Origin of the sequence: Vibrio sp. R78045 (genome assembly GCF_042466085.1) — a bacterium.
Lineage (GTDB): Bacteria > Pseudomonadota > Gammaproteobacteria > Enterobacterales > Vibrionaceae > Vibrio > Vibrio cyclitrophicus.
The window spans coordinates 1,211,103-1,326,445 of the sequence record NZ_JAXHBS010000008.1 but is presented as its reverse complement, the minus strand read 5'-3'; the positions used below and the strand labels follow the sequence as shown (position 1 = coordinate 1,326,445).

Genomic DNA, 115,343 nt, shown 5'->3' with positions numbered 1-115,343 from the left:
TGCATGTTCCACGGCTAAAGAGTGATCAACAATCAGTTGGGTTTCGACAACGGGGTTCACCTTGGCAGGGTCTCCGCCTTGGTCGGCAATCGCGTCTCTTAATCCAGCCAAATCTACTAGGGCTGTTTGACCAAGAATGTCATGACACACCACACGCGCAGGATACCAAGGGAAATCAAGGTCACTCTTGCGTTCAATGATCTGTTTTAAGCTGTCTTCAAGGGTTTCAGGATCACAGCGTCTTACTAATTGCTCTGCCAATACTCTCGACGTATAAGGCAAGGTTTTATAACTGCCCGGAGAGATCGCTTCTACCGCTTCGCAAGCATCGAAATACTCTAAATGAGTTCCGGGTAAAAGTTTCCGGTACTGATTTTTATCAAGGTACTGAGCTTGTTCAAGTTTTACATCAGACATACATCCACCATTATCTGTTAAATTCTATTCGTTGGTTCTTGAGGCCTTGTCGTATGAAGACGGAAGTCACCTCAAGACATAAGTCGGCTCGTTATAGAGGGCTAACGTAGATGAATAGGTAACCATTCTTGATGCTCTGGCCCGGTGTAGTCTGCACTTGGACGAATGATGCGATTGTTTTCTCTTTGTTCGAACACATGCGCCGTCCAACCTGTAAGGCGGCTCATCACAAAGATCGGAGTAAACAATTTGGTTGGGATGTCCATGAAGTGATATGCCGATGCATGGAAGAAGTCAGCATTACAGAACAAGCCTTTCTCGCGCTTCATAACCGCTTCAACACGCTCTGAAACGGCGTAAAGCTGTTTATCACCGACCTCTTGAGCTAGCTCTTTTGACCAACGCTTGATTAGAGCATTTCGTGGGTCGCTTTCACGATAAATGGCATGACCGAAGCCCATGATTTTGTCTTTGTTAGCAAGCATCTGCATGATGTTAGTTTCTGCTTCATCGGCGGTTTTCCAATCTTGGATCATTTCCATTGCCGCTTCATTCGCACCGCCATGTAAAGGACCTCTTAGTGTGCCAATTGCTGCTGTAACGCACGAATGAATATCTGACAGTGTTGATGCACAGACACGGGCAGCAAAAGTAGATGCGTTGAACTCATGCTCTGCGTAAAGCGTTAGCGAACAGTGCATCACCTGCTTATGCAGTTCACTCGGCGCTTTATCTGTTAGCATTTTCAAGAAGTAGCCACCCAGACATGCTTCGCTTTGATCTTCAGTATCAATGCGCACGCCATCGTGGCTAAAGCGATACCAATAACAAATAATCGCAGGGAAAAGCGCAAGCATTCGTTCAGTCGCGGGCAGTTGCTCAGAAAAATCAGTCTCTTGCTCTAGATTACCCAGCATTGAACAACCTGTTCTCATCACATCCATTGGATGAGCGTCTGCAGGGATAAGCTCTAGTGCTGCTTTCAAAGGTTGAGGTAAGCCGCGCAGGCCAACCAACAATGTTTTGTAATCATCAAGCTCTTTTTCAGTGGGTAAATGACCTCTTAGTAGCAGATGCGCCACTTCTTCGAACTGAGCATGATTAGCAAGGTCAGTAATATCATAACCACGGTAGGTTAAGCCAGTTCCTGATTTTCCTACCGTACATAGCGCGGTGGTTCCTGCACTCTGGCCACGTAGACCAGCACCACCGATTGCAGGTGCGCTTGCTGGTTTGCTTTCGGGTTTTTCGCTTTGTTGTTGGTTTTCTGTTGAAGCCTTTTCGACAGCTGCTTTATCACTCAAAGATACAGACATGATGAACTCCTTTTCTGTATTAGCCGCCTGCACTCTTTGGTGCTGCCTGTTTATATGTCCGATGATCTTTATCATCGGTACTGGATATGGCGACTAACCATTTCACGTTATTGGATTAAGTTGATTTTGGATTAATTGAAACGGGATTTACCCTTCACTTGAAAACAACTGATCAAGCTTGTTTTCGTAGTCGTGGTAATTCAGGTGTTCGTAAAGCTCTTTACGGGTTTGCATTGAATCCAACAGAGCTTCTTGATTGCCTTCAACTAACAAGTGCTTGTAAACATTCTCCGCCGCTTTGTTCATCGCACGGAACGCACTCAATGGATAAAGCACCATGTCGACACTTGATTGGGCCAACTCGTTACAGTTGTAGAGTGGCGTTTGGCCAAACTCAGTGATGTTCGCAAGAATAGGCACGTGCTTACCCGTTGCTGATTTCAACGCCGCCGAGAACTTCACGTATTGGTCTAGCTGATTCATCGCCTCAGGGAAAATCATGTCAGCGCCCGCTTCAACACACGCAATCGCTCGTTCAATCGCACTATCAATACCTTCAACCGCCAATGCATCCGTACGCGCCATAATCACAAAGCTCTCATCGGTTCTAGCATCGGTTGCCGCTTTGACTCTATCGACCATCTCTTGCTGGCTAACAATCGCTTTATTTGGTCGATGACCACAGCGTTTCTGGGCCACTTGATCTTCCATATGAATTGCAGCTGCGCCTGCCTTCTCCATAGCGCGAATGGTACGTGCAATATTAAATGCGCCACCAAAACCCGTATCGATATCCACCAGCAAAGGCAAATCACACGCATTGGTAATACGTTCAACATCCACCAACACATCGTTCAATGTGGTGATACCTAAATCAGGCAAACCATAAGACGCATTGGCGATGCCTCCACCAGATAGGTAAATAGCTTGATGCCCCAAGTTCTTTGCCATCATCGCGCAATACGGATTCACCGTACCGACGATCTGCAATGGGTCGTTGTCTTGCACAGCTTGTCGGAACTTTGCTCCTGCTGATAACTTCATAATGACGCTCCCTGTTAATTGTTTATTTCTAGCTAACCTTTAAGACTTACGGCTTTTGGTTATCGCCAGCACTGATCCGCTGACAGATTCCAATGGTCGCTTAATCAAGATCTTTGGATTGAATTTGTTGTTCTATCAGCAATCGACTGCCCGAGATGTGTCGTCGCATTAGCATTTCTGCTAGCTCTTCATCACGGTTGCGAATCGCTTGTAGGATGTATTTGTGTTCATCGAGCGCCTCTTTTGGTCGAGACTGAGCCCTAGGCGATTGATAGCGGTACATTCGTAATAGGTGATAAAGCTCGTCACACAACAGCGAAATCAGTTTGCTGTTACGACTCGCTTTGATAATGCGGTAATGGAAATCGAAGTCGCCATGTTGATGGAAGTATGATGAACCTTCGACTTCATCGATATGTTTAGAATGTGTCGACAATAAGCCTTCAAGCCCAATCAACTCATCTTGTGTGATGTGCCTCGCTGCTAATCGCGCAGCCATACCTTCCAATGCTTCTCTCACCGCGTACAGCTCTAGCAGTTTCTCTGCAGAAAAGGTAATAACTCGAGCTCCGACATGAGGAATACGTTCGATCAGGCCAAGCCCTTCGACCCGCATTATCGCTTCACGCAAAGGACCTCGACTTACCTCGAAGCGTTTAGCCAGTTCAGGCTCCGAGATCTTACTGCCCGGTGCTAATTCACCGTTCACAATCGCCTCAACGAGGTATTCCGTCAGATTTTCTGACTTAGTGTTTTCTTTATCGCTCACACGAGTTTTCGTGTTTGCACTTAAGGTGAGATCTTTTATCGCAGTATTCATATTCACGCTGCTCACTTCTGATTGCCGACCCTAACTGTCAACAATTTCATAACATGAACATAAAATACACGATCAAATTGTCGACAATCAAGTAGATTGTCGACAATTTAGACTAAGGTAGTATTTTTTATAAACAATAAAACTTGCTAAAAACGAACAATAAATAACTTAAACATTTGTTTCTTATGAATCCAATCAGAAAAGAACCCTTCAACCCCTTGCCTATTCCAAAATGATTTAAAAAACGATGTGTCGACAACTTACAGCCGAACTAGTCAAACGCAGCTCATTTTCCGCATAGGCACCTGATCGCTCGCATACAAAGACAAAGAAGACGGCTGATGTGCCCTTCTTTTTATGTCTCACAGCGAATAGTGACATTAATCCCTCCCGTAAACTTTATGAACTTTATTCACCCAATGTTCTTTATTCTCAATATCGCCGCATTAAAGACAATTCATTAACACATCGTTAACTTTAACCTTACCTGCTAAGCAATGTCCTACTCGTGTTTAGCAGCTATATATAAAACATAAGTTTCTCTCCATTGAAGAGATCCCCTACATAAGGAACGTGAACCATGTTCAAGGCACTGAAACCTACTCTTGCGGCTTCTATTATCGCAGCTACCTTTTCTTTCAACACTTTTGCTGCTGACGTAGAGAAAATCCACTTCCTAATCCCTGGCGGCGCTGGTGGCGGTTGGGATATGACAGCTCGTGGTACGGGTGATGTATTGGTCAAATCAGACATCGTAGAAAATGTCTCTTTCCAAAACTTGTCTGGTGGTGGTGGTGGTAAAGCTATTGCTCATCTAATCGAGACCGCTAAGCGTCAGGAAGATACACTGATGGTTAACTCGACTCCTATCGTTGTACGCTCGTTGACCGGGATTTTCCCTCAATCTTTCCGAGATCTAACGCCAGTTGCTGCAACCATTGCCGACTACGGTGCAATCGTGGCGTCTGCGGATTCTAAATACAACTCCTGGGAAGACGTGGTTAAAGAATTTGAAGCCAATCCCCGTAAAGTAAAAATTGCAGGCGGCTCAGCTCGTGGCAGTATGGACCACCTAGTAGTCGCTGCAGCGTTTAAAGGCGAAGGTTTCGACGCTAAGAAAGTACGTTACATCGCCTATGATGCAGGAGGTAAAGCGATGGCTGCTCTACTATCTGGCGAAACACAGCTGCTTTCGACAGGCCTTGGTGAAGTGCTAGAGATGTCTAAATCGGGTCAAGTTAAAGTGCTTGCAGTCACGGCACCAAAACGACTTGATGCTGCACCAAACATCCCGACGCTCACGGAATATGGCAACGAAACCGTATTTGCTAACTGGCGTGGTTTCTTTGCAGCTCCAGGCACGAGCCAAGCAAAGATTGATGAATGGAATGTAGCGCTTGGCAAGATGTACAAGACCGACGAATGGCAGGTGGTCCGTGACCGTAATGGTTGGATTGACAACTACAAAGCTGACAAAGACTTCTACGCCTTCCTAGAAGATCAAGAAAAGCAAATGGGCGACCTCATGCGTGAGCTTGGTTTCTTGAAATAACCAATACTAGAGAGGGTATCTTACCCATACCCTCTTCACTATTCTCTTGTTTCGCCGTACATGAGTTAACTTCAAACTCCTTTGTTTATCCGTATCGAATTACTAAAACTTGTCGAATCGTTGTAGACGCAAGTGGCTTGAACATTAAGCATTGTAATCCGCTTACCTTAGGTTAGTGATCCCAGACATTATTCATTAACTCGCTCATGTACGGTTTTTTACTTTTCTATACCACCCTAAACGGAGTTGGATATGTCGGACCTACCAACCAAATTTTTAAGTAAAGAATACTTGCTATGTCGCGATCGCGTCGGGGCAATGATTTTTTTACTCGTGTGCCTTTGCTACGGCTATCAAACCACACTCATTCCCCTTTTCCCTGGCGACGAGTACGAACCCTTTACGGCTCGCACATTACCAACATTACTAACCATTGCAGGTATTGGTTTATCGTTAGTATTGCTTATCACCGGACAAGTAGACAAAGACAGCGGAGCTATTTCTGACTTTGATTGGAAACTACTGATTGGCTTTTTAGTATTGATGGCACTGTACGGTGTTGGTCTTACTTACCTTGGCTTTGTTCTGGCAACGAGCTTCTTCTTGCTTGCTGGCTTTTACTTATTGGGTGAACGCCGTAAAGCTGTTTTATTTGGCGCGTCGTTTCCTTTCGTTATCGCGTTCTTTCTTCTATTAACTCAAGGCTTAGATATCTACCTAGAGCCTGGTTTAATCTTCACTCTTTGGTAGGGATAACATTATGTTAGATGGAATTTTACAAGGGCTTTCGACCGCTGTGATGCCAATGAACATCATGATGGTCATCGTGGGTTGCTTCGTCGGTACCTTTATCGGGATGCTTCCGGGATTAGGACCAATTTCAGCCATTGCGTTGATGATCCCTATTACATACGGCTTAGACCCTTCTTCTGGCCTCATCTTAATGGCTGGTGTGTATTACGGCGCGGTTTTTGGTGGATCTACGTCATCAATCTTAATCAATGCTCCAGGTTGTTCTTCAACGGTCGTCACCGCGTTCGATGGCTACCCAATGGCGCAGAAAGGACAAGCGGGTAAAGCACTCGCACTCGCGGCTTACTCTTCTTTCACTGGTGGCACGCTCTCAGCCATTATGCTGTTGATTGCAGCGCCAGCACTCGCAAGCGTGTCATTGAGCTTTCAGTCTTCTGACTACTTCGCACTAATGCTACTAGGTTTATCAGCCGTAGCCGCATTTGCAGGCCCTGGTCAAGTGGTGAAGGCGTGGATGATGACTATCCTAGGCTTAATGCTTTCCACCGTTGGAATCGATAAAGGCGTTGGTGTTGAGCGATTCACTTTTGGCTTAACCGATCTAATGGATGGCTTTAGCTTTTTACTATTGGCAATGGCAACGTTTGCTCTAGGTGAGACTTTAATGGGTATTTTAAAACCAGAAAAAGACACTAGCGGCGAAGAAAGCCAGAAAATGGCCGATATTGGCAGTATGAAAGTGACCAAAGAAGAGTTTAAAGAAGTCGCCCCCGTTTCGATTCGCTCTTCGATCCTAGGTTTCTTTACTGGTGTTTTACCCGGTGCTGGCGCAACCATTGCCGCTTTCTTGAGTTACGGTATGGAGCGAAGCTTGGCACCGAAAGACAAACAGAAAGAATTTGGTAAAGGCAGTATCCGTGGTCTTGTTGCTCCTGAATCAGCAAACAACGCAGCTTCAAGTGGTTCATTCGTTCCGCTACTGACGCTTGGTATTCCCGGCTCTGGTACTACCGCAATCATGCTTGGTGCCCTAATCGCTTACGGTATTCAACCGGGGCCTCGATTATTCGTTGAGCACCCAGATGTATTTTGGTCTGTAATTATCTCAATGTACTTTGGCAACATTGTACTGGTTATTTTGAATCTACCGCTTATCCCTTACATATCTAAACTGCTTGCTGTACCAAGAACGGTGCTATTACCAATGATACTGTTCTTCTCTATCACAGGTGTCTATTTGGTGTCGTTCAACACGATGGATGTGTTTGTGATGTTAATCGTCGCGATAGCTGCTATAGCACTGAGGTTAGCAAACTTCCCTCTCGCACCATTACTGCTTGGGTTTATTTTAGGAGGCTTGATGGAAGAGAACTTAAGACGTGCGTTGATGATCAGCGATGGCGAGTTAAGCTTCTTGTGGGAACGTCCAATTACAATGACTTTCACTATTTTAGCGGTGCTCGTGTTAAGCAGCCCTATACTCCTCAAGTTATTTCAAAAATTTAAAGCTAAACCCGTAGAAGCATAATCTCACGTTACTAAAAAGCCCTAACAGACATTTGTCCTGTTAGGGCTTTTTTGATGCACGACCTTCTAACCAACAACTCGTGAGTTATCTATATCATTTGTATGTCGCTTCAATTCATCAAGCTCACATGCTTCTAAACGCTTAGATGCTCCTTAAAGAATGTTAAGCTACGACTCCAAGCCAGTTCGGCCTCTTGTTCGGCATAACGCCCTGTCGAATCGTTATGAAAGCCATGGTTCACACCTTCGTAAACGTAAGCGGTGTAATCAACTTCATTCAGTTTTAGACGTTTCTCATAATCCGGCCATGTACTGTTTACTCTCTTGTCTAACTCAGCAAACTGAAGCATCAGCGGGCCTTTCACTCTTTCGCGAATTTCATCAGCCGCAGGTGTACCATAGAAAGGCACTCCAGCATTGAGCTTTTCAGGTATCGTAGCAGCAAGCATGTTTACCACATAACCACCATAACAGAAGCCAACCGCACCAAGTTTCCCATTGCTGAGTTCATGATCTTTCAAGAACAGCGCAGCTGCTATGAAGTCCTCTTCAAGCTTAGACTTGTCCATTCCTTTCTGCATGCTTCTCCCTTCATCATCGTTTCCTGGGTAACCACCGATAGGGAATAAAGCGTCAGGTGCAAACGCAATGAAACCTTGCGCAGCTAAGCGCCTCGCAACATCTTTGATGTACGGGTTTAGACCTCTGTTCTCATGCACCACAAGAACAACGGGAGCCGTACCTTGAAGATCTTTAGGTACAACCAAATAACCTTGGCACTCTCCATGCCCCTTGGGAGACGAAAACTGAGCGTAGCTCGCCGTTATAGAAGGATCGTTAAATGAAACTTGCTCGGCGAGTGCGTAATTAGGAATCAAAGCACTGGTTAATGTGGACATAGTAAAACCAAGTACAGCAAGGCCACCAAGCCTACGCATAAATTCTCTTCTGTCGATTACCCCATGAGCATATTCGTCATACCAATCAAAAGCTTCCTGGGGGATAGGTCTTTGATCTTGTCCTAAATTCGCGTTTTTAACTCGTTTTTCCATTGTCATTCCCTTGTTCAAAAATAAAAAGTCACAGATTTATGATTATAGACTGTGACAATTAGTTCAATTTACATTCTCATCAAACGAAACGTCTTCTATGAAAGATCATATATTTAATAAACAAAATAAATACTTAGTGATAGTCTAGTCACAATTCCGTTACAAAATAACCAGAAGGAACGAAATTATAATGCAACTCGATTGGTCTTTGCTTTTGGATTTGCTCATCTTATTTACAGCAGGTGTTAGCGGTGGTGTACTTAACTCCATCGCTGGTGGCGGCAGTTTCATCACATTTCCAGCTCTGTTATTCGCTGGTGTCCCTCCGATAGCCGCTAATGCGACCAACACCTTTGCCTCATGTGCGGGCTACATCAGTGGTGCATATGCACTTAGACACGAGATTAAATCAGGTACTAAGCAGCTCAAGATCGTCATCACTTTGTGTGTAGTTGGTGGGGGTATCGGTGCGTTTTTATTGCTACACACAACAGAAGCATTGTTTACTCAATCCGTTCCTTGGTTACTGCTTTTTGCAGCACTTCTTTTTACTTTCGGTGGAACACTAAATCAATGGCTTAAGAAACTCACAGCTAAACACAAACACGCCAACAGCGCTGGAGCATTATTTTCTGCTTTGATGTTACTTATCGTGTGTGTTTATGGTGGTTATTTTAATGCAGGATTAGGCATTGTGACATTGAGTTACTTGGCACTGGCTGGATATACCAATATCAATGTGATGAATGGCATCAAACTGTTGGTGTCGGCATGCGCGTCACTCGCGGCAATCGTGTTCTTTATCGTGAATGGTTCGATTGATTGGCCATCAGGCATAGCTGTCTTATTTGGGACATTGGTCGGTGGTTACTATTCAGCTAAAATCTCTCGTCGTATCCCACAACAGTATGTCCGTACTACTGTGATCATCGCTAGCTTTTTGATCACCGCTTACTTCTTCTATGCTAACTAGGTTTTATATCAACTAGCTTTTATTCAAATTACTTCGTACAGTAATCACGCCTTTCGTTAGCAAAACACAACGTAAATCGTTAAGCATGAAGAAGTGACAAATCCCCTCAATTGGTTATTTTACGCCCTATAAAATAGCCAAGCTAAAATGTGTGAGGCGAGTTTGTCAATTAGTAAATTTGATAACAATTTAGACTGTTTTTTAGCCTTTATTCCAATAGACATGGGATAATTCTCCTGTCGAAAGTGAGACTTCATTAGGAGGCGTTATGAACATTAAACTCGGTCATGTCATGTCATCAAGTCGACTCATTTGCTTTGTCGCTTTTCTTGCTGCCACATTCGCGTGGATCCTAAAGATGCCCGCTCTGTTTTCTGTGTCAGCGCTATTCTTACTGATCAGCGCCATTGTCTATGTCGTTGACCTTTGGAAGAATCAAAGAAAGCACCGCGAAGCTTAAGGCTCAAAAACAATAAGCTTTAGACGGATTTAATAGTTATACGTATTAAAAAGGAGCGCTTAGGCTCCTTTTGTGTTTTTCGCTTGTCTAATTAGGCGCATTAATTATCTACGCCTTATCTAACGGCGGCTAACAATGCCATTTTTTAAAGACGGCTCTTGCTAACGGCGAAAGTTACGACCGTTACCGCCTCGGCGTTCTTTAAATGCAGATGCAGCTTTAGCTTGAGAAGCGTGGATAGACTCAACCGTCAACTCCATTGGTTCACGAGGTTCTAACCCGTGACGGAACGTGCGTGAGCGTGGTGGCATCTGATACTCAATATCTGAAGCTTTAGGCATACGCTTAAAACGGTAAAGGTAGAAGTTTTCAACCTTCTCACGAGCCCATTCTGTCTTCTTCAGGTATTTAACCGCACTTGCTACCGTTGGTTTAGTATTAAAGCAGTTCATGCGCATTGCTGCATCCAAAATTTCCCAACCATAGTGATCGACTAACTCAGTAATCATGGTTTCAAGCTTTAAGCCATGTAGAGGGTTGTTTTGTTGCAGTTCGATTCTTTCTTCTTCAGTCATAACATTACCTTTTTCAAGGCAGCTCACGGCCTTGAATATACTCTAGAACACCGTCATCACTGACCGCTTCTAGCTCAATCATTTGGGCATTATTTCCATTGCCCTTGTTTATGTCTTTATGATGGCATAAAGCATGTGCGTTATCCTATTTATCTTTTCATTTAATTTTAAAATGGTTATTTAACGTCCAGATCATCATTAACAGCACTTTAGTTAAGCAATAGCGCATACGCTATTAACTGGCAGACGTATTCGATGCGTTAATGAGTAAAAGAGCCTATAAACACGCTTGGTCACTGAATGAGGTGATGGCCTATATAGAAGCAAACACTGGTTGAATGTTTGACCCAGAGTGGGTTGAAGCGCCTAAACAAAACCTAGACAGCTTTATGTCCATTCGAGATCAATACAACGACGATGTACAACCACATATCATGACCGCCTAAGCGATAATTAGTTGTGTGTTTGAAGTGACCATCTAAAAATACGCAAACCAACAAAAAAGGATGCCACTGAGGCATCCTTTTGTTTTCTAGTTTGCAGCTGAAAGAACAAATTTGTTCTCTACTGATTCTAACTAACGATTATACGTCGTAAGTTGTAGAAGCAGTGTCGCCGCCTGTACCAGTCCAGTTTGTGTGGAAGAATTCACCACGTGGACGGTCAGTACGCTCGTAAGTGTGAGCACCGAAGTAGTCACGTTGAGCTTGTAGAAGGTTCGCTGGAAGACGAGCTGTTGTGTAGCCGTCTAGGAACGTTAGTGCAGAAGTCATACATGGCATTGGGATGCCTGATTCCATAGACTTAGCTGCAACTTTACGCCAAGCGCCCATGCAGTTGTCTAGGATGCCTTTGAAGTATGCATCTGAACCTAGGAATGCGATCTCTGGGTTCGCTTCATAAGCATCACGAATGTTGCCTAGGAATGCAGAACGGATGATACAACCGCCACGCCACATAAGTGCAACGTTACCGTAGTTTAAATCCCAGCCGTTTTCGTTCGACGCTTCACGCATTAGCATGAAACCTTGAGCGTAAGAGATGATCTTAGAAGCCAGTAGAGCCTGACGGATTGCATCAACCCACTCTTGCTTATCGCCTTCAACTGGAGCAACTGTCTTGCCGAACAGTTTCTCAGCTTCAACACGTTGATCTTTAAGTGCAGATAGGCAACGAGAGAATACAGACTCAGTGATTAGAGTCAGTGGGATACCCATGTCTAGTGCATTGATGCCTGTCCATTTGCCCGTACCTTTTTGGCCAGCAGTGTCTAGGATCTTCTCAACTAGTGCTTCACCGTCTTCATCTTTGTAGCCAAGGATGTCAGCAGTGATTTCTACTAGGTAGCTATCTAGCTCAGTTTTGTTCCAGTCAGCAAATACAGCCTGCATTTCGTCGTGGTTCATACCTAGGCCATCTTTCATGAACTGGTATGCTTCAGTGATAAGCTGCATGTCACCGTATTCGATGCCATTGTGAACCATCTTAACGAAGTGACCAGCACCGTCGTTACCAACCCAATCACAGCAAGGCTCACCTGCGTCAGTTTTCGCAGAGATACCTTGGAAGATAGGCTTAACCGCTTCCCAAGCTTCAGGAGAACCGCCTGGCATGATAGAAGGACCGAAACGAGCGCCTTCTTCACCACCAGAAACACCCGTACCGATGAAGTGGATGCCTTTCTCGCGAAGAGCAGCAACACGACGGTTAGTGTCTGGGAAGTTAGTGTTACCACCATCAATGATGATGTCGCCTTTGTCTAGAAGTGGTACAAGCTTGTCGATGAACGTGTCTACAACGTCACCAGCACGAACCATAAGCATCACTTTACGTGGCGCTTCTAGCTTCTCAACTAGCTCTTCTAGAGAGTATGCACCAACAATGTTAGTACCTTTAGCTGGGCCTTCTAGGAACTCGTCTACTTTCGCAGCAGTACGGTTGTGAGCCACAACTTTGAAGCCGTGGTCGTTCATGTTTAGGATAAGGTTCTGACCCATTACTGCTAGGCCAATTACACCGATATCACCTTTCATTATTTATATCTCCTTGCGGCTATTCGCACTTATGCGATAGCACTTGCTGCATTTGAATCTAGGAACCACTCTGTTTCGCCAGTTTTAGACTGGATTTTCGCTGCCGGGTAAGGCAGTTCTGAAGCAGGAGTTGTATGAATTTCTTTAACGATCTCGACTTTACCTGCGCCAAGCACTAGGTAGCTGATTCGTTTTGCTGCTTCTAAAACTTTCGCTGTTTTAGAAATACGGATCTGACCCGACTCTGGGTGAGAAGCTAATACAGATAGGTTCTCATCTTGGTAGTCAGTTACACCCGGGAATAATGAAGCTGTGTGGCCGTCTGCGCCAACACCTAGCAGAATCCAATCGAATACAGGCGTGCCGTTTTCAGTTGGAATCACGTCTGCCATCTCTTTTGCGAAACGCTCAGCTTCTGCTTTAGGCTCATCTTCACCACGGATGCGGTGGATGTTCTCTGCCGGAACGTTCACGTTTGAGAAAAGCAGCGCATTCGCTTCGCCGAAGTTGCTTTCAGCGTCATCTGGTGCCACGCAACGTTCGTCGCCCCACCAAAAATGAAGGTTATTCCATTGAATGCCTTCTGCGTACGGTGCTTCAGCTAAAAGCTTGAAAAGCATTTTTGGCGTGCTGCCACCCGACAGTGAAATGTGAACAGGTTTACCCAGCTCGCTGTAAGCTTTCATTTCGTTTGCTAGGTTTTCAACGACCAGTTCAGGCGTTGCAAAGATCTTGTGATTGATCATAGTTCGCAGTAATCCGTGTCTGTTAAGTTCTTGCATGGGAAGCGCCATGCGCGGCCATCACGTTGCAGAAGCTCATCGGCTTCTTGTGGGCCCCAAGTACCACAAGCATAGCCAAACAGTGCTTGAGGGTCTTGCTTGAAGTCTAAGATTGGTTGAACGTACTTCCAACATGCTTCTACTGCATCAGTACGTGCGAACAGAGTCGCATCACCGTTCAGTGCATCAAGAAGAAGACGCTCATAAGCTGTTAGCATCTGAGTTTCAGGCAAGTCAGAGTAAGAGAAGTTCATTTTCACTTCTTTAGCTTTGAAGCCTGCACCTGGCTCTTTCAAACCAAAGCTCATTTGAATACCTTCATCCGGTTGAATACGGATAATCAGCTTATTCTCTGGTGCATCTTGACCAAATACTGGGTGTGGTGTGTTCTTAAAGTGAATCACGATTTCAGTCACACGTGTCGGCAAGCGTTTACCAGTACGTACGTAGAAAGGAACACCATTCCAACGCCAGTTGTTGATGTGTGCTTTAAGACCAATGTACGTCTCAGTACGAGAGTCATCCGCAACACCCGGCTCTTCACGGTAACCAAGCAACTGCTGGCCGCGAACGTCTGACGCTGTGTATTGACCTAGCACTAAATCTTTACGCAGGTCGTCTTCTTCTAGCGGTTTGAGACACTGAAGAACTTTAACCACTTCGTCACGAATAGAATCAGCATTAATTTGAGCTGGTGGCTCCATACCAACCATTGCTAGCACTTGTAGCAGGTGGTTTTGGAACATGTCACGAACTGCGCCAGAACCGTCGTAGTATCCGCCACGCTCTTCAACGCCAAGGAACTCAGCACCTGTGATTTCAACGTATTCAATAAAGTTACGGTTCCACAGTGGTTCAAACATCGCGTTTGAGAAACGAAGCACTAGAAGGTTTTGTACCGTCTCTTTACCAAGGTAATGGTCGATACGGTAGATCTGGTGTTCTTGGAAGTGATGATGGATCTCTTCATCCAATGCTTGAGCTGATGCTAAGTCGTAACCAAATGGTTTCTCGATGATCAGGCGACGCCAGCCGTTCTTTTCATCGTTCAGGCCATGCGCAGCAAGGTTTGCTGGAATCACACCGTACAGGCTTGGTGGGGTTGCCAAGTAGAACAATGTGTTATGGTTTTCGAATTGGTAGTCTTGCTCAAGCTTGTCTAGACGTTGTGCTAAACGAGCGTAGTCGTCTACATCTGAAGTGTTGATCGCTTGGTAATGCAGATGTTCAATAAATGCATTCAGCGTCTCTGGCTCAGTTTTTTCCATTTCCTGAAGAGACTTCTTCAGCTTCTCACGGTAAGACTCATCGCTGTACTCAGTACGGCTCACTCCAAGAATCGCAAAGGATTCTGGTAGTTGATTGCTAGCATACAGGTGGTACAAAGCAGGAATTAACTTACGGTAAGTCAGATCTCCCGACGCACCAAAAATAACGATGCTGCTGTTTTCAGGTATTACCATCATCTTTCCTATAAAAACAAGGTTTTTAGTATTCGCCAAAGGTATCAGCGACATACGAAAATTGATAATAGGTCTTAACTATTACATCAATAGCGAGAGCCTATTACACTTGAGAATGCGTTTGGTAAACGAGGGTGAATGCTATCACCTCTATTCGGGTCAGTATTGTCTATGAGTATTTGATTTACATCAACCACTGTGAAGGCAATCGATTAAATATTGACTCATTTCGAACGAATTCTATTCAACACCCGGGCTCACAAAGCCTGAGATAGCCGTAAATCGGCATTCTCAAACATTGTAGTCAAGAAAGAACGGTATCTGGTCGGTGGAGTGAATAATAGGAAATGGAGAGAAAGGCAAAACCAGCCTATTCAACTGGCTTTATATTTATTTGACAGCATCGCGTTTGTCTTTGTGACTTGTTGTCGCTAAATCTATCTTCTAGCTTTGTTGTAGCAGCGTTCTGGGCGGCCTACTGACCCGTAATTTAAGTCAGCCACTAACTCGCCAGTCGTGATTAGAAATTCCAAATATCGTCGAGCGGTGGTTCGACTCGCTCCAATCCGTTCACCGGCCTCGTCAGCAGTGATGTTAACAGCATCAGTTTGTTGGAAAATTGCTCTAATCTTATCCAATGTAACACCATCAATACCCTTGGGTAGGGTTGATACTTTTCCTGAGTCCGCTTTGGCATTAGCTTGCAACATCTTATCCACCAAACCTTGGTTAAGATCCGATACACTTTCAAACTCTTGCTGTTGTGATTGGTACTTTTTCAGCGCGGCTTCTAAGCGAGGAAACATCACTGGCTTAAGCAGATAGTCAACCACTCCGCCGCGCATTGCTTGTTGCAATGTATCGACGTCACGAGCGGCTGTAATTAAGATCACATCACAACCTTGGTTGCTGCCACGCACGTAATTTAGAATATCGAGCCCGCACCCATCAGGTAAATACACATCCAGAAGCACTAGATCGGGCTTTAAAATATCCAATTGCATTAACGCTTCAGATTGTGTGGTCGCTATACCGATCACATCAAAGCCCCCCATCTGTTCTAAATAACGATGGTGCAACTCTGCAATCGCAATATCATCTTCAATGACCATGACTCTCGTGATTGCCTTCATTTATGTTCTTCCTTTAACCATTGTATTCCTGTCACGTTGCTCTTCACTCGATCGCTTCATACTCAATTATTATTGTTCTTCTTTCGGCAAATACACCGTCATGCGTGACCCAAAATCGGGATTATCAATCATTTCTAGCTGCCCTTGATAGCGGTCAGCAAGCTGCTTAATAAGATACAAACCGACACCTCGGTTCTGCTTGGCTTTGCTTGATACACCTTTTTCGGTTAGTGCATCAGTCGCCAAATGCTTTGGCAAACCACATCCTTTATCTTCTACTTCAACAATGATTTCATTACCAAAATCACTGATCGATACAACGATTACTCGGCGAACTGGTGTTATTTGCCCTTCTTGTTTAATCGCCATCATGGTGGCATCAAAAGCGTTATCAATGAGGTTACCGAGAATAGTGACAACGTCATCGGCGTTTAGTCGACTTGGTAGCGCTTCTAATCTTGAGCCTTCTTCAACTTTCAACTCCAGGCCAATCTCACGCGCTCGCTCAGTTTTACCTAACAACATGCCGGCAATCAGCGGATCCTTCACCGTTTCTCTTAAGAACTCGATGAGGCTTTGATAGTGCGCCGTTTCTTGACCAATCAATTGCTGAACCGATTCCAACTCTCCCATCTGAATCAAGCCACTGATCGTGTTGAGCTTGTTCTGATGTTCGTGTGTTTGAGAACGCAATAGGTCGGCGTACTCTTTGGTTTGAGACAATTGGTCTGTTAAGTCATTAATTTCATCCCTTAAACGGAAACTAGAAACCGCTCCAACCACTTCACCAGCAACAACAATCGGACTTCGGTTTGCAATAATTCGCTTATTATTGAGGTACAGCTCGACATCATGGTCCGTGTCGCCGGTTGATAACAGGTGTTCTAAGTCACTGCCCGCCAACACATCAGAAAGGCGCTGTTGATTGAGTGCTGAGTCCCTATCTATAGACAAAATATCGCAGGCACTTTTGTTTATTGAACGTAAAATACCGTTCTTATCGATACTTAAGATGCCCTCTTTCACTGTACTCATGGTCACATCAAGTTCAACGTACAATCGACCAATTTCTTCAGGTTCAAACCCCAAAATAGAACGTTGAAAACGACGAGATACGTAGCTTGAGATCACAGCATTAACTGCAACCACCAGCAACGCCATTACAATCAAAAAGGCCAAGTAAGGTTCAATTCGATCTTGCAAAGAATCCAATAGATAACCAACTGAAACCACACCTATGACCGCGCCTTGCTGATCCTTAACCGCCGACTTACCACGAACAGAAAAACCAAGCGAACCTTTAGCCGTCGAGACATAAGATTCACCTAGTGCGAGCGCCCTTTGATTGTCGCCACCGCGCATTGGTTTACCGAGCCTGTCGTCATAAGGATGAACCAAGCGAATACCTTTTTCGTCGCCTACAACAATAAAGGCCGCGCCAATAAGTTGGGTAAGGTTTCGAAATTTAACTTGGGTTTCTTGGGACAGAGAATAAGGAGCGCCATCAGGACCTAAAGACTGTTTATCTTGGAGAATACTGGCGACAAGTGGTGATTCAGACAGAAATTCAGCAACACCGAGTGCTTTCAAACCCATCTCTTGTTCTTGAGATTGTTTGATATACGAAAAACCCGCAGCTGAAAGTATCAACAGTTCAACGAGGCCAGTGACCGTCATGATAATCAGCAACCTTTTTCTGAAGCTGATACTACTCCATTTCATATAAAATCGTCCCTAATGCTAACGATTAATGTTAACACCAAGTTAATCAAATGACCTTTTCACCTATACGAATTTGTGACTGTTACTCAACTAAATAATTGACCCGATTATTAATTGATATTCCTTTACGTTATACCGCTCAAAAAACTGCTCATTTTTAGAACTGATTAGCTTAAAAAGGTAAATAAACGAATAAATATTGAGCTAGATCACTAAGGTTTTAGGTGTTTTTTAGGTTGTTCAAAACAAATACAATTATAATAGTTGCATATGAAGAAATTTATTGTTGCCAAGCTATCCGTCGCCTTTTAAAGACTGCTATCTCAATCGAAATTCGGTTAACAAAAGAGCAACAATTATTTACTCACTGGACGTGCAAATAATAATAAGTTGCTTGCTCGCCTCGACGTATGCTGAACGAACTGGATCATCTATAGATATCTAAACATATAGAGACTTAAGCATACAGCTGACTGGCATGACAACACAGGGAGCTGATAAAAATCAGTTGACCACGATTAAGCACTGGTAAGCAGGGTGTGTCGCCCAATAGCACTGTCCAACAGACATAGGATAAAAAACATAACGTATAAACATTGTTGAAAAGGAAACCAGACAATGAAACGCGATAATTTTGGAATTTGCCTGACTAAGGCGATGCTGTTTAATAACTTACAATCTACTTTTACTCATGTCAGAGCCTATGAGAAAGACGAGACATCCCCACTCGACTTAAAAGTGTTGTTAGCTTTCCCGCAAATGTCAGGCAGAGATTTACTGCAAACTATGCAAGGTTCAAGACAACTAGTGTGGCGTGCCGACCACCATTGTCCAAGCTTTAAATAGACCGCTTCATTTTGTAACAAATACCTCTATACTGAATGTAAAGAGCACGCTTTGCCGTGCTCTTTTCGTATTATTTGTCTTTGGGACCATACACTTAACCTTATCCACACCAAGTTAACGAATGGTATTAATTTTTGCTGATGTGCTAATGTGAAACTATCTGTGTATATCTGTCTCTCTATAGCGGTAGCTGTCTCTCTATAATGATTCGCTTCTAATTTCTAAGAGCTCGTGATTTAGTCGGCGTTTTCGGTTTATAGAAAGAATCTGTTTATAAAAAGAACGTGTATATATAGCGACAATCTGTTCAAGACAAATGATGATCGCCCTGTTAATATTAGAGTTAATACTCTAAATTGGTAAATGAGTTCAGATGACTAAACCGAAATTCCGATGCCTTGCAATTGCCAGTATTCTTATCGGTACTATCAGTTCGCCAAGCTACGCAGCCCCACTCTCTTTTACTGAAGCGTGGCAAATACTCCAAGAGAACAACAACTCTCTTGCCGCTCAACAAGCCAATGTTGAGCGTTATCAGCACCTTCAAAACTCAACGAGTAGCCTCAACTTGCCTTCTATCACCTTAGGGGCTAACTACACACACCTCGATAGTGACGTAACCATCAATGGCGAACAGTTTGCCGATAGCTTGAGTGGCGTACCAGCTGGTTTGTCTGGCATTGGAGCCGCGCTTCCTGGGTTAACTTCAGCTCTCGGTGGCATCACCTCTACTATTACCGAACAAGACATCTTTAGTTCTTCCATTCGTGCGGTTTGGCCTATCTTTACAGGCGGACGAATTACCGCTGCGCAAAATGCCGCAGAAGGTAAAAGCGAAGAGGCTCAAAGCCAACTGTTGATGGAAAAGCAGGCTCGTTACGAAGACTTAAGCAAATACTACTTCTCGGTGATCTTAGCGGAAGACGTCGTCAAAACGCGTCAAGCCGTTGAAGCTGGCTTAACTCAGCATCGTGATTTCGCCATCAAACTTGAACAACAAGGACAAATCGCACGAGTAGAACGCTTGCAGGCGGATGCTTCACTAGACAAAGCGGTTGTCGAGCGGACTAAAGCTCAAAACGATCTTAAAATTGCTCAGTTAGCGTTAACTCAAATACTTGGCCAAAGCCAAAGTGTTGAACCTTCAGAGCAACTGTTTATCAATAAGAACCTCCCTCATATGGATGTGTTCATTGATCAAACACTCATGACCTACCCCGGCCTTAAGATCCTTGATGCAAAAGAGAAACAAGCAAGCAGCTTAATCAAAGCAGAAAAAGGTAAATACTACCCAGAAGTTTATCTTTACGGTGATTACAGCCTTTATGAAGACGATTCTCTCGCGAGTGAAATGAAACCTGATTGGTTAGTTGGCATTGGTGTCAATGTACCGCTGATTGATACCTCTGGCCGTTCAGATAAAGTCGCAGCAGCTCACAGTGCTGTTTCTCAGGTTCAATTCCTTAAATCACAAGCTAAACAAGACTTAACCGTGTTAGTACAAAAAACCTATCTGGAAGCAAACCAAGCAATTGAAGAGGTTCAAGGCCTCAACTCTAGCTTGTCGTTAGCGCAAGAAAACCTATCGCTCCGTAAAAAGGCATTCACTCAAGGGCTTTCTAACTCATTAGAAGTGGTTGATGCTGAGTTATACCTTGCCAGCATTAAAACACAGCAATCTGCTGCGAGATTCAAATACCTCATCTCTCTTAATAAGCTGTTGGCGCTAACCAGCGAAATGAATGCTTACTCAAGTTACTTAACGTCTTCTGTTTCGTCTGATTTCGATTCAAGAACAGACACCGATAGCCAGTCAAAAGGATAATTCATGAAACCTATTAAGCCCCTTCTTCTATCTTTAGTTGGTATCGGCGTCATTGGCTGGGTCGGATACAGTTTTTATCAAGCTTATCAACCTCAGCCTGTTAAGCTTCAAGGCCAAATCGATGCGCAGCAATACAGTATCTCATCGAAAGTACCTGGCAGAATTGATGAAATATTCGTGCGTAAAGGTGACTCAGTTGAAAAAGGCGAATTGATCTTTTCTCTTCTTAGCCCTGAGATTGACGCGAAGCTAGAGCAAGCAAAAGCCGGTCAGAAAGCCGCTGGTGCATTAGCACAAGAAGCAGAGAATGGCGCGCGTACTCAACAGATCCAAGCAGCCAAAGATCAATGGCTGAAAGCCAAGGCTGCAGCTGATCTGATGGACAAAACGTACCAACGTGTAAACAACCTTTACAACGATGGCGTTGTCGCAGAACAAAAACGTGATGAAGCCAAAACACAATGGCAAGCCGCAAAATACACTGAAAGTGCCGCATTCCAAATGTACAAATTAGCGCAAGAAGGTGTTCGTGACGAGACTAAGGTGGCTGCTGCTCAAAAAGCATTAATGGCGGCGGGTGCAGTAGCAGAAGTTGAAGCGTACGCAAAAGACACACAGATCCACAGTTGGTTTAATGGTGAAGTATCTCAAGTTCTATTGAGCAGCGGTGAGCTAGCACCACAAGGTTTCCCTGTTGTGACTGTTATCGACACCAACGATGCATGGGCAGTACTCAATGTGCGTGAAGATATGCTTAAGCATTTCGAGAAAGGCAGCCAGTTTGAGGCATACCTACCGGCTTTGGATAAGTCACTAACTTTCCAAGTCACACACATCGCCGTAATGGGTGATTTCGCGACTTGGCGTTCAACAGACGCAGCACAAGGTTTCGACTTACGAACTTTTGAAGTAGAAGCGCAACCTGTCGATACCGGCGAGACACTACGAATGGGTATGAGCCTTGTGGTTGAGCTTTAGGTGACCTATGTCTGCTAACTTCCGATCTACAGGCTCGCAATCAACTGAGCATCACAAAGTGACGAGCCCATTACTAAGGCAATGGGCTATTGTTCGTAAAGATAAATGGTTGTTGTCTTGCCTAACTTGGATTCCTTTACTTCTTGCTGCAAGCATTTGGCTTATATTTGCACAAGGTATCGCTCGTGATTTACCGGTGGCTGTTGTTGATCTTGAACACAGCCAAATTTCACAGCAGTTCACGCGCCTCGTTGATGCTTCACCAACACTGCAAGTCACTCAGAAATACAGCTCAGCGAGTGAAGCGGCAAAAGCGATGATCGAACGTGATATCTACGGCTATGTTGTAATACCTAAACACTTTGACCTAGATATTTACCTAGGTTTAAACCCGCAGGTATCCGTGTTCTACAACAGCCAATTTATCTTGATCGGCAAATTAGTGAACTCGGCTCTGCTACAAGCTCAAGGTACGTTTAACGCTCAACTTGAAGTGGTTAAACAACTGTCACTCGGTGATACCACAGTCCAATCAGCATTAGGCCAAGCAGTAACAGTGCAAAGCCAGATCACGCCACTGTTTAACAAGAACAGCAGTTATGCTCAGTTCTTGGTGTCTGCAGTTATTCCTGCACTGTGGCAGATCATGGTTGTGGTTGGCACGATATTAGTTTTAACGGCGAACGTTAGAGCACGTGGCCTTCAAGCTTGGTTATCCAACGCACCTATGAAGTCGCTAACCTCAACATTAATACCTTATGCTGTCTTATTTTTAATGTTTGGTATCGCGTTTAGCTTTTGGTTCTATGCTCTCTTAGACTGGCCATTTAATGGCAGCTTTGTAGCATTGACCATTGCCCAAATACTGACAGTGATCAGTTGTATCATCATGGGTTGTTTGTTTTTCTTCTTAACACTTGATCCTGCAAGGGCGATGAGTTTCGCAGGTGCCTTTACTGCACCGAGTTTCGCGTTCATGGGCATTACCTTTCCAGTGACAGACATGAACACGGCAGCTCAAATTTGGAGAAGCTTACTGCCAGTCAGCCATTACATAGAAGTACAAACGGCACAGTCTAGTTATGGCGTGAGCGCGGCACAATCTTTAATCAGCCTCTCCTCAATGTTGTGGTACGCAGTCCCTGCTTTCGTGGTGATGTTGTTGATTAAGAAACACTTGGCGCAATCACCACGATATATATCGTCAAAACAAGCAGAGCAACGAGGAGTAAAACAATGAGCTTTACTCAACTGCTGAAACAAGAACTGTTAGCGGTACTTCGCAACCCTGTTGTATTGCTCACCGTATTCGGCGGCGTGGTATTTTATTCATTCTTATATCCATTGCCTTACGCAAACCAAGTACCTCAACAGCTTAAAGCGTCCGTTGTGAATCTGGATAAGAGCCAAAGCAGCTACCAATTAGAACGTATGGTAGATGCCACCTCTCAGATCGAATTGGTACGTCGAGATTCCTCTATCGCCGATGCTAAACAAGCCGTACTTAATCAGGAGATTGGCGGATTTCTCGTCATTCCAGAAGACTTCTATAAAGACTTGCTGCTCGGTAAAAGCCCGACGCTTTCTTATGCTGGTGACGCATCTTACTTCTTGGTCTACGGGACAATTGTTGAAGGCCTAGCTAAGGCAGGAGGCACGTTAGCTGCGCAAGTTAAGGTTAGTCACTTGTTAGTCGAAGGTGTGCCTTTAGAATCCGCTGCCAAAGGCTACAGTGCATTTAGCTTAAACCTAAAACCAACCTTCAATAGTCGCATGGGATACATTGATTACGTGGTTCCTGCTGTTTTTGTGTTGATCCTGCAACAAACCTTAGCCATGGCTTCAGGTTTAGTTGGTGCAACCCAAAACGCGCAATCAACGTTTGGCTATTGGAGTAAGATCTCTTCGGCGAAACTGATACTTGCTCGTTGTTGTACATTAATCGGCATCTATTACTTGTTATCGATGTATTACTTCGGTGCAAGCTTTTCGATGTATGGGATAAATTTGCTCGCCTCAATGACACAAATTTTGACCTTACTACTGCCCTTCTTATTGGCCAGTTGTTTAGTCGGGATTCTTATCGGTGAGTTGGTTCCAAGAAGAGAATTAGTCACGGTCGTAGTGTTAATTAGCTCAATGCCACTCATTTTCTCTTCAGGCTTTATTTGGCCAGTTGAGATGATGCCTGAGTGGTTAGTACTACTATCACAGTTATTCCCGAGCACACCTGCAATCCAAGGTTTCTTAGCGCTTAATCAGATGGGTGCATCTTGGCAAGAAATAGCACCTCAATGGACGCTGTTATGGGGACAGGTTCTACTATGGGGATCGTTATTGGCACTTAAGCTTTTTCATAAATCGAGTAAAAGCCTAAGTCGTTCAGAGGCGCCCATCACGTAGATGTGTCAATCAATGCAGTTACAAGTCCAGAAAATCGATGATTTGATTAATGGGAATGTTTAAACAACACGTTTATTGATCATCAGAAAGCAGTGACACAAAAGCTCTTATAAAGAGCTTTTTGTCTTCCTATCGGGATAGTATTTAAATAAGTAGTCCGGCGAGCTATACACAACAAAATCAACATACGCGATAAAATCAATAGCAACATTTTCATAAGTCAGTTTCAGCCTCCCCTTCATTTTCTTTCATCTTTCATCTTTCATCTTTCATCTTTCATCTTTCATCACCCATGATGAAAGCTCGAAAGTCTCAAGCCACTAACTTATCAACTTTTTATCTCTTTTAAACATCCAAATTGCTGTGAGCTTCATATTTGGGTCATAAGCATGACCACCAATTATCAAAACCTTACGAGGTCCACTCAGCGGCAGGTTAATCAGAGTTTACGTATCTAGCCCACTAAGATGCTCTGCCAATAGCTTTAAAAGTCAGTCCTGTTGACTAGAAAGTGGTCATAGATCAGCAAATAATTACAAAACATGACCAAATGTAAAATTATTGTAAAAAATTCTTTAACGCCATTGCGTTTGTGTATAAGATTATCAATAAGACTTTGGTATAACCAACACCAGAGGTATTGATAACATAAACTCTATTGAAAGGATGTTCATATAAAGTGTGACCAATGTTCATATCTATTTCTTATTTTGACTTAGCTACATCCCTTTTTGTTGCTGTCTAAAGAAATAGATAAGTTATTGAACTAACGACAAATTGAAAATAAAAAATAAATTCAGTATGACAATCGAAATTTATAAAATAAAGACAGGGAAAACCATGAAAAATATACGTGAACTATTCTTGGGGTTAATCTTATTATTTAGTACCAGCGCTTTTGCAGAAGAAGCTGGATCATTTAAGCAGTCAATTAGCAATTTAAGTCAAAGTGTTGATGGCTTTTTCAACGACTACACGGGGTGGTTTGTTGGATTAATATTTAAAAGTGTACCGGTTGGAGAAGCAAACTTCCCAGTCATTGTTGGCTGGCTCTTACTCGCCGCTATTATCTTCACTGTATATTTTGGCTTTGTTCAATTTAAACGCGTTGGTATGGCCATAGACATTATTAAAGGTAAATATACCGACCCTAACACCAAAGAAGACGGGGAAGTATCCCACTTTCAAGCATTAACAACAGCGCTTTCTGGAACCGTAGGGCTTGGTAATATTGCCGGCGTTGGTGCTGCGCTTGCGATTGGTGGTCCGGGTGCGACATTCTGGATGATCTTGTGTGGCCTGCTAGGTATGGCTTCTAAGTTTTGTGAGTGTACCTTAGGTGTAAAATACCGAACTATCCTACCTTCTGGTGTTGTTTCAGGTGGTCCAATGTACTACCTAAGCCAAGGTCTAAGCGAAAGAGGATTAGGTGGATTAGGTAAAGCCCTTGCTATTGGTTTTGCGTTAATGTGTATTTTGGGTGCACTTGGTGGCGGTAACATGTTCCAAGCTAACCAAGCACATGCCATGTTAACTTACGCATTTGATGTACCGAGCGAATACGGTGTCATTACTGGCCTTGTATTAGCCGCTTTAGTTTTTTCTGTGATTGTTGGTGGTATGCCTTCGATTGCATCGGTAACGGAAAAAGTTGTTCCTTGGATGGCTGCTCTTTACATTGGTATGGCGCTCATTGTTATCGGTTCTAATCTTGATCAAGTTGGTAATGCATTTAGCGCTATCTTCTCAGGTGCATTTACTGGTGAAGGTGTTGTAGGCGGATTTATAGGTGCGTTAATCCAAGGTCTGAAACGTGCTACGTTCTCAAACGAAGCGGGTGTAGGTTCAGCGGCAATCGCTCACTCAGCAGTAAAAACGAAAGAGCCAATCACAGAAGGTCTTGTATCATTATTAGAACCATTCGTTGATACGGTAATCATTTGTACAATGACAGCATTGGTTATCACTATCGCCGGCTTGAACACTGGCCCATACGATGGAACAGGTTTAACAGGTGTAACACTGACTGCTGCATCATTTACTGAAACTGCAGAAGTGTTTAAATACACACTAGCACTCGCTGTTATCATGTTTGCATTTTCGACGATGATTTCTTGGTCATACTATGGTCTTAAGGCGTGGACTTACCTATTTGGTGAAGGCAAAACAACAGAACTAATTTTTAAAGTGATGTTTTGTGTGTTTGTTGTTATTGGTGCCACGATTCAATTCGGCGCGGTAATCGACTTCTCTGATGCGGCTATCTTTGCGATGTCTATCTTTAACATCCTTGGCCTATACTTCTTGATGCCAGTTGTGAAGAAAGAACTGCAATCATTTGTTGCTCGCGTTAAATCAGGCGAAATCAAAACTTACGAGAAGTAGTTTGTAGCAAAATGATATTGTTCTAAAACAGTCACTTCTAGGAAGTTACCCTTTTGCTTGAGAAAGCGAGAACAATAATGCTACTAATCTGGAATCCCTGCCAACTTTGTTGGTGGGGATTTTTTATGTTTGACTCAAATGAATAGTTTACTTGTGTGCTGTTAAGTAATAGCCGTCACATATAACCTATTGCTGATGATCGAGCTCCTGAGGAACTTTATTCACTCTTGCGCTTTGTGATGTCTCTTCATCAACTCTTTTCGCTAGCGCTTCAATATCTATGATTTTCGCCTCTTTAAGTGCCGAATGGCAATCATCAAAGCAATAAACTATTGGGCAGTTTTCGCATTCGTATTCATGCATTATTTCATCCTTCCTTAGACATCTATTGAGTCACGAAGTAATAGTAAACCGCGGTCTTATCCTTGAGCGCGACTATTATGCTGCTTTCTGGTTACCTAAATATGTATGCAAAGTCACCAAAAAATCAACTAATTGCATATGATAATAAATTTTAGGGGGCAATTCACAGATTGTCGCGTTAAGTAACGCAAAAACGCCCACATCTTTAACATGATGTGGGCGTTTGAATACTAGCAGTCAAACAAGTTAATTGCTGATGAGATTAAGCACTAAGCTTATAAGCCCATCTCTTCGGTTAGTGTTTTGATTTGTTTGAGGTCCATCGTATGAACTTCAATCATTTGTCTGATATCACTCAATCGAGAATTAGCATTATCTTGTTTCTCACAAGCGTCAGATTTCGCATCCCATGACGTGCCGTCTAAGAAAACATCACATGCTTGTTTCAAAGAACCAAGTTTCTGTTCGATGTCATCTCTTTCTTTCTCGAGTTTTTCAAGTTCTTGAGATATCTGTAGTTCTTTGCGAAAAAGTTCACGTGAGCGTTCAAACAAGGTGGACTGCATATCAGCCTGACGATTGAGTTTCTGATTGTCTTGTTGAGTTTTCTCTAACGCTTGTTTCTGTTCGTTTATCTGCTGTTCTAGCGAGTAGTTCGCCTTCTCCAAAACTGCAGACTGTTTCGCTAAATCTTGGAGTTCTTTTTGATGCTCTGCTGATTGTTGCTTTAGCGCAGTTTCTACTTTCGCATCGATTTCCGTGTCAACTTTTGCCACCTTAGTTTCTACTGATGTCATTAATTGCTTTTTACTTTCATTCAGTTCTTGGTAACGTGTTTCGAGTACTTGATAAGTGGACTCCCACTTTGACGCCGTGATTGTAGAACCGATCAAGCCACCTAAAGCCAGACCAATAACAGCGGCAATACCTATGTAAAGCTGACTGCGCTTATCTCGTTCTTCAATAACAACCACTTCATCTTGTTCGCTTTGTCCAGATTGCTGGTTCACTAGCGGGTACTCCCAAAAATATGTTTAACGTTACGCGGTCACTGGTACTAATTACCAATACTGATCCTATCACCTAAGTTGTCGATACATCACTTAGGTTCCATATCCACTCGTTCGCTATCATTTGAACGCAACAGCGTCTAACGAGCTAGCTCCGAAATCATCAAACTGGCGGTATATAAAAGAAAGCTGCTAACAATAACGATAACTACCCCTTTTTGTACTTTTTCGTTTGTCCGGAAACGAAACAGCACGAATGCCAAAGCCAATAAAAAAACAATCGCTATTAGTCGAGTCATAACTCCTCCTTGTTTTTCTATTTTATACCATTTAAATAAGCAAGTTACGTCAGAGTCTCGTTGTTTGATCATTTAGTTGAACAACATTTGTGCAAACAGACATTTTGTAGCTGACATCACATTTTATATGATCTAGGATACGCCTACAGATTACCTAATCATTTAGGTAATTGTTCCGATGAAGACTGCAGGAGAGTGGTTTTTAACTAAGTTTTAACATTTAGTTAGATTAACCCGCCGAAGAAGTAAATCTTTCAGGCGCTTTGTGCTGGAGAAATCCAGAAAAGTGAGGACTGTTGTTGGAGGAACCTCTGGAGAGAATCGTACTACTTTGTTGTAGAAAACGGTCGCCGAAGGAGCAAGCTTAGTGCCCATTACTTATCTATAAGTGATTCGCTAAGTGAAACTCTCAGGCAAAAGGACAGAGGAGTGGAAAGCAACAGCCTTAATTACCAGAAGAATTCTATCTAGAAATCAGTATGTATTAAGTGGTGCTATCGATCCCTGTGATCTGCACTGCCTTCCCTCTTCTCCTTAAATTTTTAATTTATTAAGGGGAATCTATGAACCACCTACAAGCTACACTACAAACCATCAACCAATTCGTTTGGGGACCACCACTGCTTATTCTGCTAGTGGGTACAGGTATCTATTTTACTTTTCGCTTAGGCCTACTCCAGTTTAGACACCTCCCAACCGCGCTAAAAATGGTATTTAGCAAAGACAAATCTGGTACAGGTGACGTATCTAGCTTCGCCGCTTTGTGTACAGCGCTTTCAGCAACTATTGGTACGGGTAATATCGTTGGTGTAGCGACCGCAATCAAGATTGGTGGCCCTGGTGCCCTATTCTGGATGTGGCTTGCCGCTGTATTTGGTATGGCGACCAAATACGCAGAATGTCTACTTGCTGTTAAATACCGTAGAACCGATAGTAATGGCGAAATGGTTGGCGGCCCAATGTACTACTTGCAATACGGTGTCGGCTCAAGAGTCTTAGCGGTGATGTTCGCTGTTTTCGCTTTGGGTGTTGCCTGCTTCGGTATTGGTACCTTCCCACAAGTTAACGCTATCTTAGACGCGACTGAAATTTCCTTTGGTGCTTCGCGTGAAATGTCTGCTGTCGTTCTTACGATATTGGTGGCAGTGGTAACCCTTGGTGGCATTCAATCTATCGCTAAGGTGGCAGGAAAAGTAGTACCTACTATGGCTATCATGTACATCGTTGCGTGTTTAAGCGTTCTGATTTCAAACGCCGATCAACTACTGAATGCTATTACCCTTGTTATCACCTCTGCATTTACCAACACAGCAGCAACGGGCGGTTTCTTTGGAGCAAGTATCATGCTTGCTATACAATCTGGCATTGCTCGTGGTGTGTTCTCGAATGAGTCAGGCCTAGGTAGTGCGCCTATGGCTGCAGCAGCGGCAAAAACGGACTCGTGCGTGAAGCAAGGCCTTATCTCGATGACAGGTACCTTCTTTGATACCATCATCATCTGTACGATGACGGGGTTAGCACTTATTTTAACGGGTGCTTGGCAAACAGACCTATCTGGTGCTGCAATGACCACTCATGCATTCGCTGTGGGTTTGAATGCCGATACTTTAGGTCCAATGTTGGTTTCTATTGGCCTGATCTTCTTCGCGTTTACAACCATCCTAGGTTGGAACTACTACGGTGAGCGTTGCGTTGTTTTCTTACTAGGTACCAAAGCAGTGTTACCTTACAAAATCATCTTCATCGCATTGGTTGCTTCTGGTGCATTCTTGAAGCTCGATATGATCTGGATAATGGCTGATATCGTGAATGGCCTAATGGCAATTCCGAACCTAATCGGACTTATCTTGCTACGTAACGTCGTCATTGAAGAAACCAAGCTATTCTTCAAACCTTTAGCTTCCTCAAATGATTGCGAAGCCGTTAGAACATAATTTAAATTGGACGATCAAAAAACCCGCATTGATATGCGGGTTTTCATTGAAACTAAATTAGCTTAGGTAGGGTCTTCCATCAAAAGCTTAACACCCAGTCCTACCAGTACCATACCAGTGACCCCTTCCATCCATTTCATGAAGCTTGCATTCTTTAACAAGTTCTTAGCCGAGTTAAGTGCGCCAGCCAAGCTACATTGCCATACCATCGCAATCATAAAGTGCACGGAAGCCATCAACATAGATTGTAGTAAAGGCGAACCTTCTGGGTTTACAAACTGAGGCAGAAAAGCCAAATAAAATACCGCCGTTTTCGGGTTCAAAACATTAGACAAGAAGCCTTCTCGCAACGAGCGTTTTGTACTGTATGCCTGTTGAGCTTGCTCACCAACATTCATTCCACCGCCGTTTTTCATCAAAGCTCGTAAACTGCTTAAACCAAGCCAAATTAGGTAAACCGCGCCTACCATTTTAACAGCTTGAAAAAGTTCAGCTGATTGAGCAAGAATCGCAGAGATCCCCACAGCAGAGAAAAACGCATGCACATAAAGGCCGCTACAAATACCAAAGCTCGTCATACAGCCATCGGCTAAGCCTGAGCGGCTAGTATTACGAATCACTAATGCCGTGTCTAAACCCGGTGTTAGCGTTAAAATAGTGATGGCAATCAGAAATGCCTCAAAGTTCAAAATATCCATATCATTATCATTCTTGTTCAGCGAGTTATCATCAATACCGTGTATCTGGATAATTCGCAAGTAACAATTGCCATTGTCTATACAACTCACTGATTTTGTGCACAATGGTACAGTCTAATTTGTTAAAAAATAGTAAATTGATGGCATCGTACTGCTTCATACTTTTAAAACTATATCTTCTACTGTGAAATACAACATTATTAAAAGCAGAGCCATAATCCAAGTACACTAGAAAAGAGTTCATGCCTTGGCCCTGCCATTAAAATCATTTAAAGAAACCAAATTAAGAGTAGTCAAATGAGCGCATTCAAAAAACTAGTCGAACACTCTCAAAAGTGTTCACGCTTTCAACATCTCGCCTCTATTTGTGGTTGGGACCAAGCTTCCATGATGCCATCTGGGGGAAACCAAGCTCGTAGTGAAGCGATGGCCGAGGTATCTGTTCATATTCACGGCCTAATGACTCAGCCACAGCTTGGTGATTGGATTTCAGCCGCTGAAAACGAAACTTTGAATAACGAACAACAATCATCTCTGCGTGAAATAAAACGCCAATGGCAACAAGCTAACCTACTTCCAGAAAAACTGGTTGAAGCAAAATCTCTCGCAGGTTCAAAGTGTGAACATGCATGGCGTAGCCAACGTGGTAACAACGACTGGGTTGGATTCGAAAAGAACTGGCGTGAAGTGGTTGAGTTATCTCGTGAAGAAGCACAAATCCGCGCAGATGCCGCTAACCTAACACCATATGATGCCATGCTTGATATCTATGAACCGGGCACTAGCTCTGCTTCACTGGATATCTTATTTGCAGACGTTAAAACCTGGCTACCAAGTTTGATAGACGAAGTAATCGAAAAGCAATCAAGCGAGCAACTTAACGCGCCATCTGGTATCTATTCGACCGAGAAACAGAAAGCACTGGGCTTAGAAGTTATGAAGCTGCTTCAGTTCGATTTCGAACACGGCCGATTAGATGAAAGTGTTCACCCATTCTGTGGCGGTGTGCCTTCTGACGTGCGTATCACAACGCGCTACGACGAAGCTGAGTTCGTTCAAAGCTTAATGGGGATCGTACATGAAACAGGACACGCACGTTACGAACAAGGCTTACCAAAACACCTAGCAGGTCAACCTGCGGGTGAAGCTCGCTCGATGGGTATCCATGAATCTCAGTCTTTGTTCTTCGAGATGCAAGTTGGTCGCAGCGACCCGTTCATTGGACATTTAGCAAACATGGCTGGTCAACAGTTCTCAGGCTCTGAATTTGAAAAAGATAACTTCCAGAAGATTTATACTCGCGTGAAGAAAGACTTCATCCGTGTTGATGCCGATGAGCTGACCTACCCAGCACACGTCATTTTACGTTACGAGATTGAGCGTGATTTGATCAACGGTAAGATCAAACACACCGATGTCCCTGAACTTTGGAACACTAAGATGCAGTCTTACCTTGGTTTAAGCACTCAAGGCAACTTCACTGATGGCTGTATGCAAGACATCCACTGGACAGACGGCGCATTCGGCTATTTTCCATCTTACACACTAGGTGCGATGTACGCGGCTCAGTTCATGGCTTCAATGAAGAAAACTGTTGATGTGAACTCTGTGATTGAAAGTGGTGATCTTTCACCTATCTTCACTTGGTTAGAATCAAATATTTGGAGCAAAGGCAGCTTGCTGACCACCGATGATTTAGTGAAAGGTGCAACCGGTGAGACTTTAAATGCGCAATACTTCAAAGATCATTTGAGAAGTCGTTACCTATAGTTTTCTATTAGACAGCAGAAAAACAAAGGCTGAGCAGATTATCTGACTCAGCCTTTTTACTGTTTAGAACTAGGTCATTTATCGCCAGTGAGCATACCGAAAAAGATCTGTCTCGATTCTGGAGTGTTATCTCTGTGCGTTTCGTATTTTACATGGGCGTTAACATCAACAGTTTTTGATAGCTTGATGCTCCATAGTGCTTTCATTTGATTCGGTACAATTGAATATCGGACGTCGATAATACGCAGCTCATCTGCTGGGTCCTGCGCAATGTAGCCATTAGAAAACCAGCGGAAGCGCTCAATGTCTTTGGCTTGTTGAGAATCAAGGTCAAGCCAAGGTAAATCCCTGCCAACGTTCAGCTTAGCGATCGACTCTCCGGGATACGTGCTTACCGATGTACCAACCCGCACTGCGTCTACGTGATAATGAGCCTCTGTTTCGTACACTACTTTCCAAACCAGAATGTTAGCAAAGCTCGGTTTTGCCTCTAATCGAATCGGCGTGTGTTGTCTTTCTTCCGCTAATTGCCACCCAATCGCCTCTGCCCTATCTCGCTGAATCATCCCTAATGTTGGGTAAACCAAAGCCCAAGTAAATGCGACACGCGCTAGCCAAGGCGCTCGTTTCAACGTTGCAAACACAAGTAAAATTAAGATGGGAAGCGTATAAACAGGATCGATTATTGATATGGTATTCCAAGCAAAACGCGCGTTGGTCAAAGGCCAAAGTAACTGCGTGCCATAAGTGGTACAAGCGTCTAACAGTGCATGAGTGCCATAACCCAGAGCACAAAACAGCCAGCTTTGTTTGAAAGAAAGCCCGCGCCTTTTTGCAATGAGATGATGCAGAGCCAAAGCACAGATCAAACTGCCAATGGGGATGAAAAAAAGTGAGTGGGTAAATTGTCGATGAAATTCCAAAGCCAACAAAGGGTCACTTTGAGACTTAATCAGTGCATCTAAATCTGGAGCCAATCCAGAGAGTAGACCTAATACCCCAGCGACAACCAAGTTCTGTTTTCTGCTTGCCGACTGTGACAAAGAAGCGCCTAATACGCCCTGCGTTAAAGGATCCATAAACCACTCATTGATAGCATTCCGTTGAATCAAACAAGATACATTTAGCTATAGCAGTGAATCGTTCATAACTAAACAGTTTTATCAATATACTCATGTACATAGCTGTATAAGCATAGACCGAGAGATAAAAAAGAGCAGTTATGAAACTGCCCTTTTCTAATTATTGGTAGTTGATCAACTTATTCGTTTTTGCTCCATATATTCATACTTGAGCGATCTTTTATTAACGAGAAACCATGCTTGCCGCGATAACCACCAACAATACTGAAAAGATTTTCTTAATCGTTGGAACCGGTAAATGGTTGGTTGCTTTTGCACCTAACGGAGCCGTAAACCAAGAAGTGCATACTATACCCAGCAACGCAGGTAGATAAACAAAACCAGCAAAACCGTCAGTTAAAGCAAAGTGGCTGCTGCCCGAACTGATATAGCCGATTGAACCAAATAACGCGATAACAATGCCACAAGCAGACGCACAACCGATGGCCTTTTTCATATCGACAGAGAAAAACGTCAACAGCGGAACCAGTAATGCACCACCACCAATGCCAATCATCGCAGACAAACCGCCCGTGATCGTTGTCAGGACGGTTAAGATGCCCTTATTTGGCAGTTTTCTTTCTTTAGGCGCGTCGTTTTTGCTGCTTAAGAACATCTTTATTGCGATAAGAACCACACTCACTGCAAACACAATACGAACAACTTTTTCTGGCAACAGAGCCGCCATAAAGCCACTAACCAGTGCACCCAGTGCAACACCGAGCATGATCCAAGGCGCCAGATCCCAAGGCACGTTTCCATTCTTGTGGTGAGCAAGCGCAGAAGAAGTAGAAGTAAATAGAATCGAGGCCAAGGAAGTCGCAATCGCAGCGACAACAACTTGATCGGACGGTAGAACTTCTAAATAAAGTAAAATGCTGCTTAACACCGGAACAATGATCAGCCCTCCGCCAATCCCTAACAAACCAGCTAGAAACCCAACACCACTGCCTAATAGTGCACAGTATAAAATCAACAACAGCAACTCACTCATTTCGTCCATCTCTTAATTAAATTAATCGTCTCAAATAACATACTTTTAATGTGGTTATATATCCATCATGCTAATTAATATAACTGACACCAGCTCAAATTTTCAAACATAATAGATCATGAATATTCCTCATGTTGAATGTGAAGTAATACCATTATTAATCACCCATTGAACAACGTATAAAAACCTTAAGCGATTAACTTTATATGAAATTAATTCTAATAAGCATTAATTTAAGACAGCATAGCCTTCGATTCTTAATCCGGTCACAAGCAAAAAATAAAAGCCGTTTTAATACTAAAGACCGAGAGAATCAGAAAAAAATTGGGATACTAAATCAGCATGAATAAAGAATTTAATTTTACGATTAAAAGCATTAGCCTCGACGAAAATTACCAACCAGCAGATAGCACGCGCATCACCACCAACTTTGCGAACTTAGCGAGAGGCGATAACCGCCAATCTAACTTACGCAACGCGCTACAGATGATTGACAACAGTTTCAACGCCTTAGCACATTGGGACAACCCAAAGGGCGACCGCTACTCTGTAGAGCTTGAAATCGTTTCTGTTGATATGGATATTGAGAGTAGTGGCGAAGCGTTTCCTTCAATTGAAGTGCTGAAAACAAACATTCTTGATCAAAAAACTGGCGAGAGAATAGAAGGTATTGTGGGAAATAACTTCTCTTCGTATGTTCGAGATTATGACTTTAGCGTACGTCTATTGGATCATAATAAAGGCCAAGATAAATTCAGCATTCCAGAAGATTTTGGGGATTTACACGGCAAGCTTTTTAAATATTTCGTTAACTCTGACGCTTACAAAAAGAACTTTAATAAACCACCTGTTATATGCTTAAGCGTATCAGATAATAAAACCTATTACCGCACTGAAAACCAACACCCAGTATTAGGTTTTGAATACCAACCGAATGAGTCTTCTTTAACTGAGCAATATTTCAAGAAGATGGGCTTACAAGTTCGTTATTTCATGCCACCAAATAATGTTGCTCCTCTGGCTTTCTATTTCTTTGGTGATCTACTTAACGATTACTCCAACCTAGAACTTATCAGCACCATCAGCACTATGGGTACGTTCCAGAAAATCTACCGTCCTGAGATTTACAACGCGAACGCGGTTGCGGGCAACTGTTACCAACCAAACTTGAAAAACTTGGACCACTCGCTAACTCAAATCGTGTATGACCGAGAAGAGCGCAGCAAACTCGCAATAGAGCAAGGTAAGTTCGCTGAAGAAAATTTCATTAAGCCATACCAATCAGTTCTAGAGAACTGGTCTGCAAATTACGCACTTTAGTCCCACCTGAATTAGGCAGTATTAAATATGAAAACACTATTACCGACTTCAACAGCGGGCAGTTTGCCGAAACCGTCTTGGCTTGCACAACCAGAGACGCTTTGGTCGCCATGGAAACTGCAAGGCGATGAACTAACAGACGGCAAACAAGATGCGCTGCGTGTCTCCCTGCACGAGCAGCAGCAAGCAGGCATTGATATTGTGAGCGACGGCGAACAAACACGTCAGCACTTTGTAACGACCTTCATCGAACACTTGAATGGCGTTGATTTTGAAAAGCGTGAAACCGTTAAAATCCGCAACCGTTATGATGCGAGTGTGCCTACAGTAGTTGGCCCAGTTTCTCGTCAGAAGTCCGTTTTTGTCGAGGATGCTAAATTTTTACGTCAGCAAACGGACCAACCAATTAAATGGGCTCTGCCGGGGCCGATGACTATGATAGATACGCTTTACGATGCGCATTACAAAAGCCGTGAAAAGCTCGCGTGGGAATTTGCGAAGATCCTCAACGAAGAAGCGAAAGAGCTAGAAGCTGCAGGCGTTGATATTATTCAGTTCGATGAACCTGCGTTTAACGTATTTTTTGATGAAGTGAATGATTGGGGCATCGCTTGTTTAGAAAGAGCTATTGAAGGGCTTAAGTGCGAAACAGCAGTACATATTTGTTATGGCTACGGCATTAAAGCAAATACGGATTGGAAAAAGACATTAGGCACAGAGTGGCGCCAATACGAAGAGGTATTTCCTAAGCTGCAGCAATCGAATATCGATATTATCTCTTTAGAGTGTCACAACTCTCATGTGCCTCTTGAGCTACTTGAGCTGGTTCGAGGCAAGAAAGTAATGGTCGGTGCGATTGATGTGGCTACCGATTCCATTGAAACACCAGAAGAAGTAGCGAGCACTCTACGAGAAACACTTAAGTACGTTGATGCAGACAAGCTCTACCCTTGCACTAACTGCGGTATGGCTCCCCTACCTCGTGAAATTGCCTCAGCGAAGCTTAATGCGCTAAGTGCCGGCGCAGAGATTGTACGTAAAGAGCTTTCAGCGTAACGACTTTTTAACTAAATAAGCTATGCCTTTAAGCCTAAGTATCACATTGATGCTTAGGTTTTTTGTCATGTGAGTTAACGAGCTTTAGACTCGGCCGTTTACCAGGTTTTATCTAGGTCTTGAGCATACAAAGAGATCGCTCGTTGGCACTCTTTGATTGCTTCGCTATTCGTCGTGGAAACTAAAAGCTCAAGTAACAGCGATATCGCCTGTTGCTCTTGCCTTGGTTGTCGTAAGACCACGCAATCTGCAAATGTGCTTTCGCTGCATAGTTTTCATCAGTGAGTAGCGTTGCCAATAAGTCACGAGACTCTTGATACATTTTTCTTTTCGCAATTCGATTGCTTGTTTGATAATGGTGTCCATAACTCTCCCTGACGCTTAAGCGCTGCGCTATTCGTTCATTTCTTCGAACATCTGTTTGTAAGATTGAGTTTGCAGTGCTGATTGAGTCAGCCCGAACTTACTGGCTAACAACTCAAGCTCACTTTTATAAACAGACAACTTAGATTCATCGTCCGTCATGATCGCAAATTCGGCAAACTCACCAATACCCGCAAGAGAATCGACCGTGATGTGGAACTCTCCAACAAAGTAAATACTGCGAGTTTTCTGCGCTTCAAGAATCACTTCGTAACCCAAGTTATCAAGCATACTCTTAGCATTCGACGCATCGGTGATGTTTGTCGCTTCGCATCGGTCAGACTCTGGGCCTTTTACAATCCATAGTTTGATGCCCGACGGTTCCATAGTACGAATGCACAAACTCTTGTTTTGAGCTTGTAAGCTTCTGTCTGGGCTATCGAAATACCAATCGCACTCAAAGTTATCTTGGAGCATCATTTCATGGGGAATAAGATTCAATGTCTTCAAAAACTCTGATTTAGAATCGAGACGATACTTAAGCTCTACTTCGTATTTACCCTGGAAATGGTCGTTAGTCATAAATTAGCTCGGTGCAAAAAAAGGGATAGTAGCACACCAACAGAACCTGAAATACAAACTGGCGCACAACACGAACTAAAGAAGTGGAACTATGCACGACATGCTAATACACGCTTCCATTCATCTTGGTTCATTGCCCCTTTAGGAAGGTAAATATTGCGTTTTTGCATCGCGCCTTTCGTGTATGAAAGCTTAATAACAGACCCGATACCAAAGGAAGAATATTTCCCTGTAACTTGATATCGCAAGCGTGACCATCGAAACAGACATGATTATTCGAGATTTCAAAAGAGCGATTGCGAAACTGAAAATACGAATAAGTGAGCTATCTTTGATGCTGATGTGATTGTAGTTCGATCTGTTGGCTATTGAGCCAACTACACTAAAACTTGGCGAGTGTTCCTGATGAAATAATGCACCTGACGTTCAATTTTTAAATCGACCATTTCTACTGGACGACACCCATTTGGACATGCCATACGAGGTGTTGTGCCAAACAATCGACATATTAGTGGCCTTTCTTCATACACTTCGCAACCATTAGGCCCTAAATGCACACAATTATATTCATTTAAGGCAGCTTCATGCTCTGCGTCAGATTTGACTGGTAGTCGCGACATTTCTTCAGATGAAGTCGTTACAGGCCCACAGCAATCATGGCAGCCTTTAACGCATTCAAATGCTGGAATACTCTCACGAAGGTATGCAATTATTTCTCTATTATTGTCCATCAATATCTTCTTCTCATGTAATGCGCGACCATTATAGAGCAATACATAATTCGCTAGAAGTTGAGAATTAACCTAAATCTAAGAACCCGAAGTCATAGAACCATCAGCTGAAGAAGCGGGTGGGCGCAAAGCAAACATAATAAGCACGGGAGGCCACGTCGGTTCAGTGATTTAGCTATCACGATTGCGTTCATGGCGAAGAGAGTTTTTTCTATGCCACTGAGAGCGCTGCAAGGATTTATCGACTCGAAATTTAGACTTACCAATGTTCCATTAAGTTGTCCAAATTACACCAGCATCAGTCGTAGAACCAAGCAGGTTGAGGTCTCATTTAAGACTAAAATGAGAGGAGCAATATATGCACCGAATGATTACGTCTTTCAAAGACAAACTCCTTCAGAAAGCTTCCTTCGGTACATATAATTTCAAGCGACTGACATAAATGACTAGCGCAAGAAACTAACGTAAATGGCTAACGCAAGAGACTAACGTAAGAAACTAGCGTAAGCGTCTTAACACAACCTGTTGGTCAAGCTCATTCTGATAGTCCGTGTAATCAAGCCCTTGATCAAATATGTACTCAGTGACAAGAGTGCGAATGCATTCAACCAACGTGCTTGCTTGCCAAGGCTTCTCAAAGTAACGGTCGATGCCTGCAGCATTAATCGCATTGATGGTATCGGTATGAGTGGCCTGCCCCGTAAGAAGAATTTTCTTTGTATTCGGAAAGCGGCTGTCATGGAACACGTCAGTGAGTAACTCCACACCCGTTTTCCCTGGCATCACGTGATCAGACACGATGACGGTAATGTGTTCGCCTTCTGCGTCAAGTTCATCAATGAGATCAAGCACTTCTTGCGCTGATTCACAATCTTCAATATTCAGCCAACTCGCCAGCGGCTCTAAATCTTGTACCACTGCGCTCAGTACTTCTCTCTGGTCATCGACACAGATTAAATTAAGCTTCTCCATGTTCACCCTCTATTGGTAACTTGATTCTAAATACCGTTTTAGAAGCATCACTTTTCACAATAATACTTCCGCCATAACCCGCCACAATCCGCTTAACTATTGATAAACCCAAGCCCAATCCAAACGATAAACCACCTTTTTTAGTGGTGAAGTTGGGCTGAAATACCTTTCTACGAGTTCCCTCGTCTATCTCAGGGCCGTTATTCGCAATCGTAACTAATATTCTTTTCTTACTTAATCTGGTTTGAATTTCTATTGCAGCATCGTCTGAATTCGACATTGCATCACAAGCATTCTTTACAATGTTGACCCAAATCTGAACGAGCTCTGTTTTCGAGCCTTTAAAAGTCGGCAAATCTGCAGGGCTCAATCGCACAGACACTCTACGTAACTCACTTTGTAACAACGATAAGGCATGGTTAATGGAGTCATTAATATCCACCGCTTCTTCGGTGTCAATATCAACTCTGCCAAGTTGTTTAACCGATTTTACGATGCCAACGGTGTGTTTAGATGCCAAACGTAAATCATGTAAATCACAGCCCATCTGCCAAAAACGAATCGCTTCTTCTGGGTTTTTCAGCCAATGTTTTGAAATAATGTCTGTTGCAGATGAAGCGTCAATTGGAATCGCCTTCGCAAGAGAGCGAGCAATGTTTTTGTCTAAGCCATATTTTCTTTCAAATTGTCGCCCACGTGTTCGCGCTTCTGACGACGACGTTTTCTGACCATGCATTAACCCAAAATCGAAAAATTGACTGGCTTCTGGATGCACTTCTTCAAGTAGCTCCATGATGACCGTTTCAAGTCGACCAGATTTACTATTTACTACACCAATAGCGTTGTTAAGCTCATGGGCAATCCCTGCAGCCAATTGACCCAAGGTCGTAATTTGCTCAGCAGTATGTAACTTCTCTAGCGCTTTTTGTTTCGCTATCGCTTCTTGTGTTGCACGGCGTTGACGACGCGACAACTCATTGACAATCACAGGTGTAAACTGTGCGGTAAGAGGGCCAAATTTACGTTCATCTTCTGCCGGCGTGTCTTTATCGATCCACGCTAACTCAACATCGGTTTTAGCAACAACCGTTGAAGATGCTGTCCAATTACCTGAAAAGAAGCTATGAACACCTATAAAAGCCCCACGACCTGCGCTAAATACTCGCACTTGCGGTGTATTCGCATCGGTATAAAACCCTTCCAGTTCTCCACTAAACACATAATATAAACGAGTGTTTAACGCTGATTGTTCAATAATGGTGTTACCGGCACGGCACGTCACCCGACGTTCTGTCTGATTAAAATAACGATCGATAAGTGCTTCTAGCTTTTGTTGATACACGTATCGTTATCCTATGTGACCAATTGAATGTAGCACCCACACCATAACAAAACTCAGTAGCACACCAACCACACCCAAAATAATACCGATTCTGGCCATTTGATTACTTTGCACATGACCAGTGGCATGAGCCAACGCATTCGGTGGCGTACTGATTGGCAGCGACATACCTAATGAAGCGGCAAAAGTCACAACCAGAATTAACGTTAACTCACCACCTAGTGGCGTGAGTGAGGCCATAGACGACCCTAATGCAGCCATAATTGGCATTAACAAGTTAGCCGTTGCGGTATGAGACATAAAGTTTGCCATTACCAAACACAAGAACGCTGCTCCGAACAACACCACATATGGTGAGTAAGCATCAAACGGAATGCTGTGTACCACGAGCCTTGCTAAGCCAGTTTTATCGAGAGCTAAACCAAGCGCAATACCACCTGATACAAGCCACAATACGTCCCAAGAAATCTTTTTCAGGTCTTCTTTATTGATGATCCCTGTAAGTGAGAACACAGCGACAGGAATCAGAGCGACGGTATAAGAGTTCATGCCATGGCTTGAGCCCATTAACCAAAGAATGATGGTCAGCGCAAAAGTGACGTATACCGCAATGGCTTTGGGCGTTTTAAGGAATTTGCCTTTGATGCTTAGCTCGATTTTCTTTTGGTCAGCTTTGTACATAAAGCCGATTAAAAACCACGCTAACGCCATCATAATAACGACAAACGGCACACCAAATGCCATCCATTCGCCGAACGTAATGAGGTTATCACCAACTAAATATTTAAGTGCGATAGCGTTCGGCGGGGTACCGATTGGGGTACCAATGCCACCGATGTTAGCGGCAACAGGGATACAAAGCGCAAACGCTATACGACCGGGGTCTTTCGGGCCAAACACAGCCAGCACCGGCGTTAAAATAGATAGCATCATTGCCGTTGTTGCTGTGTTAGACATAAACATCGAAAAGATACCAGTGATCAGCATTAAGCCGAGCATCACAAACTTCGGGTCTTGTCCAAATGGCTTCAATAATACACGGGCTAAGTTTACGTCTAATCGATACTTAGTGGCGGCCATCGCTAAGAAAAAACCGCCCAAAAATAGCATGATGATTGGGCTGGCGAATGTCGCCATGATGTCGCTGTATTTTAACAACTCACCAAAATGTTCCTGCCCATGCTCAAACCTTAAAAAGATCAGCCCTTTATCCGACAACATCAACAATTGCAGAACGATAATAACAACAGACGTCGCGTAGATCGGGATGGGCTCGAACACCCAGCACAATGCCGCTAATAAAAAGATCGCGATAACGCGTTGTTGAATAATCGTAAGGCCTTCAAATGGAAATGCTGATAGCGGCATTACGAGGATAATGAAAGGAATTAAAATAGGGATAATGTATTTAATATAGGGGCGCATAGCACAAAAACTCTTCCTGAGATAACAACTACTTAGAAATTAGATTTAAAGTTCTAATTTAGATCCGACAACGAATTATCGACCTCTTATCACTATCTCACTATCGGCTAGATCAATGATTACGTAATCGCGATATCCCCTTTTTCGATTTTGTGCGCTACCTCTATGTTTGTATGTCATTTATTGTTGCAATTAAATTCAGGAAAGTGGTTTCTACGTTTCTAATCATAATCCGTTCAAGTTATTCTGGGAATTTTCAAAACAGATCTGTAACTTAAAGTCATGTCCGAAAAATCGGGGGCCACTTCTGATAAAAACGTTGAACAAGCTCACTGGGGAAATTATGAGGGGATCCGTCAGCGCCTTGTTAAGGGGGAAAACGTAATGCCGATACCTCGTTTGAATGTTACTTACAATAAACCACGCTGTATAACACATTACTTGGGAGCTATTTTCGCCCCATAATACGAACAATTCTTAAGAAGAGATTGATGATGTCCATATAGAGTGCTGCTGCACTATCAACCGCATTATCTAAGGTTTTTGGTATTCGATTTGCACGCCCCCAATCATAACCTATGTACCCGCAGAATATGATGACGACCGCCCAATCCAACCACTCTTGATGGATACCAAGCACAAATACCTGGAAGAGTTCAACGACAATAACTGCTATTAATGAAATCGCTAGCACTCCAGAAATTCTCTGGAAAAAAGCAGGGAATATTGTACCTAGCAACATCATGATGCCTGTCACTAAGCCTGTCACCTTAATAGCATCGAGAACCAGAGATGGAGAATAGTTAGATACGACCATATTTATAATAAGTCCAAAAGGGACAACTACGAAATTGTAACCAACAAAACTAACCAGTGGGTTTGATGACTTGCTAAACAGATAGATTCCGAAGAAGCAACTTGTGAAGTAACCTATAAAAAATATCCAAGGGTTAAACGCAGTGATAGATTCGACAGGTATACTCGATACCATTAGCCAATTTACCCAAAAACCCCAACAAAGAACGGCTCCGATGGTAAGGTTATATAACCTTGAGCTTATTTCTTTTTCACCGGTATTCTTTCGTTCAAAAACATTGGATTCCATCATCTCTAATTATCCTTTCTCAATTAACAGAACATCTTACCCAAATGGCGCAAACAATTAACGTTATCAAACACCCCATACTCTGTTCTAAAAATACCAAACAGCATGCATCAATTTAATTGACACCTTGATTACAGCAATAAAGTAAAACCTTCTTTTTCAAATTGCTTCTTCACTTCTTTAATTGCAATAGGCGCTACTCGCTTGCCCCAAGCTTGGCCTATGCTAAAGCTCTCTTGGACAATGTTAGGCATTATTTTTATGCTCTTTTTCCCCAGTGATGTCTCATAGAAAGCAATAAGCTCTTCGATTTCTTGATTGGTGTAATACTTGTGATAAATGGGAGTCATCATTTTGAAGAATCCATTTTTACCTCTTAGTTGCTCTTCAACCACAGAATTAACAGTTCTTTCAATTATTTCAAATTTCTCTTTGGGTATATCAGGGTTATTTTTTGATACGATTACAACCAACTGACTAGTCATCGTTTGAGACATCTGTAATCCAAGGTCAATTGAGCCGGTCATCTCGATGAGCTTAATAATATTATTGTACTTTTCTTCGGTAAGGGGCTGCTCACTAGCATAAATAATTGACGAGAAGAACAGTACACAGACGTAAATTACCTTTCTCATTGTAACCCTTTTAATTTTCATTAAACATAACTATATGAATGCCAAACTTTGCAAAATGATAATCAATCGTAAATTAAAAACTCAATACGGTAAGTGAATATTTTAGGTTGACAAATTTTCCCCTCAAGATAGTCACCAACCATAAAATTTTCTTTTAGAATAAGAATTAATTCAGTTAATTATCATGCAAACCTTACACGACCCTCCTTATAAATAACAAGAGGTTATATAAATTTAATTATGATCAACCACTAAAATCCAACATTATCCTGCCCAATAATAGGTTATTTACAAAAAACTAAATAACATATCTAGCAATACGTATTAAAAACCTTCATATTGATAGAAAACATAACAAAAAAACCTAAAACAACCTTTGTTGTCAATTTTGTTATTTATTTAAATTTGGATAACTAGCTTGTTGCATAAGGATATTTGAGGCGTGAAATAGAAAATACTGAGTTCAAATAAGGCCACTAATCTCATATATTTACGATAAATAACAAACTTATATTTTATAAAAAACAATTTGATCAATAAGAATTTTTGTAAACTTTGAATTACATACCATAAAATTCAATCTCCTCGATAAACTTGTCAGAAATCCAAATGCTCTTCCAATCTTGATTCGCAATGCATGGCATTAGCGTGTTGCATATAGACTTCCTATAAAGCCGTTGGGAAGAAGGAGTTTATATTAAAATCAGGAACGAAAAATGAACCAACAACGTCAACTAAGCTGGAAAATAGCAGCTATTCTAGGTACATCTTTTGGCTTTACTGCACACGCTGCAGAAATGGTCAGAGTCGATAATGATGCATTACTACAACAAAGTCTCGCCGCTCAGTCGAAGAGTGTTGCCCCACTAGAATTAGGTTTTTCTGAAGTAAAACGGGTGGTATTGCCCAATGGGAAAACGAAAGTCCGCTATCAACAAACTCACCGAGGTTTACCCGTCTTTGATACCTCAGTTGTCGCCACCCTTTCCAAGAACCAACCCACTCAAGTGTTCGGTTCCATGGCACAAGGGATCAGTGGAGACCTATCCAGCATCGCACCAAAGCTGAATCAAGAGCAAGCGATAGAAGCCGCACTGTCCGCTCACCGCACGTTTACCGTCGGCAAAAAGTCGATTGAAAATAAAAACGCGAAACTGATGGTGAGACTGGATGAGAACCAAGTCGCTCAAGTGGTGTATCTGGTCGATTTCTTTATCGCGTCTTCTATGCCAGAGCGCCCTTTCTACTTTATTGATGCCACGACTGGCGATGTGCTCCAAAAATGGAATGGGCTAAACCACGCTAAAGCATTAGGTACTGGCCCAGGTGGCAACCTCAAAACCACTCGATATGAATATGGCAGTGACTTCCCTAGCTTTCCCATCGACAAAACAGGCACAACTTGTAAGTTAGAAAATGAATCAGTTAAGACAGTCGATTTGAGGAACGGAACGTCTGGCAGTTCAGCCTACAGCTACAACTGTGCCGACGGAACCAACTACACCGATCATAAATACATCAACGGGGCTTACTCGCCTCTTAACGATGCGCACTACTTCGGTAATGTCGTGTTTGATATGTACAAAGAGTGGATGAATACGTCGCCGTTAACTTTCCAACTGACGATGCGAGTTCATTACGACACAGATTATGAAAATGCCTTTTGGAATGGCTCATCCATGACATTTGGGGATGGCAAAAACACCTTTTATCCACTGGTCGATATCAACGTAAGTGCTCACGAGGTTAGCCACGGGTTCACCGAGCAAAACTCCGGTTTGGTGTACCAAAACATGTCAGGTGGCATTAACGAAGCGTTCTCCGATATTGCGGGCGAAGCGGCTGAATACTATCTGCGTGGGAACGTGGATTGGGTGGTCGGTAGCGATATCTTCAAATCAGAAGGTGGCTTGCGTTACTTTGATCAACCTTCAAAAGATGGTCGATCGATTGATCATGCCTCTCAATACTACGATGGTTTGAACGTTCACTTATCTAGCGGTGTTTACAACCGTGCCTTTTACCTTTTAGCGAATAAGTCTGGCTGGGATGTGCGTAAGGGTTTCGAGATCTTCACAGTCGCAAACCAATTGTATTGGACGGCAAACAGTACCTTTGACGCTGGTGCTTGTGGTGTTGCGAAAGCCGCAGCAGACATGGGCTATGTGGTTGCCGATGTTGAAGATGCCTTTAACACGGTAGGCGTGAACGGGAGCTGTGGTTCAACGCCACCAACTGGCAATGTATTAACGAAAGGCACACCGATTGCGAACCTAAGCGGGAATCAATCTTCAGAGAGCTTCTACACGTTCACCGTTGATTCTGCATCAAGCGCAACGGTTTCAATGTCTGGTGGTTCAGGTGATGCCGACCTTTATGTGAAATCAGGCAGTAAGCCGACAACCTCAAGCTACGATTGTCGACCTTATCGTGCTGGAAACAACGAGCAATGTAGTGTGAGCGCTCAGCCGGGTATCACCTACCATGTGTTACTGCGCGGATACTCGAACTATTCTGGCCTAACGTTACGTTTAGATTGAGTTAGAGCGAGTCTCTCAAACAAGTTGAAAATAGAGAGCTAGCGGTTAACCACGAAATAAAAACCTACTCACTTTGAGTAGGTTTTTTCATGAAATACCATAGTAGTTAATAATATTGTAAATTATTTACTGATACGTTTATTAATTTATAAATATCTAGGTTGCTTAGGTATTGTTTTATAAAAACAGTTTAAATTGAGATCCTGTGCTGCACAACGAAACAAAAATAACTGACTAACTTTTGAACACATTCACGTTACTGATAGGTTAATCCTTATAGGGTAAATGCTCTATTAATGATAAAAATTAAAATAAGGATTATTTATGAGACCATTTATTTCTATCAGTATGGTGCTTGCAACGACAGTGGTTGGCTTCCAGTCCTATGCAAACAATATCGACACAGTAAACTCACGCTCTCTTTCGGAGAACGCCTCAGCACAAAAGCAATCTTTGGCGTTACAAATCAGCGAGCGTTATTCCGATCTTGAGCTTTCCCTAAAGGCTCAAATTTCAGAAAAGAACTTGTCCACGCCTGTCGATAAATTGAGCTCTACTCAGCCCTACTCTGCATTTTCAAGCAGGATGCAGAAAGCGGACCTTGGTTATCGCAAGATGAAAGGGATCAACAACTTCAGCGACTCTGTGTTAGAAATTCGCATGGCCGATGAAGCGATGATTGAAGCCTGGAAGAACGGCGAAAGCCCATTATTTGCGTTTGAACCATCAGGTGATGATTCGAATTGGCAATACATTGAAGCGTATGACGTGTACGGACAGGTTCATGAACTAGATGTGTACCAAATGCCAGACGTCCCAGTGTTTGTCGTTGATAGCAACGGTGCCGAAGAGCTCAAAGCAGGCTTAATGGCAATGCAGGCTGAAATGCAGAAGCTGGGTACAACAACACAAATTAATTCAGGCTCCAAAAACACAAGCAGCAACAGTGAAAGCCGTAGCACTAAGACACAAACATTTATTGGTAAGGCTACGCGCTCCATGGCTATGTCAGAACCTGAGCCGTTGAATACCACTCAGTTAAAAAAGATTCGTTTGGCTGTAGACCAAGAACCATGGATCTCTGGCAAAGCTGAAATCTACGCCATTGTGACAGGGGTCGATTCAAGCCGCTTAGAGCCACAAATAGATCTAGTAGAAATGCCTTATCTGGACTACGACAAACAGACGTACTACCCAAATCAAACGGTCATTTTCTGGCCTCGCTACCGCTGGGGCGCTGCAGATATGATCTTAATGGAGCACGATGATGGAACAGACTATAAAGCGCTAGCAAAGCTCTTGGTTCAAGCCGCAGAAGAGATACTGAAGATGATTCCTGATCCAGAAGTTCAGGGTTATGCGATCATCCCTCAGATCACAGGCAAGATTATCGATGTGATTCCTGATGGTGTATTAGTGAATGATGATGACTTTGTGGACGTGTACTACACCTTAATGCAAAACACCTCTTATGTTGATCACCCTGGTGCCGGCGGAAATGCAGTAGCTTCGTTCGCCCCGCTGACTATCTCTCCTACAGAGTAGTTGGTACTTTCTTGATTAGGGCCTTCTCGTTTAGGGCTCGGCCACACAAGCCCTAACGCTTCGTTATTCGAGATGACTCAGCGTATATACCTTGTGTAAATAAACTTCAGGTATATACGCTTTTATCGCTTTAGGCTTTAGGCTTTAGGCTTTAGAGAGCATACAGAGAGGACTAATTATAGGGAGTAATCAAACACGATGATGTCGTCTAACAACGGACGAAATACATCTTTCAGCGCATCATGTTCTGGGTGTGGAAGATAGTTCTGACGCCCCTTTTCATCCGTAAACGTCATTAAAACTGAATGGGTATAACCTTGGTTCTTATTCTCTGGGCTATCATTTAACCCCCACTCTACTGAAGTTACCCCGTCAACCTTGTTTGGCATCGCTTCAAACAGCATCTTTAGTTTTTGAACCTCTGAAGCCTCTGCGTTTTCTTTAAACTTAATCAGTAAAATATGACGAATCATTCCTGTTTCTTTTTGAGTCATTCCTAGTCCTTTTCGAATCGTTCGTTTGTAACGCTTAGCCTTAACTAGCACGAGTAACGGTGTGAAGTTAGAGAAAAACAAAATGCCACACGTGACACAACATGCCAAGGCTGACCACTAGAGTTTATAAAATACTCAAAATCCCGACACAAAAAAATGTTGCACTCAAGAGCACAGCATTTCTCATGAAAATAATAGGCACAGTTCTAACGTTAATCTCGACGACCTGTAAGCTGGATCGTTTGGTCTTGATCAACACTCTTGTGGAATTTTATTCCGCCATTATTGGCGTCATTTCTTCCTTCAAGTACTGGCTCAGATTCCACACGCTCAACCTTTACTTGATTACCTTCGATTCTCGTCATATCGAGAGTACTCGCATAAGTACCGTCAGCCGCAAAAGCCGTGTTCATTGATAAAGCCATCAATCCAAGTGTGATTAACTTGTTCATACATCACCTCGCTGTATTTTTAGTTCTTTGTTCGTTTGGTATCTGTTTTTTGTTGAAGTAACTTTAACAATCGAACATGAGCCATTCGAGGAAAAGCAAGATTTACCAAATGGAAAATCAAGGGATTAGCGAAGTTTTGACGCTGTGCTGTCTTATCAGTTTTTCACTACTAATATGATATTAGAGTCATATGATTTCTGTACGCCTAACGCACAGAGATTGCTGCTTATAAAGGAATCATTTGGAGAACCTGTGGACATCAATCTAGATATTCAAAATATCCTCGTCATCAAGCGTATGTATGAACTTCGCAATGTTGGACTGGTTGCGGATTCGCTAGGAAAAACCTCTGGGGCGATCAGCAAGAACCTCTCAAAGTTAAAGTTGCAGCTCGACGATCCACTGTTCATTCAAACCAAAAACGGGTTTGAACCCACGACTTTTATTGAAAATAACATCGAAAATTTTGAGCAAATACTAAGCAGTGTCGAAGCGATAAAACACCAAGCCTTCTGCCCTGAGTCTTATAGAGGTGATATCACCATCTACGCTAACACGCTCTTTTGGGAGCGCTACGGATCCAAACTTTACCTAACGCTTGCTAAAGAAGCACCCAATGCGCATTACTCATTCGTAAGGTGGGGAACCAATGTCAAAAACAGAATCATTGACGGTGAAAAAGCTATTGCTGTTCACTACTTTGATGACAGCCTCCCTCAGTCCATTTCACAAATGGAGATCGGAAAAGGACAAGTCGTATTCTTTGTGAGAGAAGACCATAAAGCACAAAGCTTTGAATCACTCGCCAACTATCCAATCATTCTATTTAAAACGCCGGGTTGGAATGACAATAAATACCCTATTCTCGATCGCCTTCGAAATATCGGATTTCATGTTATTCCAAAAGTGGAAGCTGATCACCCAGCAATGATCCACGATATTGTATTGAAGTCCGACTATTTTGGTATGACTCTAAACGGCACCGTACCCGAAGGCTGTAGAAGTATTGATTTACCGGAAAAGCTCATTATCGACGTCAGCTATGTCATGAGTTGTCGTCGTTCACAAAAAGACGCGCCATTGAACAAGTGGCTTTTTGATACGCTTAACTCAGTATTAAAGTAACCATAAACTTAGCGATTTAGGTTGATTTGTTAAGAGTAACTCAACAACAAGAAAAGGCTCCCACGGGAGCCTTTGTATTGGTGACTATTCGCTCGTTTTTCTAAGCTTCTTCGAGCTCTAGCTTACTATTTTTTATAGATTGTTTAGTACTTGTTTCAACCTCTTTTAGGCGGGCAGTAAAGTGCCTTAACACTGGTGGCTCATAAGTAAAATCAAGCCCCTTAACTTGCCCTGCATTCTCTTTCACTTTTTCAAACGCTTCGATGATGAAGTCCATATGAGTTTGCGTGTAGGTCGCTCTAGGAATTGTCAGACGCAATAACTCAGCAGGACACGGATGTTGTTCTCCCGTAGTCGGATCACGGCCTTGCAATAGAGAACCAATCTCAACAGCTCTAATGCCTGCTACTTTGTACAGTTCACACGCCAAAGCATGTGCGGGGAACTGACCAGCCGGGATGTGTGGAAGCAATTTACCTGCGTCGACAAATGCAGCATGACCACCCGCTTGTTGGCAGACTATGCCTATAGCTTCTAAGCCATCGACCAAGTATTGAACCTGACCGATGCGATACTCCAACCAATCTTGACGCATGCCGTCATAAAGGCCGACCGCAAGGCGCTCCATCGCACCACCCTCTAAGCCACCATAAGTTGGGAAGCCCTCTTGCACGACACACAAGGTTCGACACTCTGTGTACACATCCATGAAAGAGTCGTCTTTAAAGCACAACAACCCGCCCATCTGTACCATCGCGTCTTTCTTAGCTGACATGGCTAAGCCATCCGCGTATTTGTATGACTCACGAGTGATTTGTTCGATAGTCCAATCTTGATAACCGACTTCACGTTGCTGAATGAAATAAGCATTTTCAGCGTAACGTGCAGAATCCATAATCACAGGAATGCCGTACTTCTGAGCTATTTCATACACAGCTTTCAGGTTGGCAATAGATACTGGTTGTCCACCAGCCGAATTGCATGTAATCGTGCTCACGATATAAGGAACATTGGCAGCGCCCGCCTCTAAGATCGCCTCTTCCAATTTAACAACATCGAAGTTGCCTTTGAAATCCGCGTTCACTGAAGTATCAAATGCTTCTTTGGTATAAACGTTCCTCGCGACACAACAATTCACTTGAGTATGACCTTGCGTGGTATCGAAAAAGTAGTTAGACAAGGCGACCATTTTGCTACGGTCGAGGCCTTTTTCCATTTCACGCTTCTTAATAAGAACAGGAATATAGATCTGCTCTGCACCGCGTCCTTGGTGTGTAGGAATAGTCAGCTCATAGCCGAAGATATCCTTTACTGCATTCGCCAACGCATAGTAACTGCGGCTGCCACTGTAGGCTTCATCGCCCATTAACATCGCCGCTTGCATACGTTGTGTTATAGAACCGGTGCCACTGTCGGTCAGCAAATCGATAAATACATCGTCACTGTCAAGTAGAAATGGGTTCATGCCCGCTTCGACAATGGCTTGTTCACGATAGGCGCGAGTTGTTCTTTTTACTGGCTCTACAACGCGAATACGAAACGGTTCTGGTAGATGTTTGAAGTTTTCCATAATAGTCCCATTCAACAAATTCAACTTATAAGAAGAAAGCCAAATTCATTATTTTTAGATGTCACGAGTCATCACTATTAATTTAATTTCACGCACAACCATTCTCGTGATAATTACAATAATAATTAATAGCTATAAATATATTATTTAATCAATACGTATTGATTAGGTTCCAATTAATAATTAACTAGAGATAAAGAGTTGTATGCACAAAAGCAAAAATAGCTGACGCATAAACTACGACATTTCTTAAAGAAAAAATTAACAGGATTGGCAAAACTCAAGGGCTCTGCTGGCGCGTGACGCCTAGAGGGTACTACTCTGAAGAAAGGTGAAAAGAGAGCTGGTGGTCTAAAGTATACCAAGCTAACAAGGTCAGCCATGTTGTTGATTGCCATTTCAGATACAAGTTCACAATATATCCCTACGTTGAAATCAAGATGAAACGAAATTTAAATATAGTGCAATGGTTTTATAAATAAAGCTTGGATAAGTATAAATGTGATCAATATTTAGAATGACAATTAAATCTGATAGCGTGTTATGTAAACTTCGAATACCAGAGGTTCATAGACTATTAAACTAGTTCAACGAGATACTTAATAATAGCAGCTATTTTTTAAATTTAATGCTTCGCTAATATAGAACGAAGATCTAGAACACTAAGTTCTGATGAGAACTAAACCTCACCAGAACAACATTATAGAAACTATCGAGGACTACTTTTTCTTAACAGCTTGCTTAATGGCCATTTCAGCGAGCTTTGGTGTCGCCGCTTTCAAAACACTTGGTGTGACCTTCTTACCAGCGTTCACTACTTTGTTCAGTTGGCCTTTAACCGACGTTCCCCGTTTCATTGCCTCCAAACGTTGGCGGTTTCTTTGCACATTATTAGCATCAGCTATGCCTTCGATTACCATCTGCTTGAGTGCTTCTAAACCAAAAATCGTCTTTTCTGGCGCAATAGCGAGCGGTAACACGATATCAGACTGCAGCAATATATGGTTGTATTCGAGTGCTTGAGCAATGATCTTCGCTTTGGGCGATGTTGGATTACCCAAATCATAAGGCGGCTGCCACTCATCAACAGGCTTTAATCGATCGACCTGATTCACAACCGATACAACGATTGGCTTCTTACGTGAGATGTTTTTAGGATCGTCATAGAAAGCATCAAACTTGCCCTTCAATTGCTTATCCAGTTCACGAGCCGATTGATTGGCTTTAAGAACCCAAAGTACAACATCGGCTTGGGTCATCTCTTTAAGCATCAGAGCTTCGGTTTTGGCATTGCCATCCAGCCCTTGAAGATCAACAACTCTAACATCATTGTCATCGACAAACGCGTTGTATACGGTTGAAGTGTCGGTTGATGGCAGTACATCCACTTCAGCTACCAACTCTTGCTTAAGCGCATTAATCAGTGAGGATTTCCCAGAGCTTGTTTGCCCTACTAGAACAATTCTTACTGGCTCTAATTCTGGTGCAAAGCGCTGTTCATCTATTTCAGAAACATCCGACGCTCTTAGTGCTTCATCTTCAATGCTAAAACGTCCACTATAGAGATCAATCGCCACAGCGGCCACCTCATCTAACAAGGCTTGCTTGGCAGCATATTGCATGTCCTCAACCACACCTCTTGTCATTGAAGAAGTCGCCTGTTCACGGCCTAAATCCGAAATGACTTTCAGGGGGTTCAAATACAGGTTTTTAAGATGATTACCCCAAATGGCAGCTTTAATGATCTTATGTCCTAGCTCGCCATATTTGTCATAGGCTTCGTAGCCCGCTTTGATATAGGAAACCTTGAGATATTCAATACCTGGTATATGTTCTCGCACCACCAACTTATAGCGTCGGCTCACCTCTTCGAACAGCTTCAGTCCTTCTGGAATAGAGAAGTCGAGTGATTTCTTGTCAAACTTCGTGGCGACAAACTCAAGAACTTCTAAACCGGTTTGGTCTAGATTGCCCCACTCTATGTCGATCATTAATTGTTGCCGCACGTGGAGTTTCGATTCATTCCAGATCGACAGCTCTTTTTGAGACCAATCAATAGAAGCTTTAACAAGCGCATCGTCGATGTCAGTCTTCTTAAGCAATGATTCTACTTGAGGTTCATCATCGCTCTCTTTATTCAAAGAAGAATCGCTATAGGTCGATTTGTGCGAAGAGCGACTAGAAATGTATAGAGGAACAGAGAATAGTAAAGTACTCACCGCAATCGCAATGGACATTTCCAGTAGGTAACCATATTTAATCGCCAAGAAGAGACCAAAACCCATCATGATAATGCTTGGGAAGATAGCCGAAATCAGGGTAATGCCCCAGCGGCCACTCGATAGCACCGCCAGTAATCGAAATAGGTTTCTAATTTTCTTCATAGCCCGACGCCGCCTTTCCTTTTTTCAGGGATTCTTTGTAGATCTTCTGCATCTCTTGTTCAGAGACTTCTTCACCTTTGTTCTTATGATAGAAGTAAAAACACGCCGCGCGACCTAAACCATAAGAAGTGCCGAAACTCATTGCCGCTGCAGCAACCGCGCCCACAGTTTGACCATAAACTGGAATCAGCTTTATCAACTGTCGAGTGCCCAGTTTCATTCCGTATTGCAAAGCGAAGCTGCTTCCCAGAGTTCCTATCAATTCACTAAAGACTCTCTTATTCCATTCGACCCCATATTGATTGGCCAAGCTATGAAGCATTTTCGCTTGAATCGCAGGCACAGACACCAAACCAACACCTGGAATCAGGTCACTCGCGGCAGCGCTTCCTGCATACCAAAGCACTTCGTTTTCGACTTGATCAAAATTCGCTTCTTCTTGAGTCGAGTGTTCTTTGTCTATCACCATCATCCCTATCACAGGGAGTATTGTCGTCAACTGTTCTATCAGGGTGTCATAGTTATAGATGGGACTGCTGTTATAAGTAGAGCCGTCATCAGTTTCAAAATCGACGGCCACCGAAGAACAGTCCTTACCCCAAACCTTTTCAACTTGATTGGTGTTGAATCGAATTTGCCTTGTGCGATCGGTCTCTTTAGAGGACAGCACAGCAGTATGAACGAGAAGTAAATGCTCAATCTTCTTCTGCTTTTTAACCTGTTTCAGGGCAGAAAGCACAGATGATTGTTCGGGTTCATCGGCTTTCATCACTACGACTAGCGCATTGCCCGCTTGACCAATCTCTTCTAAATCTTCTTTAGGATCATAATCGGCCTCTCCCAAACCACGAGTATCAAGAAACCGCATTACTGGCTTGTCTTGAGGAAATTCATATGACATTGCAGTCATCGTGCAAGGAGCAAAACCGTTACCCACCTCAACGGAAGAATTGCCAGTCACGGCTTGAATGAACGATGATTTTCCAGCCCCCGTTTTGCCCAAAAGCCACAGCGTCGGTAGATGTTTACGCTGATACTCCTGAGCCTGAGTGAGATCTGGATTCTTACTGGGATTGATGAAATCTTTTATTTGATCAAACATGGTTAAGCTAACGCTCACTTGATAATGAAATTCGAGTTGATGACAATGCAATACTGACTTATATAATCACAAATCCTATTAGACTTATGTTTGTTCAGTCGCACTGGTTTACAATACCTAAACACTTGTTTTTATGTGTGCGCTTTTTCAAGAACGTGTATCACCACATTGATTCACGTATCGAACGAACAACAAATACAGAGAAGTAAAAGGTAAGTATGGAACAAATTTATTTAGCGGGTGGCTGCTTATGGGGTGTACAAGAGTTTATTAAGTACGTTCCTGGAGTCATCAGCACCGAAGCTGGCCGTGCCAATGGCACTTCTCGAATAACGCAAAATGATAACACCCCAAATACCTATGATGGTTACGCTGAATGCGTACAAATCGATTTTGACCCGAGTATCACGTCGGTAACGATTCTGATGAAGCACCTGTTTGAGATTATTGACCCATACAGCGTGAACAAACAAGGCATCGATGTAGGAGAAAAGTATCGTACTGGCATTTACAGTCTCAACGATGGACATCTTGCCGAAGCCAAGCGCTATATTGCGTCGCGTGATGATGCAGACCGAATCGCTCTAGAGATACTGCCTTTAATACATTATGTCGCCAGTGACGACATCCACCAAAACCACCTAAGTCAATTCCCAGAAGATCATCATTTGTGTCACATCCCTTGGGATCTGCTGCATAAGTATAAATCACAGTAGTCACGACGTAAGATTGAGATGGTCACGACCTAAGATCGATAAAACCTCAACAGATATTACCCGTTGAGGCTTTTTAGATGTTAACGGCTAATACAGCTATCTTGAATTTATTTGATAGCCCAGACCGTTAAGCATTAAAACGTTAAGCAATAAGCTACTTCGTTGTATTCTCGAGCACGTAGTCCGGACCCGCCGTTTCAGCCGTCACAACGGAAAGTTTCGACACATCGGCACCTTCGCCTTGGTAAGCATTCATGCCGTTAGTAATAGTCACTGCCGGCAACTCGACTGAGTAGCTTGAGATCTGCTCAGAATCCGTCACTTGACCTACGTACGTTTCATCAGTGTATGTAGCATCAACTAATGGGAAGTCGTTTGTTGCGCGTACACTTACAAAGTCAGGTGATAATGAATTATCAACCACGTTGTTGCTAAACGCGACATCAACACCTGCATAGATGTTTTCCACTTCTGCGTTATTGAACAGGCTTACACGATGACTTTGGTTGCCATACACAATGCCCCACTCTGTATCCACAAGAGAGTTATTCTCGATCGTGATATTTTTAGGTGTCCATTGCTTGTTAAGCTCTTTTCCTTTGACCGACTGATCTAACTGTTCGCCGTTTGCAACATCGATGATGCCAGTATTGATAACAATACCGCCGCGTAAGTCAGCATTACCTTCAATTAGACCATCACGACCACGCGTGTTAGCAATGTAGTTGTTGCGGATAACATGGTCTTCATCATAAATACGAACACCGCCAGTTAGACGCTTTCCGTTACCAAGGATCATGTTGTTTTCAACTTTATTTCCTTTACCGTGACGAAGTGAAATTAGAGCAGTACTTTGAAAAATCGTGTTGCCTGAAATCGTGTTGTCACCCGACTTAATAGAAATAAGTTCACGCTCGCCATCCATATCAATCATTAGGTTGTTAACAAACTTAGAGCTCGAATCCCATTGTGAAGCCTTAGAATCACCGATGCGGATGGCTTCCCAGCTGTTGCCGTTATAACGAATCGCTTCTTTGATGTCGAACTCATTAAATTGGTTCGGTTTCTGATCCATGAAGATGTTATTCGCGATCAGGTGATTATCTGATGTGTCATCTTTTTGTACACCAATCAGCGTCCCGCGTTTTTGTTTACCTTCGAAACGGTTATTGATTACCTTGCCATCTTTGCCCCATAACGAAACCCAAAGGTATTTTGGATATTCAGAGCGGCGATCGTCTGGTTCGTATGTGTAATCGTGGTTGAAGTAGTAGAACGTTGAGTTTTTAAGCGTGTTGCCATTACCCATCATACGCACAGCACCAAATCGTTCGTTTGGACCACCTTCAGTAAACACTAAACCATCTAGTGTGACGTCATCACCTTTAAGTTCAAACTGAATAAGGCCAGTAATCCAAGCCGAACCCGCTTGCTCAGCTCTAATAGTGATATCGTTCGCGGTAATAGTCACTTGACCTAAATTCGCGTATTTACCACTAGGGATAACGACTTCGTCGCCATCTTTTAAATTTTCAAATTGTGCTTTAAGCGCAGCCACTTGTTCGTCTGAAGCAACGGCCAACGTATTCCCATCAACCTCGTTTAAGCGATCACTACTCAATAAGTAACTACGATCGATTTCGCTAATAGCAGGCGCTGCTTGTTCAGCCACGTCGATCACTGGTGCCGCTGTATCTTGGCTTGTACAGCCCGTTGCGAAAGCTAACGTGAACGCGCTAATAATACTTACCGAAATTAATTTTTTTTTCATCGTACATCTCACATTGAATCTTGGATTATCAAATTAACGGCCACCCAAGTGGGTGGCCGATGTATTAACACTCTATGTTTGAGTATCTATTTTTTAGAATCTTGTAGGCATTAGCTTTCAGCAGAGGTAACTTCGTCGTTTTGTTGCTCGACTTTGTCATCAACCGCTTTCACCAGAAGCAAACCAACAGAGAATACAATCGCACCACACAGAACAAACACCATGCGTCCCCACATAGGGTTCGGCAGTACGAACATTGTCATTACGCCCACACCCGCCACTGCGATAAGTGAACCCAACATACGACGTTGCTTATTATCCAGTTTCTTCTGCTCGTTACTTTCAGCAACTAATGGTGTCGCTAGGTTGTTGAAGAACTTGTCTACGTCTTTCTCACGGTGCTCAGCAAGAGGCTTGTAGAACAGTGTTGATAGAACGAAGAAGCCAGCAGTAAATACGATGTGGCCAATAAGGCCGATAGCCACTTTAAGGTCAGCCCACTCACGGCCAGTTAGCTCGTTCAGACCGAACCAGTTTTGAACCATATCCGCTGTGATAACGAAACCTACGAAGTAAGAAACCACACCACCAACAACTAGCGTACCCCAACCAGCCCAATCCGGTGTTTTACGGATAAAGAAGCCACAGAATGCAGGAATTGTCATAGGGAAGCCGATCAGTGCGCCCACATACATCATCGTATCGAAAAGGCTCAATCCTTTAAGAGAGTTGATGAACAGTGCAACCAAGATGATAGCGATACCGAAGAACGTAGACGTTAGCTTAGAAACAACCATCAGCTCTTTCTCTGTCGCTTGAGGACGAAGAATCGGCTCGTAGAAGTTCTTAACAAAGATACCTGAGTTACGGTTTAGACCAGAATCCATTGAAGACATGGTCGCAGCAAACATAGCGGCGATCAGAAGACCAACCATACCGGCAGGCATGTACTCTTGAACGAAGTATAGGTAAGCGAAATCAGCAGATTTGCTGCCTGCTTCTGGGTAAGCAGCCGCTAAATCAACACCTTGACCCGCCATAAACCAAGATGGCATAAACCAAATGATTGGACCAAGCGTCATAAGGATACAAGCAAGCAGTGCGGCTTTACGTGCATTGTTAGAGTCTTTAGCCGCAAGGTAACGGTAAGAGTTCAACATGTTGTTGGTAATGCTGAATTGCTTCAAGAAGATGAAGACTGCCCAGATACTAAAGATGCTTAGGTAGTTAAGGTTGTCACCTGTGATGAATGAATCTGTTGGGAAATCACTAATGATCTGCGTAACGCCGCCACCGTGGTAAATCGCAACCACGGCACACGTCACCGTTACCGCCATGATAATAACCATCTGCATGAAATCAGATGCGATTACTGCCCATGAGCCACCCGTTACTGACATCACCAGTACAACCAGACCAGTTAGGATGATTGTCGTTGTCATATCAAAGCCAAAGATGCCAGATGCGATGATCGCAAGACCGTTCAACCAGATACCAGCAGAGATAACACTGTTTGGCATGCCCGACCAAGTAAACACTTGCTCGTTCACTTTACCAAATCGCATACGAATTGCTTCAATTACCGTAACCACACGCAGTTGGCGGAACTTCGGAGCGAAGTAAAGGTAGTTCATTAGGTAACCGAAGGCGTTAGCAATGAAGATAATCGCTACTGCAAAACCATCAGTAAAGGCTTTACCTGCCGCACCAGTAAATGTCCACGCACTGAACTGGGTCATAAATGCTGTTGCACCTACCATCCACCACAGCATGTTACCTCCCCCACGGAAGTAATCGCTAGTTGTACTTGTAAATGTTCTGAACATCCACCCTATCGCAATTAAGAATAGGAAGTAGATGCCTACTATCAGGGTATTGAGTTCCATCTTTAGACCTTTTATTTATGTTTTTCTGTTAGGTGCACTATAGATAGATGATAGCCACATTTGTACTACAATAACTTAAATGCGTGACAGCGATCTTAGACTATTACCATCAAATAATCATACAAGTGATCGAGTTCAAAGTTGCATCGAACAAGAGCGAAATTCATCAACATAGTGCAAAGTCTGGCACTCTCCCCCCATATGACAGGCTAAAACTCTATAAAACCCCAATTAAATGTGAATAAAATCACACAAAAATGAAAATCAGTCATTAAAAGAATTCAATCGTTACAAGAAAAATAACAAATCTAACGAAGAAAAAACACTCAATATAATTTTTAAAAATGATTAAATCCAACACATTTGTATTACAAATAATACAATGCCTACGTCCAAATACGTATGAAAAAGTTCCCTTCAATAGACAGTCAATAATGAAAACTTGAAAACCAGTAATAGCTGCTGACAGTCATCCATGGAAGTGAAATGCTTTTAACACACTGATTACACTTTCCCCCGTCCAATAAAAAAGGTGTCATTATGAAGAAATACATCCCAATATTGATTGCTCTTAGTACGATGTCTTCTATGAGTTACGCAGCCACCCGAGAAGATGCTGTTGATTATCTTCAGATGCGAAAAGGCGTTGCTTATCAAGTTAACCACTCAAAGCCATTTACTGGGCAATTTGAAGAGAAATTCGATAACGGCCAAATAGCCACTCAAGCTCAGTTTGCTGATGGCTTAGAGCTTGGGTTAGAAACCAACTGGTATCCAAATGGCCAGATCGCTTCTAAAGTGAATTACGAAAAGGGTGAATTACAGGGCAAAGCTGAGGCCTGGTACCCGAATGGGCAGAAAAAAGCAGAGCTCAATTATATCGATAACAAATTATCGGGTGATGTCTCTCGATGGTATCCAAATGGCGAACAAAGCCTTACTGCGAAATACAGTAACGGACAACAAGACGGGCTAGTAACGGATTACTATCCAAATGGTAACAAGGCAAGTCAAGCCAAATTTGATGATGGTGAAATTGCAAATGGGACATTAACTCGTTGGAATCAAAACGGAGATAAGGTTGAAGAATTGACCTTTAAAGGCCACAAAATCACATCTAAACAGGTATGGATGCCTACACAAAGTTAGCGCTATCGCAACGATACCCACAGCAATGGGCATTCATGTCACTACGCGTGAGCGCCTATTGCTTTCGAAACCCTCTTAAACGCATTATTTTCGTCGCTGACCAATGCAAGTTGTACCTTCAAACACGCGACTGTTCATTTCACTCATCACTAAAAGTCACCACTAGTAATAAAAGCATCATCAATAGATATTGAAAATAAATAATATTTAACTTGCGAATAGCCTTTTGTTAAAATATTGTAAGCAAACGTTTACCTTGCGAGTCAGATCTCATTATGCAGCTCGTAGACGAGAGAAACGCGATTTCAAATACGTTATTGAGTCATATTGCTTTGGTGCCCGTCCATGAAAATTAAAACCTCCCTATTTAGCCTTACTTGTTTGTCCATATTGTCACTGATGATTGTTGTATCATTCACTGAAATGGCAAACCTCAAACTGATTAAGTTAGAGAAAACGCTGATCAAAGTTAAGTCGCTTGAAGTCTCTATGCTGCAACTTAATCGAACAGAATTAGAATTTTTGATCAGCCACGATCAATCACTTCAGCCAGTATTCACCAAGGAATACTCAAACTTTCAGAAATTGATGGGAAGTTTTTCTGTTCTACTTGATGAATCAGACATTGTCGTTTCAGAGTTAGACAAACTGAAAATGGAAGTTAAACAATACAATAAAGATTTTTCTTTGATGATAAACGCCATTGATCGAGACCCAACACAAGTGGCGGGGCTAAAATCAGAAATGAAAACATTGTTTGAAGACATCATTTCGATATTCACGGCTGTTGAACGCCGCCTGGAAGAACAAGTAGAGTCGATTCAACAAACCATTACCACTTTCATTATTAGCTCCCTAATAACCGTAGCAGTAATGCTTCTCGCACTTTCATTTGGTATTTCATCACGTGTAGCGAAAAAAATTGCATCATTGAACTCGGTGATGCTTGTGGTCTCCCAACAACGCGACTTTACCGTAAAGGCAGAAGAGAGCGGTTCAGATGAAATTGCTGATATTGCGAAAGCTTTTAATATTGTACTGTCAGATATTCGTCAGCTTGTTGGGCAAGTACAAGGATCTATCCAACAACTAGGTAATATTTCAAATCAGCTACAACACGACGGAAGGCTCGTTGAAAGCGCCTTAAACAAACAACAGCTACAAACAGAAAACATTGCGACCGCGATAAACCAGATGGGCAGTAATATCCAAAGTGTTGCGATAAATAGTGACAACGCATCATCCAATGCACAAACCAGTTTCGCAACGGCTAATGAAGGCTTGAATGACGTCGCATTTACCAGAGACACCATCAATACTCTTTCGACTGACCTAGTAAGCGCCAGCGAAGAAGTAAATCGCCTCTCTGTTCATTCAGAAAAAATCAATACCGTATTAGAAGTCATTAAAGACATTGCAGAGCAAACTAACCTCCTCGCTCTCAATGCAGCAATCGAAGCAGCTCGTGCTGGAGAACAAGGGCGCGGTTTTGCAGTAGTGGCTGATGAAGTGAGAACCTTAGCAGGGAGAACACAGCTTTCTACTGAAGAGATCTCCAATATTATTCAAGGGGTTCAAGACCAAACCCAAACGGTGGTTAATACAATTCAAAACTGTTGTGAAAAAGGCGATAGCAGTGTCAACTCTTGTGAAAAAGCGCACTCAAGACTCACATCAGTAATCAAGGATATGGAAACGATTCTAAACAACAGTTTAGAAGTGGCCAATGCAATGCAAGAACAAAGCGATGTTACATCAGAAATCATTGACAACGTAAGTTCGATTAAACACCTTACACTCGCTAACGTAACGGTCGCTTCAAAGAATGCCGCCTCCGCAACATCGGTTGTAGAACAGACCGCATCTCTTGAACGTGCGGTCATAAACCTCAAATCTTAATCGCTCTATACATCATTCACGGTTACTGAATGAATCAGTGGGTGCCCTTCTTATCTATAGTCTGTATCTGTAGATCAAACGATCAATACAAATTTTAGGCAAAAAAAACGCTCATGTTGCCTGTATCAACATGAGCGCAAAGGTAGATCTTCACTACCATCTCCTACCTTTCTAAAGGAAAGCAGAAGTTATAATTAGAATAGTTGGGAGCAATAATCAAAATGCTCTTACAAGCACTTCAACGATTTCTTCTTTTTCATCAGTTTAGAGCGACTATATCCAATCGTTCTAACTCCGATCTCTATAGCAGGCTGTGTAACTGCCTTGCCTACTACACTTCAAACCTTTTTTGATTGAGGCTTTTTATCCCCTCACGGCAAATACATCGTACTTTTAGGTATGTTAACTTTTAGACTATCTTCGCTTTTAAACTATCTTCGCTTTTAAACAAAGCCTTAGCCTTAAAACCATCATCCCAATGCAGCTATGAACCATAAGTTCATCCATTCACGTCGGTAGTCACTTAAAACTAACCGACAGAATCACTACCTAAAACCATACAGATGCATGTGCATCTATTTAACGTTCTGACGATATGTGTTACTACATAAAGTTAGTAAATAATAATGTATTACAAATAAAAATGACAACTAAAGATTCAATTTTTTGCTGTAGCGCACATTTATTGATAGACAAAAACTCAGAAAATCAACATAACCTGAAAAATAACCATTAAAAAACAAAGGTTTAATTTAAACCCTAACTTTGTAACCCTTTGTAAATAGTGGTTTTATCATGACAACACGATCTAATTCACAGAACCTCACCATTCTAATCGCTAGCATATTTGTAGTATTTTAATTCAAAAGAAAGAGTAACCCTACACACGAAAACAAACGTCATCGCATTGAGCGTATAACTCCGCTTTACCTAAAAGCCGGCGTTGCTAGGGAAAACCCTGAATGGTGAAACTGGCAACTGAGACAGACTTTAGCAAGTTCACAATGAAAAAGAACTTAGCGGAAATATGGGCTCAGCGCGACGTAGAACGACTTTACCCAAAACTTTAATCCCAATACAACAAAGGGCTCAACGTTGGTCCTTTATTAACCATTTTTTATTTAGATACAGTGGAAACAATAAAATGATAAAAACGAATAAAGTAACGCTTGCAGTATTAGCAACTCTTTTTGCAGGCAGCGTGTCTGCGGCATCACTAGATTTTCGTGAAGAGTACAAGCACGATTCGGAAGAATGGGCTGGTCGAGTGAAAATTGGTGGTAGCACAGGTAATCATTACTACGGCGTAGAAATGAAGCACAAGGGTAACCTAAGCGAACTTCAACGTGGTGATAACGAATTTGAATACGGCTACCACTTCAAATTCGATAACAACTGGCGTGTAACAACTTCAATGCCGATTACTTTCGGTGATGAAGCGGTAACTTACAAACCGCAAGTACGTGTTCAATACAAATTTGATTCAGGTGTAACAACGAAACTTCGTTACCGCCATGAGTTCCGCAATTATGCATCAGGTAAAACTTCAACAGGCCTTGATGGTAAGCAACACGACTCATTAAATGCCGGTAAAATTACGGGTAATATCGATTACAACTGGAACGCTTGGCAGTTTGGCTTTGAAGCAAACTACAAAGAAGATTTCTTTAATGACGAATGGAAAATGGGTAACAACGGCGAGTACGAGTGGGACTACAACATGAAGATCGGCTACAAAGAAGCAGATTGGAGCTGGCGCCCATACGTAGAATTTGGCAACGTTCAATGTACAAGTGATACGGTGTGTGACTCAAGCCGTCAACTACGTAGCCGTGTAGGTATTACTTACAGCTTCTAAGCTGTTCCCTATATGAAAAGTCTAAGATGATAACTGCCTAATTTTCTAAGACCCAAACAAAAGCCAGCATAATCGCTGGCTTTTATGCTTTCAAATCAGTTCAGTCAACAATGATTCAAATAAGGAAACAAATGGCTTCCCTAGTGACTGATCCTATATAAAAATGATAGTGTCACTTCATCATTCGGGACCACTCGTTTCTGTTGAGCCAAAAATAGCTCCGCTGTTGAAACTGCATCAGCTAACGCATTGTGGCTGTTATACTCAGGAAGACCATACCTGTCACGTGTGCCTGCCAAAGTTAAATCTACCTCTTCATGATTACTGATCGCTTTCTCCATAGATTTTTCAATACACAATGTATCTAACCAAAGCAAAGGCACCGTTCTCAATCCGTAACATCGAAGTAGATATTGACTAATGAACTTCTCTTCTACAACACAAGCGTGCGCAACAATGATTTTACCTTTTGCGGCTTCAAAAAAGGTCAGCATGGCATCATGAATTGACGCGCCCTCTTCCAACATTTGCGGCGTAATGTGATTAATAACCGCGGTTTCTGCGTTGATCTGAGAGTCGTTGTTAAGATAGATGTGTTTGGCAGATGCCAAATCAATTCGCCCCTTAACCACATCAACCCACCCCATCGATAAAATCAGATCTTGTTCACTGTCTAAGCCCGTCGTTTCAAGATCTAACACAATATACTCACTATCTTTAGCCAAATCCGCCATCTCTGGACACGGCTGTTCAACAAGATCGTGTAATGCTTCAGGCAGTTTAACCGTATTTAGGTATTGCTTTCGCTTGCGCTTGACTCGCTCAAGCGGATGAAAATAATTTAACAATGCTCTCATTAGCGCGCTCCAAAACGAATCTTCGCCGCCTCTTGGAGATCAGCTATGATCCTAAAGGCATCTTTCAAGTGCTTACGTTCAAAGCTACCAAAGCTATCAGGGTTGATGTTGTTGTCTGGTACCTCCCCATTCTTCAAAGCTTCAAGTTGATGACCAAATCGGAAAGATAAAATGAACTGATACGCACCCAGAATGTTCTTGAACGCGTCATCACTGAGCATACCTTTCTCGTTCGCAGCTGCAAAACGCTCGTCGGTTGCAGACAAATCACATTCAACGGCTAGCCCGTATATACGTGCGAGATCGATAATCAGGTTAATCGCGTATTTCTTCACATTGAGCGTTTTCTTGTTCTCTCCCGACTTCTCTAACACCAAGCTGTTAAAAATGCCCAATGGTGGATTAGTGTTCACCGCATCTTTCACCAACGTGCTCAAAAATTCTCGATTATTGCGAATATTGGAGTGCAACTCATCACGAAGAATGCCCTCAAATTCACTGTTGCCGTAAATAGTGCGAATTTCAAGGAAAACACTGATATTGAGTAGACGCTCATATTCAGGGTTTGCTACCCACTTCTTGTAGTAGTGCTTCCAAACACCCAGTGGCTGACACCACTTTGGCGTCGCAGCCATGAATTTTCCTGGGCATAACGGATAGTCACAACTTGCCAATCCATTTGTTACCATCATCGCTAAATGCTTGAAATAAATACGGTCACTGTCGGTTGCATCGTCAGAAAGTACAATCGCGCTGTCTTGATCCGATAACATGTGTACTTCATTGCGGGCGTGAGAACCCGCAACAATCCAAGAAAAGTCACAAGGTGGTGGGCCTAACTTGTCAATTGCTATCTGAATTAATCGGCGGGTGTAGGCATCCATAATCATGGTCATTACCTTACCCACTGTTTCCGGTGCAACTTTACCTTCCACCAGCGCTTCAAATATAGCTTGTCGTTCCGAGGTAAATGAAGACATGGTTTTCACACTGCCCGCGTATTTGATTTTCTCAATCAAGAAAATGGCTTGAACACGGTGGTTTTGAACCAAGTGAGACGTGGTAAGAAGCCCAATGACTTTGTTCTCTTTCACAACCGGCAAGTTGCGAATATTAAACTGCATCATAATAGACGCGGCGTGTAGCACTAAATCGTCCGGTTTAACCGTAAGAGGAGAATGCGTCATCACCTCAGAAATAAGGCTATCAGTACTGACACCATGAGCGATCACTCGCTTAGTCATATCTCGGTCAGTAATTAAGCCTACAATCGACTCATCCTCATAAATTACCGCACAGGGTGAGCGTTGATGAAGCATTTCAACCGCGACCGATTGGATGGTTTGCTGGGACTTAACAATTGCCACCTGTCCGCTTGCGACTTCTTCAACCTTACGAATGAACAAGCCTTTCTCTTTGTTTGACCAAACCACATCCAGTGCCGATTTCAAACGAACTTGGGCCTGTGAAGCAAAATGCTCAGCACAACTTGGAAAAGCTTTGAAAAGTGTTTGAAGCGCCGAGTGTGGAATAACATAAAGTAAGGTGTTTTCAATTGCGACAGCTCTATAGCCTTTATCATCATTAACTTCAGAATCTAAGAACGTGAAGCCGAACAGATCTTCACTGCCTAACCGTGCACGAAGCACACCGTCCGATTTTCTTTGCTCCATAGATCCTGTTCGAATGATATAGAGCGACTTTTCTTTTCCTGACTCGCATAGATCGACGACATCCCCTTTGGCTAGATAGGTAATCTGAACATTAAAAGCGAGGTCACGAAGCGCTTCTTTAGGGATCTTATCGAAAGGGTCTATCTGACCGATGAACTGAAGAATATTTGGCAATAGAGACTGAGGCATATAATCACACTCGCATTAATTTGATTAGTATTATTATATAACTAACAATGCTGGTTACTAGCGGTTTTAGCAAAACAACGCACATAAGACTAAATATTGGACATCGGTCAAGTTTTCATCAATTTTGGATGTAAAAAAAGCACGTATTAAACGTGCTTTCAATAGATAACTGTCTGTAGTAACAGCAATTTTAGGTTGACTCCACTAGGTATCCAGAGCAACGCTCGATAGAAACGGCTAAGACCTTAGAGTTGAAACCTCACCCAAAACACTAAGCTAGCTTGCTACTGGCAATCTGTGGTTAGTATCTAATAGATGACTTGCAGAAGCTTGGCGTGCTTTATCACTGTTACCCGCCATGATTGCTTCATAAATTTGACGGTGTTCATTAATACACGTACTTCCCTCTTCTGAAGAATGAGAAATAAAGTTAACAAACATTGTCGTTAAGATATTGCCAAATGGAAGGTAAAAGTCATTACCTGTTGCATTGAAGATGAGGCTATGGAATTTCATATCAATATCTAGCCAACTGTCTTGGTTAAACTCTTCAGCACCTGATATTTCTACCATCTGTTGGAAAATGCCCGACAGTTCAATGCGTTGTTCAGCGCTCGCGAACTGAGCAGCCAATGCACATGCTTCTGGTTCAATCGCGCGACGTAAGCCCAAAAACTGATGACAGAATTGGTCTGTATCTGCCAAACCATCCATCCATTCGATCAATTGCGGGTCTAAAAAGTTCCAGAACGCACGGTCAACAACGCGAGTACCGATCTTTGGTCGAGATTCTAGTAGGCCTTTTGAAGTAAGAAGCTTAACCGCTTCTCTTAATGCAGTCCTACTAATTCCAAATTGCTCACACAGAGCCATTTCACCAGGAATGATAGAGCCTTGAGGCAAATTGCCCGACAAAATACCACGTGCGATTTCACGTGCAACTTGCACATGAAGGCTTCGCTTAGAGCCTGAAATCGAATTGAAAGAGCCAGCCATGTGTCTACTTACTTATTAGATATGTATTATTTAACTCGGACTATAGCACTGATTTATATCTGCACCAACTAAGTATAAGAATAACGTGAGGTCACGAATGATATAGGCTAGCGAAGATTTTATGAATTTTATAAGTATTTAGTTCATCAAACTAATTAAAAACATTTATTCATACAAATAGTTCTTATTTACACCGTTTTTTGTATGCGCAAACTCACAAAACGACTCTTACTCTCACTATTTATGTCGTTGATGATCAGTTTTGAGATGACTATCCTTGAATACTGCAAGTGTTATTGTATGATTTATTAACGCGAATGATCTACAATATAGGCGACTGTGATGTTTAACGATTTAAAAGGCAAACGCATTCTAATTACTGGCTCTACTGCTGGTATGGGCTTAGCTACAGCACGTATTTTCGCAAAGTATGGTGCAAAAATTGGTATCAATAGTCGTGCTTCTAGCCCAAAAGTTGATGACGTTATTGCCGAACTCAAGGAGCTTGGTGGCGATGTTGCATTTTTCCCTGCGAACTTGATGGAAACATCGGATTGCGAAAAATTAGTTAACGAGTTCACCGAACACTTCGGTGGGATGGATGTGTTGATCAATAACGCAGGCGGTCTTGGCGGTCGTGCCAACCTAGAAAATATCGATGACGAATTTTATGAACGAGTAATGAACCTAAATGTTCGTTCTGCGTTAATGACAACCAAATTCTCTATTCCTCACTTACGTGCGTCTGCCGCAGAGTCTGGCCAAACATCGTGTGTTATTAGCACGGGTTCGATTGCCGCTCGTGAAGGTGGTGGTGTGGGTGCTGGTGTATATGCCGCATCGAAAGCTTGGTTACACGATATCCATCGGAACTGGGTAAAAGAATTTGCTAAAGACAATATCCGTTTCAACATAGTTTCACCAGGCACTATCGATACCGCATTTCATGACGGCAAAAGCGATGAGCTAAAGTCGACCATTGCTAGCAATATCCCTATGGGTCGCTTTGGCAGTATTGAAGAAGTAGCACCTACTTTTGCTTTCTTTGCCTCACATGCTTGCAGCGGTTACATCACAGGGCAAATTCTGGATGTTAACGGCGGACAAATAGCGCCCTAGATCCCTAATTAAAAAGGCGAGCAAAATTAGTTTTAGCAAGGTCACAAAGTTAATAAGATCGCAGAGCGATATAAAGTCGCGAAGCTAATAAGATCACACCGTTATATAAGCGCATTACATTTGGTCAAAGACCTTAGTAGATGAGGGAAAACCTCACACAACATAGACGTATACACTGACATAAAAACGCCAGATTCGTCTGGTTTTTTTTGTTTTTTTAAAGTTTCAATTTCAGGTGGTTTAAATGTCAATATTTACATTGGTGGAAGATTCAAGCCGCCGAATTCATGTTCAAGTGGCGAGACAAATTGCTCGTAAGATCTTGTCTGGCGAGTTAGAAGAAAATCAGAAGTTACCCAGCGAAATGGAGCTGTGCGAGATCTTTGGAGTGAGCAGAACTGCCCTTAGAGAATCCACCAAGCTGCTTTCTGCAAAAGGACTCATTGAATCAAAGCCCAAAGTTGGCACTCGTATCAAACCGAGAACACAATGGCACTTCTTAGATCCGCAATTACTCTATTGGATTCAAGATTTAGAAGACACCAAACCTTTCTTGTCTCAATTTTTGGGTTTAAGAAAAGCGATAGATCCAGAAGCATGTGCATTGGCGGCAACCAACGCAACCGTCGAGCAGCGTAAAGAACTCTCTATTCTTTTCCAAAAAATGACTCTAGCGGCTAACGCCTATGACTATGAAGAGTGGACAACGCACGACCACCTATTTCACCAGACGATCTTCTTATCGACTGGCAACCAGTTTTACATCCCGTTCGCAAACATCTTGTCGACAATCTTCAAACAGTTTATCGACCATTCAGCAGAAGGTGGTCGCTTCTGTTTAGAAGAGCATAAAGCAATATACGATGCGATCATGTCAGGCAATGCCAAGCAGGCACGTGTAGCCTCTCAATTATTACTTGATGATGAAAACCAAAAATTATCTAAGGTTGAATTAGCGTTCGCATAACCGAAGTTTACTTGAGCTGATTTGTGTTTAGATTTCTAATTAGACACGAATCAACTCATATTCGACTGTCTACGGTGCCCTAGCCGTCAGTTTTACTTTTACGATTAGTTTTGCTTAAACAATCAATCTTGTTTTGGCTCTCAGTCTTGTTTAACCATCAATTACCGTAGTGTTTCATCTTTATACGTTGAACTCAGGTCATCTCAGAGAAAACTTACGGTTATATACACATAAGGTGTTGTTTGTGTCTTCGCAATCGTACGTAAGGAAAAACTTCTCTCTCGCTTGGCCCCTAGCCTTGAATGGTATTTTGATGCAGTCGATGTTGATGATCGACACGCTTCTTGTTTCTCCACTTGGAGAAATTCCACTCGCAGCAATGGGGATTGCTACAACCATTGTTGCATTCGTGCTAGGTATACAAATGGCACTGGCAAATGGTACACAACTGGTACTCAGCCGTGCTGTGGGCTCTGGTATCGCAGCTTCTCTTTCAAAAGCATTTTGGGCAGGTCTGTTCATTAACCTGGGCATAGCAACGGTATTTTGGTTTCTATTAACCTTTTTCGAACAGCCTCTAATTCAAGCCTTAACTGACGATAACGCACTCCAATTAGAAATCAGTCGCTATCTTGATATTTCTAAATATCTGGTGATTTTCACCGCATTAACACAAGTCATCATCGCTCTTTTTAATGCACTAGGAAGAACTAAAGTACCCTTTAAAGGTTACTTGATTGAACTGCCGATCAACGCCGTACTTTCTTATGTGCTTATTCACGGCTTTTCAACGTTTGAAGGCATTGGTGTTCAAGGCGCTGCACTAGGTAGCATTATTGCAATCACCATACGCTTACTCTATTTGGCTCTGTGTGTTCATTTAAGTTCAACATTATCACTCAAGCTAAGTGCTCAAAAATCTGAATTCATTACAAACGTTCGACGCCACTTTATTGAAATATTCCCGGTCGCCGCAAATGTAACCATGTTATTAATTGGTGCGACCATTTACCAATTGCTGTACTCGCAGCTCAATATAAACGCCTATGTAGCGATTACCTTAGTGATGCCTTGGATCAGAGCTGGCTCTCAGTTCATTACTGCTTGGGCTCATTCTTCAGCTATTACGATCAGCCAAGCGATCGGGTCCAAAAAAATGGATGATCTCGCCAAAAACGTTGATACCAGTATTGATGTTGCTGTGGGTGTTTCTATTATTTGCGCGGTTCTATTTGCTGGATTGAGCGTAGTAATTGGAGACATCTACCCAGATTTAGATCCTTCAACCTATCAAGCATTAGCTGTTATTGCTCCGCTCTACATATTCTTACCGATTGCTCGTGGCTACAATACTGTTCACGGAAACGTTTTGAGAGCACTGGGCAAGACAACCGCTGTATTTAAAATTAATTTTACTGGCCAGTGGGTTATTTCAATCCCTTTGTGTGCGTTGATTATCCTCGGCTTAGATGGCTCTATCTTTTGGGCATTTGCAGTCCAGCCATTTGAAGAGATAGTCAAAGCATTTCCGTTTAGACACTTGGCACGCAAGTCTTTGAAAGAGTTTGATGCAAACAAAGCCAATGAGTTGATGTATGACTAAACGCCGTCGTACCCTCTAAGCTCTAAGCTCTAAGCTCTAAGCTCTAAGCTCTAAGCAGTTTGATTAACAGCCTTGTCTTCTGACAAGGCTGTTTTGTTTTATATTGGATGGATTCTAGTTTTGAGTTAATCAACCCCCTTGGGTTAACTAACGCTCAATAGCTTAAGTGAGAGCCATTTACAAACCTCGATAATCAGACCGCATATGACATTAATCAAGAGCAACCAGCCGTCTTGATATGTTAGATGCACGAACAAACACAAGTGCCATACACAAAGGCTCGAATAAAAAAAGGCCACTTAACATTGAGCTAAGTGGCCATTAAAAATGCTTGATTGAGCTAACTTGTTACCTGCTCTATTCCGTATCTATTTGCCGTTAAGCTTAAGAGCAGAGAAAGTAACACTGTTGTAGTCGCCATTCTTTTTATCGACCGCAAAATCGCCAGTGCCAGCACAACCTGGGCCCCAAACAGGGTGAGTGTCATTTACGCTACACTGGCCATATGCGCCAGCTTTATAGTAAAAATCATCTTCAGCATAGCCCGTTGGTGAGTCAAGTTCATCGACACCTTTACTCAGGTCGATTTCATACTTAACCGTATCGTGACGCTCTGTTTCAAACGTTAGATACATCATGGTACCTTTTACTTCCACTTTGTAACTAAACTCTTCGCCTAGTGCAATGCCCGCTTCACCCGGTTCTGCTGGGTTTTCCCAAGTGTTGCCCCAAACAGGATAAGCGATGTCGGCACGGTTAGGATCTTTCTTCTCTAGGTTACGTTCATAGTTCCAAAATACTGAGCCCATTTCTTGGCCCGGAAACTTCTTGTAGAAGATCTTCAGTGGTTCATTACCGTGGCCGTAACCTGTTCCCGCTTTAATCAGTTCATTGTGTTTCTTAGCGTGTATTTGGCCAACAACGACTGAATGAGCTGGATATCTCTCTGGGAATTTAGCGTTCATAGAGACATGATTGACTTTTAATGTCGCTTCCAGCGTTCCACCAACCGCACTGTACTCTGAGGCAGATGGGTGGCTAGACAGTGCCCATTGGTTTCCTTTATCAGCAGTATCAATCGAAAAGTTTGCACCACGTGGCATCTGACGCAGTTCAGAACGTGCATTCTTCGAGTTCTTAGTCGTAATCGCTTGGTTCTGCACTTCAAATACAAGATTGCCATCTTTATCCAGATGGAAGAAGTCGCTATGTGAGTAGCTCATCATTGCCACCCCTTCTATTTCATCAACACGACCATCTTCATTGATATCTGAAGGTATAGTTATTTTCCAATTGTGCATATCGAATTTATCGGCAGGTACGGGGTAAGAAACACCGTTATTTGCGAAAGTAACCATTGGTACAGTCGCTAATAGCGCCACTGCTAATATGTTTTTCTTAAACATGACTCATCCTTTATTGTTAACAGATACCGAGTACACACTCAGTACAGAAACCACTTTTGAACACGAATTAGTACTAAATATTTTCTCTTCGACTTAAATAAGCCAACCGATAAATAGAATTTACATTTAGCCATTTTTTAACTTTTATTAAACATCTGGCTATGGTTTATATTTATGCCTCTCAACATGCTCCCTATGTTTAAGCCACGATGGTTAAAATCATCATTATTAACATATAGAAACACTTAATATTTGTATTATTTTAACACATGCAAAAAAGTGAGTTTCTAAGGTTTGTGAATATGAGAAGTACGTCATGATTGATTTAATACACAAGCCCTAAATTGAGATATTCATAACATTTAGCTATATATTTGGGCCATTAGTCAGAACTTTTTGATAGATCTCACAGAAATCTGACTCAATAATAAATACCATATTTGTCATACATTAATTTAATACCATGTAAGGTATTGGTTTGTGAGCCACGGGTACATTGGATGTATCCAGAATAAAAAAATAATAGTGAGACAAAGGTATGAATTCTGTTACAAAAATTGCTGCAGCTGTTGCATGTACTCTTTTAGCGGGCACAGCTACTGGTGCATCTCTTGATTATCGTTACGAGTATCGTGCTGCGACGGATTATACAAAAACAAATGGCGACACGGCTCACGTAGACGCTCGCCATCAACACCGAGTGAAGCTAGGTGAAAGCTTTAAACTGTCAGATAAGTGGAAGCACTCAACGGGCCTTGAAGTTAAATTCCATACTGACGATTCTTACTACGACGCAGATTCTGGCGAAGTTAAATCAGCGAACAGCCAGAGTTTTTACGGTGGCAATTGGTACATCTATGGTATGGAAATCGATAACACTGCGACATACAAAATAGATAACAATTGGTATCTACAAGTGGGTATGCCTATTGCTTGGGATTGGGATGAGCCTAATTCTAACGAAGGTGACTGGAAAATGAAAAAAGTCACTTACAAACCACAATTCCGCGTTGGCTACAAAGCAGACATGGGTTTAACAACCGCTATTCGTTACCGTCATGAATATGCTGATTTCCGCAACCATACACAGTTTGGTGATAAGGATTCAGAAACTGGCGAACGTTTAGAATCAGCTCAAAAATCCAAAATAACGCTAACAGGTGCATATAAAATTGAGTCTCTACCGAAGCTTGGTCTTTCTTACGAAGCAAACTATGTAAAATCTTTGGATAACGTACTTCTTTATAATAGTGATGACTGGGAATGGGATGCTGGCTTAAAAGTAAACTACAAGTTCGGTTCTTGGAAACCTTTTGCTGAAATTTGGTCTTCTGATATCAGCTCATCTTCTAAAGATCGCGAAGCAAAATACCGTGTTGGTGTTGCTTACTCATTCTAATTAGAAATAGTCAATTTATAAAATACCCCTCTCCTCTTGTAAATTTTTGGGGCATATTTTAAGCACTTTATTTAAATAATAGGATGTTCTAATTAACGTTAGTTTCATCCTAATAAATATTTAACGACTATTCATTATCTATTTCTTATGTGATTTACATATGGATTTAATATCATAAAGAGAATATTTTATGCAGATTTCTAAAGTCGCTACAGCTGTTGCTCTTTCGACAGGTTTATTATTTGGTTGTAACAGTGACGGTTTACCTATTCCGACGGATTCAGGTGCTGGCAGCCAAGAGTCAGTACTAACAACAGGTTACTGGCAAATCAGTGATGGTAACTCTTCTTCAATTTCCGCGTCATCAAACGCTGATCTACCAAATGTTTATGTTTTCCAAGAAGATGGCAATCATAAATACTATGACGATGATGATGACTTAGGTACTTACACGATTAAAGATGCAAGTGCTTCTACTAATAATTATGATGAAGAAGCCGGTACGGTCTCTTTCACATATTATGAAACAGGCACATCAACGATCGAAATTCTAGATGGTGTTTTTTCTTTCGATGACGCTGGTGCTCTGAATATTTCAGATAACACCACTGGCATAGACTACTCTGGTTCAGACCAAACTGCGACTGACGCCGTACAAGAAGCTATCAGTGAAGCCAATGAAGCAAATGGTATCAATGGCTACGTTCAAATCTTGGACACCAACAATGGCGGTGTAAAGAATGATGTGGGTGAACTACGTTTGAAATTGTCTGACAGCAGCACAGGGGCAACAGTAGACAGTATCGCATCAGGAAAGGTAACCGTTGACTTAATCTACCAAGTAGATGAAGACACCGAGCAAGAAGCGAATGGTTCAGGTAACAACGCTTATATTAGTCTCTACGCTTCTGGTACTTCTAACACTAATTTACACGGCGAAGTTATTTTTAATGCTGGAGAAATTTTCTACCGTTCCACGGTTACCGATAGTAGCGGTAAACCTCAAATTCCTGATGAGCCTGTAGGCACTTACACTTTAGGTGAAGATCTCGCGGTTGAAATCAGTTGGGCGAGCGGTTACTACACATTCAAAGTCAATGACACTGTATACGACAATAGCGGCAACGGTTTTGAGGCTTTCGACAAAGCTGCCGTTACTATCGTGTCATTGAAGCTTGGTGATACTTCTAACACAACACACTACGAGTTAAACGCTGACAACTTTAAAGTTTATTCGAATGACACAGCTTCTGATGAGCTAGTGTTTGAAGATAACTTTAACAATTACCCGAACGGCCAAGCGCTATCAGGTAATCCGTACAACAACAATACTGCGGAAGCGACAGTTGTTGTTGATGGTGGCAATACTGAGCCTGAGCCACCAGTAGATGGTGACTTCCCGGTTGCTTTAAATGAGTACACTTTTGACAACGCTGACTACACAACTGACAGCGGTAGTGCCGACAATGATTTGACAAGTAAATCAGGCTCTCCTTTGATCACTACGACCTCTGGCGCTGCAGGTACTGGAGCTATGCATATTGACCAAGATTCAGCTACAGGTGGAGGCTATGGTTACATTTACTACAATGCAACTTCGACAACTACTACTGGAGCTCAAGCCATTGAGGATTCATTCTCTGTAGAGACGGTTATTAAAGCAGATCGTTTTGGGTATGATTCCGACGTTTCACTTGTTGATTTTGCAGAAACTAGTGACTACTTGGGGTTTAAACTCTACCTCGAGTCATCAGACAACTCCATCAAGTTTAAGGTTTACGGCGGTCTTGATGCAGATGACAAGGGCTTGAGTACAGAAGCGAAGTCTAGTGAAGGAGACGTTTATCTTGTTGAAGATAATTGGTATCACATCTTAGCGACTTACAACCACTTAGATTCGACTGCTAACTTATATATAGATGGTACTCTTGCTCACTCGAAAAGTGTCGATTTTTCTGTTATTGAAAATACAACAGATGACAAATTTATTCTTTTAGGTGGCTCTTCTAGTAGTGATAAAAACTTCGATGGGTCGGTGGACAATATCGCAGTTTGGAATACAGTTCTGACTGATGTACAAATTCAAGAACGTGTAGCTCAATTTACTGCTGAGTAATAACTCTTTGATTGCGCCAATAGCCTCTAGTTCTGCTAGAGGCTTTTTTGTAATCGGTATTCCAATATATACCTCAAACCTACTCATCTAAATCTCTAAAAGCTCCTAACTTCAAAAGTAGTAACCTCCTAACCTCCCCGTCCTGTTATTTGGGCTTTTAATAGCCAACTCAATTTCAGTTTACCGATACAAACCCCGTTGTTTATTCAATGACTTCCAGAACTAATCATCCTAGGTGCAAGGTATTATCAGCCAATAAATTGCCCTTAGTATCTAGTGTTAAATATAAGTATTGATAGCGATATGGCGATCAGTTTGAACAAACCCAAAGCAACCTAAGCCAATGTTTAACACTAACCCTAGATTGTTAATATATGGCTTATTGATGCAGGTCTATGAACGAATGAAAGGCTATGTGTTGGATATTAGATTAGGGGATCGGAAAGAGGATGCTCAAAACAGAAGTTAAGGTCAACCACCAACTTTTAATCTATATGCCTATCTTTAACAACTGATGGTTTCTGCCCAAATAACAGACACAAAAAAGCCTCCAAACTCGAGAGGTTGGAGGCTATTGTTTATCCGTTTAGATTACTTTTTGTATTGATCGTGCGATACGTCTAGCTGGTAGAAAGTCGCTTGTGAATAATCGTCTAGGTCACCACTGATGTTTTGATTATATACACCAGCCTTGAAGTACATGTACTTACCACCTGCGTCGTAGCCGCTTTCGCTCATATCTACGACTTGTACAACGTCATCTTTGCCTTCACGCATTAAGCTAACAGTCATCGTGTTGCCTTTAACGTCAATACGGTAGCTGAACACCTCACCAAGCGCGATACCATCGTCACCTACTTCAGCTGTCATATCGCCCACTAGAGGGTAAAAATCTTCTTTTGTCGCATCTTGGCTTTCGTGTGCAAAGTAAACCGCACCCGTTGCTTGGTTTGGTAGTTTACGGTAGTACAAACGAATTGGCTCATCGTTTTGATCATGAATCTGACCAATGATAAAGCGGCCTACTTCGTTCGCATTACCGGTCGTTGTTGCGTGATCGATTTTCAAGGTAGCTTCTAGAACACCATCAATACCCGCTGCCGCTTCTAAATCTGATTCAGGCGCGCTTGAAAATACCCAGTTGTTCTTGTTAACACCCTTAGTGCTAATAGATTGGTCACCACGGCGCATCATTTCACGAAGCTCCGTACGTGCGTACTTAGTGTTTTTAGAGGTACGTACACCCTTCACGTAAGCTTTGAATACTAGGCCGCCATCGTCAGCAGTATAGAAGATTTCTGGATGCTGGTAACCGTTTGCTAGGTTCCACTCAGAAACATCATCAGGCTTGCCATTTTTATCATGATCGAAAGGCTGAGATAGATACCAGTGGGTCATATCAAAGTTTTCGCTCGGAGCATTACCTGCTAGAGGTGTTTCAGGTAAACCCGTTGGTACAGGTAACGCAGTGCGTGTTTCACATTTCACTGTTGTCTCACAAGGGTAAACCGCTGCGACACCGAAATTACCAGAACGTAGATCTTTACGTGCTGCCTTACGCGCTTTTTCCGCAGCTTTCATTTCAGCGATCATTGTTTGTTCTGCTGCTACTACTGCAGGGGTAATAATGTGGCTAGTAGGACAAGCGTTAACGTTACAGTTAACAGCAGCTAACTCAGTCACACTGTTCCAACCGTTTTTGGTGTTGCCGTGACCAACGTATCGTACGTAACGAGCTTGAACTGCTGGCTCAAACTGGAAACGCTCTAGGCCAATCGCTTTACCTGAACTCATTTGGTTCTCAAGTACTGTTGTCCAGCTTTCGCCATCAACACTGACTTGAATATCAAATTTAGATTGACGCTCGTTACCTTTGCTAAATGATGCCTGAACAGCGTCAAATTCTTGAACTGAGCCATAGTCCAACATTGCCCACTCGCCGTCACCTGCTGAAGACCAACGTGTTGTTAGATCTTGGTCAAACAAACGATCTGGACCGTTACCATCGTGGCTGCTAGCCGTCATAGCAACCGGCGTCAGGAGAGCTTCACCGGTTTCTTTGTTGTTTGGAAAATCAGCAGTAGGTGTGCTCGTGCTCGCACAACCAACCGCAAGTAAGATAGAAGAAGCGAGTAGGGTTTTTATAGTAATTTGTTTCATATTTAATCCATTATTATAATACAAAGGCAGCATTTATAAGTGAAAGTAGAACCTGCAAACACGAGCTATAAGGCGATTCCTCTCTCAATATTTGCGATAACACAAAAATATTACGTAATCTTATAATACAAATAAAACATTTCGTTGAATAAATGAGACTGAGGACACTTTCCGTTTTTCCATACTTTAACTGGATCACATTTCCTATTGATAAAAGACAATATATATTAATTCAGAATGCGAAATGAGCTCACAAACTTAAAAATTCCAAGATAAAATTGCCATTTTCAAACTCAACGCAGCTGGTCATACATCATTGTGAACGGACCCTATATTCACCTCTCCGAAAAGTAAAAAGACCACATTGTTAGTCACCAATGTGGTCTTAAAATTACCGTAATAGCTCATTAGCCATCTATCAAATCAGTTATGTTCAACCCTTAACGAACTGAAGCTCACATCAAACACTTCACCTGTATAGTCGCTATCTGGCTTAAATTGTGGATAGATACCCGCTTTGAAATAGAATGCGATATCGGTAGATGTCCACTCTGACGTTAACGAAACAGTGTCCCCGTCTTTGTCTTGGTAATCTTCGCCCCAAGGAATTAAATGCGAAACCGTATTGGTTCCATCTGAATCATGAGTTGCCAGATAAACACCGTCTTGATTGGTTCGAATCGTATATCGCCACTCTTCACTGGCTGAATATGTACCTAATTCAACACTGAATGGTTCACAATCGCTGCAATCTTGATTGTTGCGCTCAAAATCGGAGTTGAGTATAACTCGGACGGGCTTATCCTCTCCTTCCCATAAGAGCTTCACCAGTGCTTGATTAATTTTCCAACCATGGATTTGTCCGAGTACCACTTTCGGGTCTTGGTTATTGAGATTTGGATAGTTTTCAACTCGTAATGTTGCCGTCAATTCGTGAGTGGTTGCACTTGTTCTTATATCGTTCAGATACCAACTAGTGTCTTCATCGCTGGTGCTGCAATCCGGTTGTGCATTGCTTTGATACAACTCTCTTAACTCAGAACGAATATAGCTAGAATTTTGTGTCGTAGTGCCGTACCCCATATCCGCTCTAAAGTGAATTCTTCCTTCATCCGTGTTGAAATAAGAAAGATCAATATCGCTATGGTAGACATCGCTGTCATTAGCGAGAAGGCCCTTGCTCGACTCACAACGTTCAGGCTCTAATTCAGCAGCACTATCGCCGCCACTGCCATACCAAGTATCTTTGCTCGCGGGAATCGTCAACTTCCAATCATTAATATCCCAATCGTTTGAACCACTGATTTGGGTTGTGGTGTATCTTAACGCTTGAAAATAGGCCGTAGCTTCACCATTTTCAAACTGGTTATATATACCCGCTTTAAAATAGCTTAGGAGATGCTCCCAATAGGCGATATCTTGGTCCACTTTTACTTCATCATTCACTTTGATCGACAATGTATTTTCATAAACAGAAAGATCAAATTTAGTAAAGCTATCAAGATCTGCCTCTCCTAAATCGTACCGATCATAAGAGGTGGCATAACAGTTTGAAGAGTCTGAAGCACTGCTGCAGTCAATGGCGTTGTTTTTCATTACGGCCCAATAGTGGCCTGTGATACCATCGCGTTCTTGTTCCCAAACCACACGTAATAGCGGATGAGGAATATAACCAGTTCCGCTCTCGTCCGTACCTTTATTATGTATCTGTAACATCGTCACTTCATCATGATCGGCAGGTGAGCTCGCCATTGCATGTTCGATATCAGGTAAGCTTATTTCCGCATACAGGCTTCGTCTTACACCCGTTTCATTGATATCGAAGTTTTCTCCCTCACGAACCTCAGAACGCATCTTATAGTTCGCCATTTTAAAAATTAGGTTTTCCGTCTCTTCATCTGCATAAAAGTAATCACTGATGTAACCATCGAAATCGCCATCTTTCACTTCAGAGGTTTTGTTACCCTCTGTGCCGTTAGGATCCGATACCTGAAGATCGGAACTAGAGAGTATGTTTTGATATTTTGCGATATCGTAAGGTGCGACAACACCATAAGACGTTCCTGGATTGCTACCAGATGGGTCACTGCTGTCACTTGAATTATTTGAACTGCTTCCACCGCAGCCATACGTAAGCGAAGCGAGCACGACGACAAAAATTGGCTTATTCACATTTATCTCACTTATCCATAAGAGTTGAGTGATAATGTATATTTGTACTATTTTATGTCAATTGTGTAATTATCAGAATGTGAGATGCGACAAATCAAGTGAAATGAGTAAGGAATACGGCGTTTTCTATATGATAAAACGCAGAAATGCCACTCTAAACTCGAACGTTATTGAGTGGCTTTCAGTGTGATAAATTAAGTTAAGCTATTGAAAATTAGTATTAATTAGCGCCCAATTTAAATATTAATTGTGAACCTGCTAAACTTTAAAGCTGCTCATAAGCTCACTGACGCTGCCATTAAGCGTTTTGATTTCTGCCGACTCTGTCAGTTGGTCTTGGCTTAACTTGTTCAGCTCTTCAACGAAGCTTTCAATCTTATGCATGTTCTTAGCAATACTCTGAATCAATGCGTTTTGCTCCACAGAAGACCCCGAAATGTCGTTATTGAAACGGCTCACGGTTTCCATCTGCTCAGTTAGCTTAGCCAGCATGTTTACCGCTTGGATTACTTGAGCACGAGTCATCTCACAATTACTTTTGGTCAGTTCAATCGATTTAACTAAACCATCTGATTTCGACTGTAAACCCAATAGCGCCTCTTCTATTTCAGAAGTGCTGATTTGAGTTCGGTTAGCCAGTGCACGAACTTCATCAGCCACCACAGCAAAACCTCGACCGTGTTCGCCGGCACGCGCTGCTTCTATCGACGCATTCAATGCCAGCAAGTTGGTTTGCTCAGCAATACCACCAATCACAGAAACGATAGACTGTATGCTCTGCGTTTCGTTGGCCATAGACCGGATGTCATCAGAAGTCGTGCACACTTGCTTTTCAAGATCACTGATATACGTTTCAGTTACCGTATTGATTTGCTTGGTTTCATCACTGAACACGGCCGCATCTCGCGCTGCGTCTGCCGCCGATTGAGAGCTCTTCTCTACTTCGTTAGACGCTTCTGAAAGCCCATTAATCGCAGAGACAACTTGAACGGTTTCGTCAGTGTGAACTTTCAATACATTACTGGTCTCTTTACAGCCCTCTCGAATACTCAAAACTTTGGTATCGAGATCCGAGTTCTTGAATTTCACGTCTTTAACCATTTCTTGCAGGCCAATGATGAACAAATTGATGTCTTTAGCGATGTGCCCTAAGTCATCATTGCCCTTCTCTACCAGCCTTCGAGTTAAGTCTCCGTTGCCCTGAGATAGATCGTGAACGATTTTGCGCAGCGACACTATTGGGCGGTAAAAACGATTCAGAAGTAATATCATCAGTATCACTGAACCAAATACACAAGCGACAATCAGCATTCGAGTACTTGACATCACACCGTTCAATTGATCGAGCGCTAGCTCAGGATCGATACTGGATATCATGTACCACTCTTTTTGGCTGCCGATATCAACTTTCTTCGCCATCAAGATCCTTGGGTTTCCATCAATTACGCCCTCGATAAATTGATCAGGCTGTTCAATGGCATTTTTGAGTTTCATCTGCGTGTCTGCAGAAGATATGTTGGTTTGCGGAAGTACGTTCTCTATTGTTGAAGCAACAACCATCCCTCTTTCATCAACAATGATACCTTTCGCTTGATAAATTCCGTCTAACTGTTCGAGTTGCGCTTTTAAGTCATCAAATCGAATGTCTGCCATGATCACACGGTCTTGATACGAATACGTCACACCAATCATTGGTACTTGAGTACTCTTAGTGAAAAATAGGTCACTAAAAGATAAACCTGACTTCAGTTTCGCTTGTTGATACCAAGGGCGAGTCGTTGGGTTATACTTTTCTTTTAGTCCAACACCGTTAGGGAAAGACTCTGAAGGTCGAGATGTATAAGAACGTCCGTCGTCGAAACCCACCACAATTTTGTCGATGCCACCTAGCTTAGCGGCATAGTGCATAAGCGCTTCGTTAGGTACCTGGTATGGTGACTTCATGAACTCTTGAGCAACTGAATTTACGGTATCGATGGTTCTCTGAACGGTATTTTCAATTTGGTTAATTTCTATCGTTAACGAATGGTCGATCTCGTTGTAAATCGTTTGGTTGACTTGTTCTGTCGCCAAATCGAGCGTAAACCAGTTCGTGAATACTAAAGCACTGGTACTAACGATAGCCACCATTAAAATCAGTTTTCCTTTAAACCCTAGAGACAATTTTGAATTCATAAAACTCATTATCCATATAACCTATGTCTATTATTTTCATCCGAATAAAATGGTCATATTTTGCATTATCGAAGATACGGTAAAACGTTACGTATCCATGTCGATTCATCGCTACGACCACAATTTAATTAATATTGTATGTTTAATTGACAACTCTTTCTGTGAGCGATCTTGATATATTAAAACCGACTGTAAACACCCTGTGACATAGGTATCATTTATGCATTTTTACTTTATCCTTGTCGGATAAAATCGTCAAAATTTTGTAAAATGTCCGAACTTTAAATAAAAAGATCCTATTTTCGCCGATAATTATCATCAATAATTTTAACTATCCCCTGCGATCTAATCATGCGTAAAAATGACGATGAACTCACACTTTCACAAACCAACCATTCACTAAAGGCATTCAAGACCAAGATTTATTTGTAATACAATAAGCCTTGATGTATGGTGTATTTGAATCATAACTTAAGTTCTTTCTGAATCCTTTTGTTCAATTCAAAGTGGTAATTGAAGCAATTTGCTTTGAGGTCATTGAACACGTTTAACGTAGAAACTGTCGGGGGATCTCGTTAATCGTTATTTCACTTATGATTGTTCATTCGTTTTTTCAGACGGCTCGTCCGAATACGCCCACATAGTCACCAGCTGTGTGGGCTTTTTTTTGCTTTCTTTTCAGGTGTTCGAGCTGATAATCCGCTTAAAGCTAGACAACAACAGTGTTGGTTTTAAAGTTTGCGGCTTGGTTTACTAGGAACTTAATTGACTAAGGTTTCGGTTTACCAAAAGATAGGCGATTGGTTTGATACGAGGATAATGGCTTGAAGCTGAATGGCGTTGGAAACTAACGCATTAAGAGTTGAAATCAAATTAGAGCTTTGATTAGGCAAAACAGAACGTAATTAGAAAGGAAGAATAGTAGAAAGAAAAACGATTACGAAGAGTTGTATGAGAAAATATGAACTGCAGATAAAAACGAACCTCGTTGAGGTATCGCTGCCAAAAAGACAAGCCATACCCTAACGAGGTCGTACGTCGATTACTTCTCTAGTTTAGCGAAGTAGTCGAAGATTACTGGTACATCGTTGTTACCCATGCCTGCGTCAACAGCAGCTTGTAGGCTTGTTGCAGTACCTTGAGCAATTAGAGACTCAGTACCTAGCTCTTCACAAAGAGCAAGGAAGTAGCCAAGGTCTTTGTTTGCGTTTGCAACAGAGAAACCTAGCTTCTCTTCACCGTCTACAGCGTAGAACTTACAGAATTGCATAAACGGAGAGTTAGATGGACCTGCAGACATGATATCAAACAGTTGTTGGCCATCAACACCAGCGCGTTGAGCAACAGCGAAAGCTTGAGACATAGTCGCAACAGTTGTCATACCCATGAAGTTGTTCACAAGCTTAGTCACGTGACCTGAACCTAGAGCACCTAGGTGGAATACGTTTTCGCCTTGCTCTTCAAGAACAGGTTTAACTTTGTTGAAAGTTTCCATGTCGCCAGCAGCCATGATGTTCAGAAGACCATCTTTAGCGTGTGCAGGTGTACGGCCTAGAGGAGCGTCGATCATGCCAGCGCCTTTCTCAGCAAGAGCTGCACCGATCTTCTTAGTAGAAGCAGGGATAGAAGTACCGAAGTCTACTAGTACTGCGCCTTCTTTGATGCCCGCAAGAACGCCATCTTCGCCGTATACGATTTTTTCAACAACAGCTGAAGTTGTAAGACAAAATTGAACAATGTCACTTGCTGCAGCGAGTTCTTTAGCAGAAGTGAATGCAGTCGCATTGCCGCGATCTGTAACGCGAGCAACAGCTTCAGCGCTTAGGTCCATTACGTTTACGTGGTAGCCGCGCTTTTGCAGGTTTTCAACCATGTTGCCGCCCATAAGACCTAGGCCAATGAAACCGATTACAGGTTTAGTCATGTTCAAACTCCAAATATAGTATTGTATGATTATATGCTCATTATAATAACTACGTCTTTCTCGTTTCGCAATAGTTTTAAGGCATTCATTTGATGCTTAGGCGTAAGTTGTGACGGCGATACAATTTACGACAAAATATGGCTTACGTTTTATATTTACCGGAACGATATCCCCTTTAAGAAACCGTTCATTTAAAAAATGTCGCACATTATAGTTAACGCAATAAATATGAGCACACTAAAACCAACCTACTTTTAGTTCTCTATTTCTTTTTCTACCAGTGGCTGAGGTCCTTCATTATTAATAAGTGATGAAAATTTCTTGGAAACCACAAAGCCATACATACGAGCCTCTTATACGACCCTGAACATTTGCACTCAACATTATTGTCGAATACGTGTCCTGTCTTGCCCTACATCAGCTCCATCAGCCCGTACCATTGGTTTGCCGTTGAGAGGCTATCAAATGCTCTTTAGCATTAACCCAAGTAAAATGAAGGTACATTGGAATAAAGATTGTCATTTTCGCTAGGCAAAAAAAAACTCCGAACTTTCACTCGGAGTTTTTATATCTAGCTTCTGTTACTTCAGCGAATTACAGTTCGATCGAAACCGTTTCACCGTCAACATTGAGCACTAACATGTTGCCTTCAAGCTTGTGAGACACTTCAACTTGTTCGCCTTCGTTCTTATTAGGAACAAGAAGCGTCAGGATGTTGTGCTCTTTAGACGCCTTGAATTCCACTTCAACGTGACGGTGGATCTCAAGATCTTTGAACTCGTATGGGTCAACTTCACCAAAGCCTTCAACGTTCTTAACTGAAGTGATGTTATCAGCAGACTCGTTAATAAAGTTTACGTCTAGGTGCGCAACTTCGCCGCGGATAGTGAAAGACTTGTCTGCCACTTCGTTTGCGAAAGTGGTATGCATGAGCCAAGTCATATCTTTCTCTTCAGAAAGCGTTGCCTTGTCTTGCATTACGAATACTTTACCTTGAACGAACCAGACCTTACGCTTGTAAGATTCAATTTCAGGAACGAAGTACTTGTAAGAAGCCGTTGCATCACCTTCAACCATCTTCACATCAGATTCTGTGTCGAAGTCAGAAATAGTACCGCCCGCTTCGATACAGAAACGATCTTGGTGGTTTTCGTAGCCTGTGTTCTTGTTCTCACCATACTGACCTTTGCCGCCAAATAGTGGAAGGTTTTTAGAGAACGTTTGACGACGCCATTTCGTGTGCATATCAACACCGAAACCACCGTAGTAGCCAGTGATTGACGCTAGCGTTTCACCGAATGCATGCAACGTGAATGCATTTTGGTCACCGTGAGAGTGGCTGATTGAGCCAAACGGAGAACATTTAAATACCATATGGATATGGTTATCACGCTCAGTCATCTTGTTGTGGAATGCAGCCCAACCCGTGATTGGGAATACTTTCAACAGTGGATCGTTCGATGGTGCTTTCTCTTCAGGTGCATCCCAAAGGAAGTTGAAACGAAGATCGTCGTAACCGAAGTCCCACCAACCGAAGTTGTAGAATTTGGTGTGTGCTTCAGTATCACGGCCTTTCAATTGATTATAGTACCAAACGTATTCAGGCTTCTGGTTAACACCCGCATAGTGCTTGATGTTGTAAGCCAGTTTTAGACCTGGGAAATCACCGATTGAAGACTGGTCACAAAAGCTCGCGCGCTTAGAGTGAACAGGCATACAGTAAAGCGGGAAGTCACCGGTGTTTTCATAGAATGTTTTGTTAAACATGTCTACGCCACAGTATGCTTTCAATAGATCGAATGCTTCACCTAGGAATGCAGTTTGTGTGTTCCAGTAATCCGGACCTTCAGCCCAACCGCCGTCTACACCGCCCCATGGCGGGTAATGTACTGCGTAGTATTCTAGCGCGTATGCGATGTACTCGCCTGCTTTCGGGTGATCGTGGTAAAGCGCGATACACGTTGGAATAATAGCAGAAGAGATCGAACGAACACCGTGGCTGTTTAGCGGGTTGTTCAATAGATCAACCGTCACTTTTAGGTGGTGCATGATTTCGTCTAGACGCTCAATCAAAGCATCTTGAACTTGCTGACGCTCTTCATCGGTGAAGTAACCGTGTAACCAGTCGTAGCCCCAAGCCATAGCAGCGATAACACGGAAAGCCGCTTCGTCGTTATAGCCACGAGAAGTCACGCCTTCTGGATCGTAGGTAGACAGTTTTAAAGTCCAAGCTTTTGCTTTAGCAATGAGCGCTTCGTCTTCTTTTACTACACCAGCGATAGCTAGGTTACGTGTCGCGTTCAATGCCATTTGGCAATCAACGTACATTTGACGCCAGTAAGGACGCCATAAAGAGGCTTTACCTACCGTCTCAGCTGGGTACGCTTGAGGCTCTTCAAAAGGAGCAGTCTCAAGGAACTTAACTGTCGAGTTGTTGTAGAAATCATCAAACATACAGTGAGCTTCATCAGCTTTCACTTTCGCTTTGAATTCTTCTAACTGATCAGCTTGAACAAGAAGACGTGGACGCGCTTCGCTCAAGTTGTCTAGGAATGATAGGTCGAAGTCACGTTTCTGTACTTCGATAGGGAGTAGGTCTACAAGATTACCTGCTGAAGTATCATTCTCCAGCTTCATCTTCCTGATTGCATCAAGAGATTTTTGGTCGCTCATTCTAACTCACTTATTTTCAAGTTGACTGAAAGGAATTAGCAATAATATACGTCTTATTGTAGGACAATTGAATGTATTTCGGTTCAATCGTACAATTTTTTACAGTTTTCGTGATTTAGGTCTGATGTTGTAAGGCTGACACGTTTACTCGCTTCGCAAAGCAAAAAATGCGACGCCCTTTCGAGTCGTCGCATTCTATTATAAACGTTTTCTATGTATTAGCTTTCAGTCACTGCTTTCGCTTGCTTGCCGCCATCATCGACCGCTTTCACAAGTAGTACACCAACACCACCAACAATCACACCACATAAGATGAAGACTAGACGTCCCCACATTGGGTTAGTTAGCAGAGCCATTAGCATAATACCAATACCTGCTACTGCAATCAGTTTACCAAGCATTTCACGCTGCTTGTTATCCAGTACTTTCTGTTCCGCTGACTCCGCAACTAGAGGAGTAGACAGATTACCGAAGAACTTATCAACGTCTGCTTGACGCTTATCAGACAGTGGTTTGTAGAACAATGTCGATAGGATGAAGAAGCCACCTGTTAGTGTGATGTGACCAATTAGACCAATCGCAACTTTAACATCAGACCATTCGCGGCTCGTTAGCTCTTCAAGACCGAATACAGATGACACCATTTCAGCATTTACAACGAAACCTACGTAGTAAGACACAAGACCACCCACTACTAGCGTACCCCAACCTGCCCAGTCTGGAGTCTTCTTGATGAAGAAGCCAAGGAATGCAGGGATTGTCATTGGGAAGCCGATTAGAGCACCAACGTACATCATTGTATCGAACAGGCTCAAACCTTTAAGCGAGTTAATGAACTGGGCGATAAGAATGATAGCAATACCGAAGACTGCAGAAGTAATCTTAGAAACTGTTACCAGCTCTTTCTCACTTGCGTTGCCTTTACGAACAATAGTTTCGTAGAAGTTCTTAACAAAGATACCTGAGTTACGGTTTAGACCTGAGTCCATTGAAGACATTGTCGCTGCAAACATCGCTGCAACTAGAAGACCTACCATACCTGCTGGCATGTACTCTTGTACAAAGTATAGGTATGCAAAGTCACCCGCTTTCTTACCTGCTTCTGGGTAAGCTGCTGCTAGGTCGACACCTTGACCAGCAATGTACCAAGAAGGCATGAACCAGATGAATACACCACAAAGCATTAGAATACATGCAAGTAGCGCTGCTTTCTTAGCGTTCTTTGAGTCTTTAGCCGCTAGGTAACGGTAAGAGTTAAGCATGTTGTTCGTGATTGAGAATTGCTTCACGAAGATGAAAAATGCCCAGATGCTGAAGATGCTTAGGTAGTTAATGTTGTTACCAGAAAGGAATGAACCGCCTTCTGCTACAGGGAAGTTACTGACGATTTCACCAACACCACCACCTTGTACAACCGCTACAACCGCACAAGTTACCGTAACTGCCATGATGATAACCATCTGCATAAAATCAGATGCGATAACTGCCCATGAACCGCCCGTTACCGACATAGCTAATACTACTAAACCAGTAATCCAGATAGTCGCTGTCATGTCGAAGCCGAAGATACCAGAAGCAATGATTGCTAATGCGTTTAGCCATACACCTGCAGAAACCACACTGTTTGGCATTGAAGACCAAGTAAACACTTGTTCGTTAGTCGCGCCAAAACGCATACGGATTGCTTCTATTACCGTCACTACACGTAGTTGGCGGAACTTAGGCGCGAAGTATGCAAAGTTCATGAAGTAACCAAAAGCATTGGCTATAAAGATAACCGCTACGGCAAAACCATCGTTATACGCTTTACCTGCCGCACCGGTGAATGTCCATGCACTAAACTGGGTCATAAAGGCGGTTGCACCAACCATCCACCATAGCATATTACCGCCCCCGCGGAAGTAATCACTGGTGGTACTTGTAAATGTTCTAAACATCCAACCTATCGCAATCAAGAATAGGAAATAAATGCCGACAATAATCGTGTTGAGTTCCATCGTGTATCCTTTGTCCGTTGTAATTTGATACGAGGACTATAGGAAATCTCAAACCTTATTTGTAGTACAATAATCCAAATAAGTGATGGTGATCTTATTTTGATTGATTAAGTTAATTATATATATGACATAGGATGGAATATGGCTAATCCATTAAGGAAATTACTGGGGTTTGAGGTGAAAACATGAAAAACCACCCACCAATAACACCCACCCTATAAAAATCAATAATTTACAAAAAAGTGAGACTTTGCACACTTATTAACAAATACAACCAAACACATATAAATATAAAATTCTCAAAAATAATAAAAGCCAAATCAGAGCTGAATCACCCTCATTTATCACACAATAAACCAGTGTTTTATATCAATTGAGAGTAGCTAATTCTATTAGAATTCTACGTAAGTTACTCAATATAGAAGCCACATATCTTGTTGAGATGATGATGGATTCAAAAGATAAAAAATGAAAAATCATGGATGGCGCATAATTATTTGAGGAGAGATCGAGTGTCTAAAACACAAATCTCGCCGCAATATTCTCTTAATTACGATCGTAGAAAGAACTACCGCTAAACGTATACAAGAAAAATTGCCTTAAGAAAGAGTTAATCGGGAGTGAACCAAAACCGTGCTACACATGGTGCAACACACTTCTTAAAAACAAAAAAGCATTCACTTGGTATACCTTTTTGACTGGTTTTGATGAACCTATAAATGGTTCATCGGGACGTTTAAGTGGTTCACATAATAGTTGAAACACGCGTTTAGCTTAACGGTGGTTAGCGTCTTGCAGGTGAGCCGCTGACATGTTCGCATATAACTCGTTGTGTTATAGGACGCTCGATTATCAAGCCAAAATTTTCTCCCATATGAATTAACAGAACGGCGAGCATATGGTGGTGAATTTATATCTAGGAAATCAGCCAAAATAAAACTGGATCTGTGTCCATTTACACCCAGCTCAAAAAAAGACCAGAATCACACTATTTCCGCCAGAATATGGTCAAAACAAGATCGAAGTCTTGTTAGAAGACTTTCACTTGTGATCGCTCCCCGCTTCCAAGTCATCGTTAATTGAAGAATTATTGTCATACAATATTCTATATTCATCTACCAAACGTAAGGACATGTGGAATGCGATCAATGAAAGATATCACTCAAGACGCTATCGATATCGTTAAACCCTCTATCGACAAGCTGTTTGAAAGAACGAATAGAAAAGAACTGCATATTGTCGTTATGAATCCACACCTCAAGCCTTGGGAAGCCTCTTTTGAAGACGCCATTCTATATGAAGAGTCGTTAGGAGCTCCTGACAACTGGACAATCAAGTTTGATCACCTTGCCCGTAAGAAAGCACAACAAGCGTGGCGAGAATCGACAAGCAATCTAACACTGCACTCCCAACACCCATCTTCACTACGTGACGAAGACTTACTGTTTTATGGTTCGTTTGTTTACGGAAACGTGGTTGTTGCCTGCAGTGGTGTACAACAATGGTATGACATGCTGATCAGTGGCTGGATAGCGGTAGCTATTGAACAGTTAGCAATGCACGAATACCAAACAGAAAAAGCAGAAAACCCTACAAAAACATATCGCTAATAATTAGAAACAGAAGGTACTTATTATGAGTAAACTATTAAAATCCATTATGCTAGCAGCCGGTATACTTGTTTCTGCAACGTCAATTGCAGCTGACTATCCAAGCAAAAACATTCGCTTAGTTGTGCCATTTGGCGCGGGCGGCGGCACCGATGCCGTTGGTCGTACTCTTGCAAATAGCGCGAAAGACATTCTTGGGCAAAATATTTCAATCATGAACCGTACTGGTGGCGCAGGCGCGGTTGGGATGAGCTTTGGTGCTCAGCAGCGTGCGGATGGTTACACATTAACAGTAGTAACACGTGAAATCGCTTCACTTCCTCAAATGGGTTTGATGCGTCATACCGCTGACGACTTTAAACTCATTCGTTTAGTTAACTTAGACCCTGCGGTCGTATTGGTTGCAGCAGATAGCCCATACAACACGATTAACGACCTGATTAAGGAAGCCAAAGAAAAACCAGGCAGCGTAAAATTCGCTTCAACCGCTGCGCCAAACTTCTACCTAATGTCTCTTGAAAAAGATCAAGGCATTAAATTAAACGCTATCCCTTACAACGGTGCATCAGAAGCAATTCCTGCTGTACTAGGCCATCACACAGACGTCACTATGGTTACTCCTGGTGAAGCTATCGCTCAACTTCGTTCAGGCCAACTAAAAGCATTAGGTGTCATGTCTGAAGAACGTATTCAGTACATTCCAGATGTTCCTACTTTGAAAGAGCAAGGCATTGATGTAGTAACAGGTACATGGCGCGGTATTGGTGCTCCAAAAGATACACCTGATGCAGTAATCGAGAAGTTGGGGGCTGCATTTGATGAAGCAATGGCAAGTGAAGAGTTCAAAACTTTCATGGCGAAAGGTGCAATGACGATTCACAATCTTGATGACAAAGCCTTCACTGAGTTTGTTGCAGAAGATACAAAATCATTGACTCAATTAATTCAATAACCTTTGTTCAGAGGCACAGCTTTTATCAGTTGTGCCTCTGTTACTAGTTTGTACCTTTCCCTTGCTTTACTTTTTAGGGGTAAACTCCATGTCTAACTCTCACTCTTACTTAAACCGAAACGTCGTTTTCCCTTCTATCATCATTATCCTTAGCGCAATCGCGTTCGCGCTGATCACTCAATTTGATCGTCCGATGTACCAAGATGCAAGTGTCGATGCAAAATTCTTCCCGATGATGATTGTGATTGCCCAAATTGCTATCTGTATTGTTCTCATCGTTCAACACAAATTAAAAGGTGCCTCTGAACAACAAGAAGCGATGATAAGCAAGATGTCGATTTTCGGCGTTGCTTTTCTTATTGGCTACGCATTACTCATCAGTGTAGTTGGCTACCTTTATGCTAGTTTGATTGCATTTATGTTCTACCTCGTTTACTTCAAAGTGAAGAAGCCAATCTATTACGTTGTCGCCGTTGTCTTTGTGTTCGCGGTTTACTATCTATTTGGCGAGGTGTTCTACATCGCGCTTCCTGAAGCAACGTGGTCTTAGGAGGTCATATGTTTGAATATCTAATCGATGGTCTCGCAACTGCAGTTAGCTTTGCAGTGCTTCCTGTCCTTGTTTTTGGCGTACTGGGCGGCGTTATTTTAGGCGCACTACCCGGACTTACAGCGACAATGGGCGTGGCAATTCTCCTTCCATTTACCTTTGGCATGGAACCGACTTCAGCCCTTGTGATGTTAATTGGTGTATACATTGGTGGGATTTACGGTGGCTCAATTGCCGCAATTTTACTTAAAACCCCAGGAACACCGGCTTCTGCAGCAAGTGTACTCGACGGTCACACTATGGCTGTTAGAGGACAAGCAGCAAGAGCATTAAGTATTTCTGCTGTTGCATCATTTATTGGCGGGCTGTTAAGTACTATCGTCCTCATCGCGATTGCGCCTAAATTAGCGACCTTTGCACTGCGTTTTAATGCGCCAGAATATTTTGCACTCGCTCTGTTTGGTTTAACGATTATTGCGAGTGTTTCTTCGAACAACATTTTTAAAGGGTTACTTGCGGGAACCATTGGATTATTGGTTTCAACTGTTGGACTCGACCCAATCAGCAGTGTGCCAAGATTTACTTTTGACATCATGGATCTTTACAGCGGAATCAATGTCATCCCTGTCTTAATTGGTTTATTCGCTCTATCTGAGGCATTAAACCAACTAGAGAAGCTGTTCTCTGAAAAGAAAGTCGTTGCACCGAAATTTGACCACAAACTATTAAGTAAAAGTGATCTCAAAGAAATGCTACCAACGGCCATAAAAAGTGGTTTGATGGGAACAACTATCGGCTCGGTACCGGGTGCTGGTGCTGATATATCTGCATTTGTTTGTTACAACGAAGCAAAACGTTCGTCTAAGAACCCAGAAGAGTTTGGTAAAGGCTCGGTTCGTGGCCTTGCAGCCGCTGAATCTGGAAACAACGGCGTAACGGGTGGCTCGCTAGTTCCGTTATTAACACTAGGTGTTCCTGGAGATGCCGTGGCAGCGGTTCTTCTTGGTGCACTTATAGTACAAGGACTCACACCAGGCCCACTGCTATTCGCCCAAAACCCCGAAGTGGTTTATGGCGTGTTCAGCTCAATGTTGGTCGCTAACCTTGTGATGTTAGTGATTGGTTTACTGGGTATTCGCTTCTTCTGTCGAATCATTGAAGTACCGAAGATCATCATGATTCCAATCATTGTCTTCCTTTCAATTGTCGGCGCTTACGCAATTAACAACTCGATGTTTGATGTGGGTATTGCAATCGGTTTCGGTCTACTTGGCTTTATCTTAACTAAACTGGATATCCCTTCTTCACCGATTCTGCTTGCGATCATCTTAGGGCCAATGGCAGAAACAAACCTTAGAAAATCACTGCTGATGTACGATGGCAGTTGGTCTTTCCTTTATGAGCGTCCTATTGCTCTCGCGTTTATCGTGTTAGCTGTATTCTCGGTTTATTCAACGTTAAAAATGAAGAAAAAGCAGAAACAAAAGCAAACTTACGAACATCATGATTAGCCGCTTGTTTAAGCTAGAATATTGAAACAACTCAAAGCCAGAGACAACAGTCTCTGGCTTTTTTCATACATGAAAGCAGCCAATTTTCGTAAACGGTAGACAACAAAAAAGGTATGCACTTGGCATACCCTTTTAAGTCGTTTATCCGAGCGTAATGCTGTTCATCTCTATATGAGGTGACTCATCTACCTACGCTCTAGATTATTTCTATTACGCCGTCGCCAGACGGTGGTTGGCATCTTGCAAGTGTGCAGCAGACACAACTCGTGCCTTATCACTATCACCAGCCATGATTGCTTCATAGATTCTACGGTGTTCATTGATACACGTGCTTCCTTCTTCAGAAGAGTGCACGATGAAGTTCACGAACATCGTAGTCAAGATATTGCCGAATGGCAGGTAGAAGTCATTACCTGTCGCATTAAAGATCAAGCTATGAAAACGAGTATCAATATCTGTCCAACGCTCTTGATCAAATACTTCAGCCTCATCCACTTCTACCATTTTTTGGAAGATTTCTGAAAGTTCAATGCGTTGTTCAGCCGTTGCAAATTTAGCCGCCAGTGCGCACGCTTCAGGTTCAATCGCACGGCGAAGGCCTAAAAACTGAGAACAGAATTGATCTATGTCGGTTAGACCATCCATCCATTCAATCAGCTGAGGATCAAGAAAGTTCCAATATGCGCGGTCGACTACACGAGTACCGATTTTCGGGCGGGACTCTAACAAACCTTTAGAAGTTAATAGTTTAACTGCTTCACGTAGTGCCGTTCGGCTAATACCAAACTGTTCACATAACGCCATTTCACCAGGAATAATAGAACCTTGCGGCAGATCGCCAGACAAGATTCCACGAGCGATTTCACGCGCTACTTGCACGTGCAGGCTACGCTTCGAGCCCGAAATTGAATTAAAAGTGCTAACCATAAGTTCACTTATTTTATATGTTATGTTTATGTATTATTTAAGGATTACTATAACAGTATTTCAACCTACAGCCAATTGAGTAAAATCAAACAAAGAATAGCCCATTAATTTACCCGCTAAATCAGATAGTTAAAAGCATCTAATTTCATTTAACGAGAAACATCATGTTACACCATTCATAAATCCGTCATCAAAAAGCAGCGGTTCTGTCATCGTCGATTCCTATACTCCCTTCCCAACAGATAACTCAATTGGACTGAAACAATGAAACCGACAAAAACTAATCTCACGCTTAAAAGCGCTATTACTACTGCGCTGATTTTTTCTGGTTCTGCATTAGCAATGGATTCACGATACGAAGATCGTTCTGGTAACTTAGTTGCTGACGTTCCCCAAGATGAATCACAATGGGTCGACCCAAACACGCTGATTTTTGCTTACACGCCAGTTGAAGATCCAGCAGTATACGCTGATGTGTGGAGCGAGTTTTTGAGCCACCTAGAAAAAACAACCGAAAAAACGGTTCGTTTCTTTCCTGTACAAAATAACGCAGCTCAAATTGAAGCCATGCGTTCTGGGCGTCTACATATTGCAGGCTTCAACACTGGCTCTACTCCACTAGCGGTCAACTGTGCTGGTTTCGCTCCTTTTACCATGATGGCGGCTGAAGATGGTTCTTTCGGTTACGAAATGGAAATCATCACTCATCCTGGTTCTGGTATTGAAAAAGTAGAAGATCTGAAAGGTAAAAATCTTGCTTTCACAGCGCAAACTTCTAACTCTGGATTCAAAGCTCCTTCTGCAATTTTAGATGCTGAATACCAACTTCAACCGGATCGTGATTTTAAACCTGCGTTCTCTGGCGCGCACGACAACTCTATCTTAGGTGTAGCACATAAGGATTACGATGCGGCGGCCGTTGCTAACTCGGTATTGAACCGCATGCTTTCACGTGAAGTAGTAAAAGAAGACCAAATCAAAAGTATTTACAAGTCACAAACCTTCCCGACTACCGCTTACGGTACTGCACATAACCTAACACCTGAACTACAAGAAAAGATTCAACAAGCATTCTTCACGTTTGATTGGGAAGGCACCAAACTGCAAGAAGAATTCGAACGTAACGGCGAGGCAAAATTTGTTCCAATCACTTATCAAGAGCACTGGGAAGTGATCCGAACTATCGATACAGCGAACAAAGTGTCTTACACGTGTAGCTAAGTTCAAGCGAACTAAAAAGCCAATAACACAGAAATACTAACTGCAGGCAAACACGCCTGCAGTTATTCAACACTCTTTCCGGTTTGCTCTCCACGCCTGCCTCTGGCGAACTCTTAGTACACCGTCTTATAGGAATTTTATGTCTACTCTTACCCTTAAAGGGCTTACCAAGCACTATTCCAGTTCTGACAAAGCCCTTACTAACGTCAGCTTGTCAGTGAATGCTGGCGAAGTTGTTGGATTAATTGGTCCATCAGGAGCAGGGAAATCAACACTTATCCGTTGTATTAACCGACTAACAGAGCCCACCAGCGGCGAAGTTATCTTTTCCAATACCAACTTAGAGACGCTGTCTAAGCGCCAGCTAAGACAATCTCGACGTGAAATTGGGATGATTTTCCAAGAATACGCATTGATTGAGCGCTTAACGGTGATGGAAAACGTACTTTCAGGACGTTTGGGATACGTGAATTTCTGGCAAAGCTTTACTCGTCGTTTCCCTGAATCGGATATCCAAGCCGCTTATGCCCTACTCGACCGAGTTGGATTATTAGAGCACGCCAATAAAAGAGCCGATGCCTTATCAGGTGGTCAGCGTCAGCGTGTCGGTATTGCGCGTGCGCTTGCTCAAAAACCAAAGCTATTACTGATTGATGAACCAACAGCCGCACTCGATCCACGTACTGCTCGTCAGATCATGCGATTGATCAGCGAGATTTGTTCAGAGCAACGACTTCCAGCCATCATCAATATTCACGACGTTCAGTTAGCAAAACAGTTTGTTGACCGAGTTGTCGGCCTAAATGCAGGCTGTGTGGTATTTGATAACCAACCAAACCTGCTCACCGAAGACGTACTCACACAGATCTACGGTGAAGAGGATTGGAGCCAACAGGTAGAAGAAGAGGAAGATGACCTGAGCATCACTCACCCTCATTTGTCTGAGGCAACAGTATGATTCAGTCATATCCAAAACAATGGACCAAGCCGCCACTGATTTCCAACCCTTGGTTACGTTGGAGCTTAGTCATCATCGTCGCGGTGTATTTATACCTTGCGACTCAATCGGTACACGTAAACTGGACTCGAATTTACGAAGGTAGCGAGCGCGGCTGGCAGTTCATTTTGGCTTTCATGAACCCAGATTTCGGTGGACGGTGGAATAACATCTCGCAAGGTTTAATTGAAAGCTTAACCATGACGCTCACATCGACCGTGGCTGGTGTTATTCTTTCTATTCCATTTGGATTAGGTGCAGCGAAAAACCTTGCTCCGACTCCGGTTTACCTGTTCTGCCGCGCGTTTATTTCTATCGCCCGTAGCTTACAAGAGATCATTGTCGCGATTTTGTGTGTGGCTCTGTTTGGCTTCGGTACGTTTGCTGGTTTTGTCACTCTCACATTTGCCACTATCGGCTTTCTCGCAAAACTGTTCGCCGATGAGATTGAAGCCATTGACCCAGCACCACTGACGGCAATGCGTGCAACAGGGGCGAGTTGGCTACAACAAGTTAATTACGCAATTCAAGCACAAGTGATGCCTCGTTTCATTGGGCTTTCGATGTACCGACTCGACATCAATTTTCGTGAATCTGCTGTAATCGGCATTGTTGGCGCAGGTGGTATTGGCGCTACGTTAAACACAGCAATGGACCGCTATGAGTACAGCGCAGCCGCTGCTATTCTATTGATTATTATCGTGATTGTGATGTTGTGTGAATACCTATCAACTATCATCCGTAAGTATGTGCAGTAAGGAACGACTCAATGAGCACGCTAAATAACACACCGACAAGCGTCATCAATCGTACCCAATGGAAGCGTTACGACAATAAACAGAGCCTGATGCTCTGGATAGGCTGGCTTTGCTTTGTTGCTTTAACTGTTTTTGCATGGCAAATCATGAACAAAGATACGATTTGGTACTTTGTAACTGATTCACCGAACCAACTTGCTGATATATCTTCACGTATGTGGCCACCAAGGTGGAGTTACTTAGAGTCTCTTTGGAGCCCTTTGTGGGACACAATTAATATCGCAACACTTGGCACACTGTTAGGGATCGTACTGGCATTTCCAGTTGCATTCTTAGCCGCACGCAACACAACGCCAAGCACTACGTTTATCAGGCCTATCGCACTGTTCATCATTGCGGCAAGTCGTTCGATCAACTCGCTAATTTGGGCGCTCTTGTTGGTGGCAATCATAGGTCCTGGATTACTGGCCGGTATTATCGCGATTGCTCTGCGCTCAATTGGTTTCGTGGCTAAATTGATGTATGAAGCGATTGAAGAAGTGAACGTCACGCAGATGTCAGCGATTCAATCGACGGGTGCATCTCCCCTGCAAGTATTGAACTACGGCATTCTTCCGCAAGTAATGCCAAGTTTCATCGGCACAAGCTTGTTTCGCTGGGATATCAATATCCGCGAGTCTACAGTCTTAGGTTTAGTAGGAGCTGGCGGTATTGGATTGAAACTGCAGGAGTCGATGGCGATGCTAGCATGGCCTCAAGTAACGGTGATTTTCTTTGCGATTTTAGTGACAGTCGTCTTCTCAGAATGGTTAGCAGCCAAAGCAAGAAAAGCCTTTATTTAATCAATACATCATAGATGTCTATCAAAGCCTACTTGCAGAGTAGGCTTTTTTGTTCATGGACAAACGATAAGCAGGTTTCAAAATTAGAAACGTATTTCATTAGTGACAGTCCCTACCCCTTTGATCGTGACCGATACTTGATCTTTATCGACCAATGCATGCGTTCTCCCCGGTGTGCCCATAAATACAAGGTCACCTGGTTTTAGAGTAAAGTAATGGCTTAAGTAACTGACAACTTTTCGCGGGCTGTGAATCATGAAAGATGTATTTTCTTGCTGGACGATATCGCCGTTAACACGTGTTGTAAGTTCGACATCGTTATAATCAACCCCTTTCACAATAGTATGACCAATCGGTCCAAATCCATCCGATGCCTTAGCTCGTAACCATTGTAAATCACTGTTCTGCCAACTTCTCTCCGTTATGTCATTACCCACCGTGACACCGAAAATCGCGTCCTCAGCTTCTTCTTGACTCGCTTTACTGATCTCTTTTCCTATCACTACGACGAGCTCACCTTCAAAATGCACGTTCTGAGCATCAAAAGGGGCATGAATAGTTTCACCCGATAAAATCAAAGAAGATGGAAGCTTCAGAAATAATGGCGGTGGTAAATCAGGATGAGAAGCGGCGTGACTCACGTAATTCATGCCAACGGCAAATACTTTTTCTGGTTCAGTCGGAAGCAGTAGATCAACCGATTCAAGTGGAATCGAGGTTTTCTCAACGGAGTACTCGCTAAAGATGTCGCCATTGATTGGAAAAATAGTACCTTTCGTCAACTTTCCGTAGCTGATTTTGTCTTGATAATGGTAACGCACGAATTGATCTGTATTCGCGTGATTTTGCGAGTCATTTGCTAGCGTATAAGTAGAACAAGAAGCTGTAAGTATTAACGCCAACCCTTCCATTAACTTCATGATTTATCCTTAGTTATTTTATTCCTAACACTTACTGTAGCTTACACATCGACACCATAGTGACTGTTTTCTATTATTTAACGCATTCTCTTTCTTTTCCCACATTTTTCCTTTCCTACACGCATAAAAAAACCGAGCAACTCGCAGTGAGTTACTCGGTTTGACTTATTCCCGATGTATTCAGTCGTTGTTGGTATCAACGAACGATTTTACAATCACGACTGAATTCAATGTGATGCTTCGTTCCCGCAAAGCACCACATCAATACATGCCATGGTTAAACGGCATGTATGTTAATCATTTACAGTTGAGCAAATGATCCTTCCCACGAGTATGTCTCACCCGCGAACTCAACAGTGTGAGTTGCTTGCTGCGTGTCTTCAGCTTGGTTTGAGATACCGTAGTGGTAAGTGTTGCCAGAAGTAGTCTGAATGCAAACAACAGTCCCGACACTGTTATGGCCCACAACAGACACTGATTTAACTAGACCACGAGCGCCTACAGAGGCTTCGATAGATTCGTTAAAGTAACCATGCGTTTCTAGTACAGAAGCAAACACGTGGTTTTGACCAGACTGACGTAAGATAAACGCAGGTTCACTCTTAAGATTGAAGTCTGGATCGTTAGCACCAGTGCGAGCAAAAATCACTTCGCTGCCCGCATTAGCGCTGGTTACTAGGCTGTAGTAGCTGCTGTCATGTAGCCAGCTTACTAGAGAACCCTCTTCGTTCACTTTGCCTGAAGCCACGTTCCATAGGTGTTGGTAACCGTTGTCTTCACCTAATGGCTTAAGCGTTTTTTCCATGTTGTAATCGAAATCAGTACGGATGATCTGGCCAGAGTGGTGAACGGGAAGATCGTACTGGTGCTCAGCGTCAGCTTCGATGCGGTAAACATCAATCACTAACGGCTTCTCGAACTCAGGAAGTTCAGCAAGAATCACGCTGCGTTGCATGTCTACGCCTGTATAGTACTCAGAAATTGTGCCGCTCATGCCTTGCAAAGACTGGTCGTCTGCTACGAAGAAGTGCTTCTGACCAAACTTAGACTCAGCCAATGCTGTGTTGAAGTTATTCTGCGTTTTCTGATCAACCGTTACTGTGTTGTGAGCAACCGTCTGCTTACAGTAAGACTTGTTCTCTGGAATGTAACGACCACCAAACTTAGGCTCAACGTTTACCCAGCGACCGAAGCCGTAATCGTGCAGCACTTCGTGGCCACGGTTGAATACACTTAGGTGCAGTCCATCGTAGTGACCGTGGTCTAGCGCAGAGTGGTACTGGTGATCGCTGCCGTGTTGACCAAACCAGATCAACGCCATTGTGTCGTCGTCTTTCTCATCACGGTGACGAAGAATGCTAACGCCGCCTTTCTCACCTTCAGGGCCGTCGGTAACGAACAGGCTACCCCAGTTGAATGGTTTGATTTCATCAGCTGCTTCAACAGCGTCAGACAATGTTTTACCTGAAGCATGAACCCAAACGTTTTGTTGGTGGTTAGCCATACCAAGCAGAGTTTCAGACTGCTCGTAACGGTGGTAACACACAGACGTTGCCATGATAACGCCTTCATCGTTGATAGAGATCGTCTTCGATGAATCGTTCAGAGCTGGCAATGTACCGTCTGGGAATGCGGTTTTGAATACAGAGTAAGATGTTGTCTTGATCACTGAATCGTTGAATTCATAGATACCGACTTCAGGCTGACGACGTTCAATCGCTTCTGCGAACAGGTAGATTGGACGTAGAGAGAAACGGTGGTAGTAAGGACCTTCCATGTAGTAGCCGTCTGGCGAAAACAGTTGGTCAAGTTGCGCTAAGAAACCGCCGCTTACTTTGTCCAGTTTTAGGCCATAAAGTGCTTTATCTACAGATTCTTGATCGTTGATCGCGTAACCACAGATACCTACCGCTGCCACTGCCCATAGGCCGTGGTTGTGTACGATATCGAAGTCGTGTGCGTAAGTAACAACGAACATTTCGATCATTTGCTTAAGAAGATCGTCTTCGATCAGACGCTTCTGCTCTTCAGAGATTGTGTGGTAAATACAGCTGTACGCACAAGAAGCGTAAAGCATCCACATGTTCTCGTTCAACGTTTGGTGGAACAGCTTACCCGGAGGGTTAGAGTCACGGCTTACGTTGCTTTCCAATGTTGGGTATACCGTCGCGTACGCTGTTAGCATATCAACGATGTAATCACGGTACTTAGTTTCCTCAGTGATAAGGAACAAACGACCCGCTAGATCCATATGGATGTAGTTTTGCTTATGACGGTTATGTTCATAACCGCCACCTTCGCCGTGACCTGGAACTTCGATGCCAACTTCAGCCATGTAAGCGTCAGTTTGTTTAATGTCACGAGTTAGTGCGTTACCTAATAGGCTATCCTTGCCAAGTTCTTTACGAAGCTCTGCTGCTTCTTCAAAGTTAAGTAAAAGTGGTTGATAGCTCATTATTATTTCCCCTGCTCTAAAGTCGTTTCTACTGAGTAGAAGCCTGTCCAGCTGTATACTTTGCCGTTCAGTTCTACTTTGTGTTCAGTGCTGTCAGTTGCGCCAAGTTGGTTACTGATCATCACTGTCACGTTTGATTTCTCTGTCGTAATTTCTACTACTGAACCTACATTCGTGTGAGCAACAACATTGATGTTTTTCACAACACCACGAGCGTTTACTGATTGCTCGAATTCTTCGTTAAAGTAACCGTGCGTTTCTAGCACAGAAGCAAACAATGTTGTTTCGCCTTTGCTACGTAGAATGAATGCAGGCTCTGAACGTAAATTAAAGCTTGGATCGTTAGCACCAGTGCGAGTGAAGATGATTTCTCCGTTCTCGTTCGAACTTGTACCCAACCAAGTATAGTACGTGTCGTTCTGTAACCAGCTAACTAACGCAGTACCATTCACTTCACCACTCGCTACATTCCATAGGTGTTGGTAACCGAAGTCACTTCCTAGTGTGTTTAGCTCTTTGTTTGCTTGGTATTCGAAGTTAGTGCGAATAATTTGACCTTGATATTGATGAGAGTAATCAAACTGGTGGTCGCCTTCGCCGCCTTTTGTCGAACCTAAGCGGTACAAGTCTAACAATAGCGGAGACTCAAGCTCTTCAAGGTTTAGCATGAACACACTGCGTTGCATGTCAAAACCTTCGTAATGGTCGTTAGCAAATGCGCTCATACCGTTAATTTGCTCATCTGCCACTTTGAAGAAGTGAGGCAAACCGTGTACTGCGTCAGCACGCTCAACGTCAAAGTTGTTCTGACATTTCTCATCAATCGTTACTGCATTATGTGCAATCGTTTGACGAGCGTAAGATTTATTTTCATCTAGGTAGCGACCGCCAAATTTTGGCTCAACGTTAACCCAACGACAGAAACCGTATTCACGCAACACTTCTTGACCGCGGTTAAAGAAAGAAATACCCAGCGTATCGAAGTTGCCGTGACCCATGCCGTGTTGACCGTAGTTCATAACAAGTTGAGAAACGTCACCTTTATTATCCTGCATACGGATAAAGCCTTGTGCACCATTGTGGCCTTCAGGACCCTCGCTCAATTCAACACTTGGCCAGAAAGGCATGCCGATTTCTTGTTTAGCTGAAGCCTCTTCGTAGGCTTTAGATAGCTCAAGACCACATGGGTGCATCCATACTGCGTCTTGAATCTTCGCCATACCAAGAATGTTTTGGTCAACGCCACTTTCAGAAGAGTAATGCTTGCTGTAAACACTTACGGCAACCTGAACACCCATATCAGTAATGCCCATTGTGCGAGACGCGTCGTTTAATGCTGGGAATTCACCGTTCGGGTAAGCAGTAGAAAGCATTGCTTGTACTGTGTTACCAATCACGCCGCCTTTGTAGTTGTAGATATCAACTTCGGGCATGTGACGATGAATAACTTCAGCGAACACACACGTTGGGCGAATTGCGTAACGGTGGTAGTAAGGACCTTCCATGTAGTAACCAGAAGGTGCAAACAGTTGAGAAATTTGCGCTAAGAAGCCGCCCGTATCGTTACGGTCGATGCCGTAAACCGACATTTCAAGGTACTCACGCTTGCCTAAAGCAAGACCACAGATACCCACAGCCGCTACAGCCCAAATGCCGTGATTGTGAATGCGGTCGAAGTCGTGTGCGTACTTCACTGTGAACATTTCTAGCATTGGTTCAAAAATGCGAGACTCAATGTTGTCACGTTGTTCCTGTGTCAATGTTGAAGCAACACAAGAGTAAGCTAAGCTTGAAAACATTAACCAGCAGTGTTCATTCAGGATTTGGTGGAACAAACGACCTGTCGGGTTAGTGTTTTTCTGTACGTGGTAATCAAACGTTAGATATTTGTCTGCGTACACTTCCAATAATTCTGTAACGAAGTCTGCGTATTTTTGCTCTTTAGTGATCAAGAACATGCGACCAGCTAAGTTCATGTACGTGTAATTTTGCTTATGGCGGTTATGCTCGTAACCCCCTGCTTCACCGTGACCTGGAACATCAATAGGTAAACGCATGAACGCTTCTAAGTCTTTCGCATTCGCTGCAATGGTTTTGCCCATTAAGCTAGAACGGCCTACTTCAAGGTGAAGTTGCTCAATTTCTGCTTCAGTCAACAATACTGGTTTGGTAGTCATATTCTTTGTCACCCTCAATAAAGAGTTTATCTGTTTAAACTTTGATTAAATTTTCAAACTCCATATAAAGTAATACAATATGAGCTTTAATCATACCTATTCGATGCTAAATGATGAGTAGAATCACATAAATCATCATAAGTCATTGATGTAGTTAACTAATGATAAATTTAGAGCATTTGTTAAGTTATTGATTTATTTACGCAATATAAAGTATCACTTGATCAATATCACACAATTTTAGATATATTGTATTACAATTAGACTCATTCCCTTATTATGAATGCAAGCTAAGTAACACTTAAAAGATTTAAACAGATTAGGAGATACACAATGAACTCTTTCTTTATGCTAGATGAAAATCCGTGGGAAGAACTTGGTGGCGGTATTAAGCGTAAAATCGTTGCTTACACCGACGATCTAATGGCTGTACACCTTTGTTTTGATAAGGGTGCGATTGGCCATCCTCACACACACGAAATTCATGACCAGATCGGTTATGTTGTTCGCGGCAGCTTTGAAGCTGAGATTGAAGGCGAGAAGAGAGTACTTAAAGAAGGCGACGCTTACTTCGCTCGTAAACACATGATGCACGGTGCGGTTGCACTAGAGCAAGACAGCATCCTTCTAGATATCTTCAACCCTGCGCGTGAAGACTTCCTAAAATAATGAATAGCGCAACCTCAGTTGCTAAGGTAAGCATATGAAATCATTAAACATCGCGGTCATTGGCGAGTGCATGGTTGAGCTACAAAAGAAACAAGATGGGCTTAAGCAAAGTTTTGGTGGCGATACACTAAATACGGCACTTTACCTGTCACGCTTAACAAAAGAGCATGGTATCCAAACAAGCTATGTAACCGCACTAGGCACCGACCCATTCAGTACTGACATGCTAGAAAAGTGGCAAGCTGAAGGTATCGACACAAGCTTAGTGGCTCAGCTCGATCACAAACAACCAGGGCTTTATTACATCGAGACCGATGAAACTGGTGAGCGTAGCTTCCACTACTGGCGTAGTGATGCTGCAGCGAAGTTCATGTTTGATCAGCAAGACACGCCTGCTCTACTTGATAAGCTATTCTCTTTTGATGCGGTTTACCTAAGCGGTATTACACTTGCTATCTTGACAGAAAATGGCCGTACACAGCTGTTTAACTTCTTAGACAAATTTAAAGCTCAAGGCGGCCAAGTATTCTTCGACAATAACTACCGTCCTAAACTTTGGGAAAGCCAACAAGAAGCGATTTCTTGGTACTTGAAAATGCTCAAGTACACTGACACGGCCCTACTGACGTTTGATGATGAGCAAGAGTTGTACGGCGACGAAAGCATTGAACAATGTATTGCTCGTACGTCTGAGTCTGGTGTGAAAGAGATCGTTATCAAACGTGGCGCAAAAGACTGCTTAGTCGTTGAAAGCCAAAGTGCTCAATACGTAGCTCCAAACCCAGTTGACAACATCGTAGACACTACGGCCGCTGGCGACTCGTTCAGTGCTGGCTTCTTAGCTAAGCGTTTGAGCGGTGGTAATGCTCGTGATGCCGCATTTGCCGGTCATATTGTGGCAGGAACCGTGATTCAGCATCCAGGTGCTATCATTCCTGTAGATGCGACGCCTGATCTGTCTTTATAATTACGCACTTTATATATTAATCAAGGGCTTGCTTAGTTAAAAGCAAGCCCATAATTAACGTGAGAAAGAATTCATGACTACATTAAATGAACAACTAGCAAACCTAAAAGTAATTCCTGTAATCGCTATCAACCGTGCTGAAGACGCTATCCCTCTAGGTAAAGCTCTTGTTGAAAACGGCATGCCATGTGCAGAAATCACACTACGTACAGAATGTGCAATCGAAGCGATTCGCATCATGCGTAAAGAGTTCCCTGACATGCTAATCGGTTCAGGCACAGTGCTGACTAACGAGCAAGTTGATGCGTCTATCGAAGCCGGTGTTGATTTCATCGTAAGCCCAGGTTTTAACCCACGTACTGTTCAATACTGTATCGATAAAGGCGTAGCTATTGTACCGGGTGTTAACAACCCAAGCCTAGTTGAACAAGCAATGGAAATGGGCCTTCGCACATTGAAGTTCTTCCCTGCTGAGCCGTCTGGCGGTACTGGTATGCTTAAAGCACTAACAGCGGTTTACCCTGTTAAATTTATGCCTACTGGCGGTGTAAGCTTGAAGAATGTAGATGAATATCTATCTATCCCTTCTGTACTTGCGTGCGGTGGTACTTGGATGGTTCCAACTAACCTTATCGACGAAGGTAAGTGGGACGAACTAGGCAAGCTTGTTCGCGATGCAGTTGCTCACGTTAACGCTTAATCTATTTTAGATTTGGTGATAAGGCCTCACTTCGGTGGGGCTTTTTTTTGCTTATAACTAACTGATATATAATGCGAACTGCTCTTTGGCAGTAAATGCTTTGTAAACCAGTATTCTCAATATCAGTCCCTACCCTGAAGTAAACTACGGTCTCGAATCAAACTGACTAAGTGGCTAGTTGGCTCAGTAACTCAACACCAAATACGGCACCTGATACATGGTTAGTTGTTAGGTACACAAACAACTGGGTAAACACAAACTACCTGACTTTAGATAAAGCTTCTTTCTCCCCATAAACGATATCACCGTCGAAGCCCGCTCAACGTGTCACACGCCGATTGTACGTAATTCAACTCACATTCAGTTCTTGTATTCTCTGTTGGCGCTTAAATTACCACTCAGAGCTTAAAATTAATGCTTCTCGAACAATCGTCTATGACTTAAATCACGGTAAGTGCCCACTAACTACCGTCAATTCATATTTTGCACTTAGAACTACTTGCTCAACATCTACGCTGACCGCCTTAGACCTCTTCAACCCGCCGTTGTGCTTCATATAAGAATAAACAAAAAGCTAAATTAAATGTCGAGGGCAATAACTTCTCTCGATAATAAGCAGCTCTACATACAAAGAAACCAAAGCTAACAATGAATAGCAGCATAAAAACCAATAAGCTACACTTAATTTTTTCAAATCCTTCTTATCAAATTAGCGTTTAGATTTAACGTGAATTCCATCGCACAATCACACCTATTTGTAGCACATTTGTTACGGTTATAATTAAAATCTTATAGATCGCCCAATCTATAGATGAACCTTTTATATTGTAATACATATAAACAATTAGAACGTATTTTATTTACGATCTGAAATAAATTAAACAGACATTTAAGTTAAACAAAAACAACAACTTAACTAAAAACAGTGTGAAAGCTAAAAAATCAATGCGACCTAGATCATACTAAAGGCATATTGTAGTACAAATAAACCTTTGAAAGCGTTAATCTAAGCGCAGTTAATTATGATATTTAAAAGGCTGAAAAGATGACTATTGATACTTTTGTTGTTCTCGCCTACTTCTTCTTTTTGATCGCTATTGGTTGGATGTTCCGTAAGTTCACCACCTCTACTAGTGATTACTTCAGAGGTGGCGGCAAAATGTTGTGGTGGATGGTTGGTGCAACTGCCTTCATGACACAATTTTCAGCATGGACGTTTACAGGTGCCGCAGGACGCGCATTCAATGACGGTTTCGTTATTGTAATCCTATTCTTAGCCAATGCATTTGGCTACTTCATGAACTATATGTACTTCGCTCCAAAGTTCCGCCAACTTCGTGTGGTAACGGCGATTGAAGCTATCCGTCAGCGCTTTGGTAAAACGTCTGAACAGTTCTTCACATGGGCAGGCATGCCTGACAGCCTTATCTCTGCAGGTATTTGGCTAAACGGTCTAGCTATCTTTGTAGCAGCAGTATTCAACATCCCAATGGAAGCAACCATTGTGGTAACGGGTATGGTTCTAGTATTGATGGCAGTAACGGGCGGCTCTTGGGCGGTTGTTGCTTCTGACTTCATGCAAATGCTGGTTATCATGGCGGTTACGATTACTTGTGCGGTTGCAGCTTACTTCCACGGTGGCGGCCTAACTAACATCGTTGCTAATTTCGACGGCGACTTCATGTTGGGTAACAACCTAAACTACATGAGCATCTTCATCCTTTGGGTCGTGTTCATTTTCGTGAAGCAGTTCGGTGTAATGAACAACAGCATCAACGCTTACCGTTACCTATGTGCAAAAGACAGTGAAAACGCACGTAAAGCGGCAGGCCTAGCATGTATCCTTATGGTTGTCGGTCCACTAATCTGGTTCCTACCACCTTGGTACGTAAGTGCGTTCATGCCTGATTTCGCATTAGAGTACGCTTCAATGGGTGATAAAGCAGGTGATGCGGCTTACCTAGCATTCGTACAGAACGTAATGCCAGCAGGTATGGTTGGTCTTCTTATGTCAGCAATGTTCGCTGCAACGATGTCTTCTATGGATTCAGGTCTGAACCGTAATGCAGGTATCTTTGTAATGAATTTCTACAGCCCGATTCTTCGTCAGAACGCGACTCAGAAAGAGCTGGTTATCGTAAGTAAGCTAACCACTATCATGATGGGTATTATCATCATCGCGATTGGCTTGTTCATTAACTCTCTACGTCACTTGAGCTTGTTCGATATCGTAATGAACGTAGGTGCATTAATTGGCTTCCCAATGCTTATCCCTGTACTACTAGGTATGTGGATTCGTAAGACGCCTGACTGGGCTGGTTGGTCTACCCTAGTGGTTGGTGGCTTCGTTTCTTACATCTTCGGTATCTCGCTTCAAGCAGAAGACATCGAAAACCTATTTGGTCTAGAAACAGCGCTTACTGGCCGTGAATGGAGCGACTTGAAAGTTGGTCTAAGCTTAGCAGCTCACGTCGTGTTCACTGGTGGTTACTTCATCATGACTTCTCGCTTCTACAAAGGCCTATCGCCAGAGCGTGAGAAAGAAGTTGACCAATTATTCACTAACTGGAACACGCCGCTAGTCGCGGAAGGTGAAGAGCAACAAAACCTAGATACTAAACAGCGTTCAATGCTTGGTAAGCTTATCAGCACAGCAGGTTTCGGTATCCTAGCAATGGCTCTGATTCCAAACGAACCAACAGGACGCTTGTTGTTCCTGCTATGTGGTTCAATGGTACTAACCGTTGGTATCCTCCTGGTTAACGCATCTAAAGCTCCGGCTAAGATGAACAACGAATCAGTTGCTAAGTAGCTAAATAGGCAACTAACAAGTTAAACCCATAATGAAGCCCATGTTATTCGATAACATGGGCTATTTGTTTACCACTCAAACTTGCTGATACTTTTAACTCTGAATAGCACTTTAATGTGTATTATCTCCCTTTTAAACCTTTCTATTACACCCGTTAACTCCCTCGTACAAATAGAGTTCTCTTAACTCTATTTTTTGTAGTCTCACTTTTTTGATACTTTCCAATGGTTTGATCTCTTTCTCGGATTGTTTCTGTTACTTTGAATAACAACACAAACACAACAGATAATTACAATGACAAAAACATCACTATTACTTGCTTCCATTGCTCTGGCACTTTCCGGCGCAGCGCAAGCTGACCAGTTAGAAGACATTCAAAAATCAGGCACACTTCGCGTCGGCACCACAGGCGACTACAAACCTTTTTCTTACTTCGACGGCAAAACCTACTCTGGTTATGACATTGACGTGGCTAAGCATGTTGCAGAGCAGCTAGGCGTCGAATTACAGATTGTTCGTACCACATGGAAAGATCTGCTAACCGACCTCGACAGCGATAAATACGACATTGCGATGGGCGGTATTACGCGCAAAATGCAGCGTCAGTTAAACGCAGAACAAACTCAAGGCTACATGACCTTTGGTAAGTGCTTCTTAGTCGCGAAAGGCAAAGCAGAACAATACAACAGTATAGAAAAAGTGAACCTTTCTTCAGTGCGTGTTGGCGTCAATATCGGCGGGACTAACGAGATTTTTGCGGATGCTAACTTGCAAGACGCGAGCTTTACACGTTATGAGAACAACCTAGACGTTCCGCAAGCCGTTGCGGAAGGTAAAGTTGATGTGATGGTCACAGAAACTCCTGAAGGACTGTTCTATCAAGTGACTGATGAGCGCCTTGAAGCTGCTCGTTGTGAGACACCGTTTACCAACAGCCAATTCGGTTACCTGATACCAAAAGGTGAACAACGTTTGTTGAACACGGTGAACTTCATTATGGATGAAATGAAATTGAAAGGCGTTGAAGAAGAGTTCCTGATCCACAACTCGCTAAAATAATCTTGTTGTAGTTTATACAGAGCAAAAAAATAGGCCAACATTAGCATTGCTGGCCTATTTCGTTTGGTTTTATGGTTCGCCTCTAATAGTTATCGTTTACCTATTAGTATCTATAACTAGCTATTTACCATCTAGAGATCTCTCAACTAGCTGTCGCTCACCTAATTAGCTTTAACCGTGAGTAATAACATTCTGCTGAACTAACGCATCCAGAATATCTGACGGCATGGTGCTGCTTAGCGTCAACTGAGGTGCAAGGTCTTCAACCACAATCACTTGTTCCGTAGTACCTAGACCATCCGGATTGATCGTAAGCTCAATATCATCCCCATCGACTTTCGCGTCTATCTGTTGCAATAACGCTGTCATGTCTGGAGATGTGTTCTTAAGTTCAGGTAACACTTCACGCAGGTCAATCTGGTCTCCTTCAGATAGGCTGAAATCGGTAATGGTATCTTCAACACCGTCTTCAATGTTAAGCCATACAAACGAGTCCATACCGTCACCGCCGGTTAAAATATCTGAACCGCCGCCGCCAATAAGCGTATCGTTGCCATCACCACCAAGAAGGGTATCGTTGCCCTCGCCGCCAACAAGCGTATCATCTCCCGTTCCACCTTCCAGTCTGTCATTTCCAGAACCGGCAGTCAGGTCGGTATTGTTAGCGCCAGCCAATAGTTGCACATCATCCGTTTCCGCAGCCAAGTTAATATCAATCGCGTCAGAGACAATGTTCAAGTTAAGGTCTATTGAAGCCGAAGTGGCAGTGTCATTATTGTCTGTCTCTTCAGAAACAGCTTCAACTTTAAGTGTATAACCACCCGGAGTTTCAGAGAGTCCTACAACTTTCAAACTATCAATCGCATCAGCCGTTGCTACCCAAACACCATTCTCAAGAGTCACTATACCTACATCACTGGTGATTTGAGCACCAGCAGGTACGTCGCTGATATGCAACGTTAACTCTTCCGTAATGTCAGTTAAGGCTGCAATAATACCAACCAAAGGAATACCACTCGCACTGACTGACTGACTCGCGGTAATGTTTCTCACGTAGTTAGAGGCAGTATCAATTGATAAAGTAGGCGTATTCGCAACTGGCGTAACAGCAATGTTGTAAACCACAGGTACAGTTTCTATTGCGATACCCGAAGGGTTTCCACTGTCTTTAGCGGTAACCTCCAAGCCAATAATATTGATTGGTGAAAGGCTCGCATCGAGATAAACACCATTTGGACTGGTTGGCGTATCAATCAACGCATTCAAATCGCTTAGAGTACCGACTAAGATAACCGAACCTGTGTTGTTGCCATTTACCACCACTGTTGTCATAGCTGGTAATGATACATTCAGTGTACCGTAATCCACAGCCAGCGTGACGGTCATGAGATCATCAGAAAATGTATCAACATAATCAGGGTCACTGACATTGATACCACTCAATAACTGACCAGCATCCTCGTCAACAACCGTAGTGACGCTGTCACCATTAACAACAGGTGTATCGTTCACTCCATCGACAATCGCGGTGATCTCCGCAGTATCCATAAGGAAGTCATTGACGCCGTTGGTTGTACCATCATCTTCGACGGTATAAGTGAACTTAACGTTACCGTTGTATTCATCAGCCGCAGCAAATACCCAGTATGGGCCAGTGATCGTAGCGTCATCAGCACCACCCACGTTTTCAAAGCGCTGTAACTGACCTTGGCCTTCATCGATTACCAGATTAGTCACGGTAATCGTGTCATTTTCCGGATCACTCGTCGCAGCAATTAAGTCTTCCTCTTTGATGATCAACTTACCTTCTTCAAGAATGTTTCCTAAGTCGATATCCGTTGCCACCGGCTGATCATTCACTGCTGTTACCACTACGCTGATTTCGCCTGTATCTGTTAAGAAATCATCAGCGCCGTTGGTTGTACCATCGTCCTCAACGGTATAAGTGAACTTAACATCACCGTTGTATTCGTTGGCTGCGGTAAATACCCAGTATGGGCCAGTGATCGTAGCATCATCAGCACCACCGACGTTCTCAAAGCGTTGTAATTGGCCCTGACCTTGATCGAGCACCAAACTGTTCACAGTAATCGTGTCGTTTTCCGGATCAGTAGTTGAGGAAATCAAGTCTTGCTCTTTAATGATCAACTGATCTTCTTCAAGCATGGTGCCCAAATCAATATCCGATGCCACCGGCTGATCATTAACTTCAGTAACCACAAGGCTAATTTCAGCATTATCAGTTAAGAAATCATCCGCACCGTTGGTTGTGCCATCATCAATGATGTCGTATTTGAACTTCACATCGCCATTGAAATCATTGGCTGCAATGAATATCCAGTACGGTCCCGTAATCGCTGCGTCATCAGCACCACCAGCATTTTCAAAGCGTGTTAGCTGACCTTGCCCTTGAGTCAGAGTCACACCGGTTACCGTGAGATTATGGTTTTCTAGATCAGAACTGGCTGCAATCAAGTCACTTTCAACAATCACGATTTGGCCGTCTTCCATAATCGAACCCAAATCAACATCAGTCGCAACAGGAGCGTCATTCACTTCCGTCACCTTAATGGTAAACGTGGTTTGATTGGTTTGAGCAGTATTCGGGTCACCCGCGTCAATCAGACCATTGTTGCCACCATCATCAACCGTTGCCGTCACTGTTGCGACACCATTTTGGTTTAGGTAGTTTTCATCAGCACCTAACTCAAATTGAACACTTCCAGAGTTTAAAGCACTGTTGATATCACCTAATGTCCCCTCAAGAGTGATTGCACTTCCCGAAACTGGAACTGATGTTACCCCAGTAAAACCTCCAAAGTTCAATGTACCTTGGTCTACAGATAGCGTTAACGTGTAAATCGCAGTTGGATCGTCATAAACCGCATCAGAGTCGGCAATCTTGAAGCCAGATATATCACTCAAGGCAATTGAAGTATCTTCCGGGGTTTCAATGTTGGTCACATTCACAAACGTCGGTTGATCGTTGATAGGATCAATCACTAAATCAACATCAAAGCTGGTTGGCGTGCCTAAGTATTCGGTGTTGTCAGCGTCTGTATCTACAGAACGAACCGTAATTTGCAATGGTCCATTGATGCCAAGCGCATTGCCTGCATCGCTATTATGTTCACCCGAATTAAATACGATCTTATCGAGCGACTGCGCCGATACATCCAATGTCCAAAGTTGTGTCACCGGATCGTAGCTAGCCAATGTCGTGCCGTCTGGATAGAAAATAGAAGCATCTTGAGGCACTCCCGCCACTTCAACTCGAAGTGTTTCAGGTGCATTTTCAGTAAACGTTCCGCTTCCTGTAGCCGACAATTCTTTGTCCAAAATAGTCGCATTGATTTCGATATCAATGTTTTGGCCTTCATTCCCGGTGACAGAATCGGTTGGGTTGGTATCAACATCATCACCAACTGGTACCACATGCAGCTTGAAGCTTGGCAAATTTTCTGCAGCAGTAGGCACACCCAACAAAGATTCTTGAGTGAAGACCTCCACACCAAACTCGGCCGTACCACTGAAATTTTTCGGTGGTAAAATTGACAACTCACTGAGGTCGAATGACAGTCCTGATGCTTGAGGCAGTTGAACGCTCCATTCACCACCACCGTTGTTCTTCACTGTGTAAGTTGAGGCAGCGTCTGCACTCATTAAGAAGCCATCTGGTACACCCGTAAACTTAATTGAAACGAACTGCTCTGAACCATCAAGGTCAGTCAATGCGATCGATACTGGCCCCGTACCTGACAAGGAAATAAGCTGGTCTTCGTTACCTGTAATCTCGATAACATCTGGGTCACTGCCCGGCCCTGTAACAAGAACATCATCCACGACAGGAACCACTTCAAAGTTTACAGTCGTAGAGAAAGTATCCGTGTCAGTCGCGCTACCAACAGGAGAAGCTGTCTCATTGTAGGTAGCCGTGTCGGTAATTGTCCCGCTGACATTCACTTGAATCTGATTAACGTCATTACCCGTCGGGTAGTTTGGTGCAGCTCTGAACAAGACGTTATCTAGAGCACCCGCGTTGATCTCCGATTCATCGAAGGTCAACGCTGTGCCAAGAGATACACCCGCGCTGGTATAAAACGCACCGACACTCGTGTCATCTAAAGTCAGCGTAATAGATGTGAATTTTTCGTCACCGCCTTCAACCCCACTTACTTGGTCAGTAATAGTTGAGCTGAAATCAAGCTGGATATAGGTATCTTCGTAGCCAACTGGATCTTGTCCAGCTTGGCCATCGGTATCGACAGGATTAAACGAATCGTCGAGCGAACCAACCACCGTAACATCGATGTCTGGATTGCCTTCAACATCTGGTGCGACTTTGATTACCACATCGGTCACCAAGGTGTTTTCATCACCTGAAAGGAGATCTTTGGTCACAATGGTTAGTGGTAACTTAAAGTCACCAGAGTAGTCCGCTGGTAGATTCAGTAACAGCCCAGAAAAGTCCGTTAAAACGTTCTGGTCGACTGTCGTCTCAAAGACATACTTTCCATTAA

General features: G+C 42.7%; 87 protein-coding genes, 3 pseudogenes and 1 riboswitch (2 of these 91 cut by a window edge). Of the genes and pseudogenes, 42 read left to right on the top strand and 48 right to left on the bottom strand.

The annotated features are described in order from the left end of the window. From acnD to SJY39_RS08230, 4 genes are all read right to left on the bottom strand, one after another. Positions 1–417, bottom strand: the beginning of a protein-coding gene (gene acnD / locus SJY39_RS08245; RefSeq protein ID WP_016793326.1) for a Fe/S-dependent 2-methylisocitrate dehydratase AcnD. The gene continues 2,220 nt to the left of window position 1, outside the view; the window shows 417 of its 2,637 coding nt (coding positions 1–417); the start codon lies at positions 415–417; its stop codon lies off the left edge, out of view. 101 nt (positions 418–518) lie between these two features. After that, positions 519–1,733 (bottom strand): 2-methylcitrate synthase, encoded by a 1,215-nt coding sequence (gene prpC / locus SJY39_RS08240; RefSeq protein WP_372263943.1) that lies wholly within the window; start codon positions 1,731–1,733, stop codon positions 519–521. Between the two features lie 147 nt (positions 1,734–1,880). Continuing rightward, positions 1,881–2,777 carry a methylisocitrate lyase gene (gene prpB, locus SJY39_RS08235; protein WP_009846616.1) on the bottom strand — a complete coding sequence of 299 codons (897 nt, stop codon included), beginning with the start codon at positions 2,775–2,777 and terminating at the stop codon, positions 1,881–1,883. Positions 2,778–2,877: 100 nt separating this feature from the next. Then, positions 2,878–3,597 (bottom strand): GntR family transcriptional regulator, encoded by a 720-nt coding sequence (locus SJY39_RS08230; protein ID WP_010438524.1) that lies wholly within the window; start codon positions 3,595–3,597, stop codon positions 2,878–2,880. Positions 3,598–4,177: 580 nt separating this feature from the next. On the opposite strand from SJY39_RS08230, the gene SJY39_RS08225 reads away from it, so the two are divergent. The 3 genes from SJY39_RS08225 (at position 4,178) to SJY39_RS08215 (ending at position 7,430) form a co-directional block, all read left to right on the top strand. Next, positions 4,178–5,149 (top strand): tripartite tricarboxylate transporter substrate binding protein, encoded by a 972-nt coding sequence (locus SJY39_RS08225; RefSeq protein WP_010438522.1) that lies wholly within the window; start codon positions 4,178–4,180, stop codon positions 5,147–5,149. A 252-nt stretch (positions 5,150–5,401) separates the two neighbouring features. Beyond that, complete coding sequence (locus SJY39_RS08220) at positions 5,402–5,899, top strand: tripartite tricarboxylate transporter TctB family protein (protein WP_016793324.1); 498 nt, start codon at positions 5,402–5,404, stop codon at positions 5,897–5,899. Positions 5,900–5,909: 10 nt separating this feature from the next. After that, positions 5,910–7,430: a tripartite tricarboxylate transporter permease gene (locus SJY39_RS08215; RefSeq protein ID WP_010438519.1), complete on the top strand. Its 1,521-nt coding sequence runs from the start codon at positions 5,910–5,912 to the stop codon at positions 7,428–7,430. A 133-nt stretch (positions 7,431–7,563) separates the two neighbouring features. Here SJY39_RS08215 and SJY39_RS08210 read toward each other — a convergent pair whose 3' ends face one another. Continuing rightward, complete coding sequence (locus SJY39_RS08210; protein WP_010438518.1) at positions 7,564–8,481, bottom strand: dienelactone hydrolase family protein; 918 nt, start codon at positions 8,479–8,481, stop codon at positions 7,564–7,566. A 190-nt stretch (positions 8,482–8,671) separates the two neighbouring features. Between SJY39_RS08210 and SJY39_RS08205 the strand changes: the two genes are divergently transcribed. Both SJY39_RS08205 and SJY39_RS08200 read left to right on the top strand, forming a co-directional pair. Then, a complete protein-coding gene (locus tag SJY39_RS08205; protein ID WP_010438516.1) occupies positions 8,672–9,454 on the top strand; it encodes a sulfite exporter TauE/SafE family protein in 783 nt (260 codons plus the stop codon). Between the two features lie 268 nt (positions 9,455–9,722). Continuing rightward, positions 9,723–9,914 (top strand): hypothetical protein, encoded by a 192-nt coding sequence (locus SJY39_RS08200; RefSeq protein WP_010438515.1) that lies wholly within the window; start codon positions 9,723–9,725, stop codon positions 9,912–9,914. A 161-nt stretch (positions 9,915–10,075) separates the two neighbouring features. Here the strand turns inward: SJY39_RS08200 and SJY39_RS08195 are convergent, their stop codons facing one another. Further along, a complete protein-coding gene (locus SJY39_RS08195) occupies positions 10,076–10,489 on the bottom strand; it encodes a VF530 family DNA-binding protein (protein ID WP_010438513.1) in 414 nt (137 codons plus the stop codon). 338 nt (positions 10,490–10,827) lie between these two features. On the opposite strand from SJY39_RS08195, the gene SJY39_RS08190 reads away from it, so the two are divergent. Then, positions 10,828–10,935, top strand: a complete 108-nt coding sequence (locus tag SJY39_RS08190; RefSeq protein WP_016791272.1) for a hypothetical protein — start codon at positions 10,828–10,830, stop codon at positions 10,933–10,935. Between the two features lie 138 nt (positions 10,936–11,073). Here the strand turns inward: SJY39_RS08190 and gnd are convergent, their stop codons facing one another. The 5 genes from gnd to SJY39_RS08165 all read right to left on the bottom strand — a co-directional run bounded on the left by gnd (position 11,074) and on the right by SJY39_RS08165 (position 17,622). Further along, positions 11,074–12,522: a decarboxylating NADP(+)-dependent phosphogluconate dehydrogenase gene (gene gnd / locus SJY39_RS08185; RefSeq protein ID WP_004733587.1), complete on the bottom strand. Its 1,449-nt coding sequence runs from the start codon at positions 12,520–12,522 to the stop codon at positions 11,074–11,076. A 29-nt stretch (positions 12,523–12,551) separates the two neighbouring features. Beyond that, positions 12,552–13,268 carry a 6-phosphogluconolactonase gene (gene pgl, locus SJY39_RS08180; protein ID WP_016768676.1) on the bottom strand — a complete coding sequence of 239 codons (717 nt, stop codon included), beginning with the start codon at positions 13,266–13,268 and terminating at the stop codon, positions 12,552–12,554. Beyond that, positions 13,265–14,767, bottom strand: coding sequence for a glucose-6-phosphate dehydrogenase (zwf, locus tag SJY39_RS08175; protein WP_010438503.1), 1,503 nt, complete (start codon positions 14,765–14,767; stop codon positions 13,265–13,267). The genes pgl and zwf overlap by 4 nt, the downstream gene beginning before the upstream one ends. A gap of 437 nt (positions 14,768–15,204) precedes the next feature. After that, complete coding sequence (locus tag SJY39_RS08170) at positions 15,205–15,900, bottom strand: response regulator (RefSeq protein WP_016768675.1); 696 nt, start codon at positions 15,898–15,900, stop codon at positions 15,205–15,207. A gap of 69 nt (positions 15,901–15,969) precedes the next feature. After that, positions 15,970–17,622 carry a sensor histidine kinase gene (locus tag SJY39_RS08165; protein ID WP_032546049.1) on the bottom strand — a complete coding sequence of 551 codons (1,653 nt, stop codon included), beginning with the start codon at positions 17,620–17,622 and terminating at the stop codon, positions 15,970–15,972. A 618-nt stretch (positions 17,623–18,240) separates the two neighbouring features. Here SJY39_RS08165 and SJY39_RS08160 point away from each other — a divergent pair. From SJY39_RS08160 to SJY39_RS08135, 6 genes are all read left to right on the top strand, one after another. Continuing rightward, positions 18,241–18,468: a hypothetical protein gene (locus tag SJY39_RS08160; RefSeq protein WP_010438494.1), complete on the top strand. Its 228-nt coding sequence runs from the start codon at positions 18,241–18,243 to the stop codon at positions 18,466–18,468. A 373-nt stretch (positions 18,469–18,841) separates the two neighbouring features. Further along, entirely contained in the window at positions 18,842–20,293 is a 1,452-nt protein-coding gene (locus SJY39_RS08155; RefSeq protein ID WP_016783920.1) for a TolC family protein, read from the top strand. Between the two features lie 3 nt (positions 20,294–20,296). Further along, positions 20,297–21,271 carry an HlyD family secretion protein gene (locus SJY39_RS08150; RefSeq protein ID WP_016768672.1) on the top strand — a complete coding sequence of 325 codons (975 nt, stop codon included), beginning with the start codon at positions 20,297–20,299 and terminating at the stop codon, positions 21,269–21,271. A 7-nt stretch (positions 21,272–21,278) separates the two neighbouring features. After that, on the top strand, positions 21,279–22,511 hold the full coding sequence (locus SJY39_RS08145; RefSeq protein WP_016791269.1) for an ABC transporter permease: 1,233 nt from the start codon (positions 21,279–21,281) through the stop codon (positions 22,509–22,511). Then, positions 22,508–23,674 (top strand): ABC transporter permease, encoded by a 1,167-nt coding sequence (locus SJY39_RS08140; RefSeq protein ID WP_010438485.1) that lies wholly within the window; start codon positions 22,508–22,510, stop codon positions 23,672–23,674. The genes SJY39_RS08145 and SJY39_RS08140 overlap by 4 nt, the downstream gene beginning before the upstream one ends. An 840-nt stretch (positions 23,675–24,514) precedes the next feature. Further along, on the top strand, positions 24,515–26,059 hold the full coding sequence (locus tag SJY39_RS08135) for a sodium:alanine symporter family protein (protein ID WP_010438482.1): 1,545 nt from the start codon (positions 24,515–24,517) through the stop codon (positions 26,057–26,059). A 186-nt stretch (positions 26,060–26,245) separates the two neighbouring features. On the opposite strand, the gene SJY39_RS08130 is transcribed toward SJY39_RS08135, so the two are convergent. From SJY39_RS08130 to SJY39_RS08120, 3 genes are all read right to left on the bottom strand, one after another. Further along, on the bottom strand, positions 26,246–26,422 hold the full coding sequence (locus SJY39_RS08130; RefSeq protein WP_016791268.1) for a hypothetical protein: 177 nt from the start codon (positions 26,420–26,422) through the stop codon (positions 26,246–26,248). 275 nt (positions 26,423–26,697) lie between these two features. After that, positions 26,698–27,432, bottom strand: coding sequence for a chromosome segregation ATPase (locus tag SJY39_RS08125; protein ID WP_010438479.1), 735 nt, complete (start codon positions 27,430–27,432; stop codon positions 26,698–26,700). 140 nt (positions 27,433–27,572) lie between these two features. After that, positions 27,573–27,731 (bottom strand): hypothetical protein, encoded by a 159-nt coding sequence (locus SJY39_RS08120; protein ID WP_010438476.1) that lies wholly within the window; start codon positions 27,729–27,731, stop codon positions 27,573–27,575. A 301-nt stretch (positions 27,732–28,032) separates the two neighbouring features. Beyond that, a riboswitch (glycine riboswitch) is annotated at positions 28,033–28,166 on the top strand. Positions 28,167–28,294: 128 nt separating this feature from the next. Between SJY39_RS08120 and SJY39_RS08115 the strand changes: the two genes are divergently transcribed. Continuing rightward, positions 28,295–29,665 carry a sodium:alanine symporter family protein gene (locus SJY39_RS08115; RefSeq protein WP_010438473.1) on the top strand — a complete coding sequence of 457 codons (1,371 nt, stop codon included), beginning with the start codon at positions 28,295–28,297 and terminating at the stop codon, positions 29,663–29,665. 62 nt (positions 29,666–29,727) lie between these two features. On the opposite strand, the gene SJY39_RS08110 is transcribed toward SJY39_RS08115, so the two are convergent. After that, positions 29,728–30,363, bottom strand: a complete 636-nt coding sequence (locus SJY39_RS08110) for a LysE family translocator (protein WP_010438470.1) — start codon at positions 30,361–30,363, stop codon at positions 29,728–29,730. A gap of 297 nt (positions 30,364–30,660) precedes the next feature. On the opposite strand from SJY39_RS08110, the gene SJY39_RS08105 reads away from it, so the two are divergent. Next, positions 30,661–32,133: a carboxypeptidase M32 gene (locus tag SJY39_RS08105; RefSeq protein ID WP_016791266.1), complete on the top strand. Its 1,473-nt coding sequence runs from the start codon at positions 30,661–30,663 to the stop codon at positions 32,131–32,133. A 74-nt stretch (positions 32,134–32,207) separates the two neighbouring features. Here SJY39_RS08105 and SJY39_RS08100 read toward each other — a convergent pair whose 3' ends face one another. Next, positions 32,208–33,212, bottom strand: coding sequence for a metal-dependent hydrolase (locus tag SJY39_RS08100; RefSeq protein ID WP_016791265.1), 1,005 nt, complete (start codon positions 33,210–33,212; stop codon positions 32,208–32,210). Between the two features lie 226 nt (positions 33,213–33,438). Continuing rightward, positions 33,439–34,248 carry a sulfite exporter TauE/SafE family protein gene (locus SJY39_RS08095; RefSeq protein WP_016783918.1) on the bottom strand — a complete coding sequence of 270 codons (810 nt, stop codon included), beginning with the start codon at positions 34,246–34,248 and terminating at the stop codon, positions 33,439–33,441. Positions 34,249–34,590: 342 nt separating this feature from the next. On the opposite strand from SJY39_RS08095, the gene SJY39_RS08090 reads away from it, so the two are divergent. Beyond that, complete coding sequence (locus SJY39_RS08090; protein WP_010438459.1) at positions 34,591–35,568, top strand: DUF1852 domain-containing protein; 978 nt, start codon at positions 34,591–34,593, stop codon at positions 35,566–35,568. A gap of 27 nt (positions 35,569–35,595) precedes the next feature. Then, positions 35,596–36,624 carry a methionine synthase gene (locus SJY39_RS08085; protein ID WP_010438456.1) on the top strand — a complete coding sequence of 343 codons (1,029 nt, stop codon included), beginning with the start codon at positions 35,596–35,598 and terminating at the stop codon, positions 36,622–36,624. 98 nt (positions 36,625–36,722) lie between these two features. On the opposite strand, the pseudogene SJY39_RS08080 reads toward SJY39_RS08085, so the two are convergent. The 4 genes and pseudogenes from SJY39_RS08080 to SJY39_RS08065 form a co-directional block, all read right to left on the bottom strand. Next, a pseudogene (locus SJY39_RS08080) lies at positions 36,723–36,990 on the bottom strand (hypothetical protein). Positions 36,991–37,017: 27 nt separating this feature from the next. Next, positions 37,018–37,569: a class IV adenylate cyclase gene (gene cyaB, locus SJY39_RS08075; protein ID WP_016791263.1), complete on the bottom strand. Its 552-nt coding sequence runs from the start codon at positions 37,567–37,569 to the stop codon at positions 37,018–37,020. An 89-nt stretch (positions 37,570–37,658) separates the two neighbouring features. Continuing rightward, a pseudogene (locus SJY39_RS08070) lies at positions 37,659–37,882 on the bottom strand (hypothetical protein); the annotation flags it as partial. A 64-nt stretch (positions 37,883–37,946) separates the two neighbouring features. Then, the gene (locus SJY39_RS08065) at positions 37,947–38,300 is read right to left on the bottom strand and encodes a YkgJ family cysteine cluster protein (RefSeq protein ID WP_010438450.1); all 354 of its coding nucleotides are present in this window, start codon (positions 38,298–38,300) and stop codon (positions 37,947–37,949) included. Between the two features lie 120 nt (positions 38,301–38,420). On the opposite strand from SJY39_RS08065, the pseudogene SJY39_RS08060 reads away from it, so the two are divergent. Further along, a pseudogene (locus tag SJY39_RS08060) lies at positions 38,421–38,657 on the top strand (transposase); the annotation flags it as partial. A 141-nt stretch (positions 38,658–38,798) separates the two neighbouring features. Here SJY39_RS08060 and SJY39_RS08055 read toward each other — a convergent pair. The 5 genes from SJY39_RS08055 to SJY39_RS08035 all read right to left on the bottom strand — a co-directional run bounded on the left by SJY39_RS08055 (position 38,799) and on the right by SJY39_RS08035 (position 43,800). Then, positions 38,799–39,272 (bottom strand): response regulator, encoded by a 474-nt coding sequence (locus tag SJY39_RS08055; RefSeq protein WP_010438444.1) that lies wholly within the window; start codon positions 39,270–39,272, stop codon positions 38,799–38,801. Then, positions 39,259–40,614 carry an ATP-binding protein gene (locus SJY39_RS08050; protein ID WP_016791262.1) on the bottom strand — a complete coding sequence of 452 codons (1,356 nt, stop codon included), beginning with the start codon at positions 40,612–40,614 and terminating at the stop codon, positions 39,259–39,261. Before SJY39_RS08050 ends, SJY39_RS08055 begins: the two co-directional genes overlap by 14 nt. A gap of 6 nt (positions 40,615–40,620) precedes the next feature. After that, the gene (locus SJY39_RS08045) at positions 40,621–42,039 is read right to left on the bottom strand and encodes a DASS family sodium-coupled anion symporter (RefSeq protein ID WP_004733551.1); all 1,419 of its coding nucleotides are present in this window, start codon (positions 42,037–42,039) and stop codon (positions 40,621–40,623) included. Between the two features lie 448 nt (positions 42,040–42,487). Next, on the bottom strand, positions 42,488–43,147 hold the full coding sequence (locus tag SJY39_RS08040) for a Bax inhibitor-1 family protein (protein ID WP_010438436.1): 660 nt from the start codon (positions 43,145–43,147) through the stop codon (positions 42,488–42,490). 128 nt (positions 43,148–43,275) lie between these two features. Continuing rightward, positions 43,276–43,800: a DUF2059 domain-containing protein gene (locus SJY39_RS08035; protein ID WP_010438433.1), complete on the bottom strand. Its 525-nt coding sequence runs from the start codon at positions 43,798–43,800 to the stop codon at positions 43,276–43,278. 695 nt (positions 43,801–44,495) lie between these two features. Between SJY39_RS08035 and SJY39_RS08030 the strand changes: the two genes are divergently transcribed. Beyond that, positions 44,496–46,319 carry a M4 family metallopeptidase gene (locus SJY39_RS08030; protein ID WP_016791261.1) on the top strand — a complete coding sequence of 608 codons (1,824 nt, stop codon included), beginning with the start codon at positions 44,496–44,498 and terminating at the stop codon, positions 46,317–46,319. A 324-nt stretch (positions 46,320–46,643) separates the two neighbouring features. After that, a complete protein-coding gene (locus tag SJY39_RS08025; RefSeq protein ID WP_016791260.1) occupies positions 46,644–47,864 on the top strand; it encodes a DUF3103 domain-containing protein in 1,221 nt (406 codons plus the stop codon). A 176-nt stretch (positions 47,865–48,040) separates the two neighbouring features. Here the strand turns inward: SJY39_RS08025 and SJY39_RS08020 are convergent, their stop codons facing one another. Then, complete coding sequence (locus tag SJY39_RS08020) at positions 48,041–48,358, bottom strand: Dabb family protein (RefSeq protein ID WP_016767095.1); 318 nt, start codon at positions 48,356–48,358, stop codon at positions 48,041–48,043. Between the two features lie 212 nt (positions 48,359–48,570). Further along, positions 48,571–48,810, bottom strand: a complete 240-nt coding sequence (locus tag SJY39_RS08015; protein WP_010438426.1) for a hypothetical protein — start codon at positions 48,808–48,810, stop codon at positions 48,571–48,573. Between the two features lie 252 nt (positions 48,811–49,062). Here SJY39_RS08015 and SJY39_RS08010 point away from each other — a divergent pair, with 252 nt between their 5' ends. Continuing rightward, positions 49,063–49,935 (top strand): LysR family transcriptional regulator, encoded by an 873-nt coding sequence (locus SJY39_RS08010; protein WP_016768227.1) that lies wholly within the window; start codon positions 49,063–49,065, stop codon positions 49,933–49,935. A 100-nt stretch (positions 49,936–50,035) separates the two neighbouring features. Here the strand turns inward: SJY39_RS08010 and tnaA are convergent, their stop codons facing one another. From tnaA to SJY39_RS07995, 3 genes are all read right to left on the bottom strand, one after another. Further along, positions 50,036–51,505 carry a tryptophanase gene (gene tnaA, locus SJY39_RS08005; protein ID WP_016768228.1) on the bottom strand — a complete coding sequence of 490 codons (1,470 nt, stop codon included), beginning with the start codon at positions 51,503–51,505 and terminating at the stop codon, positions 50,036–50,038. Between the two features lie 719 nt (positions 51,506–52,224). Continuing rightward, entirely contained in the window at positions 52,225–53,889 is a 1,665-nt protein-coding gene (locus SJY39_RS08000; RefSeq protein ID WP_016785036.1) for a GTPase family protein, read from the bottom strand. Next, on the bottom strand, positions 53,876–54,991 hold the full coding sequence (locus SJY39_RS07995) for a YcjF family protein (protein WP_016768230.1): 1,116 nt from the start codon (positions 54,989–54,991) through the stop codon (positions 53,876–53,878). The genes SJY39_RS08000 and SJY39_RS07995 overlap by 14 nt, the downstream gene beginning before the upstream one ends. A gap of 218 nt (positions 54,992–55,209) precedes the next feature. On the opposite strand from SJY39_RS07995, the gene SJY39_RS07990 reads away from it, so the two are divergent. After that, complete coding sequence (locus tag SJY39_RS07990) at positions 55,210–55,707, top strand: peptide-methionine (S)-S-oxide reductase (protein ID WP_016768629.1); 498 nt, start codon at positions 55,210–55,212, stop codon at positions 55,705–55,707. Positions 55,708–55,861: 154 nt separating this feature from the next. Here SJY39_RS07990 and SJY39_RS07985 read toward each other — a convergent pair whose 3' ends face one another. Together SJY39_RS07985 and SJY39_RS07980 are read right to left on the bottom strand one after the other, a co-directional pair. Further along, positions 55,862–57,478, bottom strand: coding sequence for a polysaccharide lyase 6 family protein (locus SJY39_RS07985; protein ID WP_016768628.1), 1,617 nt, complete (start codon positions 57,476–57,478; stop codon positions 55,862–55,864). A 110-nt stretch (positions 57,479–57,588) separates the two neighbouring features. Beyond that, a complete protein-coding gene (locus SJY39_RS07980) occupies positions 57,589–59,364 on the bottom strand; it encodes a transporter (RefSeq protein ID WP_016768627.1) in 1,776 nt (591 codons plus the stop codon). 540 nt (positions 59,365–59,904) lie between these two features. Between SJY39_RS07980 and SJY39_RS07975 the strand changes: the two genes are divergently transcribed. The 3 genes from SJY39_RS07975 (at position 59,905) to SJY39_RS07965 (ending at position 64,270) form a co-directional block, all read left to right on the top strand. Next, complete coding sequence (locus SJY39_RS07975) at positions 59,905–60,513, top strand: toxin-antitoxin system YwqK family antitoxin (protein ID WP_010438394.1); 609 nt, start codon at positions 59,905–59,907, stop codon at positions 60,511–60,513. Between the two features lie 345 nt (positions 60,514–60,858). After that, positions 60,859–62,412 (top strand): methyl-accepting chemotaxis protein, encoded by a 1,554-nt coding sequence (locus tag SJY39_RS07970; RefSeq protein ID WP_016768626.1) that lies wholly within the window; start codon positions 60,859–60,861, stop codon positions 62,410–62,412. A gap of 1,144 nt (positions 62,413–63,556) precedes the next feature. Further along, positions 63,557–64,270: an oligogalacturonate-specific porin KdgM family protein gene (locus SJY39_RS07965; protein ID WP_010438391.1), complete on the top strand. Its 714-nt coding sequence runs from the start codon at positions 63,557–63,559 to the stop codon at positions 64,268–64,270. Between the two features lie 140 nt (positions 64,271–64,410). Here the strand turns inward: SJY39_RS07965 and SJY39_RS07960 are convergent, their stop codons facing one another. The 3 genes from SJY39_RS07960 to SJY39_RS07950 form a co-directional block, all read right to left on the bottom strand. Beyond that, a complete protein-coding gene (locus SJY39_RS07960) occupies positions 64,411–65,127 on the bottom strand; it encodes a 3'-5' exonuclease (RefSeq protein ID WP_010438390.1) in 717 nt (238 codons plus the stop codon). Next, positions 65,127–66,989: a DUF294 nucleotidyltransferase-like domain-containing protein gene (locus tag SJY39_RS07955; protein WP_010438388.1), complete on the bottom strand. Its 1,863-nt coding sequence runs from the start codon at positions 66,987–66,989 to the stop codon at positions 65,127–65,129. The genes SJY39_RS07960 and SJY39_RS07955 overlap by 1 nt, the downstream gene beginning before the upstream one ends. Before the next feature lie 276 nt (positions 66,990–67,265). Next, positions 67,266–67,985 (bottom strand): FadR/GntR family transcriptional regulator, encoded by a 720-nt coding sequence (locus SJY39_RS07950; RefSeq protein WP_010438385.1) that lies wholly within the window; start codon positions 67,983–67,985, stop codon positions 67,266–67,268. 342 nt (positions 67,986–68,327) lie between these two features. On the opposite strand from SJY39_RS07950, the gene SJY39_RS07945 reads away from it, so the two are divergent. From SJY39_RS07945 to SJY39_RS07935, 3 genes are all read left to right on the top strand, one after another. Continuing rightward, complete coding sequence (locus SJY39_RS07945; RefSeq protein WP_016787918.1) at positions 68,328–69,104, top strand: SDR family NAD(P)-dependent oxidoreductase; 777 nt, start codon at positions 68,328–68,330, stop codon at positions 69,102–69,104. 244 nt (positions 69,105–69,348) lie between these two features. Next, positions 69,349–70,071: a FadR/GntR family transcriptional regulator gene (locus SJY39_RS07940; protein ID WP_010438380.1), complete on the top strand. Its 723-nt coding sequence runs from the start codon at positions 69,349–69,351 to the stop codon at positions 70,069–70,071. Positions 70,072–70,306: 235 nt separating this feature from the next. Continuing rightward, entirely contained in the window at positions 70,307–71,674 is a 1,368-nt protein-coding gene (locus SJY39_RS07935) for an MATE family efflux transporter (protein WP_080572738.1), read from the top strand. 368 nt (positions 71,675–72,042) lie between these two features. Here the strand turns inward: SJY39_RS07935 and SJY39_RS07930 are convergent, their stop codons facing one another. Continuing rightward, the gene (locus tag SJY39_RS07930) at positions 72,043–73,080 is read right to left on the bottom strand and encodes a polysaccharide lyase family 7 protein (protein WP_016785031.1); all 1,038 of its coding nucleotides are present in this window, start codon (positions 73,078–73,080) and stop codon (positions 72,043–72,045) included. Positions 73,081–73,618: 538 nt separating this feature from the next. Here SJY39_RS07930 and SJY39_RS07925 point away from each other — a divergent pair. Both SJY39_RS07925 and SJY39_RS07920 read left to right on the top strand, forming a co-directional pair. Beyond that, positions 73,619–74,479, top strand: a complete 861-nt coding sequence (locus SJY39_RS07925) for an oligogalacturonate-specific porin KdgM family protein (RefSeq protein WP_016785030.1) — start codon at positions 73,619–73,621, stop codon at positions 74,477–74,479. Positions 74,480–74,669: 190 nt separating this feature from the next. Continuing rightward, entirely contained in the window at positions 74,670–76,595 is a 1,926-nt protein-coding gene (locus SJY39_RS07920) for a LamG domain-containing protein (RefSeq protein ID WP_016785029.1), read from the top strand. 591 nt (positions 76,596–77,186) lie between these two features. On the opposite strand, the gene SJY39_RS07915 is transcribed toward SJY39_RS07920, so the two are convergent. The 6 genes from SJY39_RS07915 to SJY39_RS07890 all read right to left on the bottom strand — a co-directional run bounded on the left by SJY39_RS07915 (position 77,187) and on the right by SJY39_RS07890 (position 89,696). Then, positions 77,187–78,755: a polysaccharide lyase family 7 protein gene (locus tag SJY39_RS07915; protein WP_010438370.1), complete on the bottom strand. Its 1,569-nt coding sequence runs from the start codon at positions 78,753–78,755 to the stop codon at positions 77,187–77,189. 423 nt (positions 78,756–79,178) lie between these two features. Further along, positions 79,179–80,927 carry a polysaccharide lyase family 7 protein gene (locus SJY39_RS07910; protein WP_016791659.1) on the bottom strand — a complete coding sequence of 583 codons (1,749 nt, stop codon included), beginning with the start codon at positions 80,925–80,927 and terminating at the stop codon, positions 79,179–79,181. A gap of 258 nt (positions 80,928–81,185) precedes the next feature. Then, complete coding sequence (locus SJY39_RS07905; RefSeq protein WP_010438366.1) at positions 81,186–83,057, bottom strand: methyl-accepting chemotaxis protein; 1,872 nt, start codon at positions 83,055–83,057, stop codon at positions 81,186–81,188. Positions 83,058–84,144: 1,087 nt separating this feature from the next. Then, positions 84,145–85,026 carry an NAD(P)-dependent oxidoreductase gene (locus SJY39_RS07900; protein WP_004733521.1) on the bottom strand — a complete coding sequence of 294 codons (882 nt, stop codon included), beginning with the start codon at positions 85,024–85,026 and terminating at the stop codon, positions 84,145–84,147. Positions 85,027–85,620: 594 nt separating this feature from the next. Then, positions 85,621–87,699, bottom strand: coding sequence for a DUF4962 domain-containing protein (locus SJY39_RS07895; RefSeq protein WP_010438362.1), 2,079 nt, complete (start codon positions 87,697–87,699; stop codon positions 85,621–85,623). A gap of 218 nt (positions 87,700–87,917) precedes the next feature. Then, entirely contained in the window at positions 87,918–89,696 is a 1,779-nt protein-coding gene (locus SJY39_RS07890; RefSeq protein ID WP_010438360.1) for a transporter, read from the bottom strand. A gap of 1,139 nt (positions 89,697–90,835) precedes the next feature. On the opposite strand from SJY39_RS07890, the gene SJY39_RS07885 reads away from it, so the two are divergent. The 4 genes from SJY39_RS07885 (at position 90,836) to SJY39_RS07870 (ending at position 94,319) form a co-directional block, all read left to right on the top strand. Beyond that, positions 90,836–91,306, top strand: a complete 471-nt coding sequence (locus SJY39_RS07885; RefSeq protein WP_016785024.1) for a hypothetical protein — start codon at positions 90,836–90,838, stop codon at positions 91,304–91,306. Positions 91,307–91,331: 25 nt separating this feature from the next. Further along, entirely contained in the window at positions 91,332–92,258 is a 927-nt protein-coding gene (locus SJY39_RS07880; protein ID WP_010438355.1) for a tripartite tricarboxylate transporter substrate binding protein, read from the top strand. Between the two features lie 88 nt (positions 92,259–92,346). Further along, entirely contained in the window at positions 92,347–92,808 is a 462-nt protein-coding gene (locus SJY39_RS07875; RefSeq protein ID WP_010438352.1) for a tripartite tricarboxylate transporter TctB family protein, read from the top strand. Between the two features lie 8 nt (positions 92,809–92,816). Next, complete coding sequence (locus SJY39_RS07870) at positions 92,817–94,319, top strand: tripartite tricarboxylate transporter permease (protein WP_010438351.1); 1,503 nt, start codon at positions 92,817–92,819, stop codon at positions 94,317–94,319. Positions 94,320–94,529: 210 nt separating this feature from the next. Here SJY39_RS07870 and SJY39_RS07865 read toward each other — a convergent pair whose 3' ends face one another. Beyond that, complete coding sequence (locus SJY39_RS07865) at positions 94,530–95,246, bottom strand: FadR/GntR family transcriptional regulator (RefSeq protein WP_010438348.1); 717 nt, start codon at positions 95,244–95,246, stop codon at positions 94,530–94,532. Positions 95,247–95,510: 264 nt separating this feature from the next. Between SJY39_RS07865 and phnD the strand changes: the two genes are divergently transcribed. From phnD to phnE (SJY39_RS07845), 4 genes are all read left to right on the top strand, one after another. After that, complete coding sequence (gene phnD, locus SJY39_RS07860; RefSeq protein WP_016793320.1) at positions 95,511–96,467, top strand: phosphate/phosphite/phosphonate ABC transporter substrate-binding protein; 957 nt, start codon at positions 95,511–95,513, stop codon at positions 96,465–96,467. Positions 96,468–96,606: 139 nt separating this feature from the next. After that, positions 96,607–97,425: a phosphonate ABC transporter ATP-binding protein gene (gene phnC / locus SJY39_RS07855; protein WP_010438343.1), complete on the top strand. Its 819-nt coding sequence runs from the start codon at positions 96,607–96,609 to the stop codon at positions 97,423–97,425. Then, entirely contained in the window at positions 97,422–98,222 is an 801-nt protein-coding gene (gene phnE / locus SJY39_RS07850) for a phosphonate ABC transporter, permease protein PhnE (RefSeq protein WP_010438342.1), read from the top strand. The genes phnC and phnE (SJY39_RS07850) overlap by 4 nt, the downstream gene beginning before the upstream one ends. 11 nt (positions 98,223–98,233) lie before the next feature. Beyond that, a complete protein-coding gene (gene phnE, locus SJY39_RS07845; RefSeq protein WP_010438340.1) occupies positions 98,234–99,064 on the top strand; it encodes a phosphonate ABC transporter, permease protein PhnE in 831 nt (276 codons plus the stop codon). An 83-nt stretch (positions 99,065–99,147) separates the two neighbouring features. On the opposite strand, the gene SJY39_RS07840 is transcribed toward phnE (SJY39_RS07845), so the two are convergent. From SJY39_RS07840 to SJY39_RS07830, 3 genes are all read right to left on the bottom strand, one after another. Further along, entirely contained in the window at positions 99,148–99,984 is an 837-nt protein-coding gene (locus tag SJY39_RS07840) for a fumarylacetoacetate hydrolase family protein (protein WP_016787924.1), read from the bottom strand. 301 nt (positions 99,985–100,285) lie between these two features. Continuing rightward, complete coding sequence (locus SJY39_RS07835) at positions 100,286–102,439, bottom strand: heparinase II/III family protein (protein ID WP_016791657.1); 2,154 nt, start codon at positions 102,437–102,439, stop codon at positions 100,286–100,288. Positions 102,440–102,441: 2 nt separating this feature from the next. Then, a complete protein-coding gene (locus SJY39_RS07830) occupies positions 102,442–104,616 on the bottom strand; it encodes a heparinase II/III family protein (protein WP_016768615.1) in 2,175 nt (724 codons plus the stop codon). A gap of 333 nt (positions 104,617–104,949) precedes the next feature. Between SJY39_RS07830 and SJY39_RS07825 the strand changes: the two genes are divergently transcribed. The 5 genes from SJY39_RS07825 (at position 104,950) to SJY39_RS07805 (ending at position 110,823) form a co-directional block, all read left to right on the top strand. Continuing rightward, on the top strand, positions 104,950–105,285 hold the full coding sequence (locus SJY39_RS07825) for a cupin domain-containing protein (protein WP_010438329.1): 336 nt from the start codon (positions 104,950–104,952) through the stop codon (positions 105,283–105,285). A 34-nt stretch (positions 105,286–105,319) separates the two neighbouring features. After that, the gene (locus SJY39_RS07820) at positions 105,320–106,252 is read left to right on the top strand and encodes a sugar kinase (protein WP_010438326.1); all 933 of its coding nucleotides are present in this window, start codon (positions 105,320–105,322) and stop codon (positions 106,250–106,252) included. Between the two features lie 73 nt (positions 106,253–106,325). Continuing rightward, positions 106,326–106,952 (top strand): bifunctional 4-hydroxy-2-oxoglutarate aldolase/2-dehydro-3-deoxy-phosphogluconate aldolase, encoded by a 627-nt coding sequence (locus SJY39_RS07815; protein ID WP_010438323.1) that lies wholly within the window; start codon positions 106,326–106,328, stop codon positions 106,950–106,952. A 1,045-nt stretch (positions 106,953–107,997) separates the two neighbouring features. Then, positions 107,998–109,764 (top strand): transporter, encoded by a 1,767-nt coding sequence (locus tag SJY39_RS07810; protein WP_010438320.1) that lies wholly within the window; start codon positions 107,998–108,000, stop codon positions 109,762–109,764. Positions 109,765–110,058: 294 nt separating this feature from the next. Then, a complete protein-coding gene (locus SJY39_RS07805; protein WP_010438317.1) occupies positions 110,059–110,823 on the top strand; it encodes a transporter substrate-binding domain-containing protein in 765 nt (254 codons plus the stop codon). Positions 110,824–110,994: 171 nt separating this feature from the next. Here SJY39_RS07805 and SJY39_RS07800 read toward each other — a convergent pair whose 3' ends face one another. Next, positions 110,995–115,343 carry the 3' end of a retention module-containing protein gene (locus SJY39_RS07800; protein ID WP_390241648.1) on the bottom strand. Its footprint extends 23,374 nt past the window's final position, so 4,349 of the gene's 27,723 nt are visible here — the last part of the coding sequence; its start codon lies off the right edge, out of view — the gene reads right to left on this strand; it ends in the stop codon at positions 110,995–110,997.

What these genes read in the sequence shown, in the direction of transcription:
- SJY39_RS07825 (WP_010438329.1), top strand. Translation starts at nt 104,950, where the DNA reads ATGAACTCTTTCTTTATGCTAGATGAAAATCCGTGGGAAGAACTTGGT.
- phnD (WP_016793320.1), top strand. Translation starts at nt 95,511, where the DNA reads ATGAAACCGACAAAAACTAATCTCACGCTTAAAAGCGCTATTACTACT.
- SJY39_RS08135 (WP_010438482.1), top strand. Translation starts at nt 24,515, where the DNA reads ATGAAAAATATACGTGAACTATTCTTGGGGTTAATCTTATTATTTAGT.
- phnE (WP_010438340.1), top strand. Translation starts at nt 98,234, where the DNA reads ATGAGCACGCTAAATAACACACCGACAAGCGTCATCAATCGTACCCAA.
- SJY39_RS07895 (WP_010438362.1), bottom strand. Translation starts at nt 87,699, where the DNA reads ATGAGCGACCAAAAATCTCTTGATGCAATCAGGAAGATGAAGCTGGAG.
- SJY39_RS08110 (WP_010438470.1), bottom strand. Translation starts at nt 30,363, where the DNA reads ATGGATATTTTGAACTTTGAGGCATTTCTGATTGCCATCACTATTTTA.
- SJY39_RS08035 (WP_010438433.1), bottom strand. Translation starts at nt 43,800, where the DNA reads ATGAAAATTAAAAGGGTTACAATGAGAAAGGTAATTTACGTCTGTGTA.
- SJY39_RS07980 (WP_016768627.1), bottom strand. Translation starts at nt 59,364, where the DNA reads ATGGAACTCAATACCCTGATAGTAGGCATCTACTTCCTATTCTTAATT.
- SJY39_RS07815 (WP_010438323.1), top strand. Translation starts at nt 106,326, where the DNA reads ATGACTACATTAAATGAACAACTAGCAAACCTAAAAGTAATTCCTGTA.
- zwf (WP_010438503.1), bottom strand. Translation starts at nt 14,767, where the DNA reads ATGGTAATACCTGAAAACAGCAGCATCGTTATTTTTGGTGCGTCGGGA.
- SJY39_RS07810 (WP_010438320.1), top strand. Translation starts at nt 107,998, where the DNA reads ATGACTATTGATACTTTTGTTGTTCTCGCCTACTTCTTCTTTTTGATC.
- SJY39_RS08030 (WP_016791261.1), top strand. Translation starts at nt 44,496, where the DNA reads ATGAACCAACAACGTCAACTAAGCTGGAAAATAGCAGCTATTCTAGGT.
- gnd (WP_004733587.1), bottom strand. Translation starts at nt 12,522, where the DNA reads ATGAAAGGTGATATCGGTGTAATTGGCCTAGCAGTAATGGGTCAGAAC.
- SJY39_RS08210 (WP_010438518.1), bottom strand. Translation starts at nt 8,481, where the DNA reads ATGGAAAAACGAGTTAAAAACGCGAATTTAGGACAAGATCAAAGACCT.
- SJY39_RS08205 (WP_010438516.1), top strand. Translation starts at nt 8,672, where the DNA reads ATGCAACTCGATTGGTCTTTGCTTTTGGATTTGCTCATCTTATTTACA.
- SJY39_RS08140 (WP_010438485.1), top strand. Translation starts at nt 22,508, where the DNA reads ATGAGCTTTACTCAACTGCTGAAACAAGAACTGTTAGCGGTACTTCGC.
- SJY39_RS08195 (WP_010438513.1), bottom strand. Translation starts at nt 10,489, where the DNA reads ATGACTGAAGAAGAAAGAATCGAACTGCAACAAAACAACCCTCTACAT.
- phnC (WP_010438343.1), top strand. Translation starts at nt 96,607, where the DNA reads ATGTCTACTCTTACCCTTAAAGGGCTTACCAAGCACTATTCCAGTTCT.
- SJY39_RS07975 (WP_010438394.1), top strand. Translation starts at nt 59,905, where the DNA reads ATGAAGAAATACATCCCAATATTGATTGCTCTTAGTACGATGTCTTCT.
- SJY39_RS08000 (WP_016785036.1), bottom strand. Translation starts at nt 53,889, where the DNA reads ATGAAGAAAATTAGAAACCTATTTCGATTACTGGCGGTGCTATCGAGT.
- SJY39_RS07945 (WP_016787918.1), top strand. Translation starts at nt 68,328, where the DNA reads ATGTTTAACGATTTAAAAGGCAAACGCATTCTAATTACTGGCTCTACT.
- SJY39_RS08160 (WP_010438494.1), top strand. Translation starts at nt 18,241, where the DNA reads ATGAAACGCGATAATTTTGGAATTTGCCTGACTAAGGCGATGCTGTTT.
- SJY39_RS07905 (WP_010438366.1), bottom strand. Translation starts at nt 83,057, where the DNA reads ATGGTGGCTATCGTTAGTACCAGTGCTTTAGTATTCACGAACTGGTTT.
- SJY39_RS08145 (WP_016791269.1), top strand. Translation starts at nt 21,279, where the DNA reads ATGTCTGCTAACTTCCGATCTACAGGCTCGCAATCAACTGAGCATCAC.
- cyaB (WP_016791263.1), bottom strand. Translation starts at nt 37,569, where the DNA reads ATGACTAACGACCATTTCCAGGGTAAATACGAAGTAGAGCTTAAGTAT.
- SJY39_RS07870 (WP_010438351.1), top strand. Translation starts at nt 92,817, where the DNA reads ATGTTTGAATATCTAATCGATGGTCTCGCAACTGCAGTTAGCTTTGCA.
- SJY39_RS07920 (WP_016785029.1), top strand. Translation starts at nt 74,670, where the DNA reads ATGCAGATTTCTAAAGTCGCTACAGCTGTTGCTCTTTCGACAGGTTTA.
- pgl (WP_016768676.1), bottom strand. Translation starts at nt 13,268, where the DNA reads ATGATCAATCACAAGATCTTTGCAACGCCTGAACTGGTCGTTGAAAAC.
- SJY39_RS08170 (WP_016768675.1), bottom strand. Translation starts at nt 15,900, where the DNA reads ATGAAGGCAATCACGAGAGTCATGGTCATTGAAGATGATATTGCGATT.
- SJY39_RS08220 (WP_016793324.1), top strand. Translation starts at nt 5,402, where the DNA reads ATGTCGGACCTACCAACCAAATTTTTAAGTAAAGAATACTTGCTATGT.
- SJY39_RS07950 (WP_010438385.1), bottom strand. Translation starts at nt 67,985, where the DNA reads ATGGCTGGCTCTTTCAATTCGATTTCAGGCTCTAAGCGAAGCCTTCAT.
- SJY39_RS07970 (WP_016768626.1), top strand. Translation starts at nt 60,859, where the DNA reads ATGAAAATTAAAACCTCCCTATTTAGCCTTACTTGTTTGTCCATATTG.
- SJY39_RS07990 (WP_016768629.1), top strand. Translation starts at nt 55,210, where the DNA reads ATGGAACAAATTTATTTAGCGGGTGGCTGCTTATGGGGTGTACAAGAG.
- SJY39_RS08230 (WP_010438524.1), bottom strand. Translation starts at nt 3,597, where the DNA reads ATGAATACTGCGATAAAAGATCTCACCTTAAGTGCAAACACGAAAACT.
- SJY39_RS07985 (WP_016768628.1), bottom strand. Translation starts at nt 57,478, where the DNA reads ATGAAAAAAAAATTAATTTCGGTAAGTATTATTAGCGCGTTCACGTTA.
- SJY39_RS08025 (WP_016791260.1), top strand. Translation starts at nt 46,644, where the DNA reads ATGAGACCATTTATTTCTATCAGTATGGTGCTTGCAACGACAGTGGTT.
- SJY39_RS07955 (WP_010438388.1), bottom strand. Translation starts at nt 66,989, where the DNA reads ATGCCTCAGTCTCTATTGCCAAATATTCTTCAGTTCATCGGTCAGATA.
- SJY39_RS07805 (WP_010438317.1), top strand. Translation starts at nt 110,059, where the DNA reads ATGACAAAAACATCACTATTACTTGCTTCCATTGCTCTGGCACTTTCC.
- SJY39_RS08085 (WP_010438456.1), top strand. Translation starts at nt 35,596, where the DNA reads ATGAAAACACTATTACCGACTTCAACAGCGGGCAGTTTGCCGAAACCG.
- SJY39_RS07915 (WP_010438370.1), bottom strand. Translation starts at nt 78,755, where the DNA reads ATGAAACAAATTACTATAAAAACCCTACTCGCTTCTTCTATCTTACTT.
- SJY39_RS08020 (WP_016767095.1), bottom strand. Translation starts at nt 48,358, where the DNA reads ATGACTCAAAAAGAAACAGGAATGATTCGTCATATTTTACTGATTAAG.
- SJY39_RS07835 (WP_016791657.1), bottom strand. Translation starts at nt 102,439, where the DNA reads ATGAGCTATCAACCACTTTTACTTAACTTTGAAGAAGCAGCAGAGCTT.
- SJY39_RS07940 (WP_010438380.1), top strand. Translation starts at nt 69,349, where the DNA reads ATGTCAATATTTACATTGGTGGAAGATTCAAGCCGCCGAATTCATGTT.
- SJY39_RS08115 (WP_010438473.1), top strand. Translation starts at nt 28,295, where the DNA reads ATGAACCACCTACAAGCTACACTACAAACCATCAACCAATTCGTTTGG.
- SJY39_RS08190 (WP_016791272.1), top strand. Translation starts at nt 10,828, where the DNA reads ATGTTTGACCCAGAGTGGGTTGAAGCGCCTAAACAAAACCTAGACAGC.
- SJY39_RS08065 (WP_010438450.1), bottom strand. Translation starts at nt 38,300, where the DNA reads ATGGACAATAATAGAGAAATAATTGCATACCTTCGTGAGAGTATTCCA.
- SJY39_RS08130 (WP_016791268.1), bottom strand. Translation starts at nt 26,422, where the DNA reads ATGCATGAATACGAATGCGAAAACTGCCCAATAGTTTATTGCTTTGAT.
- SJY39_RS07960 (WP_010438390.1), bottom strand. Translation starts at nt 65,127, where the DNA reads ATGAGAGCATTGTTAAATTATTTTCATCCGCTTGAGCGAGTCAAGCGC.
- SJY39_RS07890 (WP_010438360.1), bottom strand. Translation starts at nt 89,696, where the DNA reads ATGGAACTCAACACGATTATTGTCGGCATTTATTTCCTATTCTTGATT.
- SJY39_RS08105 (WP_016791266.1), top strand. Translation starts at nt 30,661, where the DNA reads ATGAGCGCATTCAAAAAACTAGTCGAACACTCTCAAAAGTGTTCACGC.
- SJY39_RS07900 (WP_004733521.1), bottom strand. Translation starts at nt 85,026, where the DNA reads ATGACTAAACCTGTAATCGGTTTCATTGGCCTAGGTCTTATGGGCGGC.
- SJY39_RS07820 (WP_010438326.1), top strand. Translation starts at nt 105,320, where the DNA reads ATGAAATCATTAAACATCGCGGTCATTGGCGAGTGCATGGTTGAGCTA.
- SJY39_RS08225 (WP_010438522.1), top strand. Translation starts at nt 4,178, where the DNA reads ATGTTCAAGGCACTGAAACCTACTCTTGCGGCTTCTATTATCGCAGCT.
- SJY39_RS08200 (WP_010438515.1), top strand. Translation starts at nt 9,723, where the DNA reads ATGAACATTAAACTCGGTCATGTCATGTCATCAAGTCGACTCATTTGC.
- SJY39_RS08215 (WP_010438519.1), top strand. Translation starts at nt 5,910, where the DNA reads ATGTTAGATGGAATTTTACAAGGGCTTTCGACCGCTGTGATGCCAATG.
- SJY39_RS07880 (WP_010438355.1), top strand. Translation starts at nt 91,332, where the DNA reads ATGAGTAAACTATTAAAATCCATTATGCTAGCAGCCGGTATACTTGTT.
- SJY39_RS07965 (WP_010438391.1), top strand. Translation starts at nt 63,557, where the DNA reads ATGATAAAAACGAATAAAGTAACGCTTGCAGTATTAGCAACTCTTTTT.
- SJY39_RS07875 (WP_010438352.1), top strand. Translation starts at nt 92,347, where the DNA reads ATGTCTAACTCTCACTCTTACTTAAACCGAAACGTCGTTTTCCCTTCT.
- SJY39_RS08015 (WP_010438426.1), bottom strand. Translation starts at nt 48,810, where the DNA reads ATGAACAAGTTAATCACACTTGGATTGATGGCTTTATCAATGAACACG.
- SJY39_RS08150 (WP_016768672.1), top strand. Translation starts at nt 20,297, where the DNA reads ATGAAACCTATTAAGCCCCTTCTTCTATCTTTAGTTGGTATCGGCGTC.
- phnE (WP_010438342.1), top strand. Translation starts at nt 97,422, where the DNA reads ATGATTCAGTCATATCCAAAACAATGGACCAAGCCGCCACTGATTTCC.
- SJY39_RS07925 (WP_016785030.1), top strand. Translation starts at nt 73,619, where the DNA reads ATGAATTCTGTTACAAAAATTGCTGCAGCTGTTGCATGTACTCTTTTA.
- prpB (WP_009846616.1), bottom strand. Translation starts at nt 2,777, where the DNA reads ATGAAGTTATCAGCAGGAGCAAAGTTCCGACAAGCTGTGCAAGACAAC.
- SJY39_RS08055 (WP_010438444.1), bottom strand. Translation starts at nt 39,272, where the DNA reads ATGGAGAAGCTTAATTTAATCTGTGTCGATGACCAGAGAGAAGTACTG.
- SJY39_RS07930 (WP_016785031.1), bottom strand. Translation starts at nt 73,080, where the DNA reads ATGTTTAAGAAAAACATATTAGCAGTGGCGCTATTAGCGACTGTACCA.
- SJY39_RS07840 (WP_016787924.1), bottom strand. Translation starts at nt 99,984, where the DNA reads ATGAAGTTAATGGAAGGGTTGGCGTTAATACTTACAGCTTCTTGTTCT.
- SJY39_RS08165 (WP_032546049.1), bottom strand. Translation starts at nt 17,622, where the DNA reads ATGAAATGGAGTAGTATCAGCTTCAGAAAAAGGTTGCTGATTATCATG.
- SJY39_RS07885 (WP_016785024.1), top strand. Translation starts at nt 90,836, where the DNA reads ATGCGATCAATGAAAGATATCACTCAAGACGCTATCGATATCGTTAAA.
- SJY39_RS07995 (WP_016768230.1), bottom strand. Translation starts at nt 54,991, where the DNA reads ATGTTTGATCAAATAAAAGATTTCATCAATCCCAGTAAGAATCCAGAT.
- SJY39_RS08120 (WP_010438476.1), bottom strand. Translation starts at nt 27,731, where the DNA reads ATGACTCGACTAATAGCGATTGTTTTTTTATTGGCTTTGGCATTCGTG.
- SJY39_RS07830 (WP_016768615.1), bottom strand. Translation starts at nt 104,616, where the DNA reads ATGACTACCAAACCAGTATTGTTGACTGAAGCAGAAATTGAGCAACTT.
- tnaA (WP_016768228.1), bottom strand. Translation starts at nt 51,505, where the DNA reads ATGGAAAACTTCAAACATCTACCAGAACCGTTTCGTATTCGCGTTGTA.
- SJY39_RS08155 (WP_016783920.1), top strand. Translation starts at nt 18,842, where the DNA reads ATGACTAAACCGAAATTCCGATGCCTTGCAATTGCCAGTATTCTTATC.
- SJY39_RS08040 (WP_010438436.1), bottom strand. Translation starts at nt 43,147, where the DNA reads ATGATGGAATCCAATGTTTTTGAACGAAAGAATACCGGTGAAAAAGAA.
- SJY39_RS08045 (WP_004733551.1), bottom strand. Translation starts at nt 42,039, where the DNA reads ATGCGCCCCTATATTAAATACATTATCCCTATTTTAATTCCTTTCATT.
- SJY39_RS08100 (WP_016791265.1), bottom strand. Translation starts at nt 33,212, where the DNA reads ATGGATCCTTTAACGCAGGGCGTATTAGGCGCTTCTTTGTCACAGTCG.
- SJY39_RS08090 (WP_010438459.1), top strand. Translation starts at nt 34,591, where the DNA reads ATGAATAAAGAATTTAATTTTACGATTAAAAGCATTAGCCTCGACGAA.
- SJY39_RS07865 (WP_010438348.1), bottom strand. Translation starts at nt 95,246, where the DNA reads ATGGTTAGCACTTTTAATTCAATTTCGGGCTCGAAGCGTAGCCTGCAC.
- SJY39_RS08095 (WP_016783918.1), bottom strand. Translation starts at nt 34,248, where the DNA reads ATGAGTGAGTTGCTGTTGTTGATTTTATACTGTGCACTATTAGGCAGT.
- prpC (WP_372263943.1), bottom strand. Translation starts at nt 1,733, where the DNA reads ATGTCTGTATCTTTGAGTGATAAAGCAGCTGTCGAAAAGGCTTCAACA.